A 112,999-nucleotide genomic window follows, 5' to 3' on the forward strand; every position below is an offset into this window, starting at 1 on the left:
CCAGAGGCCCATGTCTCGATGAACCTGTCGGCCTATGACGTGATCCATGGCGATATCGCCGGGACGTTGCGCGACACGCTTGCCGCGGCCCGCCTGCCCTCCAGAAGCGTCTGGCTGGAGATCACCGAGCGCAGCCTGATCGCCCCCGAAACCAGCCGCAGCACATTGGCCGATCTGCGCCGCGCCGGACATTCCATTGCCATCGACGATTTCGGCACCGGCTATTCCAGCCTGCAGTACCTGCAGGATCTGTCGCTGGATTTGCTGAAGATCGACAAGAGCTTCGTCGATGTCATCGGCAAGGAGACCGTCAACCAGTCCGTCATCGAGACGATCATCGAGCTGGCGACCTCGCTGAAGCTGGACATCGTGGCCGAGGGCATCGAAACGCAGGAGCAGCTGGAGTTTCTGCGCCAGCGCGGCGTCCGCTTTGGTCAGGGGTATCTGATCGCCCGCCCGATGGAGGTGGCGGAGTTCGTCGCCTTTTACGCGCAGTGGAAGGATGGCGCCCCGAGGGAAGTGGCCTGGGCGGCGGAATGAACCGCAAGTGTGTAGGATGCAAAAAGGGCGGTGCTGCGTGGCACCGCCCTTTCGCGTTGTGTGGCCTTCAGGGCGAGGGCGCGTGGCGGATCAGTTCAGCCGCTCACCCGTCTCGGGGCGAAATAGCTGACCTTTGCCAGATCGAAGGCCATCACCATCGGCTGACCGGCGCGGGCGCTGGTTTCGGCGTGCAGACGTGCCGTCACCTGCTTGCCGCCCAGTTGCGACACGACATAGGTGTCGGCCCCGGCGGGTTCGACCATATCGACAAGGCAGGTTGCCTCCTGCACCTCAGCCCCGGCGCGAAAGCCGGCCTCGGCGATGTCTTCGGGGCGCAGGCCCATGATGACATTGCCCGGCAGGTTCAGCGGACGGTGGTCTTCCAGCACCAGTGGCTCTGCGTCGACGCGCTGGATCTCGATGCGGTGGCCCGTGCCGTTTTGCTGCACGCGCGCCGGGATCAGGTTCATCGCGGGCGAGCCCATGAAGTCTGCCACGAACAGGTTGGCGGGGGTGTTGTAGATCTCGGCCGGGGTGCCGATCTGCTGGATCACGCCGCCCTTCATGACGACGATCTTGGTGGCCAGCGTCATCGCCTCGATCTGGTCGTGGGTGACGTAAACCATCGACGCGCCGAGGTTGTGGTGCAGCTTCTTGATCTCGGTGCGCATCTCGACGCGCAGCTTGGCGTCGAGGTTCGACAGCGGCTCATCGAACAGGAACAGCGCCGGATCGCGTACCAGCGCGCGGCCCATGGCGACCCGCTGACGCTGACCGCCCGAGAGCTGGCCGGGACGACGGTTCAGCAGCGGCTCGATCTGCAGCTGGGCGGCGACTTCGGCCAGTTTGGCGGCTTGGGTTGCCGCATCGACGCCGCGCACCTTCATGCCGAAGGTGATGTTCTTGGCGACCGTCATCGTCGGGTAGAGCGCGTAGGACTGAAACACCATGGCGATGTCGCGGTCTTTCGGCGACACGTCCGTCATGTCCTTGCCGTTGATGTGGATCGCGCCGCCGCTGATCGGCTCAAGCCCGGCGATGCAGTTCAGCAGCGTGGACTTGCCGCAGCCCGAAGGGCCGACGAGGACGAGGAAATCACCCGGCTCGATCGCGACGTTGATATCCTTGAGGATCTCGGTCGCGCCGTAGCTTTTGTAGAGGTTCTTGATGTCGAGGATGGGGGCCATTGGAGTTACCCTTTCACGGAACCAGCGGTGAGACCGCGGATGAAGTATTTACCGGCGACGACGTAGACCAGCAGCGTCGGCAGGGCGGCGAGGATCGCGGCGGCCATGTCGACGTTGTATTCTTTGACGCCGGTGGTCGAATTGACGATGTTGTTCAGCGCCACGGTGACGGGCTGGGTGCCGGCCTGACTGAAGGACACGCCGAACAGGAAGTCGTTCCAGATCTGGGTGAATTGCCAGATGACGGTGACGACGATGATCGGCAGCGATAGCGGCAGGAAGATCGACCAGAAGATGCGGAAGAACCCGGCTCCGTCGATCTTGGCGGCGCGTACCAGCTCCATCGGGATGGTGACGTAGTAGTTGCGAAAGAACAGCGTCGTGAAACCAAGGCCATAGACGGTGTGCACGAAGATCAGCCCCGGGATGGTCCCGGCAAGGTTGAGGATGCCCAGCACCCGCGCCATTGGCAGCAGCACCACTTGGAAGGGGATGAAGCAGCCGAACAGCAGCAGCGCGAACAGCACGTTGGCGCCGCGGAATTTCCACTGCGCGAAGACATAGCCGTTCATTGCGCCGAACAGCGTCGACAGGGCAACGCCGGGAATGGCGATCATCAGCGAGTTCAGCAGATAGGGCTTCAGCCCTTCGCAGCGGATGCCGGTACAAGCGCCCGACCAGGCGGTGCGCCAGGCCTCGAAGGTGACGTCCCGTGGGAGTGCGACGAGAGAGCCTGTGCGGATCTCGTCCAGGCTTTTCAGCGAGGTGGTCAGCATCACGAACAGCGGCATCAGGTAGAACAACGCAAAGCCGATCAGGAAGACATAGAGCAGCGTGCGCAGCGCGATCCGGCCTGCGCGCGACGAGGTCGAGCGGCTGGGGCGGCTGTGGATGGTGGCGTCAGTCATGTTTCGCCCTCAGTTCCGAATAAAGGTATGGCACCACGATGGCGAAGACGACGGCCATCATGATCATGGCAGACGAGGCCGCCTGCCCGATGTTGCCGCGCGAAAATGCCATGGCGTACATGTAGGTGGCGGGCAGATCGGTGGCATAGCCGGGGCCGCCGCCGGTCAGCGCGATGACGAGGTCGAAGCTTTTGATGGCGAGGTGCGACAGCACGATGAAGGCCGACAGGAAGATCGGCGCCATCGAGGGAATGATGATCGCTGTATAGATGCGCGGTGTCGGGATACCATCGACCTGAGCGGCCTTGATGATCTCTCCGTCGACCGAGCGCAGACCAGCGAGGAACAGCGCCATGACAAAGCCGGAGCTTTGCCACACGCCCGCCAGCACGATGGTATAGATCGCGTAGTCGGGGTTGATCAGCCAGTCGAAGGTGAAGTTCTCGAACCCCCAGCCCTGCACCGTGGCCTGAATGCCAAGGCCCGGGTTCAGGATCCACTTCCACGCGGTACCGGTGACGATCATCGACAGCGCCATCGGGTAGAGGTAGATCGTGCGGATCACCCCTTCGGTGCGGATCTTCTGGTCGAGGAAGATTGCCAGCAGCAGCCCCAGCACCATCGAGATCACGATGAACAGCGTCCCGAACAGGAACAGGTTGTTCATCGCCGTATCCCAGCGGGGCGTATCGAACAGCTTGGTATATTGTTGGAAGCCCTCGATTTCGTAGCGCGGCATCAGCTTGGATTTTGTCAGAGACACCCAGGCCGTCCAGCCGATGAAGCCGTAGACGAACAGCAATATGGCGGCAAAGGTGGGCGCCAGGACCATTTTAGGTACCTGCCGTTCTAGCCATTTAGTCATGGAGGAAACTCCCAAAGACGAAACCGCCCGGCTCATGGCGAGCCGGGCGGCGGGTTGGTCGAGACGATTACATCGCGTTTGCGACGGCCTCGCTCAGAATCTTGACGGCCTCTTCGGAGGACATGTCCGAGTTGAAGTGCGCGGTCACCACATCGGTGATGGCCCCGGCCGCTTCGCCGTGCAGCGCCATGCCATGGGCATAGGACGGCAGCAAGGAGCCGTCTTTCGCGTCGGCCTGCATATCCTCGGAGGATTTGACGGCGCAGGAGTCGAACTTGTCGAGCGACACGTCGGTGCGCACGGGGATCGAGCCCTTGTTCAGGTTGAAGGTTTCCTGGAACGACGGGCCGACGATCAGCTCGGCCAGCAGGTTCTGGCCTTCGACCTTGTCTTCGTCACCCGAGACATCGAACATGGCAAAGCTGTCGACGTTGTAGAGGAAGCCGTGACCCGGTGTTGCGGCGCAGAGGAAGTCCTTGCCCGGCTCTTTGCCAGCGGCCAGGAATTCGCCCTTGGCCCAGTCACCCATGATCTGGAAGGCGGCTTCGCCGTTCATCACCATCGCGGTGGCCAGGTTCCAGTCGCGGCCCGAGAAGTTGTCATCGACATAGCCACGCAGGGTGCGCATCTCGTCAAAGACCTTGATCATGGTGTCCGAGCTCAGCGCGTCTTCGTCGAGATCGACGAGGGCGGCCTGATAGAACTCCGCGCCCTGTGCCAGAACCACCGTCTCGAAGACAGTCGCGTCCTGCCAGGACTGACCACCATGGGCCAGCGGCGTGATGCCTGCGGCCTTCAGCTTGTCCGCGGCGGCGTTGAATTCTTCCCAGGTGGTGGGCATTTCGATGCCGTTCTGCGCCAGGATCTCAGCGTTGCCCCAGAGCCAGTTGACCCGGTGCACGTTGACGGGCGCGGCACACCAGTGGCCATCGCACTTCATGTGCTCAGCCAGCTGTGCGGGCAGAACATCGCCCCAGTGCTGGGCTTCGGCAACGTCCGAGATATCGGCCAGAACGCCTTCTTCGTACCATTCCTGAATGGCCGGGCCCTTCAGCTGAACGGCGGTCGGGGCGTTGCCCGACAGCACGCGGGCGCGCAGAGCGGTCATCGCCGCATCACCGCCACCGCCTGCAACGGGCATGTCGGTCCATTTGCCGCCGCGCGCGGCGAATTCTTCCTGCAGCACGGCGACGGATTTCGCCTCACCGCCGGAGGTCCACCAATGCAGAACCTCGGCCTGAGGCTCGGCCAGGACCGGCAGCGCGATGAAGGTGACAGCCGTGGTGGCCGCAAAAATAGATTTCAGTTTCATTTGGATTTTCCTCCCAAATTTCTCCTCGTCCACCGGATGGGGGACGGTGACCGGCGCATATTCACGGTTTCGAGAGGGGTGTTGCAACAGGGCGCAGGCGGCCATGCGAAGTTTTCGCCCCACTCTGTTACATGCTGTTACGAAAGGGAAAATGCCGCAGCGCAGCAAGCGCCTTGGGCTGTATTTGGGCAGTGCAATGCCCGTCCGGGTTGGGCGGCGCACGGGGCTTCTGGATTCGCACCGCGCGCAGATGCGGGAAAAATCCCGCGCCTGACCCTGCGTCGAGCGACGAGATCCCGCATAATACACGCCATGGTTGCACTTCTACGCTTGAGTTTGTCATGAAGCGGGCAAAACCCTTCTCGGGCGTATGGAAACCTTGCGCGACAGACAGGGCCTGACTAAACCAGCGGCTAACAAGGGAGGACATACCGAGGGCCCAACCGCTCAGCCGGTCCCTGGGGGAGAGACACCCCATAGGTATGACCTGATCATAGAAAAGACATTCTGAATGAATGCGCATGGTCTGGACGAAACGCGTGGAAAGTGGCCCGGTCAATCTACAAGTCGATCTGAATATCGTGGTGGCCATCGCCAGCATCAACGTCGTCGTGTCGCTGCTGATCCTGCTGATCGACAACTGGAAGCGCACCCGCAAGGGCCTCAACACCAGCGCTGAGGAAAGCCTGAGCCTCAGGGCGCTGATCGTGGTGCATCTGGCCTTCATCTTCGGCACCGCCAGCATGACGATGATCCAGATCCTGAATTTCTGGGTGATCACCACGCTGGTCATTGCCGGGGCGCTTGGTGGCATCATTGCCGCCTATGTGGCCGCGCGCAGCACGCTGGGGCTGGCGCATAATGCCCGCCGCTGGCTGCTGATCTGGGCCGGTCTGACCGTCTCCAGCATGACGCTGGCGATGGGGCTGAAAAGCCTGCCGCTGCTGATGACCGCGACCGGCGTGATCAACATGGGTCTCTCGGGGCTGTTCTGCTATCGCATCTGGCGCGCCGGGCGGCTGTCCTCGACCGAGTCCCGGGTGCTGCTGGCCCTGCCCTTTGCGGCGATTTCGCTGACCTATTTCGGGCGGCTGGCGATGATGGTCTGGGGCGCGGAAAAGGATGCGCTGCTGGTGGCCACCGCCGTTGTCGCCTATGTGCTGGCCTTTTCCACCTTCACCTGGGTGTTTGCCGCCATGTCGATCCGCGCCCATCATCTGAACCAGCGTCTGGACTGGGCCGCACGCCACGACCCGCTGACCGGGCTGGAAAACCGCCGTTCGCTGACCGAGATGTCGCGGCAGTGGCCGAACCAGAAATGGGCTCAGCTGGGGCGGCGGATCATCTGCGCCTGCATTGATCTGGACCACTTCAAGTCGATCAACGACACCTATGGCCACGAAGCCGGCGACATGATCCTCGAGGCGACGGCCAAGCGGCTGCAGGTGCTGTTGCAGGGCGAAAACGGCCGGATCTTCCGCGTCGGCGGGGACGAATTCCTGCTGTGGCAGGAGGTCAGCGAGGGCACCAACGTCGAGATGCTGCTGGCCGAGCTGCTGGATTGCCTGTCGATGGAAATCAAGTTTCGCGGCCGCTACATCCGTCCCAGCGTCAGCATCGGCTATTGCGACACGGTGCTGCCCCTGCCGGTGGATGACCTGATCCGGCGCGCCGACAATGCGCTCTATCAGTCCAAGGAAGGCGGACGTGGCCGCTTCAGTCGCCATCACGACGAGATCAGCCCGATCGCTGCAGAGGGGATCGTGCCCGCAGCTGCTCAGGCCTGACATGGCGCGCCCCCTGCCCCGTCGGTCCGGCAATTGCCGAAGCCGCGCCGCTGCCTTAGGGTGCGCGCGCAGAAACGACAGCCCGGCCCTTGGGGAAACACGATGACGATAGCGCGCCTGCTGGTGGTCGATGACGATAGCGAGATGCGGGAGATGCTGACGGCCTTCCTGCGCCGCTCGGGGTTCTTCGTGCTGCCTGCGGCGACGCGCGACGAGATCCGCGCCCATCTGGCGGGCGGGCGGATCGATCTGATCCTGCTCGACGTGATGCTGGGCGATGACAGCGGGGTCGAGATCTGCGCCGAGCTGCGCGCTGAACACGACATGCCGATCATCCTCGTCTCGGCGCTGTCCGCCGATCATCAGCGGATGGCGGGCTATGAGGTCGGCGCGGATGACTATATTGCCAAGCCGTTCAACCCGCAGCTGCTGCTGGCGCGGGTCCGCGCGGTGCTGCACCGGGCGCGGCGCACGCCCTCGCTGGTCTATCGGCGCAGCACCGGACGCTATGCCTTCGCGGGCTGGATCTATGACGGCAAGCGCGACGAGGTGACCAGCCCTCAGGGCTATCAGGTGGCCCTGTCGCGGCGCGAGACCGAGCTGCTGAAGGTGCTGCTGGCCAACCCCCACATCCCCCTGACGCGCGAGGAGATCGCCGCCGCGCTCGACATGTGCGAGGACGGCGCGACCGAGGCCTCGGGGCGCGCCATCGACGTGCTGGTGGGGCGGTTGCGCAGCAAGATCGAACGCAGCGCGAAAGAGCCCGACATCCTCAAGACCGTGCGCGGCACCGGCTATATCCTCGCCGTGGATGTCAGCGTGGCGGCGGCATGAGGACCCCGCAGCGATGATCGCAGGCTCGGCCAGCCTGCGCAGGCTCGGCACGATCTGGATGCTGAGCGCCTTTGCCGCCGGGGGGCTGTCGGCGGGGCTCTGGTTCAGCGCGCAATCCGCCTGGGACGCCTATCTCTCGCGCGCCTATGTCGCGGGGGTGACGCTCTATGATGCGCTGTCGCACCCCAGCGCGACGCTTGAGGGGGTGACGATCCGCCCGGTGGCGCCCGCCGATCTGGAGCTTGCGGAGCGCGGCGCCTTCAACCGGATGCCGGATGTCCCGACCCCGGCCTATGTCACCCGCGCCTCGATCCGGGACGCCACGAACGACGATTTCGGCGGGCTGCAGCTGCGCCTTGCCATCGTGTCGGACGGGGTGCGCTATGAGGTGGCGCAGCTGAACCCCGGGGACGGGCGCAGCGCGCCGGAAAAGCTGGGCCATGTGACGCGGCTGCTGGCGAGCTATTGTTCCCAGCCGGTCCTGTTTGCCCAGATGGGCGATGCGCCCTGGCAGCGGATCGACGGGCGCGCCGTCTGGGGCTGTGACGCGGCCCCGCGCGACACCCGGCTGATCGGCCTGTTGATTGCGCTGCTGGCGCTGGCCGCGATCTATACCCGCGTGGCGGGCACCTCGGCGCAGTTCGTGCAGTTTGCCGAGACGCTGCGCAGCCGCCGCCGTCTTGGCGGGCCACAGGCCTATACCGCCGAGGGCCCGCAGGAGCTGGGGGCGATTGTCGAGGCGGTGAACGCCTATCTTGAGGCCGAGCGCGATCAGCTGTCGCGCCGCGCCACGGTGCTCTCCGGGGTCAGCCATGACCTTGGCACGCCTGCGACGCGGTTGCGGCTGCGCACGGCGCTGATCACCGACGACGCCCTGCGCGCGAAGTTCGACACCGACATCGACCGCATGACCGGCATGATCGAAAGCGTGCTGACCTATACGCGCTCCGAACTCAGCGTCGAGGCGCCGCGCCAGATCTCTCTGTCGGCGCTGGTGCACTCCATCGTGGCGGATTTTCAGGACATGGGCCTGCCGGTCGAGCTGAGCGAGGCCGGACCGCAGATGTTGCAGAGCAGTGGATCGGTCTTTGGCGCGCGCACCCGCGCCACCGCCCTGCCCGACAGTGGCCGCGTGCTGGTGACGGCGCGCCCCGTCGCCCTGCAGCGCGCGGTCACCAACCTGATCGACAATGCGCTGAAGTATGGGCGCCGCGCCCGCGTCGAGCTGGTTGCGACCTCAGAGAGCGCCGTTATCGCCATCGAGGACGAGGGCACAGAGCAGCGCGCCGAGGAGGTCGAGGCGCTGATGCAGCCGTTCCGGCGCGGCGCCAATGCCGGGGCGATCGAGGGCTTTGGCCTCGGGCTGACCATCGTCATGGCGGTGGCCGAACAGCATGGTGGGGCCCTGAGCTTTGCCAATGGCCGCCGGGGTCTGCGCGCCCAGCTGGAGATCCGGCGCAGCTGAGGTTGCGGGGGCGGCAGGGCGCGTTAGGGTGGCGGGGGCAGACACCCGGAGGGAACCGAAATGCAGCACGAGATGACACAAGCCCCACGGATTGCGCTGGTCGGGGCGAGCGGCTGGCTGGGGCGCTACATCGGCCCGGCGCTGTTGCGCGCGGGCGTGACCGAGCCGGGCCGCTTTGGCGCGGTGAACCGGAGCGGGCCGAGCGACGCCTACGCCGGGTTTGACGGAATCGAGTGGGTCGGCGCGCTGAAGGACCTGAGCCAGACGCCGGACGTGGTGATCCTGTCGCTGCGCCCGCATGAGTTTCGCACGGCAAGATTTCACTGCCCCGACGCGTTGGTGATCTCGGTGATGGCGGGGGTGACGGTCGAGGAACTGCGCGCTCATACCGGATCGCAGCGCCTGCTGCGTGCTCTGCCGAATGCGCTGGCCGAGGTCGGGCAGTCCTATTCGCCCTGGCTCGCGACGCCGGGCGTGAGCGCGGACGAGCGCGCCCTCGGCCAGGAAATCCTGCGCGGGATCGGCCGCGAAGCGGAGGTCCCGGACGAAGCGGCGCTGGACGTATTGACGACGCTGTCGGGCGCGGGCCCGGCCTTTGCGGCGCTGCTGGCGCAGGCGCTGATCGAGGCAGCCAAGAACGCCGGTCTGAGCGAGGCGGTGGCGCAGGGGGCAGCCGAGAACCTGATCTGCGGTGCGGCGCATCTGATGGCAGGCAAGGTCGGCACCGCCCCGGCCATCGTGCAGAGTTTCCTCGACTATGACGGGGTGATTGCGGCGGCGCTGCGGGCGGCGCAGGACGCGGGTTTCGAGCAGGCGGTACAGGCGGCGGTGGACGCCGGGCTGACCCGGGTGCAGGCGATGATCTCCGAGGGCTAGGGGGTGCGGGGTCGGTGTGTGAAGAGGGGGGCGCTGCCACGGACACGTTGAAAAGGGGGCTCTGCCCCCGTCGCTGGCGCGACTCCCCCGAAGTATTTTGCGCAAGATGACGGGGGAGCCGGTGTGCTCAGGCCGGGGTGGGCAGTTCGGATTCGATCAGGGTGATCAGGGTCTCGGCGATGACCGGGATCAGGTCGTCGTTGAAGTCGTAGGCGGGGTGGTGGACCATCGCCTGGGCGTGACCCGTGCGCGCCATGCCGAAGTTCAGGTAGGCCCCCGGCACCGCGTTCAGCATATAGGCGAAGTCTTCGGCGGCGAGCAGCGGGTCGGCCTCGGCGAAGGTCACCGGCGTGGCATCGGAGGCGAGGATGGTTGCGGCATGGGCCGCCGCTTCGGCGTCGTTGGTGAGGGGAGGGTAGCCGTAATCCCAGGCGATATCGGCCTCGATCCCGCGGGCGGCGGCGTGATGGGTCACGATGGACTTGATGCCGGTTTCCAGGAAGCCGCGGTCCTCGGGGGAGAGACAGCGGACCGTGCCGCTCATCCAGCCGCTCTCGGCGATGACGTTATGGGCCGAGCCGACGTGGATCTGGGTGACTGAGACGACGGCGCTGTGCAGCGGGTTGATGCCGCGCGAGATCAGGCTTTGCAGGGCGAGGGTGATTTCCGAGATCAGCAGGGCGCAGTCTTTCGACATATGGGGCATGGCCGCGTGGCCGCCCTTGCCGGTGAAGGTGATCCTGAAGCCATCGGCGGAGGCCATCATCGGCCCCGGCCGCGTGGCACCGATGCCGAAGGGCAGATCGGGGGCGTTGTGGAAGCCGTAGATGCGGTCGCAGGGGAAGCGGGTGAAGAGGCCTTCTTCGACCATTCTCAGCCCGCCGCCGAGGCCTTCTTCGGCGGGCTGGAAGATCAGGTGGACGGTGCCACTGAAGCTGCCGTGGGCGGCCAGCGCCTCGGCGGTGGCGAGCAGGGAGACGGTATGGCCATCGTGGCCGCAGCCGTGAAAGACGCCGGGGGTCTTCGAGGCATAGGGGGCGTTGGTCTGTTCGTCCATCGGCAGGGCGTCCATGTCGGCGCGGAGGCCGATGCTGGGCCCCTCGCCCCGTTTCAGCGTCGCGACGAGGCCGGTGGTGGCAATGCCGGTGGTGACCTCGTAGCCCGCCTTGCGCAGGCGGTCGGCGACCAGCGCCGAGGTGCGGTGCTCCTGAAAGCCGAGCTCCGGGTGGGCGTGGATGTCGCGGCGCAGGGCGCGGTGGTCGTCGAAGGCTTGGGCGAGGAAATCGGAGACGGCGGTCATCTGGGGCCTTTCGGGTGGGGCGCGGGGTCGCGGCAACTTCGCCCAAGCGGGCGGGCGGTGCAAGGGTGCGAGGTCCGCGCCCGAAGGGCAAGCGGCTGCAGCCGCGGCGCTGGTGGTCAGGGCCCGGTTCTGAGGCTGGTGCCGAAGGTGGCGCGCCATTGTGCCACGAAGCGCTGGCGGCGGTGCTGGTCCATCGCGATCAGCAGCTTGGGGTCGATCGCGATGGGGCGTTGCGCGCTTTCCGACAGCGAGGAGACATCCCCGTCGAGCCGCTGCACCAGGCTGCTTTGCGCCAGGATCGCCTGACCGCCCGGTGACAGCAGGAATTCCAGCAGCGCCGCCGCCCCGTCTTTCTGTGCCGCGCCCTTCGGGATCATGAAGGCGCGCGACAGGAAAAACGTGTAATCCTCGGGCTGAATGACGCCGATATTGGGCCCATGCACCGCCGCCACGTAGGAGCCGAGCACGTTGTAGGCGATCAGATAGCGCCCCTCGGCCACGCCCTCGATGATCTCGTTGGAACAGCAGGTGGCCACGGCTTCGGTGCGCGCGAAGCCCTCCAGCAGGCCGCCGAAGGTCGTCGCCTCAAGGCTGTCCATGAAGGAGAACAGATAGCCCAGCCCCGAAGATTCGATATCATAGGTGGCGATCTTGCCGCGATAGGGCGAATTCGGGCGTCGCATCAGATCCAGCAGCCCAAAGCGGGTGCGGGGCGCCTCGGCCGCCGGCACCAGCGCGGTGTTGTAGATGATCACCGCCGGTTCATGGGTGATACCCCAGAGCTCATCGCGCCAGCGCCGCGCGGGCGCCAACGCCTCGGTCACGGGCGAGGCATAGGGGCTGGCGCAGGCGCGGTTCACCAGATCGACCATCTGGTGCACACCCGAGGAAAACACCACGTCCGCCGAAGCGCCCTGCCCCTGACAGCCCGCAAGGCTGACATCATAGAGCGCGTTGGAGCCCCATTGTTCATAGGTCAGCGCCAGCGCCGGGTTCAGCGCCACGAAGGCCTCCAGCGCCGGGGCAAGGATGGCGAGGTCGGTGGTCGAGCGCACCAGCAGCTCGCGCACGCTACCAGGACCGGCGCCCAGCCCCGCGCCGACAAAGCGCGCCACGGCTTCCTGCGCGCGCAGCGGTGTCGCCAGAGACAGCGAAAGAGACAGCGCCAGAAAGGCCCTGCGCAGCGGTGCCCAGTTCATGCGGTGTCTCCCGTGCTCATGCTCGTCCCCTGCTCCGGCAGGGCCAGCGTGACGCGGAACCCGGCCTCGCCCCGGCCCATGTTCAGCTGGCCGCCAAAGGCTTCGGCCACCGCGCGCACGATCGACAGCCCCAGCCCGGCGCTGTTGCCGCGCGAGGCCGCCGACCGCTCGAACCGCCCACCGATGCGCGCCAGCAGATCCGCCGGCGGGCCCTCGCCCGCATCCTCGACCCAGATCTCGGCCATGGCACCGGTGGCGCTGACCCCCAGCCGCACCGGCGACTTGCCGTGGCGCAGCGCATTGCCGAGCATGTTCTTCACCGCCTCGCAGAGCGAGACTTCGTCGCCCAAGACCTGCACCGGCGTCTCGCCGATCACCAGCTCGACCTCGGCACCGGGGGCCAGCACCTCGTGATCGCGCTGCTCGATCACCAGCAGGGCAATGTCGCGCAGATCGACAGTTTCGGGGGGCGCATTATCGGTGCGGTGGATCACCAGCGCCCGCGACAGCATCTGGTCGAGCAGATTGCCGAGCGAGCGCGTGCGCCGCAACAGCCGCTCCAGCCGCTGCGGCAGCTGATCAGTGTCGTCCTCCAGCGCCAGTTCGGCCTGCGCACGGATCGCCGCGACAGGCGTGCGCAGCTGATGCGCCGTGTCCGAAATCAGGTGTTTCATCGAGCCGACCTGCCGGTCGAGCCGCGCCATGAAGCGGTTGAGCGCGCGCACCGTCACCGCCACCTCGGCCGGGCCATCCTCGGCCATCGGGGTCAGGTCGTAGGGGTCGCGCGCCAACAGTTGATCGGCCAGACGCTCCAGCGGGCGCATCGCCGAGCGGATCACCAGAAACGCCCCGAGGATCAGCGCCAGCCCCCCAAGCCCCGTGACCAGCAGCGCGCCGCGCGTGATCTCCAGCGCCATGGCATTGCGCGCCCGCAGCGTCTGTCCGACGGTGATCGAGACGCGGCCCGAATAATCCCGTTCGGAAAACCGCCGCAGGATGGTGACATAGCGCGCCGCCTCGCCCTGCATCGGTGCGTCGAAATACAGCGGCTCGCGCCCCGGCTGCGCGCCATGTGCGGGCGGGCGGGCCTCGCTGTAGCCGGTCAGCAGCACGCCCTCGGCGTCGCGCACGGCGTAGGAAATCCGGTCCTCGACCGCCAGCGCCAGCAGGCCAAAGGCCGACACCGGGATATCGGCCACGGGCGAGGCGTCGATGATATCAATGGATTCGGCAATGTCGCGGGCCGCGCCGACCAGCAGCCGGTCATAGGCCTGTTGCGCGGCGTTGCGGCCATAGGCGAAGGCGGCCAGCGTCACCACGCAGCCCCCCACCGCCAGCAGTGACAGCACACCGATCATCACCCGCGACAGCAGGGACCGTTCGGCGCGCGCCTCAGCCACCGACATAGATCCGGTAGCCGATGCCGCGCTGCGTCTCGATGCTGACGCCCGATCCCGCCAGCTTCTTGCGCAGCCGCGCGATATAAAGCTCGATCGCGTTCAGCCCGACATCGGCGTCGTCAAAGGCGAACAGCCCGTCATAGAGGCGCTTCTTGCTCAGCACCTGTTTCTGATTGCGCAGCAGCAGCCCCAGCAGCGTCGCCTCGCGCCGGGTCAGATCCAGCGCCTCGCCCGACAGCGTGGCGCTGAGGGCGGCGGGCTGAAACGCCAGCGGGCCAAGGCTGATCACGTCGGATTTCTGGTCCGCATCGCGCCGGATCAGGGCACGCAACCGCGCCTCAAGCTCGCGCTGGTCGAAGGGTTTCACGAGGTAGTCATCGGCCCCGAGGTCCAGTGCCGAGACCCGGTCATCGACGGAAAACAGCGCCGTCAGCATCAGTACCGGGGTGCGGTCGTTCTTTTGGCGCAGGTCCTGCAGCAGCTCGGTGCCATTGCGGTCGGGCAGGTTGATGTCGAGCACGATGGCGTCGTATTTCTGCACCGACAGGAAATCCTCGGCCAGGGCAACGCTGTCGGCCAGGTCACAGGCCATGCCGGATTTGCCAAGCCGGATCGCCATCGCCTCGGCCATATCCGTTGCATCCTCAACAATCAGAACCCGCATAGACACCCTCCGTTTGTGCCCCTGACTGCCATTTTGCCCGGTGACAGGTTCATGACAGGTATTCGCACTATTCATAGCTCATAGCCATTCGCGAGGAGCCTGCAAAGTGCGGTGCGTTGGCTGCGGACCCCGGGCGGCCCTACGGCCCGGATGAAATCAGACTTGGAGGAGTTATCACATGATTTTCAAGGCAACCCGCCTCACCGTCGCGGCCGCTCTGTTCGGCGCGTTCCCCCTGGCCGTTCTGGCACAGGACTTCACCCCCGAGAACCCCGAGTGCATCGCCCCCGCCAACCCCGGTGGCGGCTGGGATTTCACCTGCCGTCAGGTCGGTAAATCGCTGCAGGACGAAGGCTTGCTGAGCAAGACCGTGCAGGTCGTCAACCTCGCCGGCGGCGGCGGCGGCGTCGCCTTCGCCGAAGTCGTCAACAAGCGCAACGACGACAATGACCTGATCGTCGCCGCTTCGACCGCGACCGCCACGCGCCTCGCACAAGGGGCCTATCCGGGCAACACCATGGACCAGGTCCGCTGGCTGGCCTCGGTCGGCGCGGATTACGGCGTCATCGCCGTGGCCAAGGACAGCGACATCGCCGACCTGCCCGCCCTGCTTGAGATCATCAAGAACGACCCCACCAAGATTTCCGTCGCCGGTGGCTCGGCTGTGGGTGGCTGGGATCACCTCAAGGTGCTGATCGCCGCCAACGCCTATGGCATCGAAGACGTGCGCAAGATCAAGTACATCGCCTTTGATGGCGGCGGCGAGGCTGTCACCCAGCTGCTGGCCGGCTCCGTGCAGGCCTTCACCGGCGATCTCTCCGAGGCCAAGGGTTTCGTCGACAGCGGCGACATCAAGGTGCTGGCGGTCCTGTCGCCTGAGCGTCTGGAGGGCGAATTCGCCGACTTCCCGACTGCCCGCGAACAGGGTGTCGAGGCGATCGGTGCCAACTGGCGCGGCTTCTATGCGCCCGGTGGCATGTCCGACGCGGCCTACGAAGCCTGGGTGTCCAAGATCGGCACGCTCTATGCTTCGGACAAGTGGAAAGAGATCATGAAGACCAACGGTCTGGCCCCTCTCGACCTGCAAGGCGCTGAATTCGAAGAATTCGTCGCCGCCTCCGTCCAGCAGATCCAGGACATCTCGCGCGAGATCGGCATCATCAAGTAATCGGCCCCCCTTTCGGCTGACCCCAACAAGGGCGCCCCTCGGGGCGTCCTTTCCACACATCCCCCTTCCCAATTGTCGCACCAGGAGATCCTCATGAGTGATCGTATCTTTGGCGCTGTCGGACTTCTCATCGCTATCGGCTTTGCCTTTGCCGCCATGGCCATCGAGGAAAGCTTTCTGTCCGACGCCGTGGGCCCCAAAGCCTTTCCGCTGATCATTGCCGCCGTTCTCGGCCTCGCCTCCATCGCCATCATCCTGCGCCCCGATGCGTCGCCGGAGTGGCCCTCGCTTGGCCGCCTGACCGAGATCCTGGCCGCCGCCGTGGTCATGATCCTTTATGCCGAGATGCTGCCGGTGATCGGTTTCATCATCGCCACCATCTTTGCCGCCGCGTACCTGACATGGCGTCTGGGCTCGGGGCTTGTCGGATCGGTGCTGACCGGTCTGGGCACCTCGTTCGGCATCTACATCATCTTTCACCTCGTGCTGGGTCTGTCGCTCGCGCGCGGTCCTTTCGGCTTTTAAGGGGGCGTTGTAATGGACACTCTATCCTCACTTGCTGACGGGTTCGCCATTGCGCTGACCTGGCAGAACCTGCTGCTGGCGCTGCTGGGCTGTTTCCTCGGCACCATCATGGGCGCCCTGCCCGGCCTCGGCCCGTCGAACGGCGTGGCGATCCTGATCCCGCTGGCCTTCACGCTGGGTCTCGGCGCAACGCCGTCGCTGATCCTGCTGACCTCGGTCTACTACGGCGCGATGTACGGCGGGCGGATCTCGTCGATCCTGCTGAACATTCCCGGCGATGAACCGGCGATGATGACCTGCCTTGATGGCTATCCCATGGCGCAAAAGGGCATGGCCGGTCAGGCGCTGTCGCTCTCGGGCATCGCGTCCTTTGTCGGCTCGTTCTTTGCCACCTGGGGGCTGATCTTCCTCGCGCCGCAGCTGGTCAAGATCGCCCTGCTGTTCGGCCCGGCGGAATACTTCGCCCTCTTCGCGCTGGCCTTCATGACCCTCGGCGGCGTCTCCTCGACCAACCAGGCGAAATCGGCCTTTGCCGCCGCGCTCGGCCTCGGCCTTGCGATGATCGGCGTCGACACCCAGACCGGCGTGCCGCGCTTTACCTTCGGCGAAGTCCACCTCTATGACGGTCTCGACTTCCTCGTCGCCATCGTCGGCCTGTTCGCCCTGTCCGAGGTCTTCATCTTCCTTGAGAACCGCCACGGCGAAGCCGACGGCAAGAAGGCCAAGATCGAGGTCGGTCCCCTGACCCCGTCCATGTCGATGCTGAAGCAAACCACGCCGACGATGCTGCGCTCGACCGTGCTGGGCTTTCTGGCGGGCGTGCTGCCCGGTGCCGGGGCCTCGCTCGGCTCGTTCATCTCCTACTCGATGGAAAAGCGTCTGGTCGATCCCAAGGGCAAGACCTTCGGCAAGGGCGACCCGCGTGGCGTCGCCGCACCTGAGGCCGGCAACAACGCCGCCGCCGGTGGCGCGCTGGTGCCGATGCTGGCGCTCGGAGTGCCCGGGTCGGGCACCACGGCGGTGCTGCTGGCCGTGCTGCTGTCGCTCAACATCACGCCCGGTCCGCTGCTGTTCTCGCAGAACCCCGATGTGGTCTGGGGCCTGATCGCGGCGCTGTTCATCGCCAACTTCATGCTGCTGGCGATGAACATCCCCATGGTCGGCCTGTTCACCCGCGTCCTCATGGTGCCGCCGCGCATCCTGATGCCGGTGGTGGCGATGATCAGCTTTGTCGGGATCTACGGCATCTCGGGGTCGTCCTTCGATCTGCTGGTGATGGTGGGCTTCGGTCTGCTGGGCTGGATCCTGCGCAAGTTCGACGTGCCGCTGGTGCCGATCATCCTTGGCACGCTCTTGGGCAACTCGATGGAGAACAACCTGCGCCGCGCGATCACCATCGACAACGGCGACTGGTTCACGCTGGTCGACACACCGCTGGCGCTGACCCTCTGGGCGATCGCCATCATCGGCTTCATCCTGCCGCTGATCATTGGCCGCAAGGTCAAGGCCCAGATGCACGAACGAGGCGATCACGAAGGCTCCACTTCGGACTGATTTTCGCACCGTTCAGTTACCGTTCAGATACCGACGCAATACCGACACCCGCGCAAACCAGCGCGGGTGTCTTTTTTGGCCCGCCCTGCCTGCGCCAAAAACGCCTTGCAAACCGCCCCTGCGCCGCCCAAGCCTGTGCCCAAACCTGCCCTATTCCAGACGAAAGAGGCCCCAGATGACGCAACTCTCGATCACCGAACCCGCCCGCCAGACCCCCGTCGTGCACCAGACCGATGTGCTGGTCATAGGCTCCGGCCCCGGGGGTCTGGCCGCCGCTCTGGCCGCCGCGCGCTGCGGTGTCGACGTGACTTTGCTGGAGCGTTTCGGCTGTTTCGGCGGCAATATCACCGTCGTCGGGGTTGAGGGATTTGCCTGGTATCGCCATGAGGCCACCATTGAGGGCGGCGGTATCGGATGGGAGTTTGAGGAGCGCGCCAAGGCCATGGGCGCCGCCACACCTGAGAGCCAGTCCCTCAGCTATGAGATTGATAGCGAAGGATTTAAACTGGTCGCCGACGCTCTGGTCGAGGAGGCTGGCATCCACCCGATGCTGCACCGCCAGTTCGCCGCCCCGATCATGGAAGGCGACACGATCCGCGGCGTCATCGTCGAATCCAAGGCGGGCCGAGAGGCCATTCTGGCGAAACGCGTGATCGACGCCACCGGCGACGCCGACGTCGCCCTGCGCGCCGGAGCGCCCACGGTGAAGACCCCGGTTGAGCAGATGCAGGCGGCAAGTGTGATGTTCCACCTCGCCGGGGTCGACAAGGCGGCGTTCATGGCAGGCGTCAAGGCCGACCCGCAGACCTACAAGGATTGGTCCACCGGCGAATGGCAGGTCGAGACCGACACGAAAGAGGACGACATGTTCTCTCCCTTCCTCGCCAAGCCCTTTGCACAAGCCCTGCGCGACGGGATAATTCCCTCTCATCTCAACACGATAGGCGGCACCTGGGGCGCGGTGCACGACTCGGGCGAGATGACCTATATGAACCTCGTCCACCTCGCGGGCTGCGACGGCACCGACCCCGACAGCATGACAAGATTCGAAATCGAGGGCCGCAAACAGGCGATGCACGCCATCAATGCCCTGCGCCACTACACGCCGGGATGCGAGGGCGTGCGCCTGCGCAACTTCGGCATGTCCATCGGCATCCGCGACACCCGCAAGATCGATGCCGCCTACAACATGACCGAGGCCGACGTGCGGGGTCAGGCCCGTTTTGACGACAGCATCGGGATTTATCCCGAGTTCATCGATGGTTACGGCGTGCTGATCCTGCCGACGACCGGGCGCTACATGCACATCCCCTACCGCTCCATGCTGCCGAAATCGGTGCGCCACCTCATCGTGGCAGGGCGCGCCACCGGCGGAGACCGTATCGCCCATGCCGCCACGCGCAACATGGCCTGCTGTGCGGTGGCCGGTCAGGGCGCGGGCGTCGCCGCCGCCTGGGCGGTGAAGCACGATTGCGACTTTCCCGAGGTCGATATCGCGGCGGTGCAGAAGATCATCCAGTCGCAAGGCGCAAGGATCCACTAGCGTTTGGCTTGCGGAATCTAACGAAAACGTGTGCAACCTGTGAGGGAAAGTCGCGGCGAAAACACTAGTATCAGCAATAAGATATCGCCCAGAAACTACCCCTCACGAGGACATAGCCCGATGCGCAATCCGACCATGCCCCGCCCTTCGCCCCTCGCCTCGCTTGGCGCCGCGGCCCTGATCCTTCTACCGCTCGGCGCCTACGCGCAGGAGTTCAACGCAGCGCCCCCACATGCCGCAGGGCAGTCCCCGGCGTTCCAAGGCCAGACCCGCGCCCCGGTGCTTGCCGACAACATCAGCCTGAACCGACAGGTCGTCGCCTCGAAGCTCGAGAGCCCTTGGGGCATGGACCAGCTGCCCGATGGGCGCTGGCTGGTGACGGAACGCCCCGGACGGCTGCGGATCGTGGCGGCGGATGGCACTGTGTCGGGCGCAATCAAGGGCCTTCCCGAGGTCGACTCGCGCGATCAGGGTGGCCTGCTGGACGTCGCCATCCGCGATGATTTCGAGCAGACGCGCCGCCTCTGGTGGAGCTTTTCCGAACCGCGCGGCAATGGCAAGAATGCCACCGCCGTCGCCACCGGCCTGCTGTCTGCCGATGAGCAAAGCCTTGAAGAGGTTGAAATTATCTTCCAGCAGCAGCCTGCCTGGGATTCGACCAAGCATTTCGGCTCGCGTCTGGTCTTTGACGGCGAAGGCGCGCTTTTCGTCACCACCGGAGAGCGCTCCAATCCCGAGCCGCGTCAACTGGCGCAGGACGTCGGCACGCACCTCGGCAAGGTGCTGCGTATCGACCCTATGGGCGGCGCGGCGCAGGGCAACCCGAAGATCCCCGGTGGCCTGCCCGAGATATGGTCCTATGGCCACCGCAACCTGCAATCGGCTGCACTCGGCCCCGACGGCGCGCTCTGGACTGTCGAGCATGGGCCAAAGGGCGGGGATGAGCTGAACCGTCCGCAGGCCGGTCTGAACTATGGCTGGCCGGTGATCACCTACGGCGAGGATTACTCCGGGCGCCCGATGGGTCAGGGCCTGACCGAGCAGGAAGGCATGGAGCAGCCGGTCTATTATTGGGACCCGGTGATCGCGCCCTCTGGGATGGTATTCTACGATGGGGCGATGTTCGCGGACTGGCAGGGCAGCGCCCTGATCGGCGGGCTGGCCGGTCAGGCGCTGGTGCGGCTTGAGCTGGAGGACGGGCGCGTCACAGGCGAGGCACGCTATCTGCAAGGGCAAGGCCGGGTGCGCGACGTGGATCAGGCCGCTGACGGCGCGGTGATGCTGCTGATGGACGGCGAAAACGGTGCACTGGTGCGGCTGACACCGGCCTCCTGATCGGACCAAGACCTGCACGAGCCCACCGGAGCCACGCCTTCGGTGGGCTTTGTTATGCCCTGACATCAAGGGCTTGGCAGACAAGCTGTTGACCTCTGACCCTTAAGCCACAAGGTTAACGACCAAAGGAGGATGTTTGACTTGGTAGTATCCTTACGAACACAGCGCAGCATGAACGATCAGATCGACGTGGGTGATCCTGCGCCGGGCAAGATATCTTGCAGAGCTGCGCGCCAGTTCAACAGCATCCCACCCGCACCTTTTCTGACCTCAACGCACAGACCGATCGATCCTCCGCTGACCTCAGTCAGGCGCAACACGCAGCCAGATCTGGCCGCGATCGAGATCTGACGCGCGCCATTTTCATGCCCGTATCTGGTGCCCTGATTTGACAGGGCAGCTGTTCGGGCGCTTCCCCACCACCGCCTGACGAAAGGCCCGTGCCATCTGGGCATAGCGCCGACGCGGTGGCCATTTTCCTCAAGATATGAAACACATGCAGGCCATACTCGCCGGGGCGATCAGCTCCGACACCGGACTTTCATATGTTCGCGAGAGGGTGGGACGTCCGAAATCGATCCGCCAGAACCTGCCGATGAAAGGACTATAGAATGACCGAGAAGAACCCTGACAAAGGCTATGTCGCCATCCTGGGCTGGAGCCTCAACGCCATCAATGCCGTCGACCAGTTCGACCGTCGCTATGTGGTTGTCGCACCGCCCTGGGCGCAGGACTATTGCGTGCAGAACGACATTCCCTTCGTGCCGTGGGATTTCGACCGCCTGAATGAACGCTCCTACGAGCTGGCGCAGCAGCTCAAGGAAATGGGCGTCGACGTGGCGATCCCGATCTTTGAGGAAACCGTGGAATGGGCCGGGGCGATCAACGCCGTGCTTCTGGACCAGCCGCGTCTGCTGGGTCAGGCGATGCTGTTCCGCGACAAATCGCTGATGAAGCGGCGCGCGCAGCTCGGCGGGATCCGCGTCGGTGTCTTTGAAGAGGCGCACGACCGCGGCGACGTGATCCGCTTTCTCAAGCGGGTCAACCAGACGCTGCTGAAGCTGGACGGCGACGTCAACGACCCGATCCACTTCAAGGCCTTCGACAAGTCCGGCACCGCCGGGCACCGGGTGATCCGCACGCCGGAAGACGTCGACAACATCCCCGATGATGAGTTCCCCGCCCTGCTGGAGAGCCATCTGGATGGTTGGGAATTCGCTGTCGAGGCCTGGATCAAGAACGGCAAGATCCAGTTCCTGAACATCTCGGAATATGTCACGCTCGGCTATTCGGTCTTCGTGCCCGCCACGCCCGAGTTGGAGCAGCACCGTGCCCGCATCACCGAGCAGATCGAGAAACTGATCGAGACCTTCGAAATTGACTTCGGCTTCATCCACCCGGAATACTTCCTGACCAGCGACAATACCCTGTACTTTGGCGAGGTCGCCTATCGTCCGCCCGGGTTCAACGCGCTGGAACTGATTGAGCGTGCCTATGGCTTCAACGGCTATCAGGGCCTTGTGGTGGCGTTTGATCCCAAGACCACGCAGGAAGAGCTGGACGCCTTCTTCCCAACCCCGATCAAGGATGCCAAGGGCCATGCCGGCTGCTTCGGTGTCTATCCGCGCCGCCGTGTGGTCAGCCGTCTGGAGATCCCCGAGGAAACGGCGAACCATCCGTACTTCGAGTTTCATGAGCTGGCCGATCCGCGTGAACAAAAGGTCGCCAAACGCTCCGCATTTGGGACACACTGGGGCCTGGCGTATTTCTTTGGCGAGGATGCGCATCAGCTGCGCGACCTGCTGAAGCGACAGGAAGAACTGGACTACTACATCTGATGACCTCCTCAGGCACGGCCCCAGAGGGCCGCGAGATCAGCAATGACAGCCGGGCGCGTATCGCCCGGTTGTCAGACACGCTCAACGTCGCGATTGAGCGGCTTGAGCGTGCGCGCCCCTTTGCCAAGCTGCGCTTTCAACGGGCCGTGCTGGACGTCACGGCCCGCCTTTTGCAGACGGATGACGGGCTGGATGTGATCCGCGAACAGGCAACGCGCATGGATGCGGCGGGGATTTTTGCGGGCTCCGACTGGGACCGTCCCGAGGCGCTGCTGCCACAGTTGGTCGGCGGCACTCTGGTCTCCGAGGATCCGGTTTTTGTGGCGTTGGAGGCGGTCAGTCTGGCGCGTTTTCTGGCCGTCGCCAATGGTGAGGGACGGCATGAGAACCTGCACAAGGACATGGCGCGCCATTTCCTGACGCAGGTCATGGCACTGAACCTAAAGGATATTTTCGGGCAGTCTGACGAGGCGAGCCGCGCGCTTGGCGACCGGCAAGCGGTCAAGCGGCGGCTGCTGAACTACATCTCCGACCACATCGGTCTGACGGATGTGCTGGGCGTGCTGGTGACCGAGATCTGGCGGCTGCTGGAGCAACGCTCGGTCCAAGTGGCCGTGGCCAAGGACATGATCGCGCAGATCGCCATCGCGCTGAATGAAAAGGGTACCGAGCCCGGCAGCGAACGGCTGGGCGCGGAGCGGCTGGTCAGTGCGCTGTTCGGCCCGACCGTTGCCTCGCTCTATGATCCCGGCGTCGAGGCCTATCTCGACCAGATCAGCCATTTCGACGAGGCGGCCCTGTCGCGTGAGGCGATGGGGTTTGCCCGCGCCATGCACGACACCGGCCTCGTCAGCGATTACCACGCCGCCTTTCTGGTCTGGGCGCTGGATTATGGCGACCGGCCTCTGGTGCCCGAGGCCCTTGGCCTCGGCACGACGGGTCTGGATTGCTGGCGTCACTACCGGCGCCTGATCGAGGATCTGATCCGCACCGCCGTTACCCCAGCCACACCGCAGGCCGCCTATGGTCTGACGATGCTGCTGGAGCGCGGCGTGCTGCATCACGCGCCCATGGTCCCTGCCCTGAACCGCGCCCTACAGCAAAAGGTGCAGGGCGCTGCACGGGAACGGCTGATGCTGGGCTTTGGCGAGGCTGTCCCGCCCGAGACGCATTTGCTGGCGGGTATCTTGCAGGTCATCGGTCAGCCGCTCGGCGTTGGTCAGGGGGCGAACCCGACCTGTCAGTCGGCCCGCGCGATTTCCATGTGGGCACTGATCGAGCCGGATTTCCTGCTGCATCTGATCACCCAGGCCTCCGAGTTCGACGCCGTGCTGATGCAGTTCGAGGGGGTGCCAATCAACTCCTCTGATCTGCCTGCCGGTCTGGCCGGGCTGGGGCCGATTGATGCCGATCCGGTGTCGGTGCTGTTGGTGTCGCACCTCGACCGTATCTATGCCGAGATGGGCCGCCTCTGCATTGGGCGCGAGGGCGATCCGCACCGCTGGATCAATCCGCAGTTCCATGGCTGGTGGGTGTCGCGCGACTGCGCCGTGGCGGTGGATGTCGCGACGGGAAAGCTGTCGCACTATGACCGCTTTCTGCGCCGCTTCTTTGCGACCTATCACCCGCATCACAACGGGGATCGCCCGGTCAGCCACCCGCAGCCCGCCGGCATCGCCGTGACCGATCCGAACGAGCACTTCGTCGGCTGGCACGCCATCGCGATCCTGCGCGTCAGCGAGGATCAGGCGGGGGTGATGCGCGTCTATTTCTACAACCCCAACAACGACAGCGGTCAGGACTGGGGCGGCGGCGTTGTCGTCTCGACCAGCGGCAATGGTGAACGCTACGGCGAGGGCTCGCTGGAGTTCGGGCAGTTCCTGTCGCGCGTTTACCTCTTTCACGACGATCCTTTGCGCAGCACTGGCGCGGCGGATGACGTGCCCGAAGAAGCGCTTGCTCCGATCCACGCGCAGGCGGTGTCCAGTTGGGCGGCAGATCGGCTGCCCGAGGTGGAGGGCTGAGGCGCGGACGCCTTCACCTGCGCGCCAAGATCCTGTAGGCCGCTGTCGAAACGTGACGACAGGAGTCCACCATGCTGCCTTGGATCGAACTGGCCACTGCGGTTGCACCGCAGGGCGACCGGCTGCACCTGTTCCGGCGTGGCGATGAATACTCGATCCGGCTCGAAGGCGGCAACGAGCTGATGAACAGCCGCCTCGGCGGATCTGAGGAGGCGCTGGCCACCTTTGCTCTGGAACGGCTGAGCGCGCGGCCCGCCCCCCGGGTGCTGATTGGTGGCCTCGGCATGGGTTTCACCCTGCGCGCCACGCAAGCCGTTGCGCCCAAGGACGCCAAGCTGGTCGTGTCCGAAATCGTCCCCGAGCTGATCGGCTGGGCGCACGGGCATATGGCAACAGTCTTTGCAGACTGCCTGTCGGACCCGCGTGTCGAGGTGCGCACGGGCGATGTCGGGGCCGAAATTCGCGCCTCCGAAGGGGCGTTTGATGCGATCCTGCTGGACGTCGACAACGGGCCCGACGGCCTGACACGCACTGACAACGATGCGCTCTATTCCAACACCGGCCTGAAAAACGCCCGCCGCGCGCTGAGCATCGGTGGCGTTCTCTCGGTCTGGTCGGCAGAGCCGGATGACAGCTTTGCAAGGCGGTTGCAGCGCTGCGGGTTCGACGTCTTGGAACATAGCGTGCGCGCAGGGCGCTCCAAACGCGGTCCCAAGCACACGATCTGGACGGCGGTGCGCGCCAGCAAATAGGCGCCGGCGTTACCCCGGCAGAGTGTCATTCAGCCAGACCACGGTGTCCCGGGCCGCACTGAGAGCATCCTCTGCCGTGGCAAACTCTGTCGCGCCATGGTGGCCGATGCTGTACCAGCCGCGCCCGTCTTCGGGATCGCGGCGAAACTCGTCGAACCCGTAAGTGCCGTCAGGCCGTAGGAAAATATCAACGCAGATGGTCTCACCATCCAGATTGACCGACCGGATCACCTTGTTGATATGCGCCATGGAGCCCTGCCTGTCCGAACGGATTGTGTCGCCGCACCCTAGCAGGGTCGCGCCAGACTTTATGCATTCTTTACGCTCTGCCCCGCGGTTCCACCGCGCGCCTTTATGCGGTTCACTGGCAAACAGCCTGTGACCGGTCCCCTTGGGGATCTTTAGCACAAGGCATTTGCCATGACCTTCGATCTTGTTCTCGGTGCCATCGTGGCCGCCGGGCTTGCCGTCTACCTGCTGGCCGTTCTGGCCCGCCCGGAACGGTTCTGAGGAGGCGGAGATGAGCGAGACCTCCTCAAAATCCCTGTTCACCCCGGCGCTGCTGGTGCCTGCTTGCCGAGATGCTGTACGCAAGCTGGACCCGCGGCAATTGTACCGCAACCCGGTGATGTTCACGACCGCCGTTGTGGCGTTGCTGGCCACGGTTCTGGCGCTCCACTCGGCCATGACCGGCGCGGGCGATGTCGGCTTTCAGGCGCAGCTGGTGTTCTGGCTGTGGCTGACGGTGCTGTTCGGCAACTTTGCCGAGGCGCTGGCCGAGGGGCGTGGCAAGGCCCAGGCTGCGGCCCTGCGCTCCACCAAGGCCGAGCTGATGGGCAAGAAGCTCAGCGGTGCCAGCCATGAGATCGTCGCCGCCAGTACCCTGCGCGCAGGCGATCTGGTGCTGGTCGAGATGGGCGACCTGATCCCGGCCGACGGCGAGGTGGTGCAGGGTGTCGCCTCGGTCAACGAGGCCGCGATCACGGGCGAAAGTGCTCCGGTCATTCGCGAGGCGGGTGGCGACAGATCCGCCGTGACCGCCGGCACGCGGGTGATTTCCGACCAGATCACCGTCAGGGTGACGGTGGAGCCGGGTCAGGGCTTTCTCGACCGGATGATCGCTTTGGTTGAGGGCGCGGCGCGCGCCAAGACCCCGAACGAGGTGGCGCTGACCATTCTGCTGACCGGGCTGACGCTGATCTTCCTGATAGCGGTTGGCACCCTGCCCGCCTTTACCGCCTATGCCGGGCAGTCGATCCCGGTGCCGGTGCTGGTGGCGCTGTTCGTGGCGCTGATCCCGACGACGATCTCGGCTCTGCTGTCGGCCATCGGCATCGCGGGCATGGACCGTCTGGTGCGTTTCAACGTGCTGGCCAAGTCGGGCCGCGCTGTTGAAGCGGCGGGCGATATCGACGTGCTGCTGCTTGACAAGACCGGCACCATCACGCTGGGCGACCGTCAGGCGAGCGAATTCGTCGCCCTGCCCGGTGTGGCGCAGGGCGATCTGGTCGAGGCCGCAATGCTGGCGAGCCTTGCCGATGAGACTCCCGAGGGCCGCTCCATCGTCGCCCTTGCCCGCGCGCAAGGCATGGAGGCGACCGCCCCGACTGACGCAGAGGTGGTGCAGTTCACCGCCCAGACCCGCGTGTCGGGGATCGACGCCGATGGCCGCTCGATCCGCAAGGGAGCGGTCGATGCGCTGCTGAAACTGCACGACTTTGACGCCCGCGCCACGCAGGCCCTGCGCAGCGTGACCGACCGGATTGCCCGTGAGGGCGGCACGCCACTGGCGGTCAGTGACGGCACACGCCTGCTGGGGGCGATCCACCTCAAGGACATCATCAAGGCCGGGATCAAGGAGCGCTTTGCCGAGCTGCGCCACATGGGCATCCGCACGGTGATGATCACCGGCGACAACCCCCTGACGGCCGCAGCAATCGCCGCTGAATCCGGGGTCGATGACTTCCTCGCCGAGGCCACGCCCGAAGACAAGCTGGAGCTGATCCGCAAGGAGCAATCCGGGGGACGCCTTGTCGCGATGTGCGGCGATGGCACCAACGACGCGCCTGCCCTTGCGCAATCGGATGTCGGCGTGGCGATGAACACCGGCACGCAGGCCGCGCGCGAGGCGGGCAATATGGTCGACCTCGACAACAACCCGACCAAGCTGATCGAGATCGTCGGTCTGGGCAAGCAGCTGCTGATGACGCGCGGCGCGCTGACCACCTTCAGCATCGCCAATGACGTGGCCAAGTACTTTGCCATCCTGCCCGCGATCTTTGTCGCGCTCTATCCCGGTCTCGGCGCGTTGAACGTGATGGGCCTGAACAGCCCCCAAAGCGCGATCCTGTCGGCGGTGATCTTCAACGCGCTGATCATTCCGTTCCTGGTGCCGCTGGCCCTGCGCGGCGTGCCCTACAAACCCCGCAGCGCCGCACGGCAGCTGATCGGCAACCTCACCCTCTATGGCGTGGGCGGCCTGATCGTTCCCTTCGTCGGCATCAAGGTGATCGACCTTGCCGTCGGCGCCCTCGGTCTGGCCTGACCCGCTGATCCCCATTGCCGCCGCTCAGGCGCGCGGCTGATCCTATCCCCCTGAGGAGGTCCGAAATGGACGCACTCTTTCTCGTCACACTCGTCGTTGGCACAACGGCACTGCTGTCATGGCCACTGGGCCAGTACATGGCCTGGGCGATGGACCCGGCCGAGGGTCGCGGCCCCACGGCGCTTTTCACCCGTATTTCTGGCGCGCGCGGCACTCAGGGTTGGCGCGGTTATGTGACCTCGCTGCTGGTGTTCAACCTTTTGATGTTCGCCGTCTGCTTTGCCCTTCTGGCCTTGCAGCAGGTCCTGCCGCTGAACCCCGATGCGAAAGGCGCGCTGAGCGCCGATCTGGTGTTCAACACCACCGCCTCCTTCACCACCAACACCAACCTGCAGCACTATTCGGGTGAAGTCTCGATGAGCTACCTGTCGCAACTGGCGGCGCTGATGTGGTTGCAGTTCGTCTCGGCGGCGACGGGGATCGCGGCGCTGACGGCATTGGCCCGGGGGATCGCGGGGCGTGGCAACATGGGGCATTTCCTGATCGATGTGCAGCGGGCAACTGTCCTGGTGTTGCTGCCGCTGGCGCTGATCGTGGGTCTCTACATGGCGCTGATGGGCGTGCCGATGACCCTGCAGGGCGCGGCAAAGGCACTCACGCTGGAGGGCGCGAGCCAGACCATCGCGCGCGGCCCGGTCGCGGCGTTTCTGGCGATCAAGCAGCTGGGCACCAATGGCGGTGGGTTCTTCGGCCCGAACGCGACACATCCGCTGGAAAATCCCAGCTTCTGGACCAACCTTGTGTCGATGATCGCGATCATCCTGATCCCCATGGCCTGCGTCTGGATGTTCGGCCGCATCATCGGGCGGCCCCGCCACGCGGCAGTAATTTTTTCCGTCATGGTGCTGTTTCTGATCGCCAAGATCGCCGGGTCGGTCTGGTTTGAAAGTGTGCCGACCTTCGCCCTGCGCGATCTTCCGGTTGCGCAGACCATCGGCAACCTTGAGGGCAAGGAGTTGCGTCTGGGCGCCACAACAGGCCCGCTCTGGGCGGTGCTGACCTCGTCGACTTCGAACGGATCTGTGGGCGCGATGCATGACAGCCTCAACCCGCTGACCGGGCTGATGCCGATGATCAGGATGTGGTTGAACGCGACCTTCGGCGGTGTTGGCGTCGGCATGATCAACATGTTCGTCTATATCATCGTCGCGGTATTTGTCGCGGGGATGATGGTCGGGCGCACGCCGGAATATCTCGGCCACCGGGTCGAGGCGCGCGAGGTCAAGCTGGCCGTGATGGTGCTCTTCTTCCACTCGCTGCTGATCCTTGGCGGCACGGCGCTGTTCGCGGCCACCAGCTGGGGTCAAGGCAGTACGCTGAACCCCGGCGCGCATGGGTTTTCCGAGATCCTGTACGAGTTCTCCTCGGCCAGCGCCAACAATGGCTCGGGCTTCGAGGGGCTGGGCGACAATACCGTGGCCTGGAACATCGCCACCGGCCTCGTGATGCTGCTGGGCCGCTATGTGCCGATCATCCTGCCGCTGGCCATCGTCGGTTCGTTCATGGCCAAGCGCCGCGCGGCGCAAAGCGCCGGGACGCTGGGGGTCGAGGACGCGACATTTGGCACCATGCTGGTGATCACCGTCGTGATCTTCGGTGCGCTGACCTTCCTGCCTGCCGCCGCCCTCGGCCCGCTTGCCGATCACTTTTCCCAGGTGCGCCGAGCGCCATTCTGAAGGATAACGAACATGAACATTCTTGTTTCCTCTCTGCGTGTGGTGGTAGCCTCGATGGGTCTGTGTGTCGTCGGATATACCGGGGTGATCCTGGGGGTAGCGCAGGCTGTGACGCCTGCGACCGCTGATGGCTCGCTGGTGGCCGATGCCTCGGGTCAGGTGGTCGGCAGCCGTCTGGTGGCGCAGGGTTTCAGTGATCCGCGCTATGTCTGGCCCCGCCCCTCGGCGGTGAACTATGACGCAGCGGCGGCGGGTGGGTCCAACCTGTCGCCGGCAAACCCCGAAATCGCCACGCGAGCCAAGGCGATCATCGCAGCCTATGGCGTCGACGCTCCGATCCCCGCAGATCTGGTCACCGCTTCCGGCGCGGGCCTCGATCCGCATATCTCGCTGGCGGGGGCGCTGTTTCAGGTGCCCCGCGTTGCCAAGGCCCGTGGGATGGATGAGGACTCTGTGCGAGGCCTGATCACCCGTCTCGCCTTTGCCCCCGGCGGCCCGTTGACCCAGGACCGGATCGTCAACGTGCTGGAACTGAACCTGGCGCTGGATGCGGGGGCCTGAATGAGCGACGCCGATCCCCGCCCCTCTCCTGATGCCTTGCTACGCGAGGCTGCCCGCGAATCCCGCGGTGCCCTGAAGATCTTTCTCGGGGCCGCGCCGGGGGTCGGGAAGACCTACGAGATGCTCTCGAAAGGGGCGGAGAAGCTGGCCGCGGGGGTGGATGTCGTCATTGGCGTCGTCGAAACCCATGGCCGCGCGGAAACCGAAGCGCTGCTGGCACCGTTGGAGCTGATCCCGCGCCGCAGTGTCCCCTATCGCGGCCAGCACCTGACAGAGATGGACCTCGACGCGATCCTAGGGCGTGCCCCCGCGCTGGTGCTGGTGGATGAGCTCGCCCATACCAACAGTGCCGGATCGCGCCACCCCAAACGCTGGCAGGACATCGACGAGTTGCGCGACGCCGGGATCGATGTCTGGACCACGGTCAACATCCAGCATCTGGAAAGCCTCAACGATGTCGTCGGCGGGTTCACTCAGGTAAGGGTGCGCGAAACCGTGCCGGATCGGGTGTTCGAGGACGCCGATATCGAGGTCATCGACCTGTCCCCCGACGACCTGATCACCCGCCTGAAAGAGGGCAAGATCTATCTGCCGCAAGAAGCAGGGAGGGCACTGGAGAACTTCTTCACCAAGACCAAGCTCTCGGCCCTGCGCGAACTTGCGCTGCGGCGGGCGGCGCAGGCGGTCGATCAGCAGATGCTGGACCAGCTGCGCGCCAGTGGTGTCACGGGCACCTGGGCGGCAGGCGAGCGTGTGCTGGTCGCCGTCAGCGAGGAGCCGGGGTCTGCGGCCATCGTGCGCGCCGCAAAACGGCTGGCCGACGCCCTGCGCGCGCCCTGGACGGCGGTGCATGTCGAAACCCCGCGGGAGGGCGGCTTCAGTGAAGGACAGCGCCGCCGCGTCGGGCGCAACCTGGCGTTGGCGGCGGAACTGGGGGCGACGCTGGTCAGTGTGCCCGGCAGCACCGTCTCCGAGGTGCTGATCGAGCAGGTCGCAGAGATGCGCGCCACACAACTGGTGATCGGCAAGAGCAATCGCAGCCGCTGGTTTCAGCTCTGGCATGGGTCTGTGGTGAACGACCTGCTGAAATCCGGGCGCGACGTCGCGATCCACGTCATCCCGATGCCTGCGCGCGGGCGCGCCGTGCGCCCGGTCAAATCGCTTCCGGACGACCTGGCCTTTGGGCTTCTCGGGGCGGCCTCACTGGTTGGGATCACGGCCTTTCTCGGCAAGATCACCGAGGCATGGTTCGGCTATCAGGGGATCGACCTGCTGTTTCTGGTGCCGGTCATGGTCTCGGCATTGCTGTTCGGGCGCTGGCCCAGCATCGTCTCGGCGCTGATGGCGGGGACGCTCTACAACTTTCTGTTCCTGCCCCCGGTGCTGACCTTCAACATCTACGATCCGCGCAACGTCGTGACCGTGTTCATCCTGATCGCCGTCGGTCTGGTGACCAGCCAGCTGGCGGTACGTCTGCGTGTCGCCGCCCGGATGAGTGCCAAGAGCGCGCGCGAAAACGCGGCCCTTGCCCGGTTTGCCGCCCGCCTCGGCGCCCTCTCGGATGCAGAGGCCACGGGCCGCACGGTCTGCGAGGAGGTCGCAGGCTTGCTGTCGGTCGAGGCGATGATGCTGGCGCGTGGCCCGGATGGCGTGATCATCACCGCCAGCGAACCCGCCGCACTGACGCTGAACTTTACCGACAGGGCCGCCGCAAAATGGGCGCTCGACAAGGGCGAGGCAACGGGCGTCGGCACCAATACCCTGACCGCCAGCGCCTGGCAGTTCCGCCCGCTGCGCACGGGCCTTGGCGTGCTGGGGGTGCTGGCGTTGCGCCGCCCCGATGGTTCGAAGCCGATCCCTGCCGACCAGGCCAGCCTCGCCGCCAGTCTGGTCGATCAGGCGGCGCTGGCCCATGAGCGGCTGAAGCTGGAAAACGACATGAGCGATCTGCGCGCCACCCGCGAACGCGACAGCCTGCGCGCGGCCTTGCTTGCCTCGCTCAGCCACGATCTTCGCACCCCGCTGACGGGCGTGATCGCGGCCGCCGAGGCGCTGGAGCCGGGCAATGATCCAGACGGCGCGCTGGTGCGCGCAATCCGGACCGAGGCGCGCCGGCTCAACAGTTTTCTCGGCGATTTGCTGGATGTCACGCGGATCGAGGAGGGCGCGGTGCGCGTCAACCTGCAACCCATTGATCTGACCGACGTGGTGCGCGGCACGCTGCACGATCTGCGCGGCCTGTTGCAGGACCGTAAGGTGATTGTCGATGTCGATGCCAACCTGCCCCTGCTGCGCGCCGACCCGGTTCTGTTGCAGCATGCGCTGCTGAACCTTGTCGACAATGCCAACAAGTACTCAGCCCCCGACCAGCCGATCGAGATCTTCGCCAAGCGCCGACTTGGCTGGATGGCGCTGAGTGTGCGCGACCATGGCGCGGGCCTGCCAGAGGGCGCCGAGAAGATCGTCTTTGAGCGGTTTTTTCGCGGCATGGGGTCGGATCGCACGGGGGGCGCCGGCCTCGGCCTTGCCATCGTCAAGGGTTTCGCCGATGCCATGGGGCTTGAGGTCCGCGCGTCGAATGCAGGCGGCGGTGGTGCACGGTTCACCATCGCCTTCCCGCCCGGCGCCATTGTCGCGGATGTGGAAGGGGACGCCATATGACACGCACCAAGCCCAGAATTCTGGTGGTCGAGGATGAGCTTGCCATCCGCCGTCTGGTGCAGGCCGCGCTGACCCGGGGCGGCTATGATTCAGACATCGCCGAGACCGGCGCGGCTGGCCTGCGAAAGGCCGCGGGCTGTGATCTGGCGCTGCTGGATCTGGGGCTTCCGGATCGCGACGGGCTGGAGCTGATCGGCCCTTTGCGCGATGCAGGCCTCTCGGTGATCATCCTGACCGCGCGCGAACAGACGGAGGAAAAGGTCGCTGCGCTGGACCTTGGCGCCGATGACTATGTCACCAAACCCTTTGATACAGATGAGCTTTTGGCGCGCGTGCGTTCCTGTCTGAGGCGGCGCGCTGCGCAAAGCGGCGTGTCGGGCAAGATTGCCACGGGCGCATTGCGAATTGATCTCGACGCGCATAGCGTCACCCGGGATGGCGTGCCGGTGAAACTGACACCGAAGGAGTTCGCTCTGCTGGAACTGCTGGCGGGCAATGCGGGCAAGGTACTGACCCATGCGCATCTGCTGGGCACCGTCTGGGGCCCGGCGCATGTCGAGAGCGTCGAGTATCTGCGCGTGGCCATTCGCAGCCTGCGGGCAAAATTGGAAAAGGACCCCGGAGACCCGCGCTTGCTGATCAACGAACCCGGGGTCGGCTACAGGCTGGTCGATCAGGAGTGAGGAGTGCATAGGTCTGGCGACAATTTGCGCTAAAGTCTGGACAGATTTTTTTAGCCGAACGAAGTGCTTCGCCGCTCGGAAACCGAGCCGTGAAAAGGTCTGAGCTTTCTCGCACGTCCGATGTGGACAGAGCGAGATTATCTTCATCAATCGTAATGGCTTGCTCTGTCGTGGTAGGCTTGTGAAACACGATGGGTACATGGCGCTCTGGAAGCGGTAGCACGGCAAGGGCATATTCGCGCAGATGATGGACCTATTGGCTGGGGACATCCATTGAAGCCATATCGGGCGGGATGGCAACCGTCGCCAGGGACATCACGCTGCACCGGCGGAGGGCAGTTTCAGGCTGCGATCCTCACAAACAGAACAGCCGCCGACTAAAGGAGCCTCGCCTGAGCGGCATCAACGCCTTTGAAGCCCCTCCAGTTCAGGTTGAATACGCCTGCCAGAAAGTTGTGGCACGTCTAAAGTGGCGCTCGCGTTATCTCGCGCCGCTTACGGTCTAGGGGGCTTTCCCAAACATCACTGGCGCGGAAAGGAGGGGTCATGTGTCGGTGGTTTCTCCCGTACTTGTCGCTTCAGCGGCGAAACAGGCGACGCGCCTCTCATGAACCTGGGCGCGCCGTTCAGGGCGTTCGCGTTTGCAGCGATCAAACGCCAGCGGGCAGCGTGGGTGAAAGCTGCATCCAGAGGGCGGCGAGACCGGAGAAGGAACCTCTCCTCCCATCGGGGCACGGTCGCGTTTGGGCGCGTCAAGGTCGGGGATCGTGTCCAGCAGCAGCCGCGTGTAGGGGTGCAGCGGGCTGGCGAACAGGTCTGCCGTAGGCTGGATTTCGACGATCCTGCCAAGGTACATCACCGCGATGACATCGGCCATGTGGCGCACGACGCTGAGGTCATGGGAGATGAAGAGATACGTCAGCCCCATGTCTTTCTGCAGCTTTTTCATCAGGTTGAGCACCTGCGCCTGTACCGAGACATCCAGCGCCGAGGTCGGCTCGTCACAAACCAGGAACTCCGGCTCGCCCGCCAGCGCCCGCGCGATCGAGATCCGCTGACGCTGACCGCCGCTGAATTCATGGGGGAATTTCAGCCCGTCCGCCGCGGCAAGGCCGACGGTGCGCAACAGCTCATCGACACGGGCCGCGACCCTTTCCGCCGGGGTTTCAGGGCGTAGGGTGCGCAGCGGTTCGGCGATGATGCGCCCGACCCGCCAGCGCGGGTTCAGGCTGGCAAACGGGTCCTGAAAGATCATCTGCATGCGGTCCGGGTCGCCGTTGAAGCGGATCTTGCCACCCGAGGGCGGGTGCAGCCCGGTCACCAGCTTGGCAATAGTGGATTTGCCGCAGCCGGATTCGCCGACCAGCGCCAGGGTCTGGCCGCGCTGGATCACGAAGTCGACGCCATCGACGGCGCGCAGGGTGCGGCGCGGCTTGCCTTCGATCATGCGGTTCAGCCAGGGCGCGGAGACGTCGAAACGGCGCTCCAGCGCGTCGACTTCGAGGATGGCGTTGGGGCGGATATTCATGCGGTTGCTCCTTCCAGGGCCAGCCAGCAGGCGGCGCCGGCGCTGTCGATGCGCGGTTGATCGCGGCGGCATTTCGGCCCCGCGTGGGTGCAGCGCGGGTTGAAGGCGCACCCCTGCGGGATGGCATTCAGGCGCGGCATCGACCCGGGGATCATCTGCAATTCGGCGACATCCTTGCGCAAGCTGGGGATCGAGCCCATCAGCCCGACGGTATAGGGGTGCTGCGGGCGGCGCACGACGTCCTCGACCGCGCCCAGTTCCGCCAGACGCCCGGCGTACATCACGGCAACCCGGTCGGCGGTTTCGGCGATGACGCCCATGTCGTGGGTGACCAGCATGACCGCCGTGCCACGGTCGCGGCAGAGCCGTTTCAGCAGCGCGGTGATCTGCGCCTGAATGGAGACGTCGAGCGCGGTTGTGGGTTCATCCGCGACGATCAGCTCGGGTTCCGCACAGAGCGCGAGGGCGATGACGATACGCTGGCGCATCCCGCCGCTGAACTGGTGCGGGTAGTTGTCGATGCGTTCGTCGACGGCGGGGATGCCGACCTCGCGCATCAGATCCTTTGCGCGGGTGCGGGCCTGCGATTTCGTGAGGTCGGTGTGCAGCCGGATGGTTTCGACCAGCTGGTCGCCGACGCGGAACAGCGGGTTGAGCGACGTCAGTGGGTCCTGGAAGATCGCGCCGATGCGCCGGCCACGGATGGACTGCATGGCGCGGTCGTCCAGCGCGTCGATACGGTCGCCCGATAGATGGATGGAGCCGGAGGCGATGCGTCCCGGCGGCTCCAGCAGCCCCAGGATCGCCATGCCGGTCATCGACTTGCCCGCGCCGGATTCCCCAACGATGCCAAGGATTTCGCCGCGTTTGATCGTCAGAGAGATATCGTCGACGGCGGTCAGCGTGCCGTGGCGGGTGGGGAATTCGACGCGCAGATTGCGCACGTCCAGAACGGTGTCGGTCATGCGGGGCTCCGGGGGTAGCTGGGGCGGAAAATGTCGGTGACGGGGGGGTGATTGGCGGTGCGTTCGGGGTATTTCGCGATCAGCCCGTCGAACTGGGATTGCGCGCGGGTGGCGTCGGCGGCTTCGTCAACGCCGGGGATCTGGCCGTCGGTCATGACGCGGCGCCCGTCGATCCAGACGTCGCGCACGTCGCGGCTGCTGGCCGAGGTCATCAGGGTCTGCACGGGGTCCGGGGTTTGCAGGGTTTGGGACAGGTCGATGACGGTGATGTCGGCGCGGGCGCCGGACATCAGGCGGCCAAGATCGGGGCGGTTCAGCGCCTGCGCGCCGCCGAGCGTTGCGGCATCGAACAGCGCCTCGGATCGGATCGTGTCGCCTGCGGCGCGGGCCATCATCAGGCCGATCTGCATGTTCAGGATCATGTCGGCGGGATGGGTATCGGTGCCGAGGCCGATGTTGATGCCGCGCGCGCGGACCTTGGCAAAGCTGTTCAGCGCGCTGCCGTGGCGGGCGGAAACCAGCGGGCAATGGACCAGCGTGGCCCCTGCCCCTGCGATCAGGTCGAAGTCCCGCGCGGCTGCGTGGGTGCCGTGGGGCAGCAGCCAGTTCTGATGAAGCGCGCCGATCTTGGCGAGCCACTCGATGGGGGTACAGCCGTGCTGCTCCTGCACCAGCCGCAGCTCGGTCGGGGATTGGCAGCAGTGCTGGCGGACCGGTGCCCCCATCTCCGAAGCCATCGCAGCGGTGCGTTGCAGCAGGGGTTCGGTGCAGGTCTCGATCCGGTCGGGGGCGAACATGGCGCGGATGCGGCCCTGCGCGGTGCCGTCGATGCGGGCGGCGAAGGCGGCGGCGTCTTCCAGCCCGGCGAGGCCACGGGGTTCGTCGTAGATCGCGCGGATATTCCCCGACGTATCCGTGACTTGCCCGCCGGTTCGGTAGGCGGGGCCGAGGTAGACGCGCAGGCCAAGCGCCTCGGCGGCGGCTGCGGCGGCGTCGAATTCGGCGACCGTTTCACCCCATTCGCGGTAGAACAAGGACGCAATCGGCAGCGCCGTTGTGATGCCATTGCGGATCAGCTGCGCGAAGGCGTAGCGCTTTTGAAAGGCCAGTTCTTCGGGCGCATACATCTCATACGGGCCGCGGGCGACGTAGGTTTCGGGCCAGACGCGGCCTTTTTGCCAGGCGGGGGCGTTGTCGAACCCAAGGATCGTGGTGTCGAGGTCCGAGAGCGCGTCGAGGTCGATGAAACCGGGGGAAATCACTGCCTGACCGTAGTCGATGCGCTGCGCGACCTCGCCGTCAAAGCCACGGCCGACATGCAGGATCGCGCCCCCTTCGATCACCACCACGCCGTTTTCGTGCACGACGTGGTTACCATTGGCGTGGCCGATCACCCAGCGGGCGGACAGAAGGGTGCGCGGGGCCATCAGGGTGCCTCGATCACGCAGGTGCCGTCGCGGGCGGTGACCTGGCCGCCCTTCAGCACCAGTTTGCGCGGCGCGTGGGTGGCGACGGCTTCGGCCAGGGTCTCGCCCTCGACCAGAACGCAGTCGGCGTGGCAGCCGATGTCGAGGCCGTAGCCTTCGGTTTCCATGATCGCCGCGCCGCCATAGGTGCAAATGTCGAGCGCCAGTTCCACCTCATCATCGCGGCGCAGGTTGTTGCGCAACCCGATGAACATGGCGCGTTCCAGCATGTCGGAATTGCCATAGGGCCCCCATGTGTCGCGGATGCCGTCGCAGCCCGCGCCGGTCAGGATGCCGTAAGCCGCCAGTTCCTTGACCGCGGGCACGGGGGCAGAGGCAGGCGCGGTGGTCAGGATATGGATGCGGTTTTCCGCCAGTTTTTCATGCAGGCCAGCGACATAGGCGCGATCCACGGCGCCAAGACAGAAGGCGTGGCTGATCGAGACCTTGCCCTGCATGCCCAAAGCGATGGTGCGATCCAAGATCTCCTCCATCGAGAACCAGCCGAGCGCGTCGCGTTCGTGCAGGTGGATGTCCAGCGGCTTGCCGTGCTTTTCCGCCAGCCCAAAGATCGCGTCGAGGTGGCCTTTGGGGTCATGCTCCATCCCGCAGGGATCGATGCCGCCGACCAGTTCGGCGCCCATCGACAGCGCTTCGTCCATCAGCGCGACAGTGCCGGGGCGGGTCATCATGCCGGACTGCGGAAAGGCGACGATTTCGATGTCGATCATACCGGCGAGTTTTTCGCGTGTGGCCATGACGCCCTCGATCCCCGCCAGCCCGTGGTGGGTGTCGACGTCGACGTGGCTGCGGATCTGGGTGCAGCCCTTGGAGATGGCGAGGATCGCGTGGCGTTCGCTTTGCACCTGCGGATCAAGGCCCAGAGCGATCTTCACCTCACGCTCGTTGTTGATCTTGTCGATCAGACGTGGGCCGACCTCGTTGCGATACCACGGCAGGCCCAGCAGGGATTTGTCGAGGTGGGTATGCGCCTCGACCAGACCGGGGATCAGGATGCGGCCGCCGCAGTCGATGACCTCGGCCCCCGGCGCGGCGGTGGCCGTAAAACGGCCATCGGTGATGTGCAGGTCGGTGGCGGTGGCGCCCATGGGACGGACGTTTTTCAGGGTTTTGGAGGTCATTTCATTCACCGTAGTTTCGGGTTCAGCGCATCGCGCAGCCAGTCGCCGATCATGTTGACCGACAGGACGATCAGGCACAGCTGGATCGAGGGGAAGACGACGATCCACCAGAGCCCGGAGAAGAGGTATTGATTGCCGATCCGGATCAGCGTGCCAAGGCTGGGCTGATCGGGCGGCATGCCGACGCCGAGGAAGGACAGCGTTGCCTCCGACAGGATCGCGAGGCCGAAGTTCAGCGTGGCCGCGACCATGATCGGCGTCAGGCAGTTCGGCAGGATGTGGTGCAGCATGATGCGCCAGGCCTTCACCCGGATCAGGCGCGCGGCCTGCACATATTCCTTCTTCGCCTCGACCATCGCGGAGGCGCGCACGGTGCGGGCGTATTGCACCCAGGACGGCACCGCGATGGCGAAGATCAGGATCGGCGCGGCGAGGACATCCTTCAGCCCGCTCGGCAGCGACGCGGTCGCCATGGCGGTGATCAGGATCGCGATCAGGATGAAGGGCATCGAGAGCAGCACGTCGCCGATCCGCATGATCACGTTATCGACCCAGCCGCCGACATAGCCCGCGATAAGCCCCAGCGTCAGCCCGACGCTGAGCGCCAGCAGCACCGAAGCAAAGCCGATGATCAGCGAAATCCGCGAGCCATAGAGGATCGCCGAGAGAATATCGCGCCCCTGCGTATCGGTGCCGAGCAGATAGGGCCACTGGCCATCGGCATTCCAGATCGGCGGGATTTCGGAGTTCCACAGCTCCAGCGCCGCCAGATCATAGGGGTTCTGCGGCGTGATCAGCGGGGCGAACAGCGCGCTTAGCGCGATCAGCGCCAGCAGCACCGCGGCGAAGATGGCCGAAGGATGCGCCCGGAAGGAATACCACAGGTCACTGTCGCGCAGGCGTTTCAGGCGGCTGGGTTTGACGGGGATCAGGGGGTGGTCAGGACGGTTTCCATAGGGCTCTCCGGGTCAGCCATTGGCGCCACCGGCGCGGGCAGCGTCATCGCGCAGGCGCGGATCGACCCAGGCGTAGGTGATGTCGACGAGGGTGTTCAGGGCGACGAAGATGAAGGACACCAGCATCAGGTAGGCGGCCATCACGGGGATATCGACGAAGGTCACCGCCTGGATGAACAGCAGCCCCATTCCGGGCCACTGAAAGACCGTCTCGGTCACCAGCGCGAAGGCGATCAGGTTGCCGATCTGCATCCCCGTCAGGGTGATCACCGGCATCAGGCAGTTGCGCAGGGCGTGGCGCCACTGAACGCGGTCGGTGGGAATGCCGCGCGCCCGGGCGAACTTGATGTAGTCGGCACGCAGCGTTTCCAGCATTTCCGCCCGCACCAGCCGCATCACCAGCGTGATCTGGAAGGTCGAGAGCGAGATGGCCGGCAGCACCAGCGCGCGCCGCCCCGAGGGCGTCAGCAGCCCCGTCGACCACCAGCCGATCTGCACCGTATCGCCGCGCCCGAAGGCGGGCAGCCAACCGAGCGAGACCGAAAAGGCGAGGATCAGCATGATCCCGACGACGAAGCTGGGCAGAGAGACTCCAACGATGGAACCGAGTTGTAGCAGGTTCGCCAGTTTCGATTCGCGGTGCACTGCCGTGATCACCCCCAGCGGGATGCCGATGATCAGCGACAGGATGGTGGCCACCAGAACCAGCTCGAACGTGGCGGGAAAACGCTCTTTTATCAGCACCATCACGTCCTGTTGATTGCGGTAGGACATGCCGAAATCGCCCTGCACCGCATTGCCGACAAAGCGGGTGTACTGGGTGACAAAGCTGTCGTTCAGCCCGAGGCGTTCGCGCAGTTCGGCGCGGTCGGACTGGGTGGCCTGCTCATTCACCATCATCTCGACCGGGTCGCCGAAGAAGCGGAAGATCAGGAAGGCGAGCAGGGCAACGGCAAGCATCACGAAGGCCGCATTGGCTGCGCGCTTGATGAGGAAGGCGATCATGGCAGGCTCCGTTCTGGAGGGTGGGCCGGGCCCGTTGCGGGACCCGGCAGCAGGTCAGTCGGCCATCTGGGCAAACCACAGGCGCGGTTTGTTGTCGGGGAACAGCGGCAGATCGGTGACGTTATTGGTCACGGCCCAGGCCATCGGCTGCTGGTGCAGCGGGATCATGATGACCTGATCCTTGACGACCTGCAGCGCCTTGGTTTCCAGTGCCAGGCGGGTGTCGACATCCATCTCGCTGCCCGCCGCATCGATCATCTGGTCAAGCTCGGGGAAGGACCAGCCGCCCCAGTTGAACACGCCGGAGTTGCCTTCCTTGGTGTGGAAGATCTGCAGCAGCGGCGAATAGGCGTCCAGCATCGGCAGGGTGGCCCAACCCAGCGTATAAAGGTCGGTCTTGCCATTGGTGCGCTTGGGCGTCTGCACCGCGCGCGGGCCGACGTCGAGCTTCGGTTTCAAGCCGATACGGCTCCACATCGAGGCAATCGCCTGACAGAACTGTTCTTCGTTCACCAGCCCGTCGGAGAGGCAATTGAACTCGAACTCCAGCCCCTCTGGGACACCGGCGTCGGTCAGCAGCTGTTTTGCGGCGTCGGGGTCAAAGCCGGGCAGAGCGTCGAGTTCGGGCGCATAGCCGGGGATTTCCGGCGCGACGGTGGCACCCGCGGTGCGGGATTTGCCGCGCATCACCTTCTGCTGGATCAGGTCCAGATTGATGGCCTTGTACAGCGCCTCGCGCACCTTCAGATCGGTGAAGGGGTTCGGCTGCCCGGTGGTCAGCGTGTCGCGGAAGGGAAAGCCGATCATGACGGTGCGCAGATCGACACCTTCCAGCACCTGAACGTTCGGCGCGGCGGCAAGGCGCGGCAGATCCTGCACGGGCGCGTCGTTGGTAAAGTTGATCTCATCCGACAGCAGCGCGGCAACGCGAGTGGCGGCCGAGGTCACCGGGGTCAGCTCGATCCGATCGATATTGTGCTGAGGGGTGTCCCACCAGGTCGGATTGACGACAAAAACGGTCTTGGCGTCGGGCTGGCGGCTTTCCACGATAAAGGGGCCCGTGCCGTTGGCGTTGTAGGTGGCATAACCCTCGGTGCCCGCGCCAATATCGGTCGGCTTCAGAGCGTCATGTGCGACCATCCATTCCTTGTCGAAAATGTGGATATTTGTCAGGTCGTTCAACAGCAGAGGATAGGTGCCGTTCAGAGTGATGTCGACGGTGTGGTCATCGACCACCGCTGAACTGACATAGGCCGGCAAGTTGCCTTTCAGCGGCGAGGCATCATCGCTGACGCGGGTCAGCGAGGCGACGACATCATCTGCGGTAAAAGGCGCGCCATCGTGAAAGGTCACGCCTTCGCGCAGGTGAAAGCGCCAGGTGATCCCGTCCGCAAGGATTTCCCAGCTCGTCGCCAGCGCGGGCTCGATCTTGAGGTCGCGGTCGTAGCGCACCAGCCCCTCGTAGACGTGGTTCAGCACGTTGATCGTGAAGCTGTCACCATAGGAATAGGGGTCAAGCGAGCCGATATCGCGGTTGGCGCCCCATTTCAGCACGTTTTCGGCCTGCGCGCCGCCGGCGAGGCCCACCAGTGCGGCCGTCGCAAGCAGAAGGTGTCGAAGTTGCATGTAGTTGGTCCCTGTCTGTGAAGATTGTATTTCAGAATCGTCAAGATTGGATACGATATCTAGGTGATGCCTAAGTGGATACCTTCAGGCAAGTAAATTGTATCCAATTGACGAAAAAATTTGTATGCGATAGGAGAGATGCAGAATTGATGGGCATTGAGTGACATGAGTGAGAGCAAGAACACCCTGACCAACGCGGTGCATGATTTGCTGCGCAAAGCCATTATCGAGCAGGCTTTAAAGCCCGGAATGCGCCTGCCCGAAGACACAGTGGGCGAGCAGTTCGGGGTGAGTCGGACCATCGTGCGCCATGCACTTGTGCGCCTTGAGAACGAGGGGCTTGTGATCACCCGCCGTAACCGTGGCGCCTTCGTCGCAGAACCTTCACGCGAGGAAGCGCAGCAAATTTTCGAGGTGCGCCGCTGCCTTGAGCATGAAGTGATCCGCATTTTGTGTGACCGGATGCCTGAAAGTGGATACGATCAGCTAAACGCGCACGTTCGTCTGGAACAGGGCGCCAAGGGCAAGGATGGTCCCGTCTCGATCCGGCTGGCGGGTGAATTCCATGTCCTGCTCGCGGCCTTGACCGGAAACGAAGTTCTGGCCCGCTATGTCAGCGAAGTCGTATTGCGTTGCTCTCTGATCATGTCGATGTATGCCCGCAGCCATTCCAGTGACTGCGCGGTCGACGAGCATTCCCAGATCATCGAGGCAATCCGGGAAGGCGACAAGGATCGCGCGATGCATATCATGGGACATCATCTTGGCGCAGTCGCAGGGCGGGCCGAACTCTCACCGAAACCTGACAGTATCAGTGCGATCCTGTCTCATTATGGCAAGGAGCTGGCGCAGTGAAAACCTCTGGGAGCCACCACCAACTCAACTTCGCAGACCTGTCCCCCCGCGAGGCTTACAAGGTCATGATCGGCACCATCGTGCCTCGCCCTATAGCCTGGGTGACGACGATTTCGCCCGACGGTGTGGTCAATGCCGCGCCCTATTCCTTCTTCAACTGCCTGTCCGCCGATCCGCCCATTCTGGCGCTCGGTGTGGAAAACAGGCCTGATCGCACCTTCAAGGACACCGCCTACAACATACGAATGACGGAGTGTTTTACCGTCAACATCGTCGACCGCGCCAATGTCGAGGCGATGGCCGTCACCGCGGCGGGTTTCGCGCCCGAGGTGGACGAGTTGGAGATGGCTGGCCTCACCGCGATTCCCGGCGTCAAGGTCGCCTGCCCGCGTATCGCCGAGGCGCCAGTATCCTTTGAGTGCGAACGCTACCTCGGTATCGAGATCAGTTCAGCACGCGAGATCATATTGGGGCGGATTGTCATGGGGCATGTCCGTGAAGATGTCCTAGACCCTGCGACCTACTATTCTGACCACGCGCGACTTGATGCAATTGGACGCATGGGTGGGAACGGATATGCGGGGACACTGGACTATTTCGACCTGCCAACCCCATCGTCCGATGACGTTTTGAAACGTGGGAGGACATTTGACGTAACCTGAGAGGAATATTTCTCGCGGATGTGGTTGCCCCGAAACGAGCTATGGCGCCATCGGCACGTTGCAGCCTATCCGTGAAAAGCTGGACACACCGCAATGGGCGCTACTTTCGATCCCGCAGCCGTCGTTTTCCTGCCCTCCATAGAGGTGAGACGGAGCAGATCGTAGCGGTGATGCGCGGTCGATTGATGTTCAGTTTCTGAAGACGCGCTTCTTTGGCAGCCCTCCGTCCGTAGTGTGTTGGATAGCATGGCAACCGCCAAACGAATGCCTGACCATGAGCGATAAGCGCATCCGTCAACTCATGTGCCTGAAGCTGATCTACCAGCCCCAACACCTGCTGCCTGACAACGCATGCTTGGATGTGTGAGAGGTCACAAGCCGGCGAAAGGCACAAGGCCTCCACTTAACTGCCGGCTAAACTACACATGGACAGGCCAAATCAGAGTCCCCTCACGGGATCAGGCCGTGCATGCGCGAACATATAGAAACAGACCGCCTCGATATGTTCGCGAGAAACACAGTAAAGCAGATGACTTGGGTGATGGTCTGGAGCACAACACGCGGCCCGGGACGTTGTAGGATGCTTGGAAAGACTTTTTACGTCACGACCAATGCTTGGGCCGACCGCCCTATGTAGCTTGAGGCTGCACTGTACGGGACCAAATGGACCGACGAAACATTCGGGGCTTCTCTTAGAGAGAAAGCGAAACCTCTAGGCCGAGTCGCTTTCAATGCAGTCCCTTATCCTTCGCCTTCCTATAAATGCTGAGGTACGCGCATGGGCCTAAAGGCGGTGACGCGTAACAGATACCGAAAAGGTGCCAGAACCCACAAATCAGAAAGGGTCGAATTTCGAGGCTCTACAAGAATACCCTGCATGATAGGTCTGACCCGCTTTAAGCACCTGGCGCGTGCAAGTCCGGCGGTTAGTCATATTGGAAGCCGACCGTTAAATATCGCAAGCCAAGCTATACAATCACTTACGTGCCACCTTCCGACAAGGAAGGTGGCGATCTTGACCAAGACCGGGCACGGAAAACACCACCCGCGCTTTCGCTGGTGCTGTTCAGCGCCGCGCCGATGCCAGAGTGGCCGTCGCGCTCCAGCTGCGCCACGGCGCGCGTCAGGTCTCCCCGGTTCGCGGCGAGCGCCAGCGCCATGAAGCCGACTTCAAACCTCTGGTGCGCGGGGTTCTGCGCTAGCGAAGGAGCGGTGTGCTTGCGCCCTGCTCGCCCGTGCCCTGACCATGAAGGATTCCGGGGCTCTGACGATCCGTGAGCTCTCCTTGCTGGTTGGCATTGGTGAAACAGCTGAGCGCTGATGGTATAAAGACGGAGGGCAAGCCAGCGCAGGTGAGTGCAGATGTTGCTGAGACCTGGTTGAGCCGGCGACGTGGCTTTGTCCCACCCCTTACAGTGGAACAAGCGGCCGCCGAAGCGAATGACGCTGCTGGTACGGCATTGAACGAAACATCTCTCAGTGAAAAGATTGCAAACCTCTGTTCTAGGCGCGCCATGGAACTAGCCTCGCTTGCGCATCAGGCGCAAATCGACCCTCACTGGCTGGATGCCTTGATAGCAGACAAACGAGTAGAATGTGATATCGAGGCTCTTTGCCGGATAGCAAGAACGCTGGACATCGACGCCCCGAACTTCGCAGGCCGAGCCATCGAAGCCATCCTCCGACGGCAATGATCATTACGACTGCACGCCGTTCAGCCTAACACTGTACAGCCTATATTCGAATGAACTCTCGCTTCTTAGTCAGCTCCTTAAGGAGCGCGATCAAATTTCAAGACGGATTAATAGTCCGCCCGCGCGAGCGCGGCCTGCGCCCCGCCGTCTTGAGCGGCGCAGGCGTGTACGCCCCAAGGATGCGCGTATAAAATGCCATGCGGCTTTCCTCGCGATCGGCCAGCGCGCGCTTGACCGCCTCGGCGCCGTCGAACAGCGCCCCGCCGTCGCGCACATCCTCGGTGACGCTGGCGCGGCTGCGCAGATCCTCTGGCGTCGTGCCGCGCCCGGCAGCAGCAGCGACATGGAACCGCGCTTCCGCCTCGCCAAGGCTGCGCAGGATCTCGGTGCGGCCCTCTTCCGTCGAGGGGTCGGGCCACTTGGCGCGGGCGTGTGGCGAGGTGAACTCAAAGAGCTGCAGGCCAGAGCCCTGCCCCGGCTGCACATAAGCACCCGTCATCACTCCGGCGCCGATGCTACCGAGCGAGGCGCCGGGCGCGACCGTGATCTCGCGGGCCTGACTGGCCAGCCAATAGCCGGCACTCGCCGCCAGCGGATGTACAAGCGCATGCACCGGCTTGATCTGGCCAAGCTCGGCAATCGCGGCCGCCGCACCAGCGCAGCCAAGGACCATCCCGCCCGGCGTGTCGAACTCCAGGACAATGGCGGCGACGGCCTCGTCCGAGGCCAGCTCGGCGCAGGTTTCGGTCAGGCCCTGATAGGTCGCCCAGCCCATCCAGCGCTCCAGCGTCATAGAGTTGGCCGTCAGCACGCCGCGCACCGGCACAACGGCGACGCCGCGCTCAATGGTAAAGCGCTCGAGGGCCTGCGGTCCCGCCATCTGGACGGGATCACCAGCCATCGGTTGCGGCATCGGCTGCGCCAGCAAGGGCTGCGCCGAGGCCTCATGCAGCGCCATGATGCCGCCGCCGAGAGATCGAGGTTCTTGATGTCGTCATCCGGGCCGATCAGGGTCACGCCGCCGAGGCTGTTTTCATTCCTCAGCGCCTCGCGCAGCCGGACCTTGGAGCGCTGATAGGTCTCTTCATCCGCGTCAAAGGCGCTGACCTTGGCCACGGCTATCATGAAGGTGCCCGAGGCCGCGCGCGCCGCCGCTTCCTGCCCCGCCAAAGCGATGCCGAAGCTCTCTGCCGCGACTGAGATCGGGCTGCGGCCCGTCCAGCCATCCTCGGCCATGTAGCGCATGTGGACCATGGCGCGGCCCGGCACCCGGCGCTGAATGCGGTCGCCATCCTCGAAGTCATAGAACCGTGCCCGCCCGTTGCGCAGCACCGTGCAGAGATCGGGGTGGATGCCGTCGATCATCGTCAGCTCGCCCGCGCCATCGCGCGGCGCATAGGCGTAGCCGGTGCCGCGCAGGGCGAAGGCATAGGCCAGATTGAACCGGGTCAGCATCGCGGTGACGCCCGGCGCGGCCTCGACGTTCAACAGGTAATTCGCCGCGTGATCGCGCAGCGTAGAATCCCACGACGTTGGCACTTGGGCATGGCTAATGAACCGCTACGGGACTGATCGGCACTCTCCCATCCACAGCGTGAAAGCCAACACCCGAGAAGGCTATCTGATCTAACTGTCGATGCTGGACAAAGGATTTGGCGCCACGCATGTTGCCTGGACGAATTACGCTTTTCTCTGCGACCTACGCGACGGGATGATTGATCATGGACGCTCCCTCGCCCATGTGAAGAAGATCTTTACGCACATGCGCATCGTCGCGAACTATGGGCGTCTGATCGAGGACGATGCAAGCATCAAGGTGGCCGGCATCCTCGCCGGTATTCGGATCCAGTCACCGCCTAAGAAGACTACCGCACCAACCAGAGAACAGATCCGCGCAATTGTCTACCAGGCGCTGTTCGCCTTTGCCACAGGCCTGCGGTTCCAATGGGTCTTTTGCCTGCGCGCCGTTGACGTGCGAGGTCAATGGCTCGAGTGCAAGCCAGATGATGGCGGCATTGTGCGAGAAGCACCTGCCTATCCGCTTCGAGCGGTGGCAGGATGGATTGCCGTGGGACATATTCGAAGATGACCTGATGGGTTTCAGGGAGACGATCTCGAAGACCAGCAGCTCGATGCCCGAGTCGATGCGGTTCGATATGACCTAAGCCACAGAACTTCGCGCGTGTTTGAAAATCCTCGCCAATGGCGGGCGTCTCGGACCGGTCATCGTCGGAGAGAGAATGGATATACCCTACACGCGCGACGGCTGGACCCAAGCCTTCATCCGGTGCCGTCGGGCTGCAGGGGTGCCGGAGTACGTCAAGATGATGGACACGCGTGCGGGAGGCTTGAGCGAGGCGGGATCTCTTGGCCTCGATCCGATGATTTTGCGCGATGCAGCTGGACATCAAAACGTATCCACAACCGACAGGTACGTCAGGAATCGATAGAAAAATATCGCCAGCGTGGTTCAGCTGCGGAACGCGCGCTGAAAGCTTCGTCACAACTCTGTATCAACAAGCGATTTTGTCTCAACTGATTTATATGCTAAGTATTTGATTTTATGGTACCGCCTCCCCGGCTTGAACGGGGGACCTCTGGATCCACAATCCAGCGCTCTAACCAACTGAGCTAAGGCGGCACTTGGTGGCTCAATTACCGATGCCGGGCGGTGATTGCAAGAGGCAGAAAGAGGGAAATGTCATGGTACTGCAAAGAGTTTTTCATGCCTTGGTGTGCAGCCCGCCCCTATGGCTTTATTTCCTTGGGCGAATGCGAGCTGATACCGCGCCCTGAAATCTGTGATAAACTGTCGTGCGGGCGAGGTCCGGTCCCCGCGCTTTCCCTTGCAAACGGGTGTGCTACCTTGTAGCGAACGCTGGTTATTTCTGGAGAACCGCCATGGGCATCGACACTGAACGCGACATCGAAGCGAATCTGCAAATCGGCCCTACCGATTCGGGCATGGTCCGCCTTTTCATTGAGGCCGGCAGCACCGAGATCCCGATGGATTTCGAACCTGAAGAGGCGATGGAAATTGCGGAAGAGCTACGCGCCGCTGCGCAGGCCGCCGCAGCAGTCAGCAAGAAAAAGCGCCGTTGAGTCTGAGATGTGCGCCTTCGCGGCACCTTGAGCTGCGACTCGGCACAGATCATAAACGCGGATCGCGAAAACTCTGAAGCCGGCGCGCCGCGTCCCGCGCAAACTTGCGCGTCATCGCGGCCCGCCGCGCTCCGGCCAGTTTCTGCTCCTGCGGCATCCGCAGGATTTCGCCCCCATAGGCGTCTGCAATGATCAGACCAGTCTCCTGTGGCAATAGCTCCAGCGGAAAATCGGCATCTACGGCCCAGAAGAACCCGTCACACCAGTCAAGATAGCCCTGCCATTTCGAATCCGACATGAAATCGGCCCGGCTTGATTTGCACTCCACCACCCAGAGCGCGCCTTTCGGCCCGACGGCCATGACATCGACACGCTTGCCACGCTCGGGCACAAACTCCTCAAGACAGGCGAAATCGTGGGTGGCAAGCAGGCGGCACACTCCACGTGCCAAAAGCTGGCCTGGTTGTGGCGCGGAGGGGTCGGGAACAAGAGTCGTGACTGGCATGGCATAATTCTTGAACATTTAGGGAACAAGTGCAAGCCCCTGTGGTGTTGCACCGGATCACGCCTATCTGTTCAGGACTGCCCCCGGCACGCCCCTTCAGGAGAAGCCCTTGACCGACGATGACACGCCCCGCGGAGACGCCGCGCTGCCGAGCCTGAAAGAGGCGACGCCCCCGACCAACACAGATCGCGGCGCCCGCATGGCGCGTGAGCTGGAGGGGCACCTTGCCTACCTTGAGACCTTCACAGGGGCCGCTCTGGGCGTGCTGTCTGTGGCCTCGGGGATATACACCTATCTCGGTGTCAGCTCGCTGCTGGATGGCGAAGGCGCGATGCTGGCGTTTGCCGCGATTGCCTATGCGGTGGCCGTGTCCACCGGCATCTTCGTCTTCTGGTCCTACATGATGCGCCTTTTTCCGGCGATGCGCACGGCGCGCTCTCGCGCAGGGTTGCTCGGGGCCATGGGCCTCGGCTCACTCGCTATCATCGCAATGTCGTCCTGGCTGAACGCGGCGGCCCTGGCTGGCGGCGCAGCGGTGGAACAGCATCTCGCTGAAACCGTGCAGGACTATCAGGTGTCGCTGGAGCGCGCACACGAGGTTGCCCTCTCGGCTCAGGCCCTTGAGCGCGACGTCTCGCGCACCCAGCAGAGCTTCGCGGATCTGTCGGAACAGGAGGCCTCGGGCGGGCTGTCGGGCTTTGCCGGGCGTGGAGCCGTGTTCCGCGTTTTGCGCCAGAAATCCGAAGAACTCGCAGCATTGCAATCCCAGATCGCGGCACAGGGCCCGATGGTGGATGCGGCCTTCGCCGAGGGCAACGTGCTGCTCAGCCGGATGCGCGCTCTGACGGTGGAGCCAGGGCCGGTCGAGGCCCGCTCGGTCGACTTCTCGGAACAGGCTGTCGAACTGGCGGGCATCATCGCCCAGCTGCGTCAACTTTCGGTCGCGCCTCTGGTCGCACGGGCCGCACAGGATCTGGCAGCCTCGGTCGTGCTGCCGGAACTTGACGGCGCAGACGAGGCCACACGCGGCGCACAGGGCGCGACCATCACCTCGGTGCTGGGGGTATTGCAACAACGTGCCACGACGCTGGAACAGGCCGCCACGGAGGTGCTGTCGATGACCCCAGCCCCCGAGGTCACCTATACACCGATATCCGCAGCCGATGCCGTGATCCGCTACGCAGGCAACTTCATTCCTAGCTGGGCCGGGGCCATCGCGATCGACCTGCTGCCTGCAGTTTTGGTGTTGATTCTTGCGGTCACGCAGGCCGCCATAAGATCTGGCCGTGAAAGCGCCCCGATCGAAGACCGCATGACCATCGCCGAACTGCGCGCCGCGCTTGTAGCCGCCCGCGATGTTGATGCCGCCCTTGGCGAAGGGCGTGGGAAAGCGCCATGAGCGACGCGACGCCAGCACCTGAGCTCGCACCGAAGCGCAAAGCGCCGGTCTCCCGCATCATGGCCGGCGTGCTGATCTTCCAGCTCGGCCTCTGTGCGCTGCTGTTCATCGGCGACCTCGGTGAAGGGCTGACCCTGCCGGGCCGCACCCCCAAGGCCCCGGCCTTCCAGATGCCGACCTCCCCAGGGGACCAAACACGCCGCTTCGATCCGCGCGACCTGCCCGCGACCCAACCCGCCGGGCCGGATACCGCGCCCTCGGGCCCGATGCCGGACCGGCTGATGCTGCGCCGCGACGGCAAAGACTGGCGCCTCACGGGAACCATCGCGGCTGGTGACGCCGACCGCATTATCCGCCAGATCGAAGCGGAGTCCCTGCCCCCCGGGGATACAGCAATCCCTGCGCAGCCCATCCCCACCCGGATCCTGCTGAACTCCCCCGGTGGTTCGGTCGGCGACGCCCTGCGCCTCGGCCGCCATTTGCGAGAGCTCGGCCTGAACACAGGCCTGCGCAGTAGCGACATCTGCCTCTCCGCCTGCCCCTACTTGCTGGCCGCAGGCACACAGAGGCTGGCCGAACCAGGGGCAAGAATCGGCGTTCATCAACATTATTTCGGAGAGAATACCCTGCTCCCCGCCTTCACCGCGGTCTCGGACGTCCAGCGCGGCCAAGGGCAGGTGATGCAATTTCTGGACGACATGGGAGTCGACACGATGCTGATGACACATGCGCTCGTCACCCCGCCAAACCAGATCTATCTGCTCGAGCCCTCAGAACTGACCCAATATGCCCTTCTGACGGCCCCTATGGCCGCTTTCTGAGGCGCTTTTCTCCCTGTCATCTTGCCCAAAATACTTCGGGGGAAGTCGCGCACCGCGCGACGGGGGCAGCGCCCCCTGCCACGCCCACCAGACGCTCTGCATCATCAAGACAGTGTGCAGCGGCCGAAATCGTACAAATTGCCAAGGCTCCCCCTTGCCGCACCCCCTGCGAAGGCCTAACTGATGCAGTGGCGGGTGCTGCCCTTCTCGTGAACGGTTACATTCCGGTGGCCTTAAGCAAATCCGAGGGAGCTGGCTCTGTCCGGGCCCTGGTCCGGTTATCTGGCGCCCACCTGATCATCAGGTCCTCGGGAATGCACTAACCAAACGGTTGCGTTGCGGGCCCGCCACTTTTCCACCGAAGATCTTCGCGCCCTGAGGCGCAGACATGCCCGCATACCCATGGCATGCGTTCCAAGCCATCATATGCAAAAAGGCCCCGCTTTTCAGCAGAGCCCTGAACATTGCCGATAGCCCCGATCAGAAGGCGTCTGGCTTGGCCTCGCGCGCCATGTGGTCAAGCACACCATTGACGAACTTTGGCTCTTTCGTCTCGGGAAAGAAGGCCTTGGCGACGTCTACATATTCGACGATGACGACCTTCGGCGGCGCCTCGCCCTCAATCATCTCGGCACCTGCAGCGCGGAACAGGCCACGCAGGGTCGGGTCGATGCGAGCGATCGGCCATTTGGCAACAAGCGCGCGATCAGTCATCTGGTCAATCTTGGCCTGCCAGTTCACCGCGTCTCGCATCGTCTTGCGAAACAGCTCGAAATCGCCGTCTGCCATCTCGTCGCCTTCATAGACCGCGCCAAAGCGATATTCCTGAAATTCAGCAATCACCTTGTCAACGGTTTGCCCCGACGCCTCCATCTGGAACAGCGCCTGCACCGCGTAAAGACGCGATGCAGAACGCATCTTGCGCTTCTGGTTGCCGGAGGGTGCAGCAGGCTGCGGGATCTGGGTGTCGTCGGTCATCGGTGGGCCTATCGGGTCAGGTGCCTCAGACGGAGGTTTCTCCACCGGCGAGACGAAATTCCTCGGTTGCGGGCCGGAACCCGACGCCGCTTTTCGGAGCGCCCCATTTGCGCGAAAGCGCGAGGAGATGCAAGGCCGCAGCAGCCGCGCCGCCGCCCTTGTTCTGATCTTTGGTGTTTGCACGCACCTCAGCCTGCTGCCGCGTCTCGACCGTCAGGATGCCATTGCCGATGCAAAGCCCCTGCAATCCGAGCAACGTCAACCCGCGCGAGCTGTCGTTGCACACGGTGTCATAATGCGTCGTCTCGCCCCGGATCACACAGCCGAGCGCGACATAGGCATCATAGTTCGACATCCGTTCGGCCATGGCCACGGCGGTCGGAACCTCCAGCGCGCCGGGCACCTCGATCAGCTCATGCGTAGCGCCCCAGGCGGCAATCTCTGCCTCGGCCCCGGCAATCAGCTGATCTGCGATGTCACGGTAGTAGGGCGCGACGACAATCAGAACCTTGGTCGGCTTGTCCACCGTGCCGCGGGGCATGGAGTAGTGTTGTTCAGCAGCGGCCATGGTTCAGCCTCCGATCCGTTGGGTGCCGGTGATTTCAAGGCCATAGGCCTCAAGTCCGACGACATTGGGTTGTGGCGAATTGGTCAGCAGTACCAGCTTGGACAGCCCGAGCGAGGTGAGGATCTGCGCCCCGAGGCCATATTGGCGCAGCGTGTGCGGCGACACGCCGCCCCCTGCCGTGGCCAGCTTCATGTGCAGATCGCGCAGCAGCACGACCACACCGCGCCCAGCCTCGCCCACCATCTGCATGGCATCGCGGAATTCATCGGCTCGGCCGGCAGGACCGGAGCCGATGACATCCTGCAGCGGGTCGAGGGCGTGCATGCGCACCATCACCGGTTCATCACCGGAGATATCGCCCTTGATCAACACGATATGCTCAGCGCCCTGGGTTTCATCGACGTAGATCTTCAGCGTCCATGTGCCACCGAATTCCGACTCGATCTGTTGTTCGCTCTCGACGCGGACAAGGTTGTCGTAGCGGCGGCGATAGGCGATCAGATCCGAAATCGTGCCGATCTTGAGGCCGTGGCGCTGTGCAAAGGCGATCAGCTCGGGCAGGCGGGACATGGTGCCGTCTTCGTTCATGATCTCGCAGATCACGCCCGAAGGGTTCAGGCCCGCCAGGCGCGACACGTCCACTGCAGCTTCTGTATGGCCTGCACGCACCAGAACGCCACCTTCACGGGCGCGCAGAGGAAAGACATGACCGGGGGTTGCGATATCCTTGGCGCCTTTGCCGGAGTCGATGGCGACGGCCACCGTGCGGGCACGATCATGGGCCGAAATCCCGGTCGAAACGCCTTCACGGGCCTCGATCGAAACGGTAAAGTTCGTCTCGTGGCGAGAGGAGTTCTGCGAGGCCATCAGTGGCAGCCCCAGCTGATCGACGCGTTCACCGGTCAGGGACAGACAGATCAGCCCGCGCCCGTGGGTCGCCATGAAGTTGATTGCCTCGGGCGTGGCCATCTGAGCGGGAATGACCAGATCGCCTTCGTTCTCACGGCTCTCGTGATCGACAAGGATGAACATCCGACCATTGCGGGCATCCTCGATGATTTCCTCGACCGAGCTGATCGCATCGGACCAGCTTTCTTCGACGGGACCGGCATTTTCGTAGCTGGCGCTTTCGGACATCTGTGGCTTCCTTCTTGACGCCGTCCGCAGATAGCGCAGGTGGGTAGAGAACGCTAGTCTGGCACAACGTGCGGATATGGACAATTGGTGTGCGATGGTGCGTTGCGCGCGACCCGCCCCGGTTCAGTCGAAGTAAGTTTCGCCGCGCAGCACGCCGCCAAGACGACCAGCCATCAGCCATTCATCCTCGCGCGGCAGGGCCGTGATCGCGACCAGAGACGAGGCAGGCGCATTGCCCTGCGCCCGGGCCAGCGCCATGCGCGTGTCTGCATTGCCAGCGTAGGGCGCAGGCGCGGCAAAGACGGCGTCGAGCATGGGCACCGCCGCAAGCAGCGCCTCTGGCGTGAGCGGCGGCACGGCAAGCCCGATGCGACGGACCTCACGCAGGCTGTTCAGACGCTGCTGCACCGCCTCGGACGCCGCACCACGCGATGCGAACACACCAAGGGCGTTGGAGGAAAACAAAAATCCGCCAATGTCGCGCCCAGCACTGAGCCGGATTGATGCATAGGTCTTGTAGGACAGCCCCAGTTCGCGCGCCCGCTTGACGCGACGGCGGATGATCTCGGGCGCGAGCTCTGCATCAGCGCGCTCCTCAAGGACCCGTTTCCAGGCATGGATGCGCGCCGTGCGTCCTGCCTCGACACTTGGCCCTTGGTTGTGCCCGGCTTTGCGCAGCCAGTCGTTGCTCTCGAACGGCAAGGTCAGGACGAGGCCTCTTGCAGGCGGGCCACATAGCGCGCCATCGTGTCGACTTCGAGGTTGATCAGATCGCCCACTGCCGCATCGCCCCAGATCGTCACGGCTTTGGTGTGCGGGATCATGTTGATGCCGAAGATATTGCCCTGCACCTCGTTCACCGTCAGCGAAGTGCCGTTCAGCGCAACAGACCCCTTGGGGGCGATGAACTTGGCCAGCTCCTGCGGCGCGCGGAACAGGGCGCGGGTGCTATCGCCTTCATCGGTCAGCGAAATCAGCTCGGCCACGCCATCGACATGGCCGGAGACGATATGGCCACCAAGTTCGTCCCCGATCTTCAAGGGCCGTTCCAGGTTGACACGGGCCCCGTCGGTCCAGGCGTCGAGGTTGGATTTCGACAGGGTCTCGGCGCTGATATCGACGTCGAACCAGTCGTCCCCCATTTCAACAACCGTGAGGCATACACCATTACAGGCGATCGACGCGCCCAGATCCACGCCGTCCATGTCGTAGGAACACCCGATCCGGGCCTTGAGATCGCCGCGTTTTTCCAGTGCGCGGATTGTGCCAATGTCGGTGACGATTCCAGTGAACATGATGTGCCTCGCTTGAAATATCCCCAACGGCCTAGCGCCAAGACCGGGGCCCCGCAAGCGGGCTTTACCTTATATCAGGATAGGATAGGTCATATTTCAGTCAGACGCATGACCTTGCGCGCAAGTATGGCGCGCAATCACGAGGACAGATGGATGAGCGATACCCGAACGGAGCAACGGGTTTTCCTGTTCCTGCAGGGGCCGCACGGCCCTTTCTTTCACCAGCTGGCGCGCATGCTGCGGCTGGCGGGGGCCGAGGTCTGGCGCGTGGGTTTCAATGCTGGCGACAGCGCGTTCTGGCCACATCGCGACAGCTACCTGCCCTATCGTGACCGTGTCGAGGAGTGGGCCAAGGCCTGTGACGCCATCCTCGTCGACAAAAAGATCACCGATATCGTGCTTTATGGGGACACCCGCCAGATCCACGCTGAGGCCGTCACCTGTGCCCGCGCCCGGGGCCTCGGCGTGCATGTGTTCGAGGAAGGCTATATGCGGCCCTATTGGGTCACCTATGAGCGCGGAGGGTCGAACGGCAATTCCCGCCTGATGGAGATGTCCGTAGACGCGATGCGCCAGATGCTGGAACTGTCGGATATGGACGCTCCCCTGCCCCCGGCACGCTGGGGAGATCTGCGCGAGCATGTCTTTTATGGTGCGCTGTATCATTGGTTCGTGATGTTCCGGAACCGGCCCTACCGCCACTTCAGCCCGCATCGCGACCTGCCCGTAACGGCCGAATTCAAACTGTATATGCGCCGCCTGCTGAAGATGCCGCTCAGCGCGCTGGAGCGGCGGATCGCCTCGCTGCGGATCCGGCGCGGCGGATTTCCCTATCATCTTGCGTTGTTGCAGCTGGAACATGACAGTTCATTCCGCGCGCATTCGCCCTTTGCCAGCATGTCCGAATTCATCGAGGTGGTAATGCGCGGGTTTGCAGCTGGTGCGCCACGCCATCATCATCTGGTGATCAAGGCGCACCCGCTGGAGGATGGCAGGGTCGCTGTGCGTCATGACATTCGGCGTATGGCCCGCGCCCTTGGGTTGCAGGGTCGCGTGCACTATCTGCGCGGCGGCAAGCTCGCGCAGCTGCTGGCGGACACCCGCAGCGCGGTGACGGTGAATTCGACAAGTGGCCAGCAGGTCCTCTATCGCGGCATCCCCCTCAAGACTTTCGGGGCAGCGGTTTACGCCAAGCCGGAGTTTGTCTCGACCCAGACGCTGGAGGATTTCTTTGCCGGGGCGCAGCGCCCGGATCGCCGAGCATATCAGGACTTCCGACGCTTTCTGCTTGAAACCAGCCAGATCGCCGGAGGGTTTTATGCCGGGCGCGCACGCCGCCAGTTGTTGCGCCAGGTGGTCGACATGATGCTATCCGCAGACGACCCCTATGATGCGCTGAAATCCGGCACCGCGGCACCGAGGCAACAGTTGCGAATCGTCCACTAACGCAAGGCTCAGCGAAGGCTGGCTTTTAAACCTCTGCTTGTGTAGCGTTTTCCAAAAATGCGCCTAAATGGTCTGGGCGGGGGAGACAGGGCAGTGAAAAACAACACGTTCCGCTGGGTGAAGGTTGCGGCGTTATCAGGGGCGATCACGGCCGCCTCTGCCTGTGCGATCCTGCCACGTGTCGGCCCCAGCAAACGTGAGATCTATGCCGGTTCGGTTGAACGCAACGGCAACGCGCATGTGGTCGCTATGAGTGAACGGGTCATTCGCGCCACCTCTGTCGTCCCCGCACTTGGCTTTTCCGCCGGGTTTCGCGATGCGGCTCTGCTCGGGTCCGACACCATCCGCGCCGGCGACACTCTCAGCCTGACGATCTGGGAGAACGTCGACGACGGGCTGCTGTCGAAACAGGGCCTCAACTATACGCAACTCGACGCGGTGCAGGTGGATGGCGACGGCTATATCTTTGTGCCCTATGCAGGCCGCGTGCTGGCTGCCGGCAACACACCAGAAGCGATCCGCCGGATCATCACCGACAAGCTGGCCGATCAGACCCCCGATCCTCAGGTCGAGGTGCGGCGCGAAGCGAGCAATGGCGCCAGCGTGACGCTGATGGGCTCGATTTCGGGTCAGGGGGTTTATTCGATCACCCGCCCGACTCGCACTCTGTCGGCGATGATCGCGGCCGCTGGCGGGATCGGCATCAAGCCAGAGGTCGCACAGGTCACGGTGATCCGTGGCAATATGCGCTCAAAAATCTGGTTTCAGGACATCTTCAGCAATCCCCGCTACGACATCGCCCTGCGCAATGGCGACCGCATCCTGATCGAGGAAGACAGCCGCGCCTTTACCGTCATGGGTGCGACCGGCAGCCAGTCGGTGATCAAGTTCGACACCCCGTCCCTGTCGGGGATCGAGGCGATTGCCCAGGCCGGGGGATTGCGCTCCAATGCCGCCGACCCCACCGGCGTCTTTGTTTTTCGCAATGAATCCGCTGGAATAGCCTCTCAGGTTCTCGGCACGCCCGGTCTCACCGGGACACAGCGCATGGTCTATGTGATGGATCTGACGCAACCGAATGGCATGTTCCTCGCACGCGACTTCCAGATCCGTGACGAAGACCTGCTCTATGTCACAGAAGCGCCGTTTACCCAGTGGGACAAGACGATTGCGGCCCTCACAGGATCGCTTAGCACGGTGAACAGACTGTCCGACCTCGGTCAGTAGAACATGGCGCGGGGGGGGGTCGAGCCGACCGGTCCGCGCCTGAATGACGGCGACGAAACGGCGTCAGTATCGCATCTGTTTTACGTCTTTAATTTCCGCTTTTGGGTTCAACCCCGCATCCGGCGCATCCTGTGGCTGGCAGGTTACCGGATGCGGCTGGGGCCAGCACGCCCCGGCGATCTGGTGGCGGTCTGGGGGCACGCGGCGAGCGCCCGCCGGGGTGAGGCGCGGGCAGCACGGCGCGGTGCCGCGCTGCTCCGGGTCGAAGATGCCTTTTTGCGATCCCTGCGCCCGGGACGCGCAGGCGACCCTCCGATCGGGCTGAGCATCGACCATCGGGGGTGTCATTTCGACGCCACGCGCCCGTCGGATCTAGAACATCTGCTGCATACGCACCCGCTGGAGGACCCTGCCCTGCTGGCGCGCGCACAAGGCGTGATTGCACGGATGCGAGAGGCGCATCTGACGAAATATGCCGCTGTCGACCCCGACCTCGCCCCGCCCCCGCACGGATACGTTCTGGTGATCGATCAGGTGCGTGGTGATGCTTCCGTTGCCTTGGGAGGTGCCGATGACGCGACCTTCCACGCCATGCTGAAAGCCGCACGCGCCGAAAACCCCGGCGCACGGGTGGTGATCAAGACCCACCCTGAAAGCCGCGCCGGATTTCGGCAGGGCTATTTCGGTGCCTCTGATGCGCAGGAGAGCGTGCGATTTCTCGACACTGCGATCAGCCCCTGGCCGCTGCTGGAGGGCGCGCGTGCGGTCTATACCGTCAGCTCTCAGCTGGGATTCGAAGCGATCTTGGCGGGGCATCACCCGTGCGTCTTTGGCGTGCCGTTTTACGCGGGCTGGGGACTGAGCGACGACCGTCATCCAAAAGCCGCGAACCGGCGCGGGCGCCAGCTGAGTGCGCTGCAACTGTCAGCGGCGGCACTGCTGCTCTATCCCAAATGGTACGACCCCTGCCGCGACCGGCTGTGCGAGACCGAAGACTGCATCGAAGCGCTTGCAGCGCAGGCGCGCAGCTGGCGTGAGGACCATGCGGGCTGGCGCGGGTACAATATCCGGCTGTGGAAACGCGGAGCGTTTCAGCGGTTTTTCGGGGCGCACACCCCAATGCGTTTTGGAACGGGACAGGATGATCGTCGGCAGATGAGCTGGGCCGCTTTGACACCGCAGGACAGGCAGGTCGTTCGGGTCGAGGATGGTTTTCTACGCTCGCGCGGGCTTGGCGCGGCGCTGGTGCCGCCGTTGTCGCTGGTCTTGGATGACCTCGGGATTTATTACGATCCGTCGCGGCCAAGCCGCCTGGAGGCCCTCATTGAGCAGCGCGCCAGCCTGCGCCCCGATCAACGCCAGCGCGCCGAGGCCCTGATCCTGCGGCTGCGCGCGACGGGGCTGAGCAAGTACAACACGGGAGCCGCCCCGGATCTGACAGCGCTGAGGGAAGGCACGCGCCTGCTGGTCCCGGGTCAGGTCGAGGACGATGCTTCGATCCGACTGGGCGCGGGATCGGTGCGCACAAACCTTGCGCTGCTGCAGTCGGCGCGCGCGGCACACCGCGACGCAGTGATCCTGTACAAGCCGCACCCCGACGTGGAGGCCGGTCTGCGCCCCGGAGCCATTGAGGCCGAGGGGCTGGCGGATGTCGTGCTGCATGGCGTTGATCCCGGCGCGCTGCTGGAGCAGGTCGATGCGGTCTGGACCATGACCTCACTGATCGGGTTCGAGGCATTGCTGCGCGGCCTGCCTGTTACAGTGCTGGGGCAGCCGTTCTACGCGGGATGGGGCCTGACGCAGGATCTGGGGCCTGAGATTACGCGCCGGGTGGCGCGGCCTGATCTGGCAGGCTTGGTGCATGCAACGCTGATCGACTATCCGCGCTACCGTGATCCGGTCAGCGGCCTGCCCTGCCCGGTCGAGGTGGTCGCGGACCGGCTGGCCATGGGGGAGGCGCTGCCGCGCGCCCCGCTTTTGCGCCTGCTGTCAAAGGCGCAAGGACTGGCCGCCTCCTATGCCTGGATCTGGCGTTAGCAGTTCGGGCGGCGCCAGCAGGTCATGACATCAGGGCCAAGGCGGCGCATGTCAGACAGAATAAGACGAGGCGCTTCTGCCAGCGTCTCGATCCCCATGGCACCGAGGGCCGGGCGACCTTCGGCCCCGAACAGCAGACCGCCGTTCATCACCACCAGTTCATCCACCATATCGGCAGCCAGCAGGGTCGCCGCCAAGGCGCTCCCCCCCTCGCAGAACACCCGAGTCAATCCGGCTGTACCAAGGGCGCGCAAAACCGACACGATATCGAGCTGGCGGCCCTGCAGATCGCACGACAGCAGCTTGGCGCCAAGGCCCTGCCAGGTGGTGATCAGCTGAGGATCAGCGTCGCGGCCATGACAGATCCAGACGGGAATATCTTTTGCGGTGCGCGCAAGGCTGCCGAGCAGAGGCAGATCGAGGCGACGCGAAACCACGACACGCACCGGCTGACGCGAGACGCCAAGGTCGCGCACCGTCAGCGACGGGTCGTCGATACGCGCAGTCCCGGCGCCGACCATCACCGCATCGTGGCGATAGCGCATCGCATGGACGGCGCGTCGTGCCTCAGGTCCGGTGATCCACTGGCTTTCACCGCTGGCCGTGGCGATCCGGCCATCCAATGTAAGTGCCAGTTTCAGCGTCACAAAGGGACGGCCCTGTTCGCGGGCCAGAAAGAACCCTTCATGATCGCGCACAGCTTCAGCTGCGAGCAGGCCAGTCGTGACCTCGATGCCGGCCGCACGCAGCATGGCAAACCCCTTGCCGTCGACCCGCGGGTCGAGGTCGGCAATCGGAGCCACGACGCGCGCAATCCCGGCGGCGATCAGCGCATTGGCGCAGGGCGGGGTCTTGCCAGTATGGGCGCAGGGCTCAAGGCTGACATAGGCCGTGGCGCCGCGCGCCGCTGCCCCGGCCTGCGCAAGGGCCTGCGGTTCAGCGTGTGGGCGACCGCCCGGCTGTGTCCAGCCACGCCCGACAATCCGCGGGCCTTGCACAATGACACAGCCGACGGCGGGGTTCGGCCAGGTGCTGCCCTGCCCGCGCCGCCCAAGGGACAGCGCCAGCGCAAGGTAGCGAAGGTCAGCGTCCCGGCTCACTCGTCTTTTGGCAGGATCGGGCGCAGCTCACTGACGAATTTATCGAAATCATCAGCAGCCTGGAAGTTTTTGTAAACGCTGGCAAAACGCACATATGCCACGGTGTCGATCCGGGCCAGCGCCTCCATCACGATCTCGCCGATCACCTTAGAGGGGATGTCGGTCTCGCCCATGCTCTCGAGCCGGCGCACGATGCCCGAGATCATCTGGTCGATGCGTTCCTGTTCCACCGGGCGTTTCTGCATCGAAATGCGGATAGAACGTTCCAGCTTGATGCGATCAAAATCTTCGCGGCGACCGTTCGTCTTGATCACCACCAGGTCGCGCAGTTGCACACGCTCATACGTCGTGAAGCGACCGCCGCAGGCCGGGCAGAACCGACGCCGACGGATCGAAACGTGATCCTCGGCAGGCCGAGAGTCCTTCACCTGAGTGTCGATATTGCCGCAAAATGGACAGCGCATTCGCTGACCCCCCCTATCCGTTCGACCCCGAGACAGCACAGAAGGCTATGGGGTCACCCCGTTTTATCCACAGCGACTATAGGCGGTCCACAGCAGATTGGGTAGCGCGGAATTGCCTGTGCCATATATGCTGCGAAATTGCCACGCCAGCGTATCAAACAAAGGCGTTTTCATGAGCCCGCAGGTGACGGGATCGACATCCGCCACCATCCCCAGTCCGGTCAGGCAACGCTCTGGCGCCCGGGATTGGCAGGCGACATCGGCAAAACCCCGCGCACCCGCAACCTACTCACTTCCGTCCTTAGGCAGCGAGATAGTCGCGCTGCGCTAAAGCGCCTGTTAACAGGTACGACCTAAAACCCCCGGCAAAAAATGCAATGGCCCCAAGGCGGCTGGAACTCTTGCTCAGCACGAGCGTTATTCATATCTTGGCATGTAAAGGCAAAGTCAGGCCGGAGAACAAGTGAGTTGAATGTTATTTGAATTAGTTTCGCCGCCCGCGGCACCCTCAGTGCCCGTACTTACGACCAGCAATATCCCTTCGGGAGCCGGAGGGCACCGGCGGCAACAAGAAACTGATGAGACTAAATCCAACTGCCTTGACCTTCTGCGCCGCCAGACCCGCACCGCTCATGACGCGACCGAAGCGCAGTTCGCCGCCTTTCTGAGCGCGCCCGCCTCGCATCTCGACAGCTTTTTGCTGACCCACCTGCTGGCGTTCGAGGCGCTGAGCAAGGCGCGCATCGGACCTGAGTTGCCCGAGGAAAACGGCTGTCTCCCGGATATGATTTCGCGTCTTCGAGCCGATTGTGACATACGCGGCCTCGCCGTGGCAAAAGCACCGATCCTGTTGCCGTTGCCGAGCGCGGCTGTGGCCTACCTGGTGATCGGCTCGCGTCTCGGAACAGAGGTGATCCGTCGCAAGTTGATAGGGGTGATCCCCGAAGCAGACCTGCCGCACTATTTTGCGCCACAGGGTGCGAACCATGATACCGCGCGGGCTTGGAAGGCTCTGCGTGCGCGGCTTGGTGCGATCCCCGCCGACAGTGTGGAGGCCACTGAGATCTGCGCTGGCGCACTGCGTGGCTTTGACGCCTTTGCCGAGGCTGACGTCATCATGCGCACCACCTGCGGCACCGGCCGCACGCTCCCCCCTAGCCACATACCAGCGACGCAGGAGTCCTGACCTTTGACCATCTCTCAAACACCTGACGTTGCTACTGAATATGCTACACCTGACCTGACGAATTGCGACCGCGAACCGATCCACATACTGGGACGCGTCCAGTCTTATGGTGCCTTGCTGGCCCTGTCTTCTGGCTGGCTCGTGCAACATGCCTCGGAAAATCTGAGCGATATTCTGGGGATCACAGTCGAGGGCGCCCTTGGCAGACGGTTGGCTGATCTGCTGCCGCAGGACAGTTTTGCCCGCATTCGCGAGGCTCTGCGCGCCGTCGGACCGTCCAATCCGGTGCTGCGCCTGTTCGGGATTCCGATCCTTGGCGAAAAAGCCGGGGATTTCGACCTGTCGATCCACCAGTCAGGGCGTCATCTGATCATCGAATTTGAGCCGAAGGGCGAACAGCGCAACGGCGATCCCCTGTCACAGGTCTACCCCTATATTCACCGCATCCGGCGGACCAACGACCTGCGCGCCTTCACCCGTGAAGCCGCCCGATCACTGCGCGCGCTCTGCGGCTTCGACAGCGTGATGGTCTATGAATTCGCAGAAGATGCCTCCGGCCATGTCATCGCCGAGGATACCGCCGACGGAGAGCGGCGTTATCTGGATCAGCACTTCCCGGCGAGCGATATACCCGTGCAGGCGCGTGTGCTGTACAAACGCTCGCTTTTGCGGCTGATCGCCGATGTCAGTGACCCGGGCGCGCGCATCCTTGCCGCGGACAGCGCCGGAAATCAGCCGCTCGACCTGTCGCTTGCGGCAACGCGCGCTGTCTCGCCCATCCATATCGAATACCTGCAGAATATGGGCATTCAGGCCTCGATGTCGGTATCGATCATGAAGGATGGCGAACTTTGGGGCCTGTTCGCCTGCCATCATGATGAGCCACGCTATATCGACTATGAATTGCGCACCTGTGTCGAACTGTTCGCGCATCTGTTTTCCTATGAGCTGGGGCATCTGGGCGAGGCGCAAAAGCGCGAGGCGGTAGAACGCTCGTCGCAGTTGCAGACCCGGCTGATGGCCAGCATGGCGGAAGGACGTGATCTGCCGGGCAGCTTGATGGCGGTATCTGAGGATATTCGCAGCGTCATCCCGCATGATGGGCTGATCATGATCACCGATGGTCAGGTCTCGGCCACGGGGGTGACACCGACCGAGGAAGAATTCCTGTGCATCTCGCGCTTGCTGAATGCAACGGGCGGGTCCCAGATCTTCGCCACCAACAAACTATCGCAGCTCTTGCCAGAAGCGGCCGATTTTGCCCGTCGTTGTTCGGGCATTCTGGCCATCCCGATTTCTCGGATGCCACGCGACTACATCGTGCTGTGCCGCAAGGAGCTGACGGAAACGGTGAAATGGGCCGGCAATCCCAACAAGCCAGTAACGGTCGGACCGAATGGCGTGCGCCTGACCCCGCGCAAGAGTTTCGAGATCTGGCGCGAGACCGTCACAGGGGCCTCCGCGCCCTGGACCCTCGCCTCGACCCATGCGGCGGAACTGTTGCGGGTGGTGCTGCTCGAGATCTTCCTCAAGATCACCGATCAGACGGCTGCTGAGCGCAAGCGTGCTCAGGAACAGCAGGAATTGCTGATTTCCGAGCTGAACCACCGGGTCCGGAATATCCTGAACCTGATGCGCGGCCTTGTTGCCCAGTCCCGGGGCACCGCGGACACGCTGGAGAGTTTCGCCTCAAGTCTGGATGGTCGCATTCAGGCCTTCGCGCGCGCGCACGATCAGCTGACCAAGGAAGACTGGACGCCATCCTCCTTCATGGAGATGCTTCGGCTGGAGTTTGCTGCCTTTGCGGACGACCGCTCAAACCGGGTGGATTTACAGGGCGACGATGTGTTGATCGCCCCCGGCGCCTATTCCAATCTGGCGCTGGTGTTTCATGAACTGGTGACCAATTCGGTCAAATACGGTGCCCTCAGCGATTCCGGCGGCGTGACGGTCAAGCTGACGCGCAACGATGACGGATCGCTCGACATCCATTGGCGCGAATTTGGCGGTCCTGCGGTGGTGGCACCCAAGCGTCGGGGTTTTGGCTCAACCATCATCGAACGCTCGATCCCCTATGAACTGAATGGCGAGGCTGAGGTGACCTACAACGTCACGGGCCTTGTCGCTGAGTTCTGCCTGCCCTCGCGCTATGTTCTGGATGCACCCGAGGCGAAAATGGTGGCGCCCACCGGTGCAGCACAGCCGGTGCGCGGCGAAGGGCCGTTCCTGACCGGAAAGGCGCTGGTCCTGGAAGATGCGATGATCATCGCCATGGACGCAGCGGATATGCTGGAGGACATGGGGGCGTCGACAGTACGCATCACAGCCAGCGTCAACGCGGCCCTCGCGGAAATCGAGCAGCATGAGTTCCAGGTCGCGGTACTGGATGTGAACCTTGGCGCCGAACAATCGGTGCGCGTGGCGCTGAAACTGGCAGAGATTGGCGTGCCTTACGTTCTGTCGACCGGCTATGGCGAAAGCGAGGATATCCGGGCGCTGTATCCGCCTTGTGAGATCCTGCGCAAACCTTTTTCCAACGAGTCGATGCAGGCGGCAGTCTGGAACGTGCTGCATCAGACCGACGACTGACGTGTTGTGAATCGCCACCGGGCTGCAAGGTGTCCGGTGGCAGGTCGCGCTCTCAATGTCTTTGCTCAGCAACTCGATCGACCGAAAAAAAGCTGTGTCGGCCCCGCCCTGCCTTTTTGGACGCATAGAGGGCCGCGTCGGCATCGGCGATCATCTGCTCGGCTTTCGGCTGCGGGTAGCGATTGGACATCGTGGTGCCCATCGAGCACGAAATGCGACACTCAGCCCCCTCAAAAGAAACTGGAATCTCAAGCCGCCTGATGAGGTTCGCCGAAATCTCTCGGATCCGCTGAGGTTTAACAAGCCGCGGGAACAAAAGGACAAATTCGTCTCCTCCGACACGGGCGACGATGTCTTCCTCGCGGGTTTCGTCGACCAGACCACGCGCGACATTCTGCAGGACATAGTCCCCCGCGCGATGACCATGGGTGTCATTGACGGCCTTGAAGTAATCAAGGTCGAGATGCATCAGCGAGAACGGCGTCTTGCTGCGGATCAGGCGCGCCAGAACGTGATCGAAGGCGCGGCGGTTCTTCAGCCCCGTCAGCGTATCGGTATAGGCCTGCTCCTCGGCGGCGATCTTGGCGCCCTGCAGACGCAGGTTGAGCTTGCGTGAGGACTCCATCACGGCAGTCTTGGCTTCAATCAGATAGAGCATCTCGATGGTCAGGTCGGTGGGCGCAAAGTCACCGCTGTGAAGGCTGTAGATCTGCAGCGCATCAATGATCGAGATCCCGAAGGAAAAGTTGACGATGGCACCGCGCTGGCCGTTGTCATCGGCGTCGAGCGGGACCAGCACGGCTTTCAGCGCCGTGCGGGGATGTTTACGCAGGCGCAGGTGCAGCTTGGTGCCAGATGCGCGCAGCAGCGCCTCCATGCCATCGACAGCGCGCGGGCGACTCATCTCGAACAGTTCGAGAAAGCGCGCACCGGCGAGCGGGGTGTCCGGGCGCAGCTTTTGCATGGTGGGGCCGACATGGCGGATATGGCCGGTCGGATCGATCACCACGCTCATCGGACACAGGATATCCAGCGCCTCTTGCGTCATTCCGGACAGGGGCGTCGGCCCGCGCCGCGCAGCAGATTCGTGAGCCCTGCTGCGGCTGACCTCTGCCTCAGACAGGATGTTGTGGCACCACTCCTTACCCTCAACCTTCATCCGGCGCGTGCCCCCAGCTCGAAACTGCGGCCTTCGGAAAAAGCGGTTTCGACAAGGTATATCTCAATCTTCTCAATTCCTTGAACGACCCCCATATGCTCGAGCGTAACCAATGCACCATAGTCGTCAGCCATGGCCCGCAGCACCCCGACAAGGACATGACCAAACCCGGGCATCCGCGAATGGCAGGTCACAGAGAAGCGCCCACCGGAGTGCTGACGCAGCTCAAGCACCGGCAGATTGAGGTCCGAGACCGCCAGCCGGGTGCGATCGGGAAGGTCGTCCAGCGAATGCAGAAAGTCCTCGTAGCACAGCCCGGCGAAGCGCAGCAGACGGCGCAACGCTTCGTTGTTGGGATGCGAGACGAGATAGGTCCCGATATCCTCAAGCACCATGGAAACAGGCTTTTTCAGACGTTCCGAGGCGGCCTCAAGCACCCGCCAGGTCAGGGCATCGTCATAGACCAGCATCGCCTCGAAGCCATCGAAGGGCAGATCTACGGCGAGGGAGACATCGCTCCAGACGGCTTCGCCATAGGTGTCGCGCAGGAAACATTGGATGGAGGTGTTGATCAAACCGTGCATAGAGCCCTACCCCCCTTTCTTGAGCATCAGAATGGGCTGAGGGAGCTTAATATTGCGACAATAGATGCAATTTTCAGGATTTCCCGGGGCCGGCCCGGCCTGCAAGATCCTGTGATCGGATACCCTCAGGGCACCGGAACCGGGGCCGAGAAACCGCCAAATCGGGGTGTCGGTATCGCGTCGGTATTGCGTCAGTAATCGGTAGGTGCGCCTCCGGCCTCTTTCCGGGCGATGACGAAGGCCTCCAGCGCGGCGCGATTGGCATCTGGCATCGGTGGCGCGTGGTAGTCGTCGAGGATGCGCAGGTAGAGGGTATGGGCGCGCTCGGCGGTCCAGACCGCGCCGCTCTGCTCCCAGCCCTCGTAGTTGCGCCAGTCCGACAGGAAGGGCTGGTAGAAAGCGGTGGTGTAGCGATCCTGCGTGTGTTGCGTGCCGAAGAAGTGGCCGTTCTGGCGCACCTCGCGCATTGCCTCGAGCGCGAGGTCGCCGGGGGTGGTAGCGGTCAGGGCGGGCTCGAAGTAGCGCTGGATCTGCTGGATCACCTCACAGTCCATGATGAACTTTTCGGGGCTGGCGATCAGCCCGCCCTCAAGCCAGCCCGCCGCGTGGTAGACGACGTTGGCGCCGGACTGCACGGCGGACCAGAGGGCATTCGACGTCTCCCACATCGCCTGACCGTCGGGGACGTTGGCGGCGCAGGAGCCGGACGCGCGCATCGGCAGGCCATAGTGGCGGCACATCTGGCCGGTCATTTGCGTCGCGCGCATGTATTCCGGGGTGCCGAAGGCGGGCGCGCCGGACTTCATGTCGACGTTGGAGGTGAAGGTGCCGAAGGCGCAGGGCACGCCGGGGTTGATGTATTGTGCCAGCGCTATCGCCGACAGCCCCTCGGCCAGCGATTGCACCACCGCCCCGGCCATGGTCACGGGGGCCATGGCCCCGGCCAGCGTGAAGGGCGACACGATCAGCCCCTGCCCGCGCCGCGCCATGCGCATCCAACCGTCCAGCATCGGGTAGTCGTGCTTGAGCGGCGAGGTCGAATTGATATTGGTGAAGAGGTGCGGTGTCGCGGTGAACTCCGCTTCGCTGAGTCCGCCGGCGAGGCGCACCATTTCCATCACGTCCTCGACCCGCTCGGCCCCGAGGGAATAGGCATGCAGCACCTTGTCGGTCAGGGTCAGGCTGTCGAACATCACGTCGAGGTGGCGGATCGAGGCGTGGATATCGACAGGCTCAACCGGGTAGCCGCCGGAGAAATGGATGCAGTTGAAGTACTGGGTCAGGCGCAGCAGGTTGGCGCAGTGATCACGCGTGCCGGGCACCTTGCAGCCCAGCGACATGTCCCAGTAGTTCGGCGGTGAGGAGACATTGCCAAAGAGGATATGATTGCCGCCGATGGGCAGGGTATGGGCCGGGTTGCGGGCGGTGATCGTCCATTCCGGCGGCGCATGGGCCAGCATCTCGGTCACGAAGTCACGGTCCATGCGGACGAGGTCGCCCTCAACAAGACAACCGGCCTGCGTCAGGATCGCAATGGCTTCGGGGTTGAGGAAGGCGACGCCGATCTCCTCCAGCACCGTCATGGCGGCCTCGTGGATGGCGTGAATGCCTGCGTCGTCCAGCGGCTCGGTGGGGCGGTCGGTGTTCAGCGGGATGCGCCATGGGCTTTGCAGGATCGCCGCCGCGCCGCGCCGTGCGGCCGAGCCTGCCCGCCCGCCGCCGCGTTTGCGCAGGGGGGCCGGGGTCAGGTCTGCATTGCCGTTCGAAATCTGCTCCATCGCTCGCCTCCGCGTTGCAGGATCAGGAAATCCCGCAGCGGCGCGCGATGCCATGCCAGATGCGACGCGGTGCGTCGCAATCAGGCCATGCGCTGGGAGAGGAGGGCTATGCCCGGTCCAGCCAGGCGGGCAGATGCCCGATATCAGGCAGAATGACATCGGCAAGGTCGGCCAGATCGGCGGCAAGCGCCGGGCCGGTCAGCACGCCGACGGTGGTCATGCCCGCGGCGCGCCCGGCCTCAAGATCATGGGTGCTGTCGCCGACCATGACGATGGCGGAGGGCGGCAGCCCCTGCCCCGCGGCAAAGGCCAGCAAAGGCGCCGCAGCGGGCTTGGCGCCGTGGCCACTGTCGAACCCGGCGACGAAATCGAAGTGATCGAAGACACCGGCGGCGCGCAGCTGCGCCTCGGCACTAAAGGCGCTGTCATTGGTCATCACGCCAAGGCGCAGACCCCGCGCGGCCAGCCCCTCCAGCAGAGGCGCAAGGGGGGTTGTCGGCACCAGTTCGGCGCGGGCGGCCTGCTGGATCAGGAAGGCGGCGATCTCCTCGACCGGGCGCTCGGGCAGAGCCGAGTGCAACAGGGCGGCGGCCTGATCATTGGTGCCCGCGATCACCGGGCTGTCGGGGTGAAAGCGCTGGGAGGCCAGATCGAAGTGGACCGCTTCGGCCAGCGCCTGTGCGCGACCCGCGTCACCGCCCGAAAGGTCACCGATCACCGCCGCCGCCCAAGTGTTCCAGGTGGCGCCGAAATCGAACAGCGTGCCGTCCTTGTCGAAAAGTATCCCCTGAAATGCCATGTGCCTCTGCCCCGCTGTAAATATCTGCGCTGAGGGCGTTTCTGCGCGATCGCGCGCCGCATCACAAGTGGGCAGGCCGAAAGCTCAACCTGCCGCTGTGCTTGACTTTTCCGGGGCGCTCAGGCTCAACACCCTGTATGAGCGATGAGATTACCGGATACCGGCTTCACAAGTCACTGGGCTACTGGCTGTCGCTGGCGGCCCGCCTGCAGGAGCGTCGGCTGGACGATCAGCTGCGCCAGATCGGGCTGAGCCGGATCACATGGTGCATCCTGCTGGGCGTCGGCAATGAGGGGCTGAGCCAGCCGTCCGAGCTGGCGGAGTTCGTCGGGATTGACCGCACCGCCACCTCGCGCGCGCTGCGTCAGATGGAGGAAGCCGGGCTGATCGCACGCGCCTCGGGCACCGGCGACCGGCGCACGCGCCAGATCACGCTGACAGCGGCGGGGCGCAGCGCTGTGTCAAAGGGCACGCCGTTTGCCCAGCACAACATGGACGTGATGCGCGAGCGTCTGGAGACCGGCGAGACGGAGGAGCTGATGCGGCTGCTCGAAAAGCTGACCGAAGGCGAAGAGACCAAGCTGCGACACTTCTAGGTCCAGTGCACCTGCTCGCCGCCCGGCAGGGCCATGCGGGCCTGCATCGGCACCTCGTAAGCCACACCCCGGCTGTCGCAGAAGGCGATGACCGAGGCGTCGTCCATCATCACGAAATCCAGCACGGCGCCGAGAAAATCCGGCGAACCTGCCGCCGCGCGCAGATCATCGGTGCTGAGGCCCGAGGCGCCCATGAAAGAGCCCAGCAGATCTTCGTTGCCCGCGAGCCAGGTCAGGCAGTCGAGCGCGATCTTTTCGGCGGCATCCCGCGACATGGCCATAATACTGAAAATCCTCTGCAGATCCGAAATGCTTTCTTAACCAATTCCACCAATTCTAGGGGCATGCAACCCGAGCCCGACGCGCGGGGGCAAGATCGCCAAACAGTCATCCTCGTGAGGGGCCACATGCCCGGACGCATCCTGATCCTTGACGACAACATGACCCGGCGGATCACGCTGGCGGCGCGCCTGTCGGGGGCGTTCTACGACATTCTGGTCGCCAGTTCCGAGGGTGAGGCCCATGCCATCATCGACAAGGCCAGACCCGGCGTGATCCTTGTGGCGGATGAGCTGGTGTGCCAGCCCGCCGCCGCTTTCATCCGCGCCCTGCGCGCCGATCCCGAGCACCGCAGCACGACGATCTTCGTGCTGACGGCCCCCGGCGGGCAGAACGGACGCGCGGATCTGCTGATGGCGGGCGCGGACGAGGTGCTGCCGCGCAGTGAACCCGATGAGGTGTTTCGCGCCCGCCTGCGCTCGCACGAGAGATCGCGCGAGATGGTCAGGACGCTGCAGATGGGCGGTGACGAGGGCCAGATGCCGGGCCTGTCAGAAGCCGCATCGCAGTTTCAGGGCAAGATCGCGGTGACGCTAATGCTCCCCGACGCCGATCAGGCCGAGGCCTGGCGCGCGGCGATCGGCCCGGTCGAGGGGTTGCAGTTCGCCCTCGCCCGCGAAGCAGAGCCCGCCCTGCCCCACGCGACTGAACGGTCGGGTCTGGTGCTGCTGGGCGTGCTGCCGGGGGCGGAACATCGCGCGTTTCGGATGCTGGCCGAACGCAGCGCGCAGCCCGACGGGGACGAGGACGAGCTGCTGATCCTTGCGCCCGAGGCCGACAGCGCAACCGTCATCGCGGGCTATGAGGCGGGCGCGGGCGCGGTGATGACCGGGCCGTTTGATCCGGCCGAGATCCGGGCGCGCCTTATCAGATTGCGCGACCGGCTGATCCGGCGGCGCGGCCTGCACCGGGCGCTGAAGGACGGGCTGATCGCGGCGGTGACGGACCCGCTGACCGGGTTGCACAACCGCCGCTACGCGCTGCCGCAGCTGGCGCGGCTGTCGGCGCAGGCGCTGGTGGCGGAGCAGGAACTTGCGGTGCTGGTCCTCGACCTCGATCACTTCAAGCAGGTCAACGACGCCCATGGCCACGGGGTCGGCGATCTTGCGCTGCGAAGCATGGCGCAGACCCTGCAGGACAATCTGCGCCCGGGCGATCTGATCGCGCGCATCGGCGGAGAGGAGTTTCTGGTGGCGCTGCCGCAAACAGAGCTCGCGGCGGCGAGAAAGATTGCCGCGCGGTTGTGCCGGGCGGTGCGCGAAACCCCGGTGCTGCTGCCCGGCCCGCAGCAAAGGCTGCGGCTGACGGTCTCGGTCGGGCTGGCGATGGCGCCGCCCACAGACCGCGCGCCCGAAGATCTGATCGCCGCCGCCGACAAGGCGCTCTATGCCGCCAAGGGGCGTGGACGGGATCAGGTGGCCCTGCTGGGCTGCCGTAGAAAACCGACGCGCAGGGACTTTGCCGAGCGTGTTGGCGCGACGCCGCCCGCTGCCCCGCCGACAGGAACGCAGATGCGGTTTTTGATCTGAGAGCCGCTCAGGGACGTTTTTCGGCCTCCCCGGCGCGGTCTTTCTTGCTGCCGCGCTCACGCGGGGGGCGGTTCAGCCCCTCTTCCAGACGATCGGCGAAGGCGGCACGCTCGGCCGGCGACATCTGGGTGATGCGCTGCAACAGCAGCCGCTGGCCGATTTCCTGCCGACGGATCGCTTCGTTCATCTGGTTGCTGAGGCCGGTTTCAAGCGATGTGCTGTCGTAGGGATCCGCGCGCAGAGCGGTCAGGATGCGCTGAAATTCGGCCTTCAGGGCGTCACGTTCGGGACGGTTGGCGCGGATCTCTCGCATCATCTCACGGCCGATTTCGCGGCGGTCGTCGTGGGTCAGCGCGTAGGAGAAGACATCGCCGAACCGGTCGGGGCGCGGCGGCCCGTCCTTCGGCGGATGTTTCAGCAGAGCCCCGGCCACCATCCCGGCGACGGCAAGGTTGGCCGCCAGCGACACGAACAGCAACAGCCGCACCGCAGTGCGGCTGCGTTTGCGCGTCGGAGCCTCAGGAGTTCCGTTTGATCTGGGATCGCTCATCGCCCTACCCTTCGCTTTGCGCAAATTCGAAGACGTCGCTGCTGTCCACGAAGTAAATGTCAAAAAGATCGTCTGTGCCGGTGGTGCCCATGACCGTCTGCAGGCCGGCCTGCAGCCCCGCCGGAGGCACGATGCCGACCCAGATCCCGGCGACGGTCGCCACGGCCAGCCCCGCCAGAGCCGGTGTGCCACCGATCGAGGTCAGCAGCTGGCGCCAGAAGCCGCTGCGCACAGGCGCCTGCCGGGCGCGCCGGACCTGCGTCTGCGCCGCCTGTTCGGCCAGAACGCTGTCGGCATCGGCGAGGATGCGCGCACTCAGCGCCTCGGGCAGCGCCATCTGTTCACCATGCGCCTCGGTCCGGGCCTGAGCGAAAAGTGCGTCGAGGTCGGCCTCGGCGCGTGTTGAAACTCCGCCACCCTTTCTGTCGTCAGTCATCTTGATACCCCAATTCCTCACGGCGCGCGGCGAGGTGATCGCTGAGCGCGCGCTTGCCACGGGCCGTCAGACTTTCGACCGCCTCGGTGCTGATCTCCATGATCTCGGCGATCTCAGGATTGCCGAGTCCTTCTATGTGGCGCAAGACCACGGCCTGCCTTTGCCGGTCGGGCAACTGGTTCAGCGCCTCTTGCAGGGCATCCATGCGGGTGCGCTGCTGCATCTGTTCGTCCACCGGCGCGACCGGATCGGCCATTTCGGGGACGTCTTCGATGTCGGGCACACCGCCACGCCGCCGCCGCAGCCTGTCGGTGCACAGATTGGCCGTCACCCGGTAAAGCCAGGTGGTGACCTTCGCTTCGCCCTGCCGCCAGTCGGGCGCAATGCGCCAGAGCCGCAACAAGGCCTCCTGCGTGACGTCCTGCGCCTCGTCACGCTCGCCCAGCATCCGCCATGCCTGTGACAGCACACGCGGGCCCAGGCGCGTGGTCAGCACGCGCGCCGCAGCAGGATCGCCATTGGCAAACAGCACCAGAAGGGCGTCGTCCGTGATGGCATCCGGATCGTCTAAAGCCATGTCACTCATGCCTCAGGGGCGTATCCCGTTGGTGTGTCTGTGGCAATGTGCTCGGCCTTTCGTGCACAGCGAAAATGCGCTGTTCTCTGTCGCGGGACGGGCCGCGCGGCCCGTGACGGGGGAGCCCCGCCCCGACCTGCGCTGGGGATGCAGGCACATCGGGACGGGACCGTTCCTGCGAGGCATCCGGAGACGCCCCGCAAGAGGAAGAGCGCGGCCCGATGGGATGGGCCGCGCGAGGGGGTCAGAGCGTGTCAGCCACGATCTTTGTCTGCGGGGGCTTTGTCTGCAGGGGCCATATCTGCGGGGGCCTTATCTGCGGGGCCCTTTTCGAGAAAGCGCGGACGGTGGTCGCCATCGCGGTCGTGATCGCGCATGTGGTCGCGCATATGGCGCCCCTCACGGTCTCCGTCGTGGTCGCGCATGTGGCGGCCTTCACGGTCTCCGTCACGCTCACCGCGACCGCCCCATTTGCCGGACCGCTCCCGCATTTCGTCCATCCGCTTTTCGGCCGCGGCGAATTCCTCTTGCGAGATCGTGCCGTTGCCGTCGGTGTCGAGGCGTTCGAGCATGGTTTTCGGCGGACGCACGGCACCCGGCTTCATCTCGTCCGCGCTGAGCACGCCATCGTCGTTCAGATCCATGCGGGCGATCATCTTCTCGGCCATCCTGGTCTCACGGTCGGCGCGGCGCTGCTCTTCCATGGCCTTCATGTGGGCGACCATTTCTTCGGTGCTGACAGTGCCGTTGCCGTCGGTGTCGATGGCGGCAAAGCGCTGCGTGGCGATCAGGTCGAGTTCGTCCTGGCTGATCTGGCCATCGCCATTGGCGTCGATGGTCGAGAATTCGGGATGTGCGCCGGGGTTGGCCAGACGCATGTCGGATTGCTGCGCGATGGCGCCCACCGAGAGCGAGGTCAGTGCGAGGGCGGCAAGGCCGCTGAGAAGGACTGCACGGTTCATGTGGTAACTCCTGTAGTGTCGCTAACGGGGACTGTTGTTCCCGTCTTCTGCATCCTCATACGGGGGGCCTCGGGCGTTCCGTCGCGGGTTTGACGATTTTCTTTTGCGGGGGTGTTTCGGGCCGGCTTTGCGACATGGAGCCGCAAGGACGATGCGCCACCTTTGAAAAGGCGCGCCACTGCGCCACCTTTACCTGAGGTTGAGAAGGACGCCGAGGATGCAGGACGACAGGGGCAGGATGCTGGCGCAGGACGCGACGCGTGTTCACAGGGGGGATGCGCCCGAGGATCGCCCGATCTGGCCTGCGCTGCGGCGGGGTTGGCGACGGCGGTGCCCGAAATGTGGCACCGGGCCCTTGCTGAAGGGCTACCTCAAGGTGCGCGATCATTGCCCGGTCTGCCGCGAGGCGTATTTCCACCATCGCGCCGATGATGGCCCGGCCTATCTGACCATCCTGATCGTCGGCCACTTGGCCGCGCCGGGCCTGCTGGTGGCCTATACCGCCTGGCAGCCCGACCCGATGGTGCTGTTCACCACCTTCGCCATTGGCACGGTGGCACTCTCCCTCTACCTTCTGCCCAGGCTCAAGGGCGCGCTGGTCGCCTTTCAATGGGCCCGCCATATGCATGGCTTTGAGGAAGGCGGGCGTTAGGCCGCCAGTGCGCGGCCAGATCAGGGCCAGTTGAGGGGGAGAGAGAGATCAGATGAACGATATTGCGATCCGCGATGCGGCGACCGTCATTGCCCTGCGCGACCGCCATACGGAACCGAAGGTTCTGATGGGGCAGCGTGGTGCCAAGGCCGTCTTCATGCCCAACAAGTTCGTCTTTCCCGGTGGGGCCGTCGATCCCGGCGATGCCGATGTCCCCCTCGCCGCGCCGATGCCCGAACCCTGCGCTACCCGTCTGGGCGAGGACTGCGCCAGCGGTCTGGCCACGGCACTGGCCGCCGCCGCGATCCGCGAGATGTGGGAGGAAACCGGGCTGGTGCTGGGCCGCCCCGGGCTGTGGCAGGACCCGCCCGAGGACTGGCAGGCCTTTGCCGCCACGGGCCATGTGCCCGATGCCTCGGCGTTGCAGTTCATCTTTCGCGCCGTGACGCCTCCCGGTCGGCCACGTCGCTTTGATGCGCGGTTTTTCATTGTCGATGCCAATGCGGCGATCGCGGGCGATCCGGATGATTTCACCGCCGCCTCGGACGAGCTGTCGCAGTTGCAGTGGATCCCGCTGGCCGAGGTGCGCCGCTTTGATCTGCCCTTCATCACCGAGGTGGTGCTGGCCGAGGTCGCGCAGCGCGCCGCCGATCCACGCGCCCCCGACAGCGTGCCGTATTTCGCCCAAGGCGAAGAGGCGCAGCTGTTCCGCCGCCTGAAGGGTCTGAGCCCGCTACAGGGGATCTGAGGTCAGGTGATGAAGATCAGGGCCAGAACGCTGGCGCTGATCAGCGCGATGCCGATGCCTTCGCGGCTGCTGAGCTTTTCGCGGAAGAACAGGACCGAGGCGAGCAGGCTGAGGATGACCTCGGTCTGCCCGACGGCATAGACATAAGCCGCGTTCTGCAGGGTGAAGGCCGAAAACCAGCAATAACTGCCCGCAACGGAGGTCAGCCCGACCAGCGAGGTGACGCGCCAGCCGGTGATGACGCGGCTGATCTCGCCCTTCTCGCGCCAGACGAGCCAGACGCTCATCAACAGCAATTGCGAAGTGACGACGACGACGAGGGTGATCAGGGCGCGCACTTCCGCGCCGCCCGGCACCTCAAGCGAGGCCCCGCGGTAGGTCACCCCCGAGAGCGCGAAGAACAGCCCCGATGTCAGCCCCAGGCCCGCCGCGCGGTTGGTGAAGCGCGAGAGGCCGCGCCCGCCCGGCACCGGCGTGTCGGTCAGCGCCAGCACTCCGAAGAGGCCAAGGCAGATCGCCAGCAGCGCGGGAAGCGACACGGTTTCGCCCAGGATCAGAAAGCCGATGAAGGCGGTGAGCAGCACTTCGGTCTTTTTCAGGGTGACGCCGACGGCAAAGTTGCGGGCGCGAAACAGCGCCACAACGCAGACCGTGGCGAGGATCTGCGTGATGCCGCCGACAATCGCCAGCACCCAGAAGCGCGCGGAGAGCGCGGGCCAGTCCAGCCCACTGATCAGCAACACCGCCCAGACCACCGGCGCGGCCCAGAGAAAGCGTGCGAATGTCGCCCCTGCCGGGCTGAGCGAGGCGCCCGCCAGATGCTTTTGCAACATGAAGCGCACCGTTTGCAAAACCACGGCCGCGAGGGTGAAGGCGATCCAGATATTCATGGCATCTGACCTGCGCTATTGCGGTGGCGCACGCCAGAGGGGATGTGGCACCGGATCTTTCGCGCGACAAAAATAGCGCAAAAACACCTCCGCATAGGACCTGTAGACGTAGCCATCATTACGCGCGAGGTAGTGCGCCCGCCGCTTTGCATAAAGCGCAGGCAGATCGTACCACGGCCGCTGCGGGTGCATGTGGTGCACGACGTGAAAGTTGTTGTTGAGAAACAGCAGCGCCAACAGGCCGCGATCTTCGATGATCACGGTGCGGGCACGGGGGCGCATGTGGGCGCGATGCTCCAGAAACGTGCGGATCTTGAGGATGGAATGCGCGAGGTAGGTGCCGCTCAGCAGCGCCCAGAGCGGGATCTGCGCCACGTTGATCTGCCACCAGACCACCAGAGCGAGGGCCGGCAGATGCCAGAGCCAGCCGCGCGCGACGTCGCGATTGCCGGCGCGCAGGGCGATCCATTCCAGCCGTAGAAAGGCGAGCGTGCCGACGACCGGACCGATCAGGATGCGCCCCAACAGCGTGTTGTTGGCCTGCATCACGTCGCGCAGCCAATAGGGCAGACGCGCCCAGACGGCGGGGTCCTGATAGTTGCTCTCGGGATCGTCATAGGGGTCGGTGATCACCTCATCGCGGTGATGGGCGCGGTGGGTGGCGGCAAAGCGCAGATAGGGCACGATCAGCGTCAGCGCCGGAAACACCAGCGCGGCATTCAGCCATTGGCGGCGAAACGGATGGCCGTGGATCACCTCGTGGCTCAGCGAGGAATGAAGGCAGGCGCTCAGCCCGACGCCGAGGATCGCGAGGGGCACTGAGACCGTGGCGAGCCATGTCGTAGACAGCCCCCAGACGCCGTAGCAGAGCACCAGCAGGGTCAGCGTCGGCCATTCCACCGCTTTGCCCCTTTGACCTGGGCCGCCTGACGCCGTTTTCATCCTGTATCCCCAGATTTATGCGCCCTCAGAGGTACTGCACTGCAGCATGGTGGGGTATTCCGTATCTTGTTAACAAATCCGCCCTATGGTGATATAACTCACCATATGAGAGAAATTATCGACAAACGCCTGAGGGCTCTGCAGTTTCGCGACCGCCTGCGGGATGCGATGCAGCGCCGTGGCATCAGCCAAAGCGCGCTGGCGCGTCAGATCGGTGTCGACCGCTCGACCGTGTCGCAATTGCTGAGCGGGGATGGACCAAGGCTGCCGAATGCGCAGGTGGTCGGGGAATGCGCGGCGACGCTGGGGGTCTCGGCCGACTGGCTGCTGTCGCTGTCGGCGCGGCCCGAAACGGCGGCCGACCTGCTGGCGACCTCGGCTGCGCTGACGGCGGCTCCGCGTGCGCTGGTCGATGAACAGATCTTCGCCTGGCACCGCGAGGCTGCGGGTTACAAGATCCGCCATGTGCCCGCCGCCCTGCCCGACATGATGAAGACTCATGCCCTGCTGGAATGGGAATATACTCCGCATCTGGGGCGCACGACGCAACAGGCGATCAATGCCTCGGAGGACCGTCTGCAGTGGATGCGCGGCGCCCATTCGGACTATGAGATCGCCGTGCCCCGGCACGAGATGATCGCCTTTGCCAGTGCCACGGGCTATTACGCCCACCTGCCCGCCGCGCTGAGGCTGGAGCAGATTGACCGTTTCATCGCGCTGAACGACGCGCTTTATCCCCGTCTGCGGCTGTATCTGTTCGATGCCCGCAGACTGTTTGCGGCCCCTGTGACGGTCTTTGGGCCGCTGTTGGCGGTGCTCTATACCGGGCAGAATTACATCGCGTTCCGGGACACGGAGCGCGTGCAGGCCCTGACGCTGAACTTCGATCAGCTGGTACGCGAAGCCGCGATCACGGCGCGGGAATTGCCAGGATTCCTGCGCGATCTGCGCGCCAGAGTGGCTTAATCCTCCAGCCCATCCGGCATAGACTGCGCGCCCTGCGCCATGACGATGCGGGCCAATCGGCTGGCGAGCACCGCGTCCATGGGGCAACTGTGGCGGCTGTCGAGATCGACGTGCAGCAAGGCATGCTCGGCCCGGGCCAGCAGAAGCGGGCCTGAAAACAGCTGCTGCGACAGGCTCAGGCGCTTGCCCTCTCCCACGATCACCCGGACCTCGACGCGTAGGGGGGCGCCGGCGCGGGCCTCGGCACGATGGCGGATGCGGCTGTCGACAGTGAAAAAGCCGCGCCGCTGATTTTGCGCATAGGCCCTGTCGCAACCGATCAGCGCCAGCAATTTCACGATCGAATCGGAAAACACCTGCATATAGGCCGCCAGCGTCATGTGATCGTTGTGGTCGATCCAGTCGAGCGGCACGGCCCGTTCAATGGTGACGATGGGCTGGCTGAGGTCGGCGATATCCTCAAAGGTGGCAGGCAGGCCGCGCCGTTCGGCCAGAGTGACATCATGCCCGCGCAGGACAGCACCGGCCCCCCAGTCTTCCTCTGCCAGCGCGCGCAGGACGCCGACGAGGTTGCGATCGCGCTGCTGCTCAAGCGCGGCGACATCGGCCACCTCTGCGGTCTCATCGGAAATGTGGCGCATCAGGGTCAGATCGGTGTCGGGCAGGGTCGCCGAGGGGGCGAGCGCGCCAGTGGGCCCCCCCCCCGAACTGGCGAGGCGCGCCGCCTCGAACAGGCCCATCTGCGCCCAGCGCGGGCCGAGACCCATGCGGATCGTCTCATCCACCTCGGCGCTTGAGGCATGGCCATCGCGGATCAGCCACAGCGCCTCGCGCCAGACAGCATCGCTGAGACGGCCCGCGATATGGGCGGGCACCTCGCTGCGCAGGCGCAGGGGATACATGCCGATACTGGTCAGGACCTCTTCGGCGCGGGCCATGCGGGCGGCGCCGTTGCGGTCGCTGCCGACCAGTTCGACGAGGGGCAGCAGGTAGACGGGGTTGAAGGGATGGGTGACGACGATCTGATCAGGCTGCGTCGAGGTTGCCTGCAGCTCCGACGGGGTGAAGCCACTGGTGGAGGAGGCGAGAATCGCGCCGTAGTCCATGTTTTCCTGCAACGCCTGAAAGACTTTCTGTTTCAGTTCAAGGCGTTCGGGGATGCTTTCCTGCACCCAGTCGACCCCGCAGACGGCTTCGGACATCAGGCCGGGAAAGCTGAGAACACCTTCGTCCGGCAAGGCGACCTCTCCCAGTCCCGGCAGCGCCAGGCGGGCGCGTTCCAGCACCGTCGCGACATTGGCGCGGGCGGTGGGTTCGGGGTCAAACAGGCGGACATTCCAGCCGTGCAGAAGAAAGCGTGCGGCCCAACCAGCACCGATGACGCCCCCGCCGATGATCGCAACGGTGGAGGGCATCAGGCGCGGCCTCGGGCTTTGGGGCGTGGCGCAGGCGTGTTGACGGGCCACAGGCGCGAAGGCCAGTTGCCGCGCGCGGCACCGGTTGCAGATGCGCACATCATCGCTTTGGCAAATTCACTCAGCATACGCACCCCCCGGAACATGGCCAGCAAGGCGCGGTTTGCGCCCTCAAGCAAGACTCAATCCCGAGATGCGACCGTTTTTGCCCGTGTGTTGTCAGAAGGGCATGGGATGCGCCTTGTGCACGACATCCAGATCGGACAGCACCTCTGCAGACAGGGTCAGATCCAGCCCGTTGATCACATGCTCCATCTGTTCAAAGGTGGTCGCGCCAAAGATCACTGAGGTCGTGAAGGGCCGCTGCGCCGCCCAGGCCAGGCACATATGCACCACATCGAGGTCATGCTTGAAGGCGACGTCGATATAGTCGTCGATGGCAGGGAACACGCGCGCGGTCTTGCGACCTCCCAGGTCCGGCGAAAGCGTGATGCGCGATCCCTTGGGTTTGGCGCGCCCTTGGTACTTGCCCGTCAGCAGCCCCGCCGCGAGGGGGGAGAAGGCGAGCAGACCGACGCTTTCGTTCGCACAAAGCTCGGCCAGGTCGGTGTCGAAGGTCCGGCACAGCAGGGAGTATTCGTTCTGGATCGTGGCCGCGCGCAACCAGCCAGAGCCTTCGGCGATGCGCAGCCATTGCGCCATGCCCCAGGCGGTTTCATTGGACAGACCAAAGGCGCGGATGGTGCCACGCTTGCGCTCTTTCTCAAGCGCAAGGAGACATTCGCTCATGTTGTCGAGCACCTGGCGCGGGTTCTGGGCCGAGGGATCGTACTGCCAGTTCTGGCGAAAATGGTAGGAGCCGCGATTGGGCCAGTGGAACTGATAGAGATCAACGTAATCGGTTTTGAGGCGTCTCAGCGACCCCTCGATCGCGGCAGGGATCGTGGCGGCCGAGATCGGAGCCCCTTCGCGGGTATGCATCATGCCTTCGCCGGAATGCTTGGTGGCCAGCACAATCTCGCTTCGGTGGCCGCGGGTCTTTTCCATCCAGAGGCCGATGATGCGTTCGGTACGGCCAATGGTTTCCTCGCGCACCGGGTTCACGGGATACATCTCTGCCGTGTCGACAAAATTGAGGCCATTCGCGAGTGCGGCATCAATCTGCTTATGCGCTTCGGCACTGCGTGTCTGGTTCCCCCAGGTCATGGACCCGAGGCAATATTGAGAGACCTCGATCCCCGTTCGTCCAAGCTGGTTCATGCGCATGTGATACCCATTCTTCGCCCCCTCTCTGCAGTAATGCGGGAAAGTTACGATTTTCCTTCGCCAGATCACAACCTTTGCCGTCAACAGGTCTGTGGTGGGTGAATCCCTGTGTCTTTGAACGTGATACGGCAAAGGAAATCGTGACATTTGGAACGAACAGGAACCGTTGCCGTATTGAGCATGGCATCCGAGCACCGCTGCCCCCCGCAGACGAGAGGCACCAGTCGCTGGGCGCGGCCTGCGTGGCGACAAAATGCCACGACGGACAATAAACGGCACTGGATGTCGCATTTCGGATGGCCTGCACGCGCCACGACGCCGAAGACAGGATCATGCGACTTATCCTGAGCCTGTCGGCGCTTTTCCTATCCGTCATCCTGCTCCAGCTGTCCTCCGGCGGCGTGGGACCGCTGGATGCGCTGTCAGGCGTGGCCCTCGGCTTCAGCACCGGCGAAATCGGCATGCTCGGCTCGGCGCATTTCGTCGGGTTCTTCATCGGCTGCTGGGGCGCGCCGCGCCTGATGGGACGGGTCGGTCATGCCCGCGCCTTTGCCGCCTTCACATCCCTGGGGGCCATTGGCCTGATGGGGCACATGATGGTGGTGAACCCCTACGCCTGGGCGGGCATGCGCATTGCCTCGGGGCTCTGCGTGGCGGGCTGCTATACGGTGATCGAGGGGTGGCTGATGGCGCGGATCGAAAACGCCGACCGCGGCCGCGTCACCGGAATCTACCGCGTCGCCGACATGGGAGCTTCGCTGGTGGCGCAGCTGCTGATCGGGGTCCTGACACCGGCACACTACATTTCCTACAACCTGCTGGCCATGTTGTGCTGCGCAGCCTTGCTGCCGCTGGCCCTGTCGCGCGCCACAGCCCCCGAGATGCCCGAGGCGCCGCGCCTGCGCCCCGGTCTGGCCTGGGCCTGTTCGCCGCTGGCGGTGGTGGCCGTCATCGTCTCGGCACTGTCGGGCGCGACCTTCCGGATGATCGGACCGATCTACGGCCAGGAAGTGGGGCTGGTGCCGGAACAACTCGCGTGGTTCCTGGCATTGTTCATCCTGGGCGGGGCGCTGACGCAGTATCCCACCGGCTGGCTGGCGGACAAATACGACCGCCGCTGGGTGCTGGTCGGCATCTCCTCCCTGACGCTGGTCAGCTGCCTGTCCTCAGCGCTGTTGTCTGTCGGGACGGTCTCGACCCTGGTCAATGCGTTCATCTTCGGGATGATCACCTTTCCGGTCTATTCCGTCGCCTCGGCCCATGCCCATGATTTTGCCCGCAGCGATCAGCGGGCCGAACTGTCGGCGGCGCTGCTGTTCTTCTATGCCGTTGGGGCGATTGCCGCGCCCTATCTTGCCTCTCAGCTGATCGTGCTGTTCGGCCCTGCCGCGATTTTTGCCATGATCGCCCTTGGCCATGCCGTGCTGCTGACCTTCGGTCTGGCGCGGATGCGGGTGCGCCCTGCCCCGGCGCCGGGCACGCGTACCCACTACATCTACGCGCCCCGCACATCCTTCGTGATCGGGCGTCTGCTGCGAGGCATGCGCGAGCGCCGCTGACACCGGTTCCCCGCAGGGCATGCGGTATGCAACTGCGCACCGACGCACACGGGTGTTACGCCAAACACCTCCTTTCTGAATGCAAGCGATACAGCTAGACGAAGAAGTTCTCTCATACACCTGACATCCAACGGAAAAACCGCAATTGTCACCGGCGTGACCATCGCGCAGGAGTTGGACACCTTACGGGCGACTGTCGTGATCGCGGAGCTGACACTGGAAACCACGTAGAACGACGCCGGCAAGATCACGGCAGCCGGCGGCAAGGCCCTGGCCTGAGCAGCGGATGTGTCGGATCCGGAGGCGGTCTCGGCGCTCGTCGATTTTGCCAAAGCGGAAACCGGCGGGCTGCACATTCTGGTCAATAACGCAGACATCAGCGGTGTGTCGGCACCTTTGGGCGACTACCCCCTCGACGTCTGGAAAAAGGTCATCGATATCAACCTGAACGGCGCCTTCTACGGCATGCGCTAGGCCATTCCGGCGATGAAAGAGGGCGGCGGCGAGGCCATCGTCACTGGCGCCTCGCTGCTCGGTTCGGTCGGAATTGCAGGCTCCTCGGCCGCTGTCACTGCGAAACATGGCGTCAACGACATGCCCAAGAACGCGGCGCTGGAACATGCCGCCGACAATATCCGCGTCACCTCCGTGGGCCCGGGCTTTATCGCCACGCCGCAGAAACGCATGGGCACCCCAGAGGAAGTCTCGGCCCTCGTCACCTTCCTGCTGTCGGATCGCGCCAGCTTTGTCACCGGGTCCGACCACCCGGCCGACGGCGCCTAGACCGCACAATAAGGCGTTTGCAGGCGATCCGGGTTCGGGCGTTGCTGCGTTCGGACCCCTTCCACCTCTGGCGCTTGCGGCTCTGGGGCGTTATTGGAGCCATGACACATTTAAAGGGCATTTCATGGCACGGCACCTCATCACCTCGGCCATCCCCTATATCAACGGGATCAAACACCTCGGCAATCTGGTTGGCTCGCAGCTGCCGGCAGACCTCTATGCCCGCTACCAGCGCGGTCGCGGCAACGAGGTGCTGTTTCTCTGCGCCACGGATGAACATGGCACCCCGGCCGAACTGGCCGCGACCAAGGCAGGCAAGCCCGTCGCCGAATATTGCGCCGAGATGCATGACGTTCAGGCGAAGATCGCGGAAGGCTTTCGCCTCAGCTTCGATCACTTCGGGCGCTCATCCTCGGCGCAGAACCGCGAGCTGACTCAGCACTTTGCAGGCGTTCTGGCCGACCGCGGCCTGATCCGCGAAGTGTCGGAGACGCAGATGTATTCGCCCGAAGATGGCCGATATCTGCCGGATCGCTACATCGAGGGCACTTGCCCGAACTGCGGCTTCGACAGCGCGCGTGGCGATCAGTGCGACAATTGCACCAAGCAGCTGGACCCGGTCGATCTGATCAACCCGCATTCCACAATTTCCGGCGCGACCAACCTTGAGATGCGCGAGACAAAGCACCTCTACCTGCGTCAGTCCGAAATGCGCGATGAGCTGCAGACCTGGATCGACAGCAAGGCCGACTGGCCGGTGCTGACCACCTCGATCGCCAAGAAGTGGCTGAACGATGGCGACGGGCTGCAGGATCGCGGCATCACGCGCGACCTCGACTGGGGCGTTCCGGTCAAGAAGGGCAGTGAGGACTGGCCGGGCATGGAGGGCAAGGTCTTCTACGTCTGGTTCGACGCGCCGATCGAATATATCGCCTGTTCTCAGGAATGGGTCGACGCGGGCAAGGGGGACGACTGGCAGCGCTGGTGGCGGACCGATGCGGGCGCCGAAGACGTGACCTACACGCAGTTCATGGGCAAGGATAACGTTCCCTTCCACACCCTGTCCTTCCCCGCCACGATCCTCGGCTCTGGTGAGCCGTGGAAGCTGGTCGATTACATCAAGTCGTTCAACTACCTGAATTATGAGGGCGGCCAGTTCTCGACCTCGCGCGGGCGCGGCGTCTTCATGGATCAGGCGCTTGAGGTTCTGCCGTCGGATTACTGGCGCTGGTGGCTGCTGAGCCATGCGCCCGAAAGTTCGGACTCCGAATTCACCTGGGAAAACTTCCAGGCCTCGGTGAACAAGGATCTGGCGGATGTGCTGGGCAATTTCGTCAGCCGTGTGACCAAGTTCGCCCGCTCCAAGTTCGGTGAGGTGGTGCCCGAGGGCGGAGACTTCGGTGCGCAGGAAGAGGCGCTGATCGCCGATCTGTCTGAACGCATTACGCGCTATCAGACGATGATGGACGAGATGGAGGTGCGCAAATCCGCGCAGGAACTGCGGGCGATCTGGGCGGCGGGCAATGAGTACCTGCAATCCGCCGCACCCTGGACCGTGTTCAAGGAAGACCCCGAGCGCGCCGCCGCCATCGTGCGTCTGTCGCTGAACCTGATCCGGCTGTACGCGATCCTGTCGGCGCCTTTCATCCCCGATGCCTCGGCCACGCTGAAAGATGCCTTGAAGCTGGACGAGATGTCCTGGCCCGATGACGTTGCCGCCGCACTCGCCACGCTCGCACCCGGTGAAGATTTCGCGGTTCCCGAAAATCTGTTCCGCAAGATCACCGATGAAGAGCGCGAGGACTGGCAGAGCCGGTTCAGTGGCAAACGCGACTGATCTTTGGTATCGGGCCGGGCCCATTGCCCGGTCCAAACTGAGCGTTTCCTCGTGAGATTTCAGGCGGTAGGGTGCAGCCTTGCCGCCTGATTTCGTGGGTCGCCAGCGTCATCGCGGAGCGCGTCCAGGAAACCCTGCGCGGCCACTCAGAATTCCTGCCAGTTCACTGCCTTCTCCGCAGGGGTGCTGACCTGCCCGCCACAAGACACGGCTCTGGCCGGTTTGCTTTTTGACCGCTCTCCCCGGGCGGGCGTGCCATTGGAACGCGGCATCCTCACCTTGAATTTCTCGGCCGCTTCGACAAGGGAGTTGGCTTCGCTTGTCAGGGCATGGCTGGCTGCGGTGGTTTCCTCGAACATAGCGGAGTTCTGCTGCGTCACCTGATCGAGGTCGTTCATCGCATTGTTGATCTCGTTCAATCCCATCGACTGTTCGCGAGCAGAGCTGGCAATGGTGGCCACGCGAGTCGAGATGTCAGCAACCGAGGACACGATATCGCTCAGGGCTTCGCCGGTCTTATCGACCAGATCGACCCCGGATTTGACATGATTGCCACTGGCCGAAATGAGTTGGTTGATCTCGCGCGCCGCATCTGATGAGCGTTGCGCAAGAGCACGCACTTCGGTCGCAACCACGGCAAACCCGCGACCGGCGTCCCCCGCCCGCGCGGCCTCAACACCAGCGTTGAGCGCCAGAAGATTGGTCTGAAAGGCGATGTCATCAATCACACCAGTGATTTTGGAGATCTCAAGCGAGGAGGCCTTGATAGCATCCATGGCCGTGATCGCATTGCGCGCCACCTGCCCGCCCATTTCAGCCTTGGACTGTGCGCCCTCGGCAAGATGGCTGGCCTCGTCCGCGCCGATCGCTGCAGATTTCACCGAAGCGGTCAGTTGGTCCAGCGCGGCGGCTGTTTCTTCCAGGGTGCCGGCCTGCTTTTCTGTGCGCTTGGCGAGATCATCTGCGGCATTGCTGATTTCGCCGGTTTCACCGCGGATCGACTCAGCGTTCTGGATGACAGCGCACATCGCATCATGCAGCGATTCAACAGCTTGGTTGAAATTGGTCCGCAATTGTTCGTACTCGACCCGGAACTCCTGTTGAATCGTACAGGTCAGATCCCCTTGGGCCATCTGCCGCAGACCGATCTTGAGGGCGTCGACGACCAGCTGTTGCTGGTGCGACGTTTCGATACGCTCCTGCTCGGCAGCCTGCACTGACCTGTGCACCTCGGTGATGTCCGATCCGATCAGGACGACGCGCTGTATCGCACCGTCACTGCTCAGGATCGGGCTGAGACTGCCCTCTATAATGACATTGGCACCGTCGGCGCTCGCCAGTTGGAATTTGCCACTGACGGGTTTGCCTTCGCGCAGAGTTGCAATGCCCTGTTCGAGACCCATCGTCGCCTCGTCCGCAGGCCTGAGGGTTGAGGGCGAATTGCGCCGGCGCAGCTCTGCCTCGCTCATTCCCGTCAGATCGCAAATCCTGGGATTGCAGCTGACGACATTGTGGTTGTCGTCAAAGTCGATCCGTACCTGATGCGTATCGATTGCGGAAAGCACAGCCTGGTTCAACTTTTCCTGCGTGATATTCTGCAACTCCATCACAAAGCCGATGATGCGCTGCTCTTCGTCGCGTACGGAGTCTGCTGCGATCTTGATTCTGGCCTCGCCCCATTTCAGCTCTGAGCTCTGGGGCAAGTGGGCATGGGGCGCGCGGATAAGCTCAATGAATCGGCCGACCCCCGGCAGTCGGGCGGCGACCTGACCATCCATTTTGTCGGAGGAAAACTCAGGCCAGCTTGCACGGATGGCCGTGCCGGACGTGTCGAGCAACTGGCGACAGGACGGGTTTGAAAAAACGATTTTCATCTCTGCATCCAACAGCAGCAGCGCGGCACCGGTGCTGTCTATCGCCGCGCTCTTGAAGGCATTTTCGCGCAGGGTCGCACGCGCGGTTTGCAGCCCGCTTCGGAAATCGTCCAGCCGTTTGGCGATACCGCCAATTTCATCTGCGCGACCGGTTCCCTCGATCGACGTGTCGTAGTCGCCACGCCCCACCTGCCCCATCTGGTTGGCCACCCTGCGGAGCGGCTTTGAGATATAGAGGGAAAACAGCGTCGCACTCAGCAAAAGCGCCAGCAGGAAGACGAGGCCTGCGACACCCGCTGCGGAAATGCGCCCCGCTGTCGCCGCGGCAATACGGGCATCGGTCGACCATTGTGTGACCATCGCCCCGACAATGGCCGCATCCTTGCCAAACGAGGACGGATAGGCCCAGAGGCGCAGATCCACGTCCTTTTGGGGCTGGCCTGTCCGAACCGCAAGCGCGGCCAGTTGATGCGCAGCGGACATTTCATAGCCAGGCCGGTCCAGATCATAGAGCGGAGTGCCATCGGCAGACACAGCCGAGGCCCCCAGCAGATCATCAGGGATGCCTTCGGCGAGGCCCGCAACCACTGTCTCGATGGCCTCGGGACGCGCAAATTTGAGAGCGCCGGAGATCTGTGACGCAATTCCGGCGGTTGCTTCTGAGGCACGAATGCCAGTCCAGGATTCGATCGACTGCCGCTCGGTCCGGATGGCGATTACCTCCGTCACAGTGACAACCATCATGATGCAAAGCGCCACGATCATCGTTGCACGGAACAGGGTGCTCTTGAAAACCGGGATGGCTTGAGTGTCAGGCGCAGCTTTGGTCATGTCGGTTTCCTTTGCGTGGCACCACCCCGGCGCAGGGCTGTCTTGCAGCGGCCTGAGGTGTTGCATCGCGCGTTCATCCTGAAAAGGCGCGTGATGGCAGGAGGGTGAGCAGTCGAATTTTCGAGCGCCCGGCCAAGGATCAGATCAAAGGGCGAGCGCACCACCCGCCCTTCTGAGGCAATGTCAGTACAGCATTTCCGCATTCAGCCCGACGGTGATGGCGCCGATCACCTCTTGAGTGTCCGGATCGGTGAGGGCGATCGAGATTTGCCCGAGGAAGGCCTGAACCGACTCGTCAAATTCGACATCCCCAACGTGCACCGCCCCGGTGCCGACGCCGTAGGTCTCGATGAACTTTGCCTCGTCGCCCTGCCAGTAGTCGGAGGTCGCCGAACTGGCCGCCACGTTCAGACCGTTTTCATCCATGATGAAAACCTCTGACACGATGCCCGCTGAATCCTCGACCTGGCTGGTCAGGAAATCTGCTGCGGGAGAGATCAGAACTTCGTCGACGAGAGGATGATGCGAGGTCCCGACCTCGGCCCGCCAGTCCAGATCCAGCTGATCGATGCGGGCCTGACTGGGGTGATTGAGACGCTCATTCTGGGCGCGCACGGCGTCAATCAGAACCGGATCGAAGGCCCAGAGCAGGATCTCGCTTTCCAGATAATCCCGCATGGAGGGCTCATAATCATTGGCCATGGCAGGTACGGCCATCAGAGCCAGTGCAAGTCCTGCGATCAGTGTTTTCATCATAGTTCCCTTCGCGAAGATGCAGTTTCGCCGGGAACCATGCGCCAAAAGAATTTCACCGGACTTAACAGCTCTGCACCAGGGGCCCATCTGAATAGCTAAAATCCAAGCTGCCATGCGCCGATGTGGCTGGCTGAGTTGCGATGTTTCACACAGACCTTACCCAACGGAAGTCATTTTTAGACCGATCGACTACTAGTCGAACGGTCTATTCCTGCCTATCTGGCGAGCATGACACAGCCATCAAAATCCGATCAGACCCGCAAACGGATCCTGTCCGCCGGTCGCCAGTTGGTGATCCGGGGCGGATTTGGCGCGGTGGGCTTGTCCGCCTTGCTGAAGGACAGTGGGGTGCCCAAGGGGTCCTTCTACTACTACTTCGCCTCCAAGGAGGCCTTCGGGCAGGCGCTGCTGCAGGACTACGTTGACGACTACCTGAACCGGATCGATGCGCTGCTGGCGCAGCCGGTCAGTGGCGCTGACAAGCTGATGAGCTTTAGCGCCGCCTGGCTGGACCATGACCGTCAGGCCGGGCTGGTCAGCACCTGTCTGGTGGTCAAGCTTGGCGCCGAGGTCGCGGATCTGTCCGAGGCCATGCGTCAGGTGCTGAACGAAGGGGTCAATGCGCTGATCGTCCGGCTGGCCGAGATGCTGCGGCAGGGGGGCGAGGATGGCTCTCTGCTGCCACAGACGGACCCGGAGGCGGTCGCGCAGGGGCTTTACGCGCAATGGCTGGGCGCTGCGATCCTGACAAAATTATCCCACGACCAAGCGCCCCTTGAGCGTGTCGTGGAAGACACCAAGACGCGCCTGTTACCGGGTGCGCAGAAAGGAAAAGACCAATGAAAGCTGTTGTACACGATACATTTGGCGAACCCAAAGACGTGCTGGAAACCAGTGAGGTCGACACCCCTGCCCCCTCTGCGGGCGAGGTGCTGATCAGGACGATCCTGTCGCCGATCCACAACCATGACCTTTGGACGATCCGCGGCAACTACGGTTACAAGCCGACGCTGCCTGGCGCGATTGGCGGGTCAGAAGCCGCAGGCGTTGTTGAGGCAGTTGGTGAAGGCGTCGACGCTGCCCTCGTCGGCAAGCGCGTGGCTGTTGCCGGTGTGCATGGCTCCTGGGCCGAGTATTTCGTTGCCAAAGCCGACGGGCTGCTGCCCCTGCCCGATCAGATCTCGGACGAAGTTGGCGCTCAGCTGATCGCGATGCCGTTTTCAGCGATCTCTCTGCTGGAGGTCCTCAGGGCCAAGAAAGGCGACTGGATCGTGCAGACCGCCGCGAATGGCGCGGTCGGGCAGATCATGGTGGTGCTGGCGAAGGCACGCGGGATCAAGCTGCTGAACCTTGTGCGCCGGGACGATGCCGCCGAGGCGCTGATCACCGCGGGGGTCGAGAACGTCCTGTCGACCTCAGCGCAAGGCTGGCAGGACAAGGCGCGTGACATCCTTGGAGACAAGGGCGCGGTGTCGGCAATTGACTCGGTCGGGGGCGAGATTTCCGCCGATCTGGTCGACCTGCTGGGCCAGGACGGCGAACTGGTGGTTTTTGGCACCGCAACAGGCGCGCCGATGCCCCTGTCCTCTGGCGCTCTGATCATGAAGCACATCACCGTGAAGGGCTTCTGGGGCGCGCGCGTCAGTGCCGAGATGGCCCCCGAGACGCGCAAGGCGCTGATCAGCGAACTGGTGACGCTGGCCGTCAAGGGCGAGTTGGTCCTGCAAACCGGCGGCAGTTTCGCCCTGGTGGACGCGCGCGATGCGATGCAGGCGGCCCTGACGCCGGGTCGTGCGGGCAAGGTCATGCTGAAGGCCTGATCCCATTATCGACAACGCCTCCGGATCTCTCCGGGGGCGTTGCGCTGCCCTGGTGTCGCGCCTCAGTTGCGCCGCACGCGGGCCGCGAGAGACCACATGCTGCGCAGATCGAACCCCGTTGCCAGATGAGCCAGCAGACCCATGGCCGCGTGGCCCAGCAGGTAGACCCAGACCAGATTGCCGAGGGTCACGTGGATGAGCATGGGAAGACCCGCGGCCTCGGGGCTTTCGGCGCCCGAAAAATAGTAAAACGTACCAGTCGCCGCCATGACCGTCACAAGGCTGAGGCCAAGACCATGAATAGCACCGGCCAGTGGCCCGTCATCCTGATGCTCTGGCATCCGCAGACGACCCAGCATCTTCAGGTGATGCAGACTATCCCCCCAGAGCGCCGAGAGGCGGGCGGCTGAGAGCCAGGGAAACAGCACGCCCAGCGGTGTGCCAACCCGGCGCAGCATCGCCCAGATCCAGAAGGCCAGCACCAGCGCGAAGGACGCGAGGCCCGCAACCTCATGGGCGCCGAACAGGGTATTGCCGGCATGGCCATCCTCGGCAGGGCTCATGCCCAGAGAGGAGCCGAGCTGCACGATGATTGCGACAGCCAGCAGGCCGTGCAGGATCCGTGTCAGATAGGTATGTCGGGTGGTGATCGTCATGGCTTTGGCCCTTTCGTCGCAGGTGCCGCGCTGGCACAGGGTCCTCTCTGCACGCGGCACCTGCCGCCAGCATGACGCCAAGATTACGATTTGGTAATCTGTGGATCGGGGAAAGCAACGGCGACGATCAGACCCGGCCCGGCGTTCCCCAACGACAGCTGCGCGCCGTGCAGATCCGCGATGGCCTTGACCATGGCAAGCCCGAGACCGGAGCCGGGCGTGCTGCGGCTGGCATCCAGCCGCACAAGGCGGCGCAGAACATCGTGACGCCGCGCCTCAGGAATGCCGGGGCCGGTGTCGGAAATGCTCAGCACACGGCCCGACAGGCTCAGCCGGATCGGGCTGCCCGGCGCGTGACGCAGGGCATTTTCGACGAGGTTGGCAATCAGGCGCGACAGCAGGTGCCGGTCGCCAGTGATGGGCTGCGCCTCGTGGACGTCGCAGCTCAGCGTGCCGCCATGCTCATCGACTGCGGGTTCATAGATCTCGGCCATGTCCTGCAACAGGGCGACAAGATCGATCGGGCCAAAACTGTCGCGGCCCTGTCCGCCTTCCAGCTGGGTGATCTGAAGCAGGGACTGGAAGGTCGCGATGATCTGCGCAGTTTCGGCCTGTGCCCCCTCAAGCTGGGCGCGCGCGGCGGGTGGCAGGTCCGTGTCGGCGAGGCGCTCCAGCCGCACCGAGACACGCTGGATCGGCGTCTTGAGATCATGCGCGATATCGGAGCCGATCTGGCGCAGCGCCTGCGTCGCGGCCTCCTGTGCCTCGGCCATGCGATCAAGGTCGCGGGAGATATCGCCAAGGTCCGTGTCCGGATGCGGCGCTCCGGTGCGGGCCGACAGATCACCCTGCGTCAGGGCCTGCAGGGTGGTCTGTATCGCCCCGACCCGCGCACCGGTGCGGCGCACCGCCACCAGACCGATGGCCGAGGTGAGCAAAAGCGCGGGCAGAACGCTGCAAGCCAGAATGGCGAGGAAGATCTCGTTAAGCTCCTCAAGGTTTTCACGCCCGATCAGCACGGTGATGTGACCCGGCGACAGGTCGGCGGAACGCACAAGATAGCTGGGGGAGAGGGCCTTTCCGGGAGCGACATCATGGCCCCTCACAACCCCGTCGCGCAGATCCGTCCGCGGCAGATTGCCCACCACCACACCGTTCAGTGACAGGCGCACCAGAAGCGTCCGGGGATCGGCCGAGGCGGCGATCTGGCTGGCGCGCTCAAGACGTTCGTCCGCGTCGGGTATGGCGCGCAGCTCTGCAATAAGCTGAGTTGCGCGGCTGTCGATTTCCACGCTCAGCGTCCGGTGCATCAGCAGATAGGCCGTGCCCAATCCGGTGCCCAGAAAGCCCGCGAACACCAGAATGACCACGACGGTCAGGCGCAGTGGGGTGGAGCGCAGATGCCTCATTCCGCGATCCGGTAGCCAGAGCCGCGGATGGTTTCGATCAGCGCCGTGCCAAAGGGTTTGTCGACCTTGGCGCGCAGCCTGCTCATATGGCTTTCGACCACGTTCGTCTGTGGGTCGAAATGGATGTCCCAGACGGCCTCCAGCAGCATTGTCCGGGTCTGCACCCTGCCCTTGCGGCGCAACATGTGCTCCAACAGGGCAAATTCACGCGGCTGCAGGTCGATGTCGCGACCAGCCCGCAGCACCCGACGCGACAGCAGGTTCATCTCCAGATCCGCCGCGCGCAGCATGGTCGGCTCATCCGAGGGCGGCGGCCGGCGCGCCAGCGCGTTGAGGCGGGCCGACAGCTCTCCAAAAGCGAAGGGTTTCACCAGATAGTCATCGGCGCCCGCGTTCAGACCGTCGATCCGATCCTCGACCCCGTCGAGCGAGGTCAGAAGCAGCACCGGCACGGGGCTTTTGGCGGCGCGCAGTGTACGCAGGATCGACATGCCATCGACGCCCGGCAGCATCCTGTCCAGCACCAGAACGTCATAAGTCCCCGAGATTGCCTGCACCAGACCATCGCGACCATCGGCAAAAAGGTCGACCACATGCCCTTCGGCCCGCAGGCCTGAGGCGATATATTCGCCTGTGGTTTTGTCGTCCTCGATCACAAGGATATGCATTGGGCGTCCTTTGCGTGAAGCGGCTGAGAGGCCAGAGCGCCCCGGCGTGGCAATTCTGGGGCAATCGACGGCGTGCAGTCTGCGGCCTCCGGCGCGCTGGCAGCCAGATTATACCGTATCCGGTTCGTGTGCACATTACGGATAATCAATGACGTGACTCGGGGAGCCGTATCTGGGGCCGCAGGTCACTCCATACGCGATCGAATGGTCAGCTGAGGCCCGGTCCCTGCGAAGGACAGAAGGCTGGCTGCCCCCAGCTGGGCCATCGTCACGTCACGAAGGACGGCCCGTTTCGCGTCTTTCGCGCCGCCTGTGATTTCATCGGCAACCGGAAGCTTGCCAATGTTTGGCGGATCATTTGCTTGCAATCAATCGGAATTTTGTCTCTCTTGGGTGCAACTACGGAGGTTGATTGTGAGCAATGACGTAGCGGTTGAAGCACGCGCGGCGTGCAAGGTCTACGGCCAGGGTGCCGGGGCCGTAACGGCGCTTGGAGGCGTGTCCCTTGTGATCCGCAAGGGCGAGTTCTTTACTCTGCTGGGCCCGTCGGGCTGCGGCAAGACCACTCTGCTGAAGCTGATCGCGGGTTTTGAAAGCCCGAGCAGTGGGCAGATCCTGCTGGATGGTCAGGACATCACCTTTGATCCGCCCAATACCCGGCCGGTGAATACGGTGTTTCAGTCGTACGCGCTGTTTCCCCATCTGACCGTGGCCGAAAACATTGGCTTTGGGCTGAAGATGCTGGGCCGCCCCAAGGCCGAAGTGGCCGAGACTGTCACGCGGATGCTGGCACTGGTGCGGCTGGAAAAGATGGCGGATCGCAAGCCGGTCCAATTGTCGGGCGGTCAGCAGCAGCGCGTTGCCTTGGCCCGTGCGCTGGCCCCTGCCCCCAAGGTTCTGCTGCTGGACGAGCCTCTGTCGGCGCTGGATCTGAAGCTGCGCAAGGAAATGCAGATCGAGCTGAAACGGCTGCAGGTCGAAACCGGCATCACCTTCATCTTCGTCACCCATGATCAGGAAGAGGCGCTGACCATGTCCGACCGGATCGGCGTGATGCAGGCGGGGCATCTGCTGCAGGTCGGCGATCCGCGCACGATCTACACACGCCCGGCCAACCGCTTTGTCGCCTCCTTCATTGGCGAGTCGAACTTTCTGACCGGCACGCTGAGCGGCAGTGACCTGACGTTGGATGCAGGGCCGAGGATGCCGGTGGAGAGGGCCGATAACGCCCCCGTCTCGGGCCATGTGACGGCTGCAATCCGGCCCGAGCAGATCCGCATTTCCAGCGACGCAGGCAGCGGGATCGCGGCGAAAGTGCTGGATACGGTCTATTTCGGCACGGACACCCACTGCGTGCTGGCGCTGTCGGATGGCACTGAAATCACCGTGCGCCTGCAAAGCCCGGTGTCGGGGGATGTCGGCCTGCAGACCGGATCGCAGGTCACCCTGACATTTGAACCCGGAGCCCTGATCGTGCTGCCGGAGGTCGCATGAGCACGCCGATGGACCCGAAAGCACGCGCTGAAGTCCGGCGCGGCTGGCTGCTCTCGGCCCCGGCACTGGTGCTTTTGGCGGTGGGTGCTTCGGGGCCTCTGCTGATCATGCTGGTCTACTCGTTCCTTGAGGCGGGTCAGTACGGCAATGTCGAATGGGTGATCTCGTTCAAGGCGTGGTTCAACGTCGTGATGACGCGCGATATTTTTGACGGCACGCTTGGCTTTGCCGACGCGCATCTGACGATTTTCTGGCGCTCGGCAAAACTGGCGTTTCTGACCACCGTCTTCTGCTTTGTCGTCGGCTTTCCCACGGCATGGTTCATTGCAACACGCACCCCGAGCATGCGCACCGCGCTGTTGTTCCTGATCACCATTCCGTTCTGGACCAACCTGTTGATCCGCACCTTTGCGATCAACCAGATCATCCGCAACGAAGGTTTCCTGAACACCGGCCTGCTGTACCTCGGCATCATCAAAGAACCGATCGTGATGCTCTACACCGATTTCGCGGTCTTTATCGGCATGACCTATGTCTATCTGCCGCTGATGGTGCTGCCGCTGTTTGCCGCGATTGATCGGTTCGACATGCGCCTGCTGCAGGCGGGCTACGATCTCTATGCCAGCCGCTGGCAGCTGCTGCGCCATGTCATCGTGCCGGTGGTCAAGCCGGGGATCATCTCCGGCTCGATCCTCGTCTTCATTCCGGCGCTTGGCGCCTACGTCACACCGCGCATCCTGGGCGGCGGGCGCAACATGATGATCGGCAACTTCATCGAACTGCAGTTCGGGCAGGGGCGCAACTGGCCACTGGGGGCCGCCCTGTCGGTGGTTCTGCTGGTCATCGTCAGCGTGGCGCTGATCGTTTACACCCGTTTTGCCACTGGCGGTCAGGATAAATCGCATGGCTGATCGCAGCTTCTCGATCTCGCGCCTGCCCGGGTTTGCGACCATCGCCGTCATCGTCTTCGTGCTGCTGTATCTGCCGATCGCGATGCTGGTGATCTTCTCCTTCAACGCCGGCGACAGTGTGGCAATCTGGGAGGGCTTCTCGCTGCGCTGGTATCCGGAGGCCTGGCAGAACGAAGCGGTCAAGGCCGCAACTCTGCGCTCTCTGCAAGTGGCAACGGCCGCGTCGCTGATCGCGACAGGCGTCGCCACGATGGCCGCCCTTGGCACGACGCGCAGGCGGGCAACGCGCGGGCAGAGCTTTGTCTACGTGATGATCAACCAGCCGCTGATGGTGCCCGAGATCGTCACCGGCGTTGCCCTGCTGATCTTCTTTTCCTCGATCAAGGTGATCACCGGCTATCAGGGGCTGGGCTATCTGATCCTGGCCCATGCGGCCTTTTGCACGCCCTTCGCCTATCTGCCGATCCGCGCACGGCTTGAGGGGATGGACCTGGCGCTGGAAACCGCTGCGGCCGACCTCTACGCCAGTCCCTGGCAGACCTTTCGCCATGTGACGCTGCCACTGGTGATGCCGGGGGCAGTGGCGGGGCTGATGCTGGCCTTCGTCACCTCGCTGGACGATGTGGTCATCACAGAGTTCGTGAAATCCGCCGGCCAGGATACGCTGCCGACCTATATGCTGGCCCAGATCCGCCGGTCGGTCAGTGCCGATATCAACGCCATCTCGACCCTGCTTCTGTTGCTGACCGTCGTTCTGCTGACCGCATTCTTCCTGCTGACCCGCAAACGCACCTGATTGAAAAATAATAAAAATATCCAACAAGGAGAGAGACCCATGAAGACGTTACTTGCCACTGTCGCCATCCTCTGTGCCGGCGCAGCCCATGCCGAGGGCGAACTGCAGCTCTATAACTGGGGTGACTATACGAGCCCCGAACTTCTGGCGAAATTCGAGGCCGAGACCGGCATCAAGGTCACGGTCACTGATTACGATTCCAACGACACGGCGCTGGCCAAGGTCGAAGCGGGCGGACACGGCTATGACCTCGTCGTGCCCTCAGCCAACTATGTGCCGATCTGGCGCGAAAAGGGCCTGATTACCGAACTGGACATGTCCCGCCTGCCGCATCACGGCAATATCGCCCCCCAATGGATGGACGTGCACTTTGATCCGGGCCGCAAATTCTCGATCCCATGGCAGATTGGTGCGACGGGGATTGCCGTGAACACCGACGAATATAGCGGCGACATCAACACCAGCGCGATCTTCCTCGACACACCGCCGGAGCTTGTCGGCAAGGTCAACGTCACGCCCGAGATGAACGACATCATGTCGCTGGCGCTGTGGTATGTCGGCGGCGAACCCTGCTCGGAAGATCCTGAAAAGCTGAAGGCCGCGCGGGATGCCCTGATCAAGGCCAAGCCGAACTGGCAGTCGATGGATTACGGCATGACGGAAAAGCTGGCCTCCAACGACACCAAGGCCTCTGTCTATTGGAACGGGGCTGTGTTCCGCGCGCACCTCAAGAATGACAAGGTCGCCTTTGGCTACCCGCAAGAAGGCTTTCCGATGTTCATGGACTCGGTCGCGCTGTTGTCGGACGCCCAGCATGTCGACGAGGCCTACACGTTCCTCGATTTCATCATGGTCCCGGAAAACGCCGCGATGATTTCTGAATTTGCCCGCTATGCCAACGGCATCGCAGGTTCCGAAGCCTTCATGGACGACGAGATGAAAGCCTCGCCCATCGTCAACATCCCTGCGGAATATGCCGCAGCAGGTGAGTTCCTGCCGACCTGTTCCGCCAAATCGCTGGAATACTACACGGCGATCTGGACTGAACTGCAAAAGTAAGATCAACCGGGGGCGGTCTGGCCCCCGGCATTCCCCCGCAGGGCGGCCTTTAACTGAAACGCCGCCACCGGAGAGCCCGATGTCCACCTCACCTGATCTGGTCATTCTGAATGGCGCCCTGATCACCTTTGATCCGACCCTGCCGCGCGCCTCGGCACTGGCTGTGCGCGATGGGGTGATCGTCGCTGTGAGCGACTGCAACACGATACGCGCCATGGTCGGCCCCGCGACCCGTGTGATCGACGCGCAGGGCAGCACCGTTCTGCCCGGTTTCATCGACAGCCATGTCCACCTGTTCGGCGGATCGGTCGAACTGGAGTATCTCGACCTCGGCGGTAAAACCGGGTTTGAGGCGGTGACAACTGCGGTGCGTGCCCGCTCTGCCGCCGACCCGAATGTGCGCATGATCTTTGCGGTGCAGGCCGACTACAGCCTTTTCGGCGCCGGGCATCGCACCACACGGCACGACCTTGACCGGGTACTGCCGGAGCGGCCTTTCGCCATCTTCGCCTCCGACCATCATACCATCTGGGCCAACACCCGCGCCCTCGCGCTCGCAGGGCTTCTTGGCGGCGGGGCGACAGAGGTCGGCTCCGAGATCGTGATGGGACGGGACGGCCTTGCCGAGGGCGAATTGCGCGAACCCGGGGCCTATGCCCGGGTGCTGGCCCTGACCCCTTATGGCGGGCGTGATCTGGCAGGGCTCGTCAGTGGCAAGAACCCCGAACCGCCAGCGACCGCCGCGCAAAGAGCTGCCGACCTCGGGGCGATCCGGCGCGGGCTGCAGCATTGCGCCAGCCACGGCATCACCGGGCTGCACAACATGGACGGCAGTTTCTACACCATGGAGTTACTGGCCGAGCTTGAAGCCGAAGGCGATCTGATCTGTCGCACCGAAGTGCCGTTCCATCTCAAATCCGTCGACACATTCGAACGTTTTGCCGAGGCTGAGGAGATGCGCCGCCTCTGGTCCAGCGACCGGCTCTGGTGCAACCGCGTCAAGATGTTCATGGACGGCGTGGTTGAGAGCCACACGGCGCTGATGCTGCGCCCCTACCCCGGCTCCGACCATGTGGGCGATGCAGTTTTTGAACCCGAGCCGTTCAACCTGGCCTGTATCGAGGCCGACCGGCGTGGGTTTCAGATCGCGACCCATGCCATTGGCGATCTTGCCGTGCGCCGCACGCTGGACGGCTATCAGGCGGCGCGTGACGCAAATGGCGCCCGCGACGCACGCCATCGCATTGAACATATCGAGACCTTGCACCCTGACGATCTACCGAGGTTTGCCGACATGGGGATCGTCGCCTCCTACCAGCCAGGCCATGCTCCGTTCGGGCATATCTATACGGCAGGCGCAATCGAGCCTCATCTGCACGACGATCAAAAGCCCCTAGCCTACGCCTGGAAAACTCTGCGCGACGCGGGAAACAAGGTGATCTTTTCCACCGACTGGCCCGTGATCAAGGTAGATGTCATGGCCACCTTGCGCGCAGCCACCGCCCCGGTGCCAATGCCTGCGCCCTGGGGCGATCAGCGCCAAACTTTGTTGGACGCTCTGGCCTCCTGCACCGCCGACAATGCGTGGGTTGAGTTCAACGAGCATCGCAAGGGGCGACTGAAAGCGGGCTTCATGGCGGATATCGTCGTGATGCGCGACGATCTGGAGGGCATGGAGCACGACAGGTTCGAGACCACGGGCGCCGCCTTCACCATCTCAGGCGGGACTGTCGTGTTCGAGGCGTGATGCCTTGCGGATGCAGCGCCCCGTCAGCACACAGATTTGCGCAGGGCTGCGTCCAGGCGTCAACGCAATGATGGATGAGCCGGTGCCGCAGGCTGCCTTCACAATCCCCGACACACAGATGCCGTGGCCATAGAGCCCGGCGTAGCTGTCGCCCATCATCGCATGCATCGGCCCCCCTCTGCCCCTCCCTCGGCGCGGGCGAGACACTGGGCGTCTACGCGCTGATGAGCGCAGGCCGCTCGGTGTTTCTGGAATGCATCATGGCGCAGCATCCCCAAGCCGCGAGATTCGCGAAACAGCCGTCAACCAGCAGATTGCGCACGGCATCGCTCCGGTGCCAGAGGAGCGCAAGAACAACGGTCTGTTCCAGATCATGTCGATCCGCGCCTGTTGCTGATGGGCGATCCATCGCGCGACTGCCAGATCACCCGCGAACACGCCCGGGCGTTTCTGACTTCCATGCGCCCCCGGTCTGGCGGCCCGATGCTGCACCCTCAGGACAACATGGATCGCAATCGCAAGATCGGTGCACTGGCCGCAGGGATGGTCCAGGATGGAATGACGCTGATCCTGGACGCAGGCACCACCATGAGCGAGGTTGCAACGCCCCTCACCGGGCGATCCAACCTGACGATCCCCGGCAATGCCCCGGACAAGCCCCGGACAAGCCCGGAGGGCAATTCAAGGCGCCGACCCCCCCGTTGTCGGGGGACGACTTACGCTCGACAACGGCAGGCAGGTTGTTCCCGGTCCGCAGGTAACGCACTTGATATCGGCCTGACCTACCCGAGCTTTGCCGATCAGCATTTGAAAGAGGCGATGATCCGCACCGCCGCCCATCTTCTTCTGGTGGCTGATAGCACCAAGATCAACCGCGCCTCGTTCATCCGGCTGGGCGCGCTGGAACTGATCCATTCCTACATCACCGGCGACGGGATCTCGGATGCGGACGCCACGGAATTCGAGCGCGCGGCATCGAAGTGCTGATCGCGAAGTAGGCCGCATCCGGGGGACGCGGCCTGTCGCGGTATCAGGCGGCTGTGCGCGCCCCCTCTTCGGCATCCAGCTGGCTGTGCAGGCGCCACGTCTGAACAGCCGCATCTGCCGCCTCGCGTCCCTTGCCGACGAAATGGGCGTGATAGAAGGCCTCATGCTCGCCTTTGGGCTGGAAGTGGTGCGGGGTCAGAGACACCGAAAAAACCGGAACATCGGTGGCCATCTGCGCCTCCATAAGGCCTGAGACAACCGCTTGCGCGACAAAATCATGCCGGTAGAGCCCGCCGTCCACAACCAGTGCCGCTGCCGCGATACCGTCGTACCGACCAGAGGCCGCAAGCTTCTTGGCCAGCAAGGGCATCTCAAAAGCGCCAGGCACATCGAAAGTGTCGACGCTGGCGGAAGGCGCAATTTCCGACAGTCTTTGGGTAAAACCGGCAAGGGCCTGATCAACGATCTCGGCGTGCCAGCGTGCCTTGATGAAGGCGAAGGTTGGGGATTTTGTCATGTCTGTGGTCCTCTTCAAATGACAAGATCCCAGAGCATGTCTACAGGCCCGCACCCAAACCTGGGGACGCACCTGCTTTCTCCGGCCATCGCCCTTGGGGTCGACCCGGTGCACATGGGCATCCTCGTCGGCTTCAACCTGACCGTCGGTCTGCTGACGCCGCCGATGGGTGGGGTGCTGCTGATCCTGTCGACCGTCGTCGACATTGGCTACTGGCGGCTGGTCCGCGCCGTTCTGCCCTTCCTGTTTGTCGAGCTGATCCTGCTGGGGGTGCTGATCTATGTGCCCGCGATTTCGCTGACACTGCCGCGCTACCTCGGCCTGATCAACTGACGATCCCAAAAACTGCCAACAAGGAGACTACCAATGAAAAAAACGCTGTTTGCTGCAACCGTCAGCCTGTTCGCCCTCGCGAGTGCCGCGCAGGCCATGGACGATGTCGTGATCGCCTTTGCCGGCTCTGAGGATCTGCAGAACGACGCGGAATACGTCTTTATCAAGGGCTTCGCTGACAGCCTTGCGACCCACGACGTGACCACGATCGTGCATCCCTCCAACACCATGGGCAAGGAAAGCGACCGGTTCGATCAGGTCAGCCAAGGGCTGCTGCAGGTCAATATCGCCAATGGCGGGTCGCTGATGAAGGCCTCGGCCTTTGCCAGCGCGCTGTTCCTGCCGTTCCTGAGCGCCGGCGAAGAGCAGTTTGACCAGATGGTCGAGACCTCCGGTGCGCTGAACCGGATCAACGATGAAGCCTCGCGCCTCGGGGTGCGGATTGCCGGGTTCGCGATGCGCGGCGGCTCGCTGGGGCTGTTCAACAACGCCAAGCCGGTGACCACCATCGCGGACGTCGAAGGCATGCGCCTGCGCGCCCAGAACGGCGATCAGATGAAGATGTTCGCAGCCTGGGGTGCCAGGCCGACCGTCGTCAGCTGGGCCGAGACGCCGAACGCACTGCAGACCGGCGTGGCGGTTGGCCACTTCAACCCGCCCTCGACCGTCGTGGCGGCAGGTCAGGTCGATCTGCTGAAATACTTCACGCCCCTCGAAGCGGGTCCGGTGCCCAAGGTCGTGATGCTGTCGGACGACTGGTATTCCATGCTCGACGACGAGGAGCGCGCTTGGGTCGACGCCGCCGTTGATGCGGGCATCGCCGCGAACCGGACCTGGGCCAAGGAAAAGGTCCCCTACTTCGAGCAGGTCATTCAGGACGGCGGGATCGAGATCACGCCACTGGACGAGGGCGAGCGCCAGAAGTTCGTCGATGCGACGACATCCGTCTGGAGCGAGATCGTGCCGCAGGAGGATATCGACTTCCTCACCGGCTACCTCAACTGAGCCTGACTCACCTCCGGGTCCGCCTTTGGCGGGCCCTCCCCCCCCCTGCAGGAGATACCGATGCTTGCACTCTCGAATACCCTCGGCCGGATCAGTGACACGGTGGACCGCGTGATGCGTGGCGTCGCGCTGGTCTTTCTGGTCGTCATGGTTCTGGCGATCAGCCTGCAGGTGGTCGCGCGTTACGGCTTTGCCGCGCCCCCCAGCTGGACGGAAGAGGCCGCGCGTTATGCGATGGTCTGGGTCGGTCTGCTGGGCGCCAGCATTTCCTTCAAGGCCGGGTTCGACCCCAAGCTGGTCAAGCTGCCGGTGCGCACGCCGCGCGCGATCCTTGCCGTGGCGGCCGTGATGCGCGGCGCGGCGGTTGTGACCTTTCTGGGCCCGATCCTGTTCTTCTGCTTCTACGGCCCCGGCATGAACCCTGCCCGGTCGTTCCTGGCGCGCAACCTCTACACCACGGCCGAAAGCTTTGACCTGCCGACGATCTTCGTCGCCGTGACGGTGCCGATTTTCATCGTCGCGATCTTTCTGCACGGGCTGGCCTCTTGCGCGGCCAGCCTGACCGCTCTGCGGCACACCGACCAAGAAAAGGACGCCCATGCCCCGCATCACGCCTGAGACCATCGCTGACGACAGCGCCTTCATCGCCCGCCTGACCGAAATCCGTCAGGACATCCACCGCCACCCCGAAACCGCCTTCGAGGAGGTCCGCACATCGGATATCGTTGCGGCGTTTCTGCAAGCTCTGGGGATGGAGGTACACCGTGGCCTTGGCGGCACCGGCGTGGTCGGCACGCTGAAGGGGCGCAAGCCGGGCCAGAAAGTGATCGGCCTGCGCGCCGACATGGACGCGCTGTTCATCGCCGAGACGACGGGCAAGCCCTATGCCTCGCAAGTGCCGGGCAAGATGCACGCCTGTGGCCACGACGGGCATACCACCATGCTGCTCGGCGCGGCTGAAAAGCTGGCGCAGGACCCCGATTTTGCCGGCACGGTGCAGTTCATCTTTCAGCCCGCCGAAGAGGGTCTGGGCGGTGCGCGTGTCATGATCGAGGACGGACTGTTCGACCTGTTCCCCTGCGATGAGGTTTACGGCGTGCACAATGACCCCAAGCAGCCGCTCGGTCAGGTAAAAACGCGCCCCGGTCCCTTCATGTCGGCAGGCGATACCTGGGAGGTGATCTTCGAGGGCACCGGCGGTCATGGCGCGATGCCGCATAATGCGACCGATCCGACCATTCCGGCGGCGCAGTTCATCGCCTCTCTCGCAACGATCATTTCGCGCAAGGTGCCGGCCAACGACGGCGCGATCGTCTCGGTCGGGCATATTGCAGCGGGCGATTACAACAGCCCCAATATCATCCCAGCGAAGGTGACGGTCCGGGGCACCGCGCGCTCCTACCGCCCCGAGGTGCGCGACACGCTGGAGCAGATGATCGGCGCTCTGGCGCGCGGGGCCGCAACCCCCTACGACATCATCGCCACGCTGATCTACACCCGCCGCTATCCGCCGCTGATCAACACCGCGCGCGAGGTGGATCTGGCGGTGCGTGCAGCCAGCGCGACGGTCGGGGCGCACCGGGTCCAGCCTGAGGCCGAGAGGGTCGGTGGCAGCGAGGACTTCTCGTTCATGCTGGAAAAGGTGCCCGGCGCCTATGTGATGATCGGCAATGGCGATGGCCCCGACGCGGCCTTCGTACACACACCGAAGTTCGATTTCAACGACGCGCTGATCCCGATCGGTGTCGCGTACTGGATGAACGTCGTGGCCGAGAGCCTCGGTTAGAACCAAGTTGGCGGCCTGTGCAGGGGCCGCCGACACAGCTGCCCGAAATGGGCCGCTGGGGTGGAAATTACATCTGTACATAGGCGGCAAGCTGTGGCGGCATGGGGTGCGACACCTGCTGCGCTGCGCGTTCCGATCTCTGCGGATCTGGCTTTCAGTGGGCAACCCCGAGGGAGCGCTGCCATGATCCATGAACACTCGACCTGCAGCCGCACCACGGCGATGGTCGCCTCTGAATTGTACTACTGGCACGACACCCTGAACTGGTGCGGCTTTTTTGAGCCGTCTCTGACCTGCCAGCCCAGAGAGCATTTTGAAAACCCCGAGACCAAGCGTCGCTTGCAGAACCTGCTGCAGGCCTCGGGGTTGTGGGAACATCTTTCGCTGATCAAGCCCCACCCGGCAGAGGATGCCGTCATCCAGATGGTGCATCCGGCGGCCCACATCGCGCACCTGACCAGCGTTTGCGCCTCAGGCGGCGGCGAGACCGGCCAGCTGACACCCGCCGGGCCGGCCAGTCTGGACATCGCTCGGCTGGCGGTGGGCGGTGTGGTCGCCGCCGTGGATGCGGTGATCGGGGGCAAGGCGGACAATGCCTACGTACTGTGTCGCCCGCCCGGACATCATGCCCTGCCCGAAATGGCGATGGGATTCTGCCTGCTGGCCAATGCTGCCGTGGGTATCCGTCATGCCCAGCGCACCCATGGGATCAGGCGCATTGCGACGATCGACTGGGATGTTCACCACGGCAACGGCACCGAGGCGATCTTTCTAGAGGATCCAGAGGTGCTGACGATCTCGCTGCACCAGGACAATCTGTTCCCACCTGCCTCCGGCGGCATCGGGGTGCGGGGCGCCGAGGGTCGCAACCTCAACATCCCCCTGCCCCCCGGTTCCGGCTCGGGTGCCTACAGAGAGGCTTTCGACAAGGTGGTGCTACCTGCGCTGGAAGCCTTTGCGCCTGACATGATCTTTATCCTGTCGGGCTACGATGCCTCGGCGATGGACCCATTGGGGGTGATGATGCTGTCCTCCGAGGATTTCCGCTGGATGACGCAGCAGGTGATGCAGTTTGCCGACCTTCAGTGCGCTGGCCGCATCGTTGTCACACACGAGGGCGGCTATTCCGCGACCTATGTGCCCTACTGTGGCCATGCCGTGATCGAGGCACTGAGCGGGGCCTCGGCGCAGCTGACGGATCCCTTTGATGCGCATATCGCCAACTATGGCGGGCAAGCGCTGAGCCATGATCAGGGCGCAGCTGTCGAGCGGGCCCGCGCGGCCTACTTTGACTGACCCGCTGGGGGGCGTGTCAGAAATGGTGGTAGGCCTCGGCGAAGTATTCCTTGAGGATGTTGATGAACACCTCGACCGCGCGCGGGCGCATGTCGCCGTAGTGATCGACGGTGATCACATTCGGCGCGGGCAGCGGATCGGTCAGGCGCAGGCGTCGGGTACGCTGCTCCAGCGGCAGGGGCGTGCGTGGCCATGCGTTCAGGATGGTCGCGCCGAAGCCGTTTGAGACGCTGCGGATGATGGTGTCGTAGCTCCGGCTTTTAAAGACGATCTTCGGACGATGGCTGGAATAGTCGAACAGCGTCATCAGATAGGTCATGGTCAGTGGAAGACTGAGCAGAGCCACCGGCTGCTGCGCCAGTTGCGAGATGCTGATCGCATCATATTGCGCCAGCGGGTTGTCTTCGTGCACCATCACATGCGGCGGCGCGCGGCCAATCCGTTCGATCGTACCCGTGAAGTCGGGACCGAGGTCATAGACCACCACGACATCCACCTCGCCCCGGTCCAGATAGCGTTTCAGGCTGGGCTGATCTGCCTCAACCAGTTCAACCGAAATGCTGCCGATCTGCTGGCGCAGGCGGCGCAGCACCTCGACCATCATGATGGAACTGAAGGGCTCGAACAGGCCGATGCGCAGGCTTTCGTCATCCTGCCCCTGCGCGCGCACGTCCCGGCTGAACTCCTGCTCGGCCATCAGCAGACGGCGGGCCGAAGTGATGAATTTTTCACCGGCGGCGGTCGTGTAGACACCGCGCCCCTTCTGACGAGAGAAAATGCGAATCCCGAGGTCCTGCTCGATCGTGTCAACGGCCGCAAGGATCGAGGACTGCGAGATGTTCATCTTCTGGGCAGCTTTGGCAAAGCTGCCACTTTCCTGGACGGCAATAATATAGGCCAGCTGCTTCAGACTCGGCGACATGGCAGAGATATCCATTGAATAGGTACCCATGCGATAATGTTTGTATTTTACAGCTAGGCCAGCGGTTTGTCAGCATCGTCTCAATTCAAGGGAAGAATGGATGATGCCGTGCTGAAAACCCAGACGCTCCCCTCCTCGGATGCCAGTGAAATCTGCCGCATGTCCGCAGCTGACCTGACACTGGCCTACGCCTCGGGTGCGCTGTCTCCGGTGGAGGCGACCCGCGCGGCGCTGGAGCGTTCCGAACAGGCCCAGGCACGCTGCAATGCCTTCACCCTGATTGACCACGACGCTGCGCTGACAGCCGCCTTTGCGTCCGAGGCACGCTGGCGGGCGGGCACAGCGCTGTCGGCTATCGACGGGGTGCCTGGCACCATCAAGGATATCGTCACAGTCGCGGGGTGGCCGCTCAGCAATGGCAGCACGCTGTGCCCCGACAGCCCCTGCGCCGAGGACGCGCCAAGTGTGGCAAGGCTGCGCAAGGCGGGGATGGTCATGCTGGGCGTGACCACAACGCCAGAGTTCGGCTGGAAGGCGCTGACCGACAGCCCCCGCTGGGGTATTACCCGTAACCCATGGGATCTGTCGCTGACGCCCGGGGGCTCCTCTGGCGGCGCGGCGGTGGCGGCCAGCATGGGCGCGGGTGTGTTGCACCTTGGAACTGACGGTGCCGGCTCGATCCGCATCCCGGCCGCCTTTACCGGCATCGCGGGCATCAAGCCGACGTTCGGGCGTGTGCCTGCCTATCCGGCCTCCGCCTTCGGCACGGTGGCCCACATTGGCCCGATGGCGCGCCGGGTGGAGGATGTGGAGCTGATGCTGTCGGCCATGTCGGGGCGCGACCGCAGGGACTGGTTTCAGGGAGAAGGTCAGCTGCACCAGCTCAAACAGCATGAAACCACCCCCGCCGGGCTTCACATCGCTGTCTGGAAGACCCCACCCGGAGGCGCTGTCGACCCGGACGTCGCGGCGCATTTTGAGCGCAGCCTTGCCCGGTTCGAGGCTGCCGGGGCGATCCTTGAAGAGATCGACCTGCCGATGCTGGACGACCTCTACGGCATCGCCACGCGACTGTGGTTCAGCAGCGCGCGGGTCCGACTGGAAGGCGCGGGCGCGCTCGACACACTTGACCATGACAGCATCGACCCCGGTTTGCTGGAGATCGCCGAGGATGCCGCACACTGGAGCACTGGCGACTATCTCCGCACCGTGAGCCAGCGCGCAGAGTTCGGCGCCGCAATGGACCGCCTGACCGAACGCTTTGCCTATATCCTTGCGCCAGCCTGCACGGTGCTGCCGTTCGAGGCGGGCCATGACGTGCCCCCCGGCAGCGGCATGGATCGCTGGTTCCGCTGGGCTGGTTTCAGCTATCCGATCAACCTCAGCCAGCAACCGGCTGCCGTGGTCCCCGCCGGGCTGAGCGCCAATGGCCTGCCGCAGTCGTTGCAGATCATCTCGGCACGCGGGCGCGACTCGGCTGTACTGGCGCTGGCCAAATGGTGGCAGCGGCACGATCCGGACAACCTTCTCTGATGCCATGCCCGCCTGTGAGCGGGCGGGCGGCACCCGACATTCTGCACGACCCATAATCATAAACAGCCACAAGGCTGCCCAACACGGAGATACGACAGATGATCAACAGACGCTCACTGCTCAGAAACTCACTGGCCAGCGGGGCCGGGCTTTCGCTGCTCGCGGGGATGAACGCCAGCACTGCAAACGCGGCCGACGCCGAACCGATCCCGATTGGCGCGGCTCTGCCCATGTCGGGCACCGCCGCCGCGGATGGTATCGAGTTCAAGAATGGCCTCGACCTCGCCATTGAGGAGATCAACGCAGTTGGTGGCATTCTTGGCCGCCCGCTGGAACTGCATATCGAAGACACCGCCGAAATGGGCGCCGATGTCGTCAGCCAGGCCATGCAGCGTCTGATCGACCGCTACGGCACCCCGGTGATCGTCAACGGCTACAACTATGGCACCAACATGGTGGAAATGGACGTCGCCGCCGACAGTGACGTCATCTTCATCCACTACAACACGTTGATTTCGCACAATAACAAGTTCAAGGAAGACCCCGACCGCTACTATGGGTCCTTTCAGGGCGATCCGCCCGAATACTACTACGGCCCCGGTCTGCTGAGCTATCTCAACGGCCTCATCGACAGCGGCCAGTGGGAACCGGCAAACCGCAAGATCGCACTTGTCGCCTCCTCCGTCGAATACTCCATCGTCATTGCCAATGCCGTGCGTGAATTTGCCGACCAGTACGGCTGGGAGATTTCGCTCTACGAGACGGTACAGTTCCCGACCAATCAATGGGGCCCGACGCTGGCCAAGATCCGTCAGGACGAACCTGCCGTCATCGCCGTGACGCACTTTCTGCCACAGGATCTGGCGGCCTTCATGACCCAGTTCATTCCGCAGCCGACAAATTCGCTGGTCTACATGCAGTACGGCCCCTCACTGCCCGCGTTCAAGGAAATCGGCGGCGAGTCCGTCAAGGGCGTGGTCTATTCCACCGTCGTCGGCTGCCTGCCCGATGACTTCTCCGAAGGCTTCCGCACCGCCTACCGGGAAAAGTTCGGCCCCACTGCCGCCTATCTGACCGGCTCGCAAACCTATGATGGGCTGTGGAAATGGGCGCTGTCCGCCGCCATCGCCGGCGGCGCGGGCGAGCCTTATGACGGCGATCAGGCGCGCGCCGTGTCGGCGTCGATGAACCGGCTGATCTATCGCGGCGTGAACGGCATCTGCCGGTTCGATCCCGAGGGCCAGTCGGCCTATACCTTCCCGGCGCAGACGCCCGACGCCTCGCTTGGGATGCCGCACCAGTTCCTGCAACATCAGGATCTGACGCAGGACCCGGTGCTGGTAGCGCCGCCCGCCTATGCCAAGGGCAGCTTCATCCTGCCGCCCTGGATGTCTTGATGGCAGGCTCCGACACGCCCCTGCTGACCTGCGCGCAGGTCTCGCGTCACTTCGGCTCGCTTGCTGCGGTGGACGGGGTCTCGTTGCAGGTGATGCCCGGCGAAGTGCTGGGTATCGGAGGCCCCAACGGCGCCGGAAAAACCACGTTCTTTGACGTGGTCACCGGCATCACCGCCCCCTCAGGGGGGCGGATCCGCTTTGACGGCCACGACATCACCACCTGGGGCGCGGACCGGATCTGCCACGCCGGGGTGGCGCGCACCTTTCAGCTGAACGCGGCCTTTGACCATCTGACCGTGCAGGAAAACGTGCAGGTTGCCGCGCAGTTCGGCCGCACCGCCCGCCGTTTTCCCGGCCTCTGGCTAAGCGATACGACAAAGACGGCGGTGCAGGAGGCGCTTGAGTTCGTCGGCCTTGGCGCAAAGCGACAGATGATCGCGCGCGACCTGCCGGTGCTGGATCGCAAGCTGCTGATGATCGCGGGGGCCATGGCCACCAACCCGAGGATGATCTTTCTGGATGAGCCCGTCGGCGGCCTGAACACCGACGAGATCGACCATATTCAGGCGCTGGTGCGCAAGATGCAGGCGCGCGGCATCACCATTGTGCTGATCGAGCATGTGATGCGCTTCCTGCTGTCGCTGTCGAGCCGCGTCATCATCATGCACCACGGCCAGGTGATCTTCGAGGGCCGCCCCGATCAGGTCGCCGAGGATCAGACCGTTGTCGAGACCTACCTTGGCAAGGGCGCGGCGGGGCGACTGAAATCGCATTTCTCGGAGGCCGATCATGTCTGAGACCAAAGGCACCAGTCTTGAGCTGGAGGGTATTCATGCCGGATACGACGGCCCCGATGTGCTGCATGGCATCACGCTGACGGTGCCACAGGGGCAGATCGTCACCGTCGTCGGACCGAACGGGCATGGCAAATCGACCCTGCTGCGCACCATCTCGGGCCTGACGGCACGGCGTGCGGGCAGGATCCGCCTCGGCGGGCAGGACCTGACGGGCCTGCGCCCAGAGCGGATCGCCGCCCTCGGGCTGGCGCATGTGCCACAAGGCGATCTGCTGTTCCCGGAGATGACAGTTTACGAAAATCTGCAGATGGGCGCCTATCTCAGCCGCGATCCGCAGCAATTCGCCGCCCTGCTTGAGGACGTCTATGCCCTGCTGCCCCGGCTGAAAGAACGCCACGGGCAGATCGCCTCCTCCCTCTCGGGGGGAGAGCGGCGCATGGTCGGTATCGGGCGCGGGTTGATGGCGGGTGCCAGGGTACTGATGATCGACGAACCCTCACTCGGCCTCGCCCCCCTCGTGATCGAACAGATCTACGAGGTGATCGGCACCCTCCGTGAACAGGGCCGCACCATCCTGCTGGTCGAGGAAAACCCGGCCCGCGTCGCGCATCTGAGCGATGTGATGCACCTGCTCGACGATGGCCGGCTGACCTGGTCCGGCGCCCCGGCCGAGCTGCTGGAGCGAGAAGAACTGCTGGAAACCTATTTGGGGGGCTGAGACATGGACATTCTGATTGCCATCATAACCACCGGCCTGACCAATGGCGCGCTCTATGCGCTGGCCACCATCGGGCTGTCTCTGGTCTGGGGCTCCATGGGGATGCTGAACATGGCGCATGGGGCGCTGCTGGCGCTTGGCGGCTATGCGGTATTCAGCGTGGCGACCACTCTGGGCCTGCCGGTGTGGCTGGCGGTGCTCGCCGCCGCCGGAGCGGGTGCGCTTGCGGGAGTGATCCTTTATATCTGTGTCGTGCGCAGCCTGATCCGCACCGCGGGCAAGAATTTTGAAACCAGCGTGATGATTGCCACTGTCGGCATCTCGATCTCGTTGCAGAACGCCCTGTTGCAGGTTTACGGCGGCCAGCCGCTGAAGCAGCCCTTCGGCGTTTCCGGCGCATTCCGCATCGGCGACAGCGTGGTGCCCTGGCTGAACGTCGTCATCATCCTCGTCTCGGTCGTGGTGATGCTGGGTCTGGCGCTGCTGATCAGCCGCACCCGCATGGGCCGTGCCATCCGCGCCACCGCTCAGAACCGTGAGGCCGCCCTGCTGATGGGCGTCGCGGTCGAGCGGACCTATCTGCAGGTGCTGGCGCTGTCCGGCGCCGTCGCGGGGATCTGCGGCGTGCTGGTCAGCTCGGTGACGCAGCTGTCCCCGACCCTCGGCGCCGACCCGATGCTCAAGGCCTTCATCATGTGCGTTGTCGCGGGCCTCGGCAATCTGCCGGGCGCCGTGGCCGCCGCCTTCGGTCTGGCGATGATCGAGGCCGGAGTGCAATTCGGCATGGGCGCACGCTGGGGCTTTCCGGTGCTGCTGATGCTGGTCATCGCCATCCTGATCTGGCGCCCGAACGGCCTGTTCGGCCGCGCCCAGATCCGCCGCATGTGAGGACGAAAAGATGAGCGACACGACACAAACCCTTCCCAAGGCTGGAAAAACCCTGTCTGGCGGCCGGATCGACCTGCTGATCGCGGCGCTGTTGCTGGCCATGGCGATCGCCGCGCCCTTCGTGATCGAGAGCCGCTACATGATGGGTCAGCTGATCCTTGGCCTGTTCTGGGCCTCGGTGGCCGTGCAGTGGAACCTGCTGTTCGGCTATGCGGGCGTGTTCAGCCTGGGGCAGATGGCGGTCTTTGCGGTCGGCGGCTACGCCACGGCGATGCTGGCCTATTACCTCGACCTGAACATCTTTCTGGCGATTGCGGCTGGGGCTGTGATTGCCACCGTGTTTTCCGCCCTTGTCGGGCTGGCCTGCCTGCGCCTGCAGGGGGTTTACGTCGCCCTGCTGACCTATGCCATCGCGCAGGTGATCTACCTGCTGATCGTCACCGACACCAATTGCTTCGAGATGGTCGGCACCACCTGCCGCCAGTTCACCGGAGGCGCCACCGGCTTTGCCCGTTTCGGCGATTTCGGGATGCGGGCGATCCTGAAGGGCGACTGGATCAAGGGCAACTACGCCATCGTTCTGGGCTGTTTCGTGCTGTCGATGCTGGTCAGCTGGATCATTCTGCACGGGCCGATGGGGCTGGCCTTCAAGGCACTGCGCGACAATCAGGCCTATGCGGTGGCGCGCGGCATCAACCGCTTTCACACGCAACTTCTGGTTTTCGGCCTGTCGGCGTTTTTCACCGGCATGACCGGCGGCCTCTATGCCACGCATTTTCAGGCGATCGGTCCGGGCATCTTCTCGATCTCGTCGCTGCTGTTCATTCTGGCGATTGCCGTGGTCGGAGGCGTCGGCACCTTCTGGGGGCCGGTGGTCGGCACCATCGTGCTGATGGTCGCGGATGAGCTGATGCGCGAGGTCGGCAGTTTCCGCAGCATTGGCCTGGGGCTGATCATCGCCTTCGCAGTGGTGGCCCTGCCGCGCGGCCTCGTGGGCCGATTCAGCGACATCTTCCACAAACACAAGAGCTGACGGAGCCGAGAGAGGCGCCGCGCCCGACAGAGAGAAGGAAAAACCATGTACGATACCATCATCGTTGGCGCCGGGTCCGCCGGCTGCGTTCTGGCAAACCGGCTGAGCGCCGACCCTGCCCGCAAGGTGCTGCTACTGGAAGCCGGGGGCGATCAGCCGATCAACTCCAGGATGCCCTCGGACTGGGTGACGCTGTTCAACACCGATGTCGACTGGGGCTATCACACCGTGGCGCAGGCAGGCTGTCGGGGCCGGCGCATCTTCTGGCCTCGTGGCAAGATGATGGGCGGCTCGGGCTCGATGAACGCGATGATCTATATCCGTGGCCTGCCCCATGATTTCGAGATCTGGGAGAAGGAAATGGGCTGCACCGGCTGGGGCTGG

General features: G+C 64.0%; 106 protein-coding genes, 1 tRNA gene and 2 pseudogenes (2 of these 109 only partly in view). 61 read left to right on the forward strand and 48 right to left on the reverse strand.

What is annotated here, in order from left to right; all coding sequences use genetic code 11:
* A protein-coding gene (locus F3W81_RS07855; RefSeq protein WP_193083054.1) for an EAL domain-containing protein crosses the window boundary here: on the forward strand, positions 1–540 show its final stretch. Its footprint begins 1,053 nt before the window's first position; the window shows 540 of its 1,593 coding nt (coding positions 1,054–1,593); its start codon lies beyond the left edge, outside the window; it ends in the stop codon at positions 538–540.
* A 90-nt stretch (positions 541–630) separates the two neighbouring features.
* Here F3W81_RS07855 and F3W81_RS07860 read toward each other — a convergent pair.
* The 4 genes and pseudogenes from F3W81_RS07860 to F3W81_RS07875 form a co-directional block, all read right to left on the reverse strand.
* Positions 631–1,727: pseudogene (locus tag F3W81_RS07860) on the reverse strand (ABC transporter ATP-binding protein).
* 5 nt (positions 1,728–1,732) lie between these two features.
* Positions 1,733–2,635, reverse strand: coding sequence for a carbohydrate ABC transporter permease (locus F3W81_RS07865; protein ID WP_193083056.1), 903 nt, complete (start codon positions 2,633–2,635; stop codon positions 1,733–1,735).
* On the reverse strand, positions 2,628–3,500 hold the full coding sequence (locus F3W81_RS07870) for a carbohydrate ABC transporter permease (RefSeq protein ID WP_193083057.1): 873 nt from the start codon (positions 3,498–3,500) through the stop codon (positions 2,628–2,630). The genes F3W81_RS07865 and F3W81_RS07870 overlap by 8 nt, the downstream gene beginning before the upstream one ends.
* Positions 3,501–3,567: 67 nt before the next feature.
* The gene (locus tag F3W81_RS07875) at positions 3,568–4,812 is read right to left on the reverse strand and encodes an ABC transporter substrate-binding protein (RefSeq protein WP_193083058.1); all 1,245 of its coding nucleotides are present in this window, start codon (positions 4,810–4,812) and stop codon (positions 3,568–3,570) included.
* Positions 4,813–5,333: 521 nt separating this feature from the next.
* Here F3W81_RS07875 and F3W81_RS07880 point away from each other — a divergent pair.
* From F3W81_RS07880 to F3W81_RS07895, 4 genes are all read left to right on the forward strand, one after another.
* Positions 5,334–6,599, forward strand: coding sequence for a GGDEF domain-containing protein (locus tag F3W81_RS07880; protein ID WP_193083059.1), 1,266 nt, complete (start codon positions 5,334–5,336; stop codon positions 6,597–6,599).
* A 102-nt stretch (positions 6,600–6,701) separates the two neighbouring features.
* Positions 6,702–7,433 (forward strand): response regulator transcription factor, encoded by a 732-nt coding sequence (locus F3W81_RS07885; protein ID WP_193083060.1) that lies wholly within the window; start codon positions 6,702–6,704, stop codon positions 7,431–7,433.
* A gap of 13 nt (positions 7,434–7,446) precedes the next feature.
* Positions 7,447–8,898, forward strand: a complete 1,452-nt coding sequence (locus F3W81_RS07890) for a sensor histidine kinase (protein WP_193083061.1) — start codon at positions 7,447–7,449, stop codon at positions 8,896–8,898.
* 72 nt (positions 8,899–8,970) lie between these two features.
* Complete coding sequence (locus F3W81_RS07895) at positions 8,971–9,774, forward strand: pyrroline-5-carboxylate reductase family protein (protein ID WP_193083062.1); 804 nt, start codon at positions 8,971–8,973, stop codon at positions 9,772–9,774.
* Positions 9,775–9,901: 127 nt separating this feature from the next.
* On the opposite strand, the gene F3W81_RS07900 is transcribed toward F3W81_RS07895, so the two are convergent.
* From F3W81_RS07900 to F3W81_RS07915, 4 genes are all read right to left on the reverse strand, one after another.
* A complete protein-coding gene (locus F3W81_RS07900; RefSeq protein ID WP_193083063.1) occupies positions 9,902–11,074 on the reverse strand; it encodes an amidohydrolase in 1,173 nt (390 codons plus the stop codon).
* 116 nt (positions 11,075–11,190) lie between these two features.
* Entirely contained in the window at positions 11,191–12,273 is a 1,083-nt protein-coding gene (locus F3W81_RS07905) for an ABC transporter substrate-binding protein (protein WP_193083064.1), read from the reverse strand.
* On the reverse strand, positions 12,270–13,673 hold the full coding sequence (locus F3W81_RS07910; RefSeq protein ID WP_226941907.1) for a sensor histidine kinase: 1,404 nt from the start codon (positions 13,671–13,673) through the stop codon (positions 12,270–12,272). Before F3W81_RS07910 ends, F3W81_RS07905 begins: the two co-directional genes overlap by 4 nt.
* Positions 13,666–14,337 (reverse strand): response regulator transcription factor, encoded by a 672-nt coding sequence (locus F3W81_RS07915; RefSeq protein ID WP_193083066.1) that lies wholly within the window; start codon positions 14,335–14,337, stop codon positions 13,666–13,668. The genes F3W81_RS07910 and F3W81_RS07915 overlap by 8 nt, the downstream gene beginning before the upstream one ends.
* Before the next feature lie 178 nt (positions 14,338–14,515).
* Here F3W81_RS07915 and F3W81_RS07920 point away from each other — a divergent pair, with 178 nt between their 5' ends.
* From F3W81_RS07920 to F3W81_RS07960, 9 genes are all read left to right on the forward strand, one after another.
* Positions 14,516–15,505, forward strand: coding sequence for a Bug family tripartite tricarboxylate transporter substrate binding protein (locus F3W81_RS07920; RefSeq protein ID WP_193083067.1), 990 nt, complete (start codon positions 14,516–14,518; stop codon positions 15,503–15,505).
* Positions 15,506–15,598: 93 nt separating this feature from the next.
* Positions 15,599–16,030 (forward strand): tripartite tricarboxylate transporter TctB family protein, encoded by a 432-nt coding sequence (locus tag F3W81_RS07925; RefSeq protein WP_193083068.1) that lies wholly within the window; start codon positions 15,599–15,601, stop codon positions 16,028–16,030.
* 12 nt (positions 16,031–16,042) lie between these two features.
* Positions 16,043–17,584, forward strand: a complete 1,542-nt coding sequence (locus F3W81_RS07930) for a tripartite tricarboxylate transporter permease (protein ID WP_193083069.1) — start codon at positions 16,043–16,045, stop codon at positions 17,582–17,584.
* 175 nt (positions 17,585–17,759) lie between these two features.
* Positions 17,760–19,127, forward strand: coding sequence for an FAD-dependent oxidoreductase (locus F3W81_RS07935; RefSeq protein ID WP_193083070.1), 1,368 nt, complete (start codon positions 17,760–17,762; stop codon positions 19,125–19,127).
* A gap of 120 nt (positions 19,128–19,247) precedes the next feature.
* Positions 19,248–20,462: a PQQ-dependent sugar dehydrogenase gene (locus tag F3W81_RS07940; RefSeq protein ID WP_226941908.1), complete on the forward strand. Its 1,215-nt coding sequence runs from the start codon at positions 19,248–19,250 to the stop codon at positions 20,460–20,462.
* A gap of 171 nt (positions 20,463–20,633) precedes the next feature.
* Positions 20,634–20,813, forward strand: coding sequence for a hypothetical protein (locus F3W81_RS07945; protein ID WP_193083071.1), 180 nt, complete (start codon positions 20,634–20,636; stop codon positions 20,811–20,813).
* Positions 20,814–21,073: 260 nt separating this feature from the next.
* Complete coding sequence (locus F3W81_RS07950) at positions 21,074–22,300, forward strand: ATP-grasp domain-containing protein (protein WP_193083072.1); 1,227 nt, start codon at positions 21,074–21,076, stop codon at positions 22,298–22,300.
* Positions 22,300–24,324, forward strand: a complete 2,025-nt coding sequence (locus tag F3W81_RS07955; RefSeq protein WP_193083073.1) for a hypothetical protein — start codon at positions 22,300–22,302, stop codon at positions 24,322–24,324. Before F3W81_RS07950 ends, F3W81_RS07955 begins: the two co-directional genes overlap by 1 nt.
* 71 nt (positions 24,325–24,395) lie before the next feature.
* On the forward strand, positions 24,396–25,076 hold the full coding sequence (locus F3W81_RS07960; protein ID WP_193083074.1) for a spermidine synthase: 681 nt from the start codon (positions 24,396–24,398) through the stop codon (positions 25,074–25,076).
* A 9-nt stretch (positions 25,077–25,085) separates the two neighbouring features.
* Here F3W81_RS07960 and F3W81_RS07965 read toward each other — a convergent pair whose 3' ends face one another.
* Positions 25,086–25,325: a hypothetical protein gene (locus F3W81_RS07965; RefSeq protein WP_193083075.1), complete on the reverse strand. Its 240-nt coding sequence runs from the start codon at positions 25,323–25,325 to the stop codon at positions 25,086–25,088.
* 171 nt (positions 25,326–25,496) lie between these two features.
* On the opposite strand from F3W81_RS07965, the gene kdpF reads away from it, so the two are divergent.
* The 6 genes from kdpF (at position 25,497) to F3W81_RS07995 (ending at position 33,262) form a co-directional block, all read left to right on the forward strand.
* On the forward strand, positions 25,497–25,586 hold the full coding sequence (gene kdpF / locus F3W81_RS07970; RefSeq protein ID WP_193083076.1) for a K(+)-transporting ATPase subunit F: 90 nt from the start codon (positions 25,497–25,499) through the stop codon (positions 25,584–25,586).
* Positions 25,587–25,596: 10 nt separating this feature from the next.
* Entirely contained in the window at positions 25,597–27,621 is a 2,025-nt protein-coding gene (gene kdpB, locus F3W81_RS07975) for a potassium-transporting ATPase subunit KdpB (protein WP_193083077.1), read from the forward strand.
* 65 nt (positions 27,622–27,686) lie between these two features.
* On the forward strand, positions 27,687–29,357 hold the full coding sequence (gene kdpA / locus F3W81_RS07980; RefSeq protein WP_193083078.1) for a potassium-transporting ATPase subunit KdpA: 1,671 nt from the start codon (positions 27,687–27,689) through the stop codon (positions 29,355–29,357).
* Positions 29,358–29,369: 12 nt separating this feature from the next.
* Positions 29,370–29,918, forward strand: a complete 549-nt coding sequence (locus F3W81_RS07985) for a potassium-transporting ATPase subunit C (protein WP_193083079.1) — start codon at positions 29,370–29,372, stop codon at positions 29,916–29,918.
* Positions 29,919–32,579, forward strand: a complete 2,661-nt coding sequence (locus tag F3W81_RS07990) for a sensor histidine kinase (protein ID WP_193083080.1) — start codon at positions 29,919–29,921, stop codon at positions 32,577–32,579.
* A complete protein-coding gene (locus F3W81_RS07995) occupies positions 32,576–33,262 on the forward strand; it encodes a response regulator (protein WP_193083081.1) in 687 nt (228 codons plus the stop codon). The genes F3W81_RS07990 and F3W81_RS07995 overlap by 4 nt, the downstream gene beginning before the upstream one ends.
* 544 nt (positions 33,263–33,806) lie before the next feature.
* On the opposite strand, the gene F3W81_RS08000 is transcribed toward F3W81_RS07995, so the two are convergent.
* The 7 genes from F3W81_RS08000 to F3W81_RS08030 are packed head-to-tail and all read right to left on the reverse strand — an operon-like array spanning position 33,807 to position 41,950.
* Positions 33,807–34,790 (reverse strand): ABC transporter ATP-binding protein, encoded by a 984-nt coding sequence (locus F3W81_RS08000; RefSeq protein ID WP_193083082.1) that lies wholly within the window; start codon positions 34,788–34,790, stop codon positions 33,807–33,809.
* Positions 34,787–35,755 carry an ABC transporter ATP-binding protein gene (locus F3W81_RS08005; protein WP_193083083.1) on the reverse strand — a complete coding sequence of 323 codons (969 nt, stop codon included), beginning with the start codon at positions 35,753–35,755 and terminating at the stop codon, positions 34,787–34,789. Before F3W81_RS08005 ends, F3W81_RS08000 begins: the two co-directional genes overlap by 4 nt.
* Entirely contained in the window at positions 35,752–37,182 is a 1,431-nt protein-coding gene (locus F3W81_RS08010) for a chlorohydrolase family protein (protein WP_193083084.1), read from the reverse strand. The genes F3W81_RS08005 and F3W81_RS08010 overlap by 4 nt, the downstream gene beginning before the upstream one ends.
* On the reverse strand, positions 37,182–38,363 hold the full coding sequence (locus tag F3W81_RS08015; protein ID WP_193083085.1) for an amidohydrolase family protein: 1,182 nt from the start codon (positions 38,361–38,363) through the stop codon (positions 37,182–37,184). Before F3W81_RS08015 ends, F3W81_RS08010 begins: the two co-directional genes overlap by 1 nt.
* Before the next feature lie 5 nt (positions 38,364–38,368).
* On the reverse strand, positions 38,369–39,292 hold the full coding sequence (locus tag F3W81_RS08020; RefSeq protein ID WP_226941966.1) for an ABC transporter permease: 924 nt from the start codon (positions 39,290–39,292) through the stop codon (positions 38,369–38,371).
* A gap of 39 nt (positions 39,293–39,331) precedes the next feature.
* A complete protein-coding gene (locus F3W81_RS08025) occupies positions 39,332–40,324 on the reverse strand; it encodes an ABC transporter permease (RefSeq protein WP_193083086.1) in 993 nt (330 codons plus the stop codon).
* Positions 40,325–40,378: 54 nt separating this feature from the next.
* Complete coding sequence (locus F3W81_RS08030; RefSeq protein ID WP_193083087.1) at positions 40,379–41,950, reverse strand: ABC transporter substrate-binding protein; 1,572 nt, start codon at positions 41,948–41,950, stop codon at positions 40,379–40,381.
* A 198-nt stretch (positions 41,951–42,148) separates the two neighbouring features.
* On the opposite strand from F3W81_RS08030, the gene F3W81_RS08035 reads away from it, so the two are divergent.
* Positions 42,149–42,805 (forward strand): GntR family transcriptional regulator, encoded by a 657-nt coding sequence (locus tag F3W81_RS08035; protein WP_264298897.1) that lies wholly within the window; start codon positions 42,149–42,151, stop codon positions 42,803–42,805.
* A gap of 65 nt (positions 42,806–42,870) precedes the next feature.
* Complete coding sequence (locus tag F3W81_RS08040) at positions 42,871–43,467, forward strand: flavin reductase family protein (RefSeq protein ID WP_193083089.1); 597 nt, start codon at positions 42,871–42,873, stop codon at positions 43,465–43,467.
* A gap of 980 nt (positions 43,468–44,447) precedes the next feature.
* Here F3W81_RS08040 and F3W81_RS08045 read toward each other — a convergent pair.
* On the reverse strand, positions 44,448–44,627 hold the full coding sequence (locus tag F3W81_RS08045; RefSeq protein ID WP_193083090.1) for a hypothetical protein: 180 nt from the start codon (positions 44,625–44,627) through the stop codon (positions 44,448–44,450).
* A gap of 141 nt (positions 44,628–44,768) precedes the next feature.
* Here F3W81_RS08045 and F3W81_RS08050 point away from each other — a divergent pair, with 141 nt between their 5' ends.
* The gene (locus tag F3W81_RS08050) at positions 44,769–45,161 is read left to right on the forward strand and encodes a hypothetical protein (RefSeq protein ID WP_193083091.1); all 393 of its coding nucleotides are present in this window, start codon (positions 44,769–44,771) and stop codon (positions 45,159–45,161) included.
* Positions 45,162–45,258: 97 nt separating this feature from the next.
* Here the strand turns inward: F3W81_RS08050 and F3W81_RS20825 are convergent, their stop codons facing one another.
* Both F3W81_RS20825 and F3W81_RS08055 read right to left on the reverse strand, forming a co-directional pair.
* The gene (locus F3W81_RS20825; protein WP_226941967.1) at positions 45,259–46,074 is read right to left on the reverse strand and encodes a S49 family peptidase; all 816 of its coding nucleotides are present in this window, start codon (positions 46,072–46,074) and stop codon (positions 45,259–45,261) included.
* Positions 45,966–46,649: a phage portal protein gene (locus F3W81_RS08055; RefSeq protein WP_264298898.1), complete on the reverse strand. Its 684-nt coding sequence runs from the start codon at positions 46,647–46,649 to the stop codon at positions 45,966–45,968. Before F3W81_RS08055 ends, F3W81_RS20825 begins: the two co-directional genes overlap by 109 nt.
* Positions 46,650–46,797: 148 nt before the next feature.
* Between F3W81_RS08055 and F3W81_RS08060 the strand changes: the two genes are divergently transcribed.
* On the forward strand, positions 46,798–47,250 hold the full coding sequence (locus F3W81_RS08060) for a hypothetical protein (RefSeq protein ID WP_193083092.1): 453 nt from the start codon (positions 46,798–46,800) through the stop codon (positions 47,248–47,250).
* 475 nt (positions 47,251–47,725) lie between these two features.
* On the opposite strand, the gene F3W81_RS08065 is transcribed toward F3W81_RS08060, so the two are convergent.
* Positions 47,726–47,802, reverse strand: a tRNA-His gene (locus F3W81_RS08065).
* 260 nt (positions 47,803–48,062) lie between these two features.
* Between F3W81_RS08065 and F3W81_RS08070 the strand changes: the two genes are divergently transcribed.
* Complete coding sequence (locus tag F3W81_RS08070) at positions 48,063–48,263, forward strand: DUF6324 family protein (protein WP_193083093.1); 201 nt, start codon at positions 48,063–48,065, stop codon at positions 48,261–48,263.
* Between the two features lie 49 nt (positions 48,264–48,312).
* Here F3W81_RS08070 and F3W81_RS08075 read toward each other — a convergent pair whose 3' ends face one another.
* On the reverse strand, positions 48,313–48,768 hold the full coding sequence (locus F3W81_RS08075; protein ID WP_193083094.1) for an MmcB family DNA repair protein: 456 nt from the start codon (positions 48,766–48,768) through the stop codon (positions 48,313–48,315).
* Between the two features lie 199 nt (positions 48,769–48,967).
* Between F3W81_RS08075 and F3W81_RS08080 the strand changes: the two genes are divergently transcribed.
* Together F3W81_RS08080 and F3W81_RS08085 are read left to right on the forward strand one after the other, a co-directional pair.
* Positions 48,968–50,167 carry a hypothetical protein gene (locus F3W81_RS08080; RefSeq protein WP_193083715.1) on the forward strand — a complete coding sequence of 400 codons (1,200 nt, stop codon included), beginning with the start codon at positions 48,968–48,970 and terminating at the stop codon, positions 50,165–50,167.
* Positions 50,164–50,988, forward strand: a complete 825-nt coding sequence (locus F3W81_RS08085; protein ID WP_193083095.1) for a COG3904 family protein — start codon at positions 50,164–50,166, stop codon at positions 50,986–50,988. The genes F3W81_RS08080 and F3W81_RS08085 overlap by 4 nt, the downstream gene beginning before the upstream one ends.
* A gap of 480 nt (positions 50,989–51,468) precedes the next feature.
* Here the strand turns inward: F3W81_RS08085 and nusB are convergent, their stop codons facing one another.
* The 5 genes from nusB to F3W81_RS08110 form a co-directional block, all read right to left on the reverse strand.
* Positions 51,469–51,966 carry a transcription antitermination factor NusB gene (nusB, locus tag F3W81_RS08090; protein ID WP_193083096.1) on the reverse strand — a complete coding sequence of 166 codons (498 nt, stop codon included), beginning with the start codon at positions 51,964–51,966 and terminating at the stop codon, positions 51,469–51,471.
* A gap of 25 nt (positions 51,967–51,991) precedes the next feature.
* Complete coding sequence (locus F3W81_RS08095; RefSeq protein ID WP_193083097.1) at positions 51,992–52,534, reverse strand: 6,7-dimethyl-8-ribityllumazine synthase; 543 nt, start codon at positions 52,532–52,534, stop codon at positions 51,992–51,994.
* Positions 52,535–52,537: 3 nt separating this feature from the next.
* Entirely contained in the window at positions 52,538–53,671 is a 1,134-nt protein-coding gene (ribB, locus tag F3W81_RS08100) for a 3,4-dihydroxy-2-butanone-4-phosphate synthase (protein ID WP_193083098.1), read from the reverse strand.
* Between the two features lie 123 nt (positions 53,672–53,794).
* Positions 53,795–54,373 (reverse strand): hypothetical protein, encoded by a 579-nt coding sequence (locus tag F3W81_RS08105; protein WP_193083099.1) that lies wholly within the window; start codon positions 54,371–54,373, stop codon positions 53,795–53,797.
* Positions 54,374–54,375: 2 nt separating this feature from the next.
* Positions 54,376–54,966, reverse strand: coding sequence for a riboflavin synthase (locus tag F3W81_RS08110; RefSeq protein WP_193083100.1), 591 nt, complete (start codon positions 54,964–54,966; stop codon positions 54,376–54,378).
* 153 nt (positions 54,967–55,119) lie between these two features.
* Here F3W81_RS08110 and F3W81_RS08115 point away from each other — a divergent pair, with 153 nt between their 5' ends.
* The 3 genes from F3W81_RS08115 to F3W81_RS08125 all read left to right on the forward strand — a co-directional run bounded on the left by F3W81_RS08115 (position 55,120) and on the right by F3W81_RS08125 (position 59,676).
* Entirely contained in the window at positions 55,120–56,412 is a 1,293-nt protein-coding gene (locus tag F3W81_RS08115) for a capsule biosynthesis protein (protein WP_193083101.1), read from the forward strand.
* 93 nt (positions 56,413–56,505) lie between these two features.
* Positions 56,506–57,639 (forward strand): polysaccharide biosynthesis/export family protein, encoded by a 1,134-nt coding sequence (locus tag F3W81_RS08120; RefSeq protein ID WP_226941910.1) that lies wholly within the window; start codon positions 56,506–56,508, stop codon positions 57,637–57,639.
* Between the two features lie 3 nt (positions 57,640–57,642).
* Positions 57,643–59,676: a capsular polysaccharide biosynthesis protein gene (locus F3W81_RS08125; RefSeq protein WP_193083103.1), complete on the forward strand. Its 2,034-nt coding sequence runs from the start codon at positions 57,643–57,645 to the stop codon at positions 59,674–59,676.
* Here the strand turns inward: F3W81_RS08125 and ribD are convergent.
* Together ribD and nrdR are read right to left on the reverse strand one after the other, a co-directional pair.
* Positions 59,673–60,776 carry a bifunctional diaminohydroxyphosphoribosylaminopyrimidine deaminase/5-amino-6-(5-phosphoribosylamino)uracil reductase RibD gene (gene ribD, locus F3W81_RS08130; protein ID WP_193083104.1) on the reverse strand — a complete coding sequence of 368 codons (1,104 nt, stop codon included), beginning with the start codon at positions 60,774–60,776 and terminating at the stop codon, positions 59,673–59,675. The genes F3W81_RS08125 and ribD overlap by 4 nt on opposite strands.
* A complete protein-coding gene (gene nrdR, locus F3W81_RS08135) occupies positions 60,773–61,240 on the reverse strand; it encodes a transcriptional regulator NrdR (RefSeq protein WP_193083105.1) in 468 nt (155 codons plus the stop codon). Before nrdR ends, ribD begins: the two co-directional genes overlap by 4 nt.
* 511 nt (positions 61,241–61,751) lie before the next feature.
* On the opposite strand from nrdR, the gene F3W81_RS08140 reads away from it, so the two are divergent.
* On the forward strand, positions 61,752–62,426 hold the full coding sequence (locus F3W81_RS08140) for a biliverdin-producing heme oxygenase (protein ID WP_193083106.1): 675 nt from the start codon (positions 61,752–61,754) through the stop codon (positions 62,424–62,426).
* 3 nt (positions 62,427–62,429) lie between these two features.
* On the forward strand, positions 62,430–65,015 hold the full coding sequence (locus tag F3W81_RS08145) for an HWE histidine kinase domain-containing protein (protein ID WP_226941911.1): 2,586 nt from the start codon (positions 62,430–62,432) through the stop codon (positions 65,013–65,015).
* A gap of 52 nt (positions 65,016–65,067) precedes the next feature.
* Here the strand turns inward: F3W81_RS08145 and F3W81_RS08150 are convergent, their stop codons facing one another.
* From F3W81_RS08150 to F3W81_RS08165, 4 genes are all read right to left on the reverse strand, one after another.
* Positions 65,068–66,174 carry a GGDEF domain-containing protein gene (locus F3W81_RS08150; protein WP_319022303.1) on the reverse strand — a complete coding sequence of 369 codons (1,107 nt, stop codon included), beginning with the start codon at positions 66,172–66,174 and terminating at the stop codon, positions 65,068–65,070.
* Complete coding sequence (locus tag F3W81_RS08155) at positions 66,171–66,758, reverse strand: heme NO-binding domain-containing protein (protein WP_193083107.1); 588 nt, start codon at positions 66,756–66,758, stop codon at positions 66,171–66,173. The genes F3W81_RS08150 and F3W81_RS08155 overlap by 4 nt, the downstream gene beginning before the upstream one ends.
* A gap of 191 nt (positions 66,759–66,949) precedes the next feature.
* Positions 66,950–68,536, reverse strand: coding sequence for a trimethylamine methyltransferase family protein (locus tag F3W81_RS08160; protein ID WP_193083108.1), 1,587 nt, complete (start codon positions 68,534–68,536; stop codon positions 66,950–66,952).
* A gap of 106 nt (positions 68,537–68,642) precedes the next feature.
* Positions 68,643–69,335: an HAD family hydrolase gene (locus tag F3W81_RS08165; protein ID WP_193083109.1), complete on the reverse strand. Its 693-nt coding sequence runs from the start codon at positions 69,333–69,335 to the stop codon at positions 68,643–68,645.
* Positions 69,336–69,472: 137 nt separating this feature from the next.
* On the opposite strand from F3W81_RS08165, the gene F3W81_RS08170 reads away from it, so the two are divergent.
* Complete coding sequence (locus F3W81_RS08170) at positions 69,473–69,931, forward strand: MarR family winged helix-turn-helix transcriptional regulator (RefSeq protein ID WP_193083110.1); 459 nt, start codon at positions 69,473–69,475, stop codon at positions 69,929–69,931.
* Here F3W81_RS08170 and F3W81_RS08175 read toward each other — a convergent pair.
* The gene (locus F3W81_RS08175) at positions 69,928–70,212 is read right to left on the reverse strand and encodes a DUF3572 domain-containing protein (protein ID WP_193083111.1); all 285 of its coding nucleotides are present in this window, start codon (positions 70,210–70,212) and stop codon (positions 69,928–69,930) included. The two genes, F3W81_RS08170 and F3W81_RS08175, sit on opposite strands and share 4 nt — an antisense overlap.
* A 126-nt stretch (positions 70,213–70,338) precedes the next feature.
* Between F3W81_RS08175 and F3W81_RS08180 the strand changes: the two genes are divergently transcribed.
* Positions 70,339–71,799: a diguanylate cyclase gene (locus tag F3W81_RS08180; protein ID WP_193083112.1), complete on the forward strand. Its 1,461-nt coding sequence runs from the start codon at positions 70,339–70,341 to the stop codon at positions 71,797–71,799.
* Between the two features lie 7 nt (positions 71,800–71,806).
* Here the strand turns inward: F3W81_RS08180 and F3W81_RS08185 are convergent, their stop codons facing one another.
* From F3W81_RS08185 to F3W81_RS08200, 4 genes are all read right to left on the reverse strand, one after another.
* Positions 71,807–72,349: a periplasmic heavy metal sensor gene (locus F3W81_RS08185; RefSeq protein WP_193083113.1), complete on the reverse strand. Its 543-nt coding sequence runs from the start codon at positions 72,347–72,349 to the stop codon at positions 71,807–71,809.
* A 4-nt stretch (positions 72,350–72,353) separates the two neighbouring features.
* The gene (locus tag F3W81_RS08190; protein ID WP_193083114.1) at positions 72,354–72,785 is read right to left on the reverse strand and encodes a dihydroorotate dehydrogenase; all 432 of its coding nucleotides are present in this window, start codon (positions 72,783–72,785) and stop codon (positions 72,354–72,356) included.
* Complete coding sequence (locus F3W81_RS08195; RefSeq protein ID WP_193083115.1) at positions 72,778–73,371, reverse strand: RNA polymerase sigma factor; 594 nt, start codon at positions 73,369–73,371, stop codon at positions 72,778–72,780. Before F3W81_RS08195 ends, F3W81_RS08190 begins: the two co-directional genes overlap by 8 nt.
* A 245-nt stretch (positions 73,372–73,616) precedes the next feature.
* Positions 73,617–74,324: an EF-hand domain-containing protein gene (locus F3W81_RS08200; protein WP_193083116.1), complete on the reverse strand. Its 708-nt coding sequence runs from the start codon at positions 74,322–74,324 to the stop codon at positions 73,617–73,619.
* Between the two features lie 238 nt (positions 74,325–74,562).
* On the opposite strand from F3W81_RS08200, the gene F3W81_RS08205 reads away from it, so the two are divergent.
* On the forward strand, positions 74,563–74,976 hold the full coding sequence (locus F3W81_RS08205) for a DUF983 domain-containing protein (RefSeq protein ID WP_193083724.1): 414 nt from the start codon (positions 74,563–74,565) through the stop codon (positions 74,974–74,976).
* Positions 74,977–75,028: 52 nt separating this feature from the next.
* Positions 75,029–75,724, forward strand: a complete 696-nt coding sequence (locus F3W81_RS08210; RefSeq protein ID WP_193083117.1) for an NUDIX hydrolase — start codon at positions 75,029–75,031, stop codon at positions 75,722–75,724.
* Positions 75,725–75,726: 2 nt separating this feature from the next.
* On the opposite strand, the gene F3W81_RS08215 is transcribed toward F3W81_RS08210, so the two are convergent.
* Both F3W81_RS08215 and F3W81_RS08220 read right to left on the reverse strand, forming a co-directional pair.
* Complete coding sequence (locus tag F3W81_RS08215; protein ID WP_193083118.1) at positions 75,727–76,614, reverse strand: DMT family transporter; 888 nt, start codon at positions 76,612–76,614, stop codon at positions 75,727–75,729.
* Positions 76,615–76,629: 15 nt separating this feature from the next.
* On the reverse strand, positions 76,630–77,556 hold the full coding sequence (locus F3W81_RS08220; protein ID WP_193083119.1) for a fatty acid desaturase: 927 nt from the start codon (positions 77,554–77,556) through the stop codon (positions 76,630–76,632).
* A gap of 105 nt (positions 77,557–77,661) precedes the next feature.
* Here F3W81_RS08220 and F3W81_RS08225 point away from each other — a divergent pair, with 105 nt between their 5' ends.
* A complete protein-coding gene (locus F3W81_RS08225; protein WP_193083120.1) occupies positions 77,662–78,522 on the forward strand; it encodes a helix-turn-helix domain-containing protein in 861 nt (286 codons plus the stop codon).
* On the opposite strand, the gene F3W81_RS08230 is transcribed toward F3W81_RS08225, so the two are convergent.
* Complete coding sequence (locus F3W81_RS08230) at positions 78,519–79,937, reverse strand: 3-hydroxyacyl-CoA dehydrogenase NAD-binding domain-containing protein (RefSeq protein WP_193083121.1); 1,419 nt, start codon at positions 79,935–79,937, stop codon at positions 78,519–78,521. The two genes, F3W81_RS08225 and F3W81_RS08230, sit on opposite strands and share 4 nt — an antisense overlap.
* A gap of 219 nt (positions 79,938–80,156) precedes the next feature.
* Positions 80,157–81,203, reverse strand: coding sequence for an aldo/keto reductase (locus F3W81_RS08235; RefSeq protein ID WP_193083122.1), 1,047 nt, complete (start codon positions 81,201–81,203; stop codon positions 80,157–80,159).
* Positions 81,204–81,535: 332 nt separating this feature from the next.
* Between F3W81_RS08235 and F3W81_RS08240 the strand changes: the two genes are divergently transcribed.
* From F3W81_RS08240 to metG, 3 genes and pseudogenes are all read left to right on the forward strand, one after another.
* Positions 81,536–82,762, forward strand: coding sequence for an MFS transporter (locus F3W81_RS08240; RefSeq protein WP_193083123.1), 1,227 nt, complete (start codon positions 81,536–81,538; stop codon positions 82,760–82,762).
* A 288-nt stretch (positions 82,763–83,050) separates the two neighbouring features.
* A pseudogene (locus tag F3W81_RS08245) lies at positions 83,051–83,545 on the forward strand (SDR family NAD(P)-dependent oxidoreductase).
* A gap of 124 nt (positions 83,546–83,669) precedes the next feature.
* Entirely contained in the window at positions 83,670–85,382 is a 1,713-nt protein-coding gene (metG, locus tag F3W81_RS08250) for a methionine--tRNA ligase (RefSeq protein WP_193083124.1), read from the forward strand.
* A gap of 146 nt (positions 85,383–85,528) precedes the next feature.
* Here metG and F3W81_RS08255 read toward each other — a convergent pair whose 3' ends face one another.
* Positions 85,529–88,087 (reverse strand): methyl-accepting chemotaxis protein, encoded by a 2,559-nt coding sequence (locus F3W81_RS08255; protein WP_193083125.1) that lies wholly within the window; start codon positions 88,085–88,087, stop codon positions 85,529–85,531.
* 183 nt (positions 88,088–88,270) lie between these two features.
* Positions 88,271–88,840, reverse strand: coding sequence for a hypothetical protein (locus F3W81_RS08260; protein ID WP_193083126.1), 570 nt, complete (start codon positions 88,838–88,840; stop codon positions 88,271–88,273).
* Between the two features lie 231 nt (positions 88,841–89,071).
* Between F3W81_RS08260 and F3W81_RS08265 the strand changes: the two genes are divergently transcribed.
* Both F3W81_RS08265 and F3W81_RS08270 read left to right on the forward strand, forming a co-directional pair.
* Positions 89,072–89,686 (forward strand): TetR/AcrR family transcriptional regulator, encoded by a 615-nt coding sequence (locus F3W81_RS08265; RefSeq protein ID WP_193083127.1) that lies wholly within the window; start codon positions 89,072–89,074, stop codon positions 89,684–89,686.
* A complete protein-coding gene (locus F3W81_RS08270) occupies positions 89,683–90,663 on the forward strand; it encodes a zinc-binding dehydrogenase (protein ID WP_193083128.1) in 981 nt (326 codons plus the stop codon). The genes F3W81_RS08265 and F3W81_RS08270 overlap by 4 nt, the downstream gene beginning before the upstream one ends.
* A gap of 62 nt (positions 90,664–90,725) precedes the next feature.
* Here F3W81_RS08270 and F3W81_RS08275 read toward each other — a convergent pair whose 3' ends face one another.
* From F3W81_RS08275 to F3W81_RS08285, 3 genes are all read right to left on the reverse strand, one after another.
* Positions 90,726–91,319 (reverse strand): cytochrome b/b6 domain-containing protein, encoded by a 594-nt coding sequence (locus tag F3W81_RS08275; RefSeq protein WP_193083129.1) that lies wholly within the window; start codon positions 91,317–91,319, stop codon positions 90,726–90,728.
* An 83-nt stretch (positions 91,320–91,402) separates the two neighbouring features.
* Positions 91,403–92,728, reverse strand: coding sequence for a sensor histidine kinase (locus tag F3W81_RS08280; protein ID WP_193083130.1), 1,326 nt, complete (start codon positions 92,726–92,728; stop codon positions 91,403–91,405).
* On the reverse strand, positions 92,725–93,396 hold the full coding sequence (locus tag F3W81_RS08285) for a response regulator (RefSeq protein WP_193083131.1): 672 nt from the start codon (positions 93,394–93,396) through the stop codon (positions 92,725–92,727). The genes F3W81_RS08280 and F3W81_RS08285 overlap by 4 nt, the downstream gene beginning before the upstream one ends.
* Before the next feature lie 414 nt (positions 93,397–93,810).
* Between F3W81_RS08285 and F3W81_RS08290 the strand changes: the two genes are divergently transcribed.
* The 7 genes from F3W81_RS08290 (at position 93,811) to F3W81_RS08320 (ending at position 100,390) form a co-directional block, all read left to right on the forward strand.
* Positions 93,811–94,890 carry an ABC transporter ATP-binding protein gene (locus tag F3W81_RS08290; RefSeq protein WP_193083132.1) on the forward strand — a complete coding sequence of 360 codons (1,080 nt, stop codon included), beginning with the start codon at positions 93,811–93,813 and terminating at the stop codon, positions 94,888–94,890.
* On the forward strand, positions 94,887–95,801 hold the full coding sequence (locus F3W81_RS08295; protein WP_407692465.1) for an ABC transporter permease: 915 nt from the start codon (positions 94,887–94,889) through the stop codon (positions 95,799–95,801). Before F3W81_RS08290 ends, F3W81_RS08295 begins: the two co-directional genes overlap by 4 nt.
* Complete coding sequence (locus F3W81_RS08300) at positions 95,794–96,597, forward strand: ABC transporter permease (protein WP_193083133.1); 804 nt, start codon at positions 95,794–95,796, stop codon at positions 96,595–96,597. Before F3W81_RS08295 ends, F3W81_RS08300 begins: the two co-directional genes overlap by 8 nt.
* Positions 96,598–96,636: 39 nt before the next feature.
* Complete coding sequence (locus F3W81_RS08305; protein ID WP_193083134.1) at positions 96,637–97,656, forward strand: extracellular solute-binding protein; 1,020 nt, start codon at positions 96,637–96,639, stop codon at positions 97,654–97,656.
* Between the two features lie 79 nt (positions 97,657–97,735).
* A complete protein-coding gene (locus F3W81_RS08310) occupies positions 97,736–99,403 on the forward strand; it encodes an amidohydrolase (protein ID WP_193083135.1) in 1,668 nt (555 codons plus the stop codon).
* 253 nt (positions 99,404–99,656) lie between these two features.
* Entirely contained in the window at positions 99,657–99,800 is a 144-nt protein-coding gene (locus F3W81_RS08315) for a hypothetical protein (RefSeq protein ID WP_193083136.1), read from the forward strand.
* Between the two features lie 107 nt (positions 99,801–99,907).
* Positions 99,908–100,390 (forward strand): DeoR/GlpR family DNA-binding transcription regulator, encoded by a 483-nt coding sequence (locus tag F3W81_RS08320; protein ID WP_226941912.1) that lies wholly within the window; start codon positions 99,908–99,910, stop codon positions 100,388–100,390.
* 43 nt (positions 100,391–100,433) lie between these two features.
* On the opposite strand, the gene F3W81_RS08325 is transcribed toward F3W81_RS08320, so the two are convergent.
* Positions 100,434–100,907 (reverse strand): 6,7-dimethyl-8-ribityllumazine synthase, encoded by a 474-nt coding sequence (locus F3W81_RS08325; protein ID WP_193083137.1) that lies wholly within the window; start codon positions 100,905–100,907, stop codon positions 100,434–100,436.
* A 36-nt stretch (positions 100,908–100,943) separates the two neighbouring features.
* On the opposite strand from F3W81_RS08325, the gene F3W81_RS08330 reads away from it, so the two are divergent.
* The 5 genes from F3W81_RS08330 (at position 100,944) to F3W81_RS08350 (ending at position 105,327) form a co-directional block, all read left to right on the forward strand.
* Entirely contained in the window at positions 100,944–101,240 is a 297-nt protein-coding gene (locus F3W81_RS08330) for a TRAP transporter large permease subunit (protein ID WP_226941913.1), read from the forward strand.
* 33 nt (positions 101,241–101,273) lie between these two features.
* Positions 101,274–102,245 (forward strand): TRAP transporter substrate-binding protein, encoded by a 972-nt coding sequence (locus F3W81_RS08335; RefSeq protein ID WP_193083138.1) that lies wholly within the window; start codon positions 101,274–101,276, stop codon positions 102,243–102,245.
* Between the two features lie 60 nt (positions 102,246–102,305).
* Entirely contained in the window at positions 102,306–102,863 is a 558-nt protein-coding gene (locus tag F3W81_RS08340) for a TRAP transporter small permease (RefSeq protein WP_193083139.1), read from the forward strand.
* Positions 102,844–104,031 carry a M20 aminoacylase family protein gene (locus F3W81_RS08345; protein WP_193083140.1) on the forward strand — a complete coding sequence of 396 codons (1,188 nt, stop codon included), beginning with the start codon at positions 102,844–102,846 and terminating at the stop codon, positions 104,029–104,031. Before F3W81_RS08340 ends, F3W81_RS08345 begins: the two co-directional genes overlap by 20 nt.
* Positions 104,032–104,214: 183 nt before the next feature.
* The gene (locus tag F3W81_RS08350) at positions 104,215–105,327 is read left to right on the forward strand and encodes a class II histone deacetylase (protein ID WP_193083141.1); all 1,113 of its coding nucleotides are present in this window, start codon (positions 104,215–104,217) and stop codon (positions 105,325–105,327) included.
* Between the two features lie 16 nt (positions 105,328–105,343).
* Here the strand turns inward: F3W81_RS08350 and F3W81_RS08355 are convergent, their stop codons facing one another.
* Positions 105,344–106,249 (reverse strand): LysR family transcriptional regulator, encoded by a 906-nt coding sequence (locus F3W81_RS08355; protein ID WP_226941914.1) that lies wholly within the window; start codon positions 106,247–106,249, stop codon positions 105,344–105,346.
* A 96-nt stretch (positions 106,250–106,345) separates the two neighbouring features.
* Between F3W81_RS08355 and F3W81_RS08360 the strand changes: the two genes are divergently transcribed.
* The 7 genes from F3W81_RS08360 to F3W81_RS08390 all read left to right on the forward strand — a co-directional run.
* Positions 106,346–107,782 (forward strand): amidase, encoded by a 1,437-nt coding sequence (locus tag F3W81_RS08360; protein ID WP_193083143.1) that lies wholly within the window; start codon positions 106,346–106,348, stop codon positions 107,780–107,782.
* Positions 107,783–107,880: 98 nt separating this feature from the next.
* A complete protein-coding gene (locus F3W81_RS08365) occupies positions 107,881–109,179 on the forward strand; it encodes an ABC transporter substrate-binding protein (protein ID WP_193083144.1) in 1,299 nt (432 codons plus the stop codon).
* Entirely contained in the window at positions 109,179–109,976 is a 798-nt protein-coding gene (locus tag F3W81_RS08370) for an ABC transporter ATP-binding protein (protein WP_193083145.1), read from the forward strand. Before F3W81_RS08365 ends, F3W81_RS08370 begins: the two co-directional genes overlap by 1 nt.
* A complete protein-coding gene (locus F3W81_RS08375) occupies positions 109,969–110,694 on the forward strand; it encodes an ABC transporter ATP-binding protein (protein WP_193083146.1) in 726 nt (241 codons plus the stop codon). Before F3W81_RS08370 ends, F3W81_RS08375 begins: the two co-directional genes overlap by 8 nt.
* 3 nt (positions 110,695–110,697) lie before the next feature.
* Positions 110,698–111,582, forward strand: a complete 885-nt coding sequence (locus F3W81_RS08380) for a branched-chain amino acid ABC transporter permease (protein WP_193083147.1) — start codon at positions 110,698–110,700, stop codon at positions 111,580–111,582.
* Between the two features lie 10 nt (positions 111,583–111,592).
* Positions 111,593–112,615 carry a branched-chain amino acid ABC transporter permease gene (locus F3W81_RS08385; protein ID WP_193083148.1) on the forward strand — a complete coding sequence of 341 codons (1,023 nt, stop codon included), beginning with the start codon at positions 111,593–111,595 and terminating at the stop codon, positions 112,613–112,615.
* Between the two features lie 45 nt (positions 112,616–112,660).
* A protein-coding gene (locus F3W81_RS08390; protein ID WP_193083149.1) for a GMC family oxidoreductase crosses the window boundary here: on the forward strand, positions 112,661–112,999 show its start. Its footprint extends 1,254 nt past the window's final position; only the first 339 of its 1,593 coding nucleotides appear in the window; it begins with the start codon at positions 112,661–112,663; its stop codon lies beyond the right edge, outside the window.

The organism is Pseudooceanicola spongiae, assembly GCF_014899185.1.
GTDB classification, from domain to species: domain Bacteria; phylum Pseudomonadota; class Alphaproteobacteria; order Rhodobacterales; family Rhodobacteraceae; genus Pseudooceanicola; species Pseudooceanicola spongiae.

Excerpts from the sequence above, each read along its gene's own strand:
- F3W81_RS08350 (WP_193083141.1), top strand. The coding sequence starts at position 104,215 with ATGATCCATGAACACTCGACCTGCAGCCGCACCACGGCGATGGTCGCC.
- kdpF (WP_193083076.1), top strand. The coding sequence starts at position 25,497 with ATGACCTTCGATCTTGTTCTCGGTGCCATCGTGGCCGCCGGGCTTGCC.
- F3W81_RS08275 (WP_193083129.1), bottom strand. The coding sequence starts at position 91,319 with ATGACGATCACCACCCGACATACCTATCTGACACGGATCCTGCACGGC.
- F3W81_RS08150 (WP_319022303.1), bottom strand. The coding sequence starts at position 66,174 with ATGAAGGTTGAGGGTAAGGAGTGGTGCCACAACATCCTGTCTGAGGCA.
- F3W81_RS08270 (WP_193083128.1), top strand. The coding sequence starts at position 89,683 with ATGAAAGCTGTTGTACACGATACATTTGGCGAACCCAAAGACGTGCTG.
- F3W81_RS08330 (WP_226941913.1), top strand. The coding sequence starts at position 100,944 with ATGTCTACAGGCCCGCACCCAAACCTGGGGACGCACCTGCTTTCTCCG.
- F3W81_RS08320 (WP_226941912.1), top strand. The coding sequence starts at position 99,908 with ATGGATCGCAATCGCAAGATCGGTGCACTGGCCGCAGGGATGGTCCAG.
- F3W81_RS07995 (WP_193083081.1), top strand. The coding sequence starts at position 32,576 with ATGACACGCACCAAGCCCAGAATTCTGGTGGTCGAGGATGAGCTTGCC.
- F3W81_RS08195 (WP_193083115.1), bottom strand. The coding sequence starts at position 73,371 with ATGAGTGACATGGCTTTAGACGATCCGGATGCCATCACGGACGACGCC.
- F3W81_RS08175 (WP_193083111.1), bottom strand. The coding sequence starts at position 70,212 with ATGGCCATGTCGCGGGATGCCGCCGAAAAGATCGCGCTCGACTGCCTG.
- F3W81_RS08040 (WP_193083089.1), top strand. The coding sequence starts at position 42,871 with ATGATCGGCACCATCGTGCCTCGCCCTATAGCCTGGGTGACGACGATT.
- F3W81_RS08180 (WP_193083112.1), top strand. The coding sequence starts at position 70,339 with ATGCCCGGACGCATCCTGATCCTTGACGACAACATGACCCGGCGGATC.
- F3W81_RS08225 (WP_193083120.1), top strand. The coding sequence starts at position 77,662 with ATGAGAGAAATTATCGACAAACGCCTGAGGGCTCTGCAGTTTCGCGAC.
- F3W81_RS08115 (WP_193083101.1), top strand. The coding sequence starts at position 55,120 with ATGAGCGATACCCGAACGGAGCAACGGGTTTTCCTGTTCCTGCAGGGG.
- F3W81_RS07905 (WP_193083064.1), bottom strand. The coding sequence starts at position 12,273 with ATGAACTGGGCACCGCTGCGCAGGGCCTTTCTGGCGCTGTCTCTTTCG.
- F3W81_RS07900 (WP_193083063.1), bottom strand. The coding sequence starts at position 11,074 with ATGACCGCCGTCTCCGATTTCCTCGCCCAAGCCTTCGACGACCACCGC.
- F3W81_RS08165 (WP_193083109.1), bottom strand. The coding sequence starts at position 69,335 with ATGGCATTTCAGGGGATACTTTTCGACAAGGACGGCACGCTGTTCGAT.
- F3W81_RS08200 (WP_193083116.1), bottom strand. The coding sequence starts at position 74,324 with ATGAACCGTGCAGTCCTTCTCAGCGGCCTTGCCGCCCTCGCACTGACC.
- F3W81_RS08025 (WP_193083086.1), bottom strand. The coding sequence starts at position 40,324 with ATGATCGCCTTCCTCATCAAGCGCGCAGCCAATGCGGCCTTCGTGATG.
- F3W81_RS08305 (WP_193083134.1), top strand. The coding sequence starts at position 96,637 with ATGAAGACGTTACTTGCCACTGTCGCCATCCTCTGTGCCGGCGCAGCC.
- F3W81_RS08380 (WP_193083147.1), top strand. The coding sequence starts at position 110,698 with ATGGACATTCTGATTGCCATCATAACCACCGGCCTGACCAATGGCGCG.
- F3W81_RS08345 (WP_193083140.1), top strand. The coding sequence starts at position 102,844 with ATGCCCCGCATCACGCCTGAGACCATCGCTGACGACAGCGCCTTCATC.
- nusB (WP_193083096.1), bottom strand. The coding sequence starts at position 51,966 with ATGACCGACGACACCCAGATCCCGCAGCCTGCTGCACCCTCCGGCAAC.
- F3W81_RS07885 (WP_193083060.1), top strand. The coding sequence starts at position 6,702 with ATGACGATAGCGCGCCTGCTGGTGGTCGATGACGATAGCGAGATGCGG.
- F3W81_RS08375 (WP_193083146.1), top strand. The coding sequence starts at position 109,969 with ATGTCTGAGACCAAAGGCACCAGTCTTGAGCTGGAGGGTATTCATGCC.
- F3W81_RS08235 (WP_193083122.1), bottom strand. The coding sequence starts at position 81,203 with ATGCGCATGAACCAGCTTGGACGAACGGGGATCGAGGTCTCTCAATAT.
- F3W81_RS07875 (WP_193083058.1), bottom strand. The coding sequence starts at position 4,812 with ATGAAACTGAAATCTATTTTTGCGGCCACCACGGCTGTCACCTTCATC.
- F3W81_RS08010 (WP_193083084.1), bottom strand. The coding sequence starts at position 37,182 with ATGGCCCCGCGCACCCTTCTGTCCGCCCGCTGGGTGATCGGCCACGCC.
- F3W81_RS08300 (WP_193083133.1), top strand. The coding sequence starts at position 95,794 with ATGGCTGATCGCAGCTTCTCGATCTCGCGCCTGCCCGGGTTTGCGACC.
- F3W81_RS07920 (WP_193083067.1), top strand. The coding sequence starts at position 14,516 with ATGATTTTCAAGGCAACCCGCCTCACCGTCGCGGCCGCTCTGTTCGGC.
- F3W81_RS08325 (WP_193083137.1), bottom strand. The coding sequence starts at position 100,907 with ATGACAAAATCCCCAACCTTCGCCTTCATCAAGGCACGCTGGCACGCC.
- F3W81_RS08160 (WP_193083108.1), bottom strand. The coding sequence starts at position 68,536 with ATGGAGCAGATTTCGAACGGCAATGCAGACCTGACCCCGGCCCCCCTG.
- F3W81_RS07960 (WP_193083074.1), top strand. The coding sequence starts at position 24,396 with ATGCTGCCTTGGATCGAACTGGCCACTGCGGTTGCACCGCAGGGCGAC.
- F3W81_RS08185 (WP_193083113.1), bottom strand. The coding sequence starts at position 72,349 with ATGAGCGATCCCAGATCAAACGGAACTCCTGAGGCTCCGACGCGCAAA.
- F3W81_RS08220 (WP_193083119.1), bottom strand. The coding sequence starts at position 77,556 with ATGAAAACGGCGTCAGGCGGCCCAGGTCAAAGGGGCAAAGCGGTGGAA.
- kdpB (WP_193083077.1), top strand. The coding sequence starts at position 25,597 with ATGAGCGAGACCTCCTCAAAATCCCTGTTCACCCCGGCGCTGCTGGTG.
- F3W81_RS08335 (WP_193083138.1), top strand. The coding sequence starts at position 101,274 with ATGAAAAAAACGCTGTTTGCTGCAACCGTCAGCCTGTTCGCCCTCGCG.
- F3W81_RS08360 (WP_193083143.1), top strand. The coding sequence starts at position 106,346 with ATGGATGATGCCGTGCTGAAAACCCAGACGCTCCCCTCCTCGGATGCC.
- F3W81_RS08170 (WP_193083110.1), top strand. The coding sequence starts at position 69,473 with ATGAGCGATGAGATTACCGGATACCGGCTTCACAAGTCACTGGGCTAC.
- F3W81_RS08230 (WP_193083121.1), bottom strand. The coding sequence starts at position 79,937 with ATGCCCTCCACCGTTGCGATCATCGGCGGGGGCGTCATCGGTGCTGGT.
- F3W81_RS07955 (WP_193083073.1), top strand. The coding sequence starts at position 22,300 with ATGACCTCCTCAGGCACGGCCCCAGAGGGCCGCGAGATCAGCAATGAC.
- ribB (WP_193083098.1), bottom strand. The coding sequence starts at position 53,671 with ATGTCCGAAAGCGCCAGCTACGAAAATGCCGGTCCCGTCGAAGAAAGC.
- F3W81_RS08340 (WP_193083139.1), top strand. The coding sequence starts at position 102,306 with ATGCTTGCACTCTCGAATACCCTCGGCCGGATCAGTGACACGGTGGAC.
- F3W81_RS08280 (WP_193083130.1), bottom strand. The coding sequence starts at position 92,728 with ATGAGGCATCTGCGCTCCACCCCACTGCGCCTGACCGTCGTGGTCATT.
- F3W81_RS07935 (WP_193083070.1), top strand. The coding sequence starts at position 17,760 with ATGACGCAACTCTCGATCACCGAACCCGCCCGCCAGACCCCCGTCGTG.
- F3W81_RS08060 (WP_193083092.1), top strand. The coding sequence starts at position 46,798 with ATGCTGGACAAAGGATTTGGCGCCACGCATGTTGCCTGGACGAATTAC.
- F3W81_RS07890 (WP_193083061.1), top strand. The coding sequence starts at position 7,447 with ATGATCGCAGGCTCGGCCAGCCTGCGCAGGCTCGGCACGATCTGGATG.
- F3W81_RS08070 (WP_193083093.1), top strand. The coding sequence starts at position 48,063 with ATGGGCATCGACACTGAACGCGACATCGAAGCGAATCTGCAAATCGGC.
- F3W81_RS07880 (WP_193083059.1), top strand. The coding sequence starts at position 5,334 with ATGGTCTGGACGAAACGCGTGGAAAGTGGCCCGGTCAATCTACAAGTC.
- F3W81_RS08295 (WP_407692465.1), top strand. The coding sequence starts at position 94,887 with ATGAGCACGCCGATGGACCCGAAAGCACGCGCTGAAGTCCGGCGCGGC.
- F3W81_RS08365 (WP_193083144.1), top strand. The coding sequence starts at position 107,881 with ATGATCAACAGACGCTCACTGCTCAGAAACTCACTGGCCAGCGGGGCC.
- F3W81_RS08240 (WP_193083123.1), top strand. The coding sequence starts at position 81,536 with ATGCGACTTATCCTGAGCCTGTCGGCGCTTTTCCTATCCGTCATCCTG.
- F3W81_RS08125 (WP_193083103.1), top strand. The coding sequence starts at position 57,643 with ATGGCGCGGGGGGGGGTCGAGCCGACCGGTCCGCGCCTGAATGACGGC.
- F3W81_RS07990 (WP_193083080.1), top strand. The coding sequence starts at position 29,919 with ATGAGCGACGCCGATCCCCGCCCCTCTCCTGATGCCTTGCTACGCGAG.
- F3W81_RS07895 (WP_193083062.1), top strand. The coding sequence starts at position 8,971 with ATGACACAAGCCCCACGGATTGCGCTGGTCGGGGCGAGCGGCTGGCTG.
- F3W81_RS08355 (WP_226941914.1), bottom strand. The coding sequence starts at position 106,249 with ATGTCGCCGAGTCTGAAGCAGCTGGCCTATATTATTGCCGTCCAGGAA.
- F3W81_RS08080 (WP_193083715.1), top strand. The coding sequence starts at position 48,968 with ATGGCGCGTGAGCTGGAGGGGCACCTTGCCTACCTTGAGACCTTCACA.
- F3W81_RS08045 (WP_193083090.1), bottom strand. The coding sequence starts at position 44,627 with ATGGCGCTGGCGCTCGCCGCGAACCGGGGAGACCTGACGCGCGCCGTG.
- metG (WP_193083124.1), top strand. The coding sequence starts at position 83,670 with ATGGCACGGCACCTCATCACCTCGGCCATCCCCTATATCAACGGGATC.
- F3W81_RS08030 (WP_193083087.1), bottom strand. The coding sequence starts at position 41,950 with ATGCAACTTCGACACCTTCTGCTTGCGACGGCCGCACTGGTGGGCCTC.
- F3W81_RS07870 (WP_193083057.1), bottom strand. The coding sequence starts at position 3,500 with ATGACTAAATGGCTAGAACGGCAGGTACCTAAAATGGTCCTGGCGCCC.
- F3W81_RS07965 (WP_193083075.1), bottom strand. The coding sequence starts at position 25,325 with ATGGCGCATATCAACAAGGTGATCCGGTCGGTCAATCTGGATGGTGAG.
- F3W81_RS07940 (WP_226941908.1), top strand. The coding sequence starts at position 19,248 with ATGCGCAATCCGACCATGCCCCGCCCTTCGCCCCTCGCCTCGCTTGGC.
- F3W81_RS08075 (WP_193083094.1), bottom strand. The coding sequence starts at position 48,768 with ATGCCAGTCACGACTCTTGTTCCCGACCCCTCCGCGCCACAACCAGGC.
- F3W81_RS07945 (WP_193083071.1), top strand. The coding sequence starts at position 20,634 with ATGAACGATCAGATCGACGTGGGTGATCCTGCGCCGGGCAAGATATCT.
- F3W81_RS08385 (WP_193083148.1), top strand. The coding sequence starts at position 111,593 with ATGAGCGACACGACACAAACCCTTCCCAAGGCTGGAAAAACCCTGTCT.
- F3W81_RS08310 (WP_193083135.1), top strand. The coding sequence starts at position 97,736 with ATGTCCACCTCACCTGATCTGGTCATTCTGAATGGCGCCCTGATCACC.
- F3W81_RS07915 (WP_193083066.1), bottom strand. The coding sequence starts at position 14,337 with ATGCGGGTTCTGATTGTTGAGGATGCAACGGATATGGCCGAGGCGATG.
- F3W81_RS07865 (WP_193083056.1), bottom strand. The coding sequence starts at position 2,635 with ATGACTGACGCCACCATCCACAGCCGCCCCAGCCGCTCGACCTCGTCG.
- F3W81_RS08110 (WP_193083100.1), bottom strand. The coding sequence starts at position 54,966 with ATGTTCACTGGAATCGTCACCGACATTGGCACAATCCGCGCACTGGAA.
- F3W81_RS08370 (WP_193083145.1), top strand. The coding sequence starts at position 109,179 with ATGGCAGGCTCCGACACGCCCCTGCTGACCTGCGCGCAGGTCTCGCGT.
- F3W81_RS08095 (WP_193083097.1), bottom strand. The coding sequence starts at position 52,534 with ATGGCCGCTGCTGAACAACACTACTCCATGCCCCGCGGCACGGTGGAC.
- F3W81_RS08285 (WP_193083131.1), bottom strand. The coding sequence starts at position 93,396 with ATGCATATCCTTGTGATCGAGGACGACAAAACCACAGGCGAATATATC.
- F3W81_RS08005 (WP_193083083.1), bottom strand. The coding sequence starts at position 35,755 with ATGACCGACACCGTTCTGGACGTGCGCAATCTGCGCGTCGAATTCCCC.
- F3W81_RS07950 (WP_193083072.1), top strand. The coding sequence starts at position 21,074 with ATGACCGAGAAGAACCCTGACAAAGGCTATGTCGCCATCCTGGGCTGG.
- F3W81_RS07930 (WP_193083069.1), top strand. The coding sequence starts at position 16,043 with ATGGACACTCTATCCTCACTTGCTGACGGGTTCGCCATTGCGCTGACC.
- F3W81_RS08190 (WP_193083114.1), bottom strand. The coding sequence starts at position 72,785 with ATGACTGACGACAGAAAGGGTGGCGGAGTTTCAACACGCGCCGAGGCC.
- F3W81_RS08215 (WP_193083118.1), bottom strand. The coding sequence starts at position 76,614 with ATGAATATCTGGATCGCCTTCACCCTCGCGGCCGTGGTTTTGCAAACG.
- F3W81_RS08255 (WP_193083125.1), bottom strand. The coding sequence starts at position 88,087 with ATGACCAAAGCTGCGCCTGACACTCAAGCCATCCCGGTTTTCAAGAGC.
- F3W81_RS20825 (WP_226941967.1), bottom strand. The coding sequence starts at position 46,074 with ATGCCGCAACCGATGGCTGGTGATCCCGTCCAGATGGCGGGACCGCAG.
- F3W81_RS08205 (WP_193083724.1), top strand. The coding sequence starts at position 74,563 with ATGCTGGCGCAGGACGCGACGCGTGTTCACAGGGGGGATGCGCCCGAG.
- F3W81_RS08015 (WP_193083085.1), bottom strand. The coding sequence starts at position 38,363 with ATGACCTCCAAAACCCTGAAAAACGTCCGTCCCATGGGCGCCACCGCC.
- F3W81_RS07925 (WP_193083068.1), top strand. The coding sequence starts at position 15,599 with ATGAGTGATCGTATCTTTGGCGCTGTCGGACTTCTCATCGCTATCGGC.
- F3W81_RS08210 (WP_193083117.1), top strand. The coding sequence starts at position 75,029 with ATGAACGATATTGCGATCCGCGATGCGGCGACCGTCATTGCCCTGCGC.
- F3W81_RS08155 (WP_193083107.1), bottom strand. The coding sequence starts at position 66,758 with ATGCACGGTTTGATCAACACCTCCATCCAATGTTTCCTGCGCGACACC.
- F3W81_RS08315 (WP_193083136.1), top strand. The coding sequence starts at position 99,657 with ATGCATCATGGCGCAGCATCCCCAAGCCGCGAGATTCGCGAAACAGCC.
- nrdR (WP_193083105.1), bottom strand. The coding sequence starts at position 61,240 with ATGCGCTGTCCATTTTGCGGCAATATCGACACTCAGGTGAAGGACTCT.
- F3W81_RS08000 (WP_193083082.1), bottom strand. The coding sequence starts at position 34,790 with ATGAATATCCGCCCCAACGCCATCCTCGAAGTCGACGCGCTGGAGCGC.
- kdpA (WP_193083078.1), top strand. The coding sequence starts at position 27,687 with ATGGACGCACTCTTTCTCGTCACACTCGTCGTTGGCACAACGGCACTG.
- F3W81_RS08085 (WP_193083095.1), top strand. The coding sequence starts at position 50,164 with ATGAGCGACGCGACGCCAGCACCTGAGCTCGCACCGAAGCGCAAAGCG.
- F3W81_RS08265 (WP_193083127.1), top strand. The coding sequence starts at position 89,072 with ATGACACAGCCATCAAAATCCGATCAGACCCGCAAACGGATCCTGTCC.
- F3W81_RS08260 (WP_193083126.1), bottom strand. The coding sequence starts at position 88,840 with ATGAAAACACTGATCGCAGGACTTGCACTGGCTCTGATGGCCGTACCT.
- F3W81_RS07985 (WP_193083079.1), top strand. The coding sequence starts at position 29,370 with ATGAACATTCTTGTTTCCTCTCTGCGTGTGGTGGTAGCCTCGATGGGT.